At 62.1% G+C, this 114,042-nt stretch carries 103 protein-coding genes (1 of these 103 only partly in view); 45 read left to right on the top strand and 58 right to left on the bottom strand.

What is annotated here, in order from left to right:
• The first annotated feature begins 9 nt into the window (after positions 1–9).
• Complete coding sequence (locus BSG19_RS14280) at positions 10–1,215, top strand: MFS transporter (RefSeq protein WP_092988696.1); 1,206 nt, start codon at positions 10–12, stop codon at positions 1,213–1,215.
• 30 nt (positions 1,216–1,245) lie between these two features.
• Here the strand turns inward: BSG19_RS14280 and BSG19_RS14275 are convergent, their stop codons facing one another.
• From BSG19_RS14275 to BSG19_RS14235, 9 genes are all read right to left on the bottom strand, one after another.
• Positions 1,246–2,706 (bottom strand): aldo/keto reductase, encoded by a 1,461-nt coding sequence (locus BSG19_RS14275; protein ID WP_092988695.1) that lies wholly within the window; start codon positions 2,704–2,706, stop codon positions 1,246–1,248.
• Positions 2,690–3,679 carry a branched-chain amino acid ABC transporter permease gene (locus tag BSG19_RS14270; RefSeq protein WP_092988694.1) on the bottom strand — a complete coding sequence of 330 codons (990 nt, stop codon included), beginning with the start codon at positions 3,677–3,679 and terminating at the stop codon, positions 2,690–2,692. Before BSG19_RS14270 ends, BSG19_RS14275 begins: the two co-directional genes overlap by 17 nt.
• On the bottom strand, positions 3,676–4,587 hold the full coding sequence (locus BSG19_RS14265) for a branched-chain amino acid ABC transporter permease (RefSeq protein WP_092988693.1): 912 nt from the start codon (positions 4,585–4,587) through the stop codon (positions 3,676–3,678). Before BSG19_RS14265 ends, BSG19_RS14270 begins: the two co-directional genes overlap by 4 nt.
• A complete protein-coding gene (locus tag BSG19_RS14260; RefSeq protein WP_092988692.1) occupies positions 4,584–5,348 on the bottom strand; it encodes an ABC transporter ATP-binding protein in 765 nt (254 codons plus the stop codon). Before BSG19_RS14260 ends, BSG19_RS14265 begins: the two co-directional genes overlap by 4 nt.
• On the bottom strand, positions 5,345–6,145 hold the full coding sequence (locus tag BSG19_RS14255) for an ABC transporter ATP-binding protein (RefSeq protein WP_244529253.1): 801 nt from the start codon (positions 6,143–6,145) through the stop codon (positions 5,345–5,347). Before BSG19_RS14255 ends, BSG19_RS14260 begins: the two co-directional genes overlap by 4 nt.
• 304 nt (positions 6,146–6,449) lie before the next feature.
• Positions 6,450–6,917: a chemotaxis protein CheW gene (locus BSG19_RS14250; protein WP_170865979.1), complete on the bottom strand. Its 468-nt coding sequence runs from the start codon at positions 6,915–6,917 to the stop codon at positions 6,450–6,452.
• A 236-nt stretch (positions 6,918–7,153) separates the two neighbouring features.
• Positions 7,154–8,551 (bottom strand): DUF4360 domain-containing protein, encoded by a 1,398-nt coding sequence (locus BSG19_RS14245; RefSeq protein ID WP_092988691.1) that lies wholly within the window; start codon positions 8,549–8,551, stop codon positions 7,154–7,156.
• A 99-nt stretch (positions 8,552–8,650) separates the two neighbouring features.
• The gene (locus BSG19_RS14240; RefSeq protein WP_092988690.1) at positions 8,651–9,241 is read right to left on the bottom strand and encodes a DUF4360 domain-containing protein; all 591 of its coding nucleotides are present in this window, start codon (positions 9,239–9,241) and stop codon (positions 8,651–8,653) included.
• Between the two features lie 500 nt (positions 9,242–9,741).
• The gene (locus BSG19_RS14235) at positions 9,742–10,842 is read right to left on the bottom strand and encodes an aldo/keto reductase (protein WP_092989074.1); all 1,101 of its coding nucleotides are present in this window, start codon (positions 10,840–10,842) and stop codon (positions 9,742–9,744) included.
• A gap of 100 nt (positions 10,843–10,942) precedes the next feature.
• On the opposite strand from BSG19_RS14235, the gene BSG19_RS14230 reads away from it, so the two are divergent.
• Entirely contained in the window at positions 10,943–11,830 is an 888-nt protein-coding gene (locus tag BSG19_RS14230) for a LysR family transcriptional regulator (RefSeq protein WP_092988689.1), read from the top strand.
• Between the two features lie 16 nt (positions 11,831–11,846).
• Here BSG19_RS14230 and poxB read toward each other — a convergent pair whose 3' ends face one another.
• Positions 11,847–13,589, bottom strand: coding sequence for a ubiquinone-dependent pyruvate dehydrogenase (gene poxB, locus BSG19_RS14225; RefSeq protein WP_092988688.1), 1,743 nt, complete (start codon positions 13,587–13,589; stop codon positions 11,847–11,849).
• A gap of 865 nt (positions 13,590–14,454) precedes the next feature.
• Here poxB and BSG19_RS14215 point away from each other — a divergent pair.
• From BSG19_RS14215 to BSG19_RS14140, 16 genes are all read left to right on the top strand, one after another.
• Positions 14,455–15,465 (top strand): AraC family transcriptional regulator, encoded by a 1,011-nt coding sequence (locus BSG19_RS14215; RefSeq protein WP_170865978.1) that lies wholly within the window; start codon positions 14,455–14,457, stop codon positions 15,463–15,465.
• Between the two features lie 284 nt (positions 15,466–15,749).
• A complete protein-coding gene (locus BSG19_RS14210; protein WP_092989073.1) occupies positions 15,750–16,118 on the top strand; it encodes a response regulator in 369 nt (122 codons plus the stop codon).
• A gap of 50 nt (positions 16,119–16,168) precedes the next feature.
• Complete coding sequence (locus BSG19_RS26515; RefSeq protein ID WP_092988685.1) at positions 16,169–17,488, top strand: methyl-accepting chemotaxis protein; 1,320 nt, start codon at positions 16,169–16,171, stop codon at positions 17,486–17,488.
• A 218-nt stretch (positions 17,489–17,706) separates the two neighbouring features.
• The gene (locus tag BSG19_RS14200; protein ID WP_092988684.1) at positions 17,707–19,638 is read left to right on the top strand and encodes a methyl-accepting chemotaxis protein; all 1,932 of its coding nucleotides are present in this window, start codon (positions 17,707–17,709) and stop codon (positions 19,636–19,638) included.
• A gap of 12 nt (positions 19,639–19,650) precedes the next feature.
• On the top strand, positions 19,651–21,195 hold the full coding sequence (locus BSG19_RS14195) for a chemotaxis protein CheW (protein ID WP_092988683.1): 1,545 nt from the start codon (positions 19,651–19,653) through the stop codon (positions 21,193–21,195).
• Positions 21,196–21,203: 8 nt separating this feature from the next.
• Positions 21,204–22,334: a chemotaxis-specific protein-glutamate methyltransferase CheB gene (gene cheB, locus BSG19_RS14190; protein ID WP_092988682.1), complete on the top strand. Its 1,131-nt coding sequence runs from the start codon at positions 21,204–21,206 to the stop codon at positions 22,332–22,334.
• Between the two features lie 20 nt (positions 22,335–22,354).
• Positions 22,355–22,990, top strand: a complete 636-nt coding sequence (locus BSG19_RS14185; protein WP_210185393.1) for a HEAT repeat domain-containing protein — start codon at positions 22,355–22,357, stop codon at positions 22,988–22,990.
• Positions 22,987–23,844 carry a CheR family methyltransferase gene (locus BSG19_RS14180; protein ID WP_092988681.1) on the top strand — a complete coding sequence of 286 codons (858 nt, stop codon included), beginning with the start codon at positions 22,987–22,989 and terminating at the stop codon, positions 23,842–23,844. The genes BSG19_RS14185 and BSG19_RS14180 overlap by 4 nt, the downstream gene beginning before the upstream one ends.
• Entirely contained in the window at positions 23,841–24,212 is a 372-nt protein-coding gene (locus tag BSG19_RS14175) for a response regulator (protein ID WP_092936447.1), read from the top strand. The genes BSG19_RS14180 and BSG19_RS14175 overlap by 4 nt, the downstream gene beginning before the upstream one ends.
• On the top strand, positions 24,209–27,001 hold the full coding sequence (locus BSG19_RS14170; RefSeq protein WP_092988680.1) for a chemotaxis protein CheA: 2,793 nt from the start codon (positions 24,209–24,211) through the stop codon (positions 26,999–27,001). The genes BSG19_RS14175 and BSG19_RS14170 overlap by 4 nt, the downstream gene beginning before the upstream one ends.
• Positions 27,001–27,237 (top strand): hypothetical protein, encoded by a 237-nt coding sequence (locus tag BSG19_RS14165; protein ID WP_092988679.1) that lies wholly within the window; start codon positions 27,001–27,003, stop codon positions 27,235–27,237. The genes BSG19_RS14170 and BSG19_RS14165 overlap by 1 nt, the downstream gene beginning before the upstream one ends.
• A gap of 37 nt (positions 27,238–27,274) precedes the next feature.
• Entirely contained in the window at positions 27,275–28,072 is a 798-nt protein-coding gene (locus tag BSG19_RS14160; RefSeq protein ID WP_244529252.1) for a ParA family protein, read from the top strand.
• A 196-nt stretch (positions 28,073–28,268) separates the two neighbouring features.
• The gene (gene kaiC / locus BSG19_RS14155; RefSeq protein WP_170865977.1) at positions 28,269–29,996 is read left to right on the top strand and encodes a circadian clock protein KaiC; all 1,728 of its coding nucleotides are present in this window, start codon (positions 28,269–28,271) and stop codon (positions 29,994–29,996) included.
• Positions 29,996–30,274, top strand: coding sequence for a circadian clock KaiB family protein (locus BSG19_RS14150; RefSeq protein ID WP_092988677.1), 279 nt, complete (start codon positions 29,996–29,998; stop codon positions 30,272–30,274). Before kaiC ends, BSG19_RS14150 begins: the two co-directional genes overlap by 1 nt.
• Entirely contained in the window at positions 30,271–31,989 is a 1,719-nt protein-coding gene (locus BSG19_RS14145; RefSeq protein WP_092988676.1) for an ATP-binding protein, read from the top strand. Before BSG19_RS14150 ends, BSG19_RS14145 begins: the two co-directional genes overlap by 4 nt.
• Positions 31,990–32,064: 75 nt before the next feature.
• Positions 32,065–32,766 carry a response regulator transcription factor gene (locus BSG19_RS14140; protein WP_092988675.1) on the top strand — a complete coding sequence of 234 codons (702 nt, stop codon included), beginning with the start codon at positions 32,065–32,067 and terminating at the stop codon, positions 32,764–32,766.
• A 25-nt stretch (positions 32,767–32,791) separates the two neighbouring features.
• Here BSG19_RS14140 and BSG19_RS14135 read toward each other — a convergent pair whose 3' ends face one another.
• Positions 32,792–33,460: a hypothetical protein gene (locus tag BSG19_RS14135; protein ID WP_139274775.1), complete on the bottom strand. Its 669-nt coding sequence runs from the start codon at positions 33,458–33,460 to the stop codon at positions 32,792–32,794.
• Between the two features lie 301 nt (positions 33,461–33,761).
• Here BSG19_RS14135 and BSG19_RS14130 point away from each other — a divergent pair, with 301 nt between their 5' ends.
• Positions 33,762–36,122, top strand: a complete 2,361-nt coding sequence (locus BSG19_RS14130) for an FdhF/YdeP family oxidoreductase (protein WP_092988673.1) — start codon at positions 33,762–33,764, stop codon at positions 36,120–36,122.
• 15 nt (positions 36,123–36,137) lie between these two features.
• On the opposite strand, the gene BSG19_RS14125 is transcribed toward BSG19_RS14130, so the two are convergent.
• Positions 36,138–36,425 (bottom strand): hypothetical protein, encoded by a 288-nt coding sequence (locus BSG19_RS14125; RefSeq protein WP_092988672.1) that lies wholly within the window; start codon positions 36,423–36,425, stop codon positions 36,138–36,140.
• A gap of 199 nt (positions 36,426–36,624) precedes the next feature.
• Between BSG19_RS14125 and BSG19_RS14120 the strand changes: the two genes are divergently transcribed.
• Positions 36,625–37,398 carry an SDR family oxidoreductase gene (locus tag BSG19_RS14120; protein ID WP_092988671.1) on the top strand — a complete coding sequence of 258 codons (774 nt, stop codon included), beginning with the start codon at positions 36,625–36,627 and terminating at the stop codon, positions 37,396–37,398.
• Between the two features lie 140 nt (positions 37,399–37,538).
• Here the strand turns inward: BSG19_RS14120 and bluB are convergent, their stop codons facing one another.
• The 4 genes from bluB to BSG19_RS14100 form a co-directional block, all read right to left on the bottom strand.
• The gene (gene bluB / locus BSG19_RS14115) at positions 37,539–38,180 is read right to left on the bottom strand and encodes a 5,6-dimethylbenzimidazole synthase (protein WP_210185392.1); all 642 of its coding nucleotides are present in this window, start codon (positions 38,178–38,180) and stop codon (positions 37,539–37,541) included.
• Positions 38,181–38,343: 163 nt separating this feature from the next.
• The gene (locus BSG19_RS14110; RefSeq protein WP_092988669.1) at positions 38,344–39,144 is read right to left on the bottom strand and encodes an ABC transporter ATP-binding protein; all 801 of its coding nucleotides are present in this window, start codon (positions 39,142–39,144) and stop codon (positions 38,344–38,346) included.
• Positions 39,141–40,223 (bottom strand): FecCD family ABC transporter permease, encoded by a 1,083-nt coding sequence (locus BSG19_RS14105; RefSeq protein ID WP_170865976.1) that lies wholly within the window; start codon positions 40,221–40,223, stop codon positions 39,141–39,143. Before BSG19_RS14105 ends, BSG19_RS14110 begins: the two co-directional genes overlap by 4 nt.
• Before the next feature lie 107 nt (positions 40,224–40,330).
• Positions 40,331–41,485, bottom strand: coding sequence for an ABC transporter substrate-binding protein (locus tag BSG19_RS14100; RefSeq protein ID WP_210185391.1), 1,155 nt, complete (start codon positions 41,483–41,485; stop codon positions 40,331–40,333).
• Between BSG19_RS14100 and BSG19_RS26095 the strand changes: the two genes are divergently transcribed.
• Positions 41,484–41,627 carry a hypothetical protein gene (locus tag BSG19_RS26095; protein ID WP_170865975.1) on the top strand — a complete coding sequence of 48 codons (144 nt, stop codon included), beginning with the start codon at positions 41,484–41,486 and terminating at the stop codon, positions 41,625–41,627. The genes BSG19_RS14100 and BSG19_RS26095 overlap by 2 nt on opposite strands.
• 48 nt (positions 41,628–41,675) lie before the next feature.
• Here the strand turns inward: BSG19_RS26095 and BSG19_RS14095 are convergent, their stop codons facing one another.
• Together BSG19_RS14095 and BSG19_RS14090 are read right to left on the bottom strand one after the other, a co-directional pair.
• Positions 41,676–42,413: a membrane-anchored protein gene (locus tag BSG19_RS14095; protein ID WP_092988667.1), complete on the bottom strand. Its 738-nt coding sequence runs from the start codon at positions 42,411–42,413 to the stop codon at positions 41,676–41,678.
• A 37-nt stretch (positions 42,414–42,450) separates the two neighbouring features.
• On the bottom strand, positions 42,451–43,296 hold the full coding sequence (locus BSG19_RS14090) for a 3-deoxy-manno-octulosonate cytidylyltransferase (RefSeq protein ID WP_092988666.1): 846 nt from the start codon (positions 43,294–43,296) through the stop codon (positions 42,451–42,453).
• Between the two features lie 147 nt (positions 43,297–43,443).
• Between BSG19_RS14090 and BSG19_RS14085 the strand changes: the two genes are divergently transcribed.
• Positions 43,444–44,394 carry a glycosyltransferase family 92 protein gene (locus BSG19_RS14085; protein WP_092988665.1) on the top strand — a complete coding sequence of 317 codons (951 nt, stop codon included), beginning with the start codon at positions 43,444–43,446 and terminating at the stop codon, positions 44,392–44,394.
• Positions 44,391–45,407 carry a mitochondrial fission ELM1 family protein gene (locus tag BSG19_RS14080; RefSeq protein WP_092988664.1) on the top strand — a complete coding sequence of 339 codons (1,017 nt, stop codon included), beginning with the start codon at positions 44,391–44,393 and terminating at the stop codon, positions 45,405–45,407. Before BSG19_RS14085 ends, BSG19_RS14080 begins: the two co-directional genes overlap by 4 nt.
• A 32-nt stretch (positions 45,408–45,439) precedes the next feature.
• Here BSG19_RS14080 and BSG19_RS14075 read toward each other — a convergent pair whose 3' ends face one another.
• The 7 genes from BSG19_RS14075 to BSG19_RS14045 all read right to left on the bottom strand — a co-directional run bounded on the left by BSG19_RS14075 (position 45,440) and on the right by BSG19_RS14045 (position 52,356).
• On the bottom strand, positions 45,440–46,279 hold the full coding sequence (locus BSG19_RS14075) for a glycosyl transferase (protein ID WP_092988663.1): 840 nt from the start codon (positions 46,277–46,279) through the stop codon (positions 45,440–45,442).
• 183 nt (positions 46,280–46,462) lie between these two features.
• Complete coding sequence (locus BSG19_RS14070; protein WP_092988662.1) at positions 46,463–47,146, bottom strand: glycosyltransferase family protein; 684 nt, start codon at positions 47,144–47,146, stop codon at positions 46,463–46,465.
• 288 nt (positions 47,147–47,434) lie between these two features.
• Positions 47,435–48,613, bottom strand: coding sequence for a M20 aminoacylase family protein (locus BSG19_RS14065; RefSeq protein WP_092988661.1), 1,179 nt, complete (start codon positions 48,611–48,613; stop codon positions 47,435–47,437).
• Between the two features lie 82 nt (positions 48,614–48,695).
• Positions 48,696–49,475: an amino acid ABC transporter ATP-binding protein gene (locus tag BSG19_RS14060; RefSeq protein ID WP_092989069.1), complete on the bottom strand. Its 780-nt coding sequence runs from the start codon at positions 49,473–49,475 to the stop codon at positions 48,696–48,698.
• A gap of 26 nt (positions 49,476–49,501) precedes the next feature.
• Positions 49,502–50,446, bottom strand: a complete 945-nt coding sequence (locus BSG19_RS14055) for an amino acid ABC transporter permease (RefSeq protein WP_092988660.1) — start codon at positions 50,444–50,446, stop codon at positions 49,502–49,504.
• Positions 50,443–51,333, bottom strand: a complete 891-nt coding sequence (locus BSG19_RS14050) for an ABC transporter substrate-binding protein (protein WP_092988659.1) — start codon at positions 51,331–51,333, stop codon at positions 50,443–50,445. The genes BSG19_RS14055 and BSG19_RS14050 overlap by 4 nt, the downstream gene beginning before the upstream one ends.
• A 33-nt stretch (positions 51,334–51,366) precedes the next feature.
• Complete coding sequence (locus tag BSG19_RS14045) at positions 51,367–52,356, bottom strand: substrate-binding domain-containing protein (RefSeq protein WP_092988658.1); 990 nt, start codon at positions 52,354–52,356, stop codon at positions 51,367–51,369.
• Positions 52,357–52,453: 97 nt separating this feature from the next.
• Between BSG19_RS14045 and BSG19_RS14040 the strand changes: the two genes are divergently transcribed.
• Positions 52,454–53,782 (top strand): aminotransferase-like domain-containing protein, encoded by a 1,329-nt coding sequence (locus tag BSG19_RS14040; RefSeq protein WP_092988657.1) that lies wholly within the window; start codon positions 52,454–52,456, stop codon positions 53,780–53,782.
• Positions 53,783–53,914: 132 nt separating this feature from the next.
• Here the strand turns inward: BSG19_RS14040 and BSG19_RS14035 are convergent, their stop codons facing one another.
• The gene (locus tag BSG19_RS14035; protein WP_092988656.1) at positions 53,915–55,891 is read right to left on the bottom strand and encodes a BCCT family transporter; all 1,977 of its coding nucleotides are present in this window, start codon (positions 55,889–55,891) and stop codon (positions 53,915–53,917) included.
• 146 nt (positions 55,892–56,037) lie between these two features.
• Here BSG19_RS14035 and BSG19_RS14030 point away from each other — a divergent pair, with 146 nt between their 5' ends.
• Positions 56,038–57,003 carry a bile acid:sodium symporter family protein gene (locus BSG19_RS14030; protein ID WP_092988655.1) on the top strand — a complete coding sequence of 322 codons (966 nt, stop codon included), beginning with the start codon at positions 56,038–56,040 and terminating at the stop codon, positions 57,001–57,003.
• Between the two features lie 209 nt (positions 57,004–57,212).
• Positions 57,213–58,592, top strand: a complete 1,380-nt coding sequence (locus BSG19_RS14025; RefSeq protein WP_092988654.1) for a GntP family permease — start codon at positions 57,213–57,215, stop codon at positions 58,590–58,592.
• Between the two features lie 204 nt (positions 58,593–58,796).
• Here BSG19_RS14025 and BSG19_RS14020 read toward each other — a convergent pair whose 3' ends face one another.
• Positions 58,797–60,197 carry an MFS transporter gene (locus BSG19_RS14020; RefSeq protein ID WP_092988653.1) on the bottom strand — a complete coding sequence of 467 codons (1,401 nt, stop codon included), beginning with the start codon at positions 60,195–60,197 and terminating at the stop codon, positions 58,797–58,799.
• A 258-nt stretch (positions 60,198–60,455) separates the two neighbouring features.
• On the opposite strand from BSG19_RS14020, the gene BSG19_RS14015 reads away from it, so the two are divergent.
• Positions 60,456–63,017 carry a GcvT family protein gene (locus tag BSG19_RS14015; RefSeq protein WP_092988652.1) on the top strand — a complete coding sequence of 854 codons (2,562 nt, stop codon included), beginning with the start codon at positions 60,456–60,458 and terminating at the stop codon, positions 63,015–63,017.
• A gap of 27 nt (positions 63,018–63,044) precedes the next feature.
• On the opposite strand, the gene BSG19_RS14010 is transcribed toward BSG19_RS14015, so the two are convergent.
• From BSG19_RS14010 to BSG19_RS14000, 3 genes are read right to left on the bottom strand one after another with little or no spacing between them, the layout of a single operon-like run.
• The gene (locus BSG19_RS14010) at positions 63,045–64,061 is read right to left on the bottom strand and encodes a FecCD family ABC transporter permease (RefSeq protein WP_092988651.1); all 1,017 of its coding nucleotides are present in this window, start codon (positions 64,059–64,061) and stop codon (positions 63,045–63,047) included.
• Between the two features lie 2 nt (positions 64,062–64,063).
• Positions 64,064–65,011 carry an ABC transporter substrate-binding protein gene (locus BSG19_RS14005; protein ID WP_092988650.1) on the bottom strand — a complete coding sequence of 316 codons (948 nt, stop codon included), beginning with the start codon at positions 65,009–65,011 and terminating at the stop codon, positions 64,064–64,066.
• A gap of 17 nt (positions 65,012–65,028) precedes the next feature.
• On the bottom strand, positions 65,029–65,880 hold the full coding sequence (locus tag BSG19_RS14000; RefSeq protein ID WP_092988649.1) for an ABC transporter ATP-binding protein: 852 nt from the start codon (positions 65,878–65,880) through the stop codon (positions 65,029–65,031).
• 222 nt (positions 65,881–66,102) lie between these two features.
• Between BSG19_RS14000 and BSG19_RS13995 the strand changes: the two genes are divergently transcribed.
• Together BSG19_RS13995 and BSG19_RS13990 are read left to right on the top strand one after the other, a co-directional pair.
• Positions 66,103–66,480 carry a hypothetical protein gene (locus BSG19_RS13995; protein WP_092988648.1) on the top strand — a complete coding sequence of 126 codons (378 nt, stop codon included), beginning with the start codon at positions 66,103–66,105 and terminating at the stop codon, positions 66,478–66,480.
• Between the two features lie 149 nt (positions 66,481–66,629).
• Positions 66,630–68,018 carry a PepSY-associated TM helix domain-containing protein gene (locus BSG19_RS13990; RefSeq protein WP_092988647.1) on the top strand — a complete coding sequence of 463 codons (1,389 nt, stop codon included), beginning with the start codon at positions 66,630–66,632 and terminating at the stop codon, positions 68,016–68,018.
• A gap of 65 nt (positions 68,019–68,083) precedes the next feature.
• On the opposite strand, the gene BSG19_RS13985 is transcribed toward BSG19_RS13990, so the two are convergent.
• The 5 genes from BSG19_RS13985 to BSG19_RS13965 form a co-directional block, all read right to left on the bottom strand.
• Positions 68,084–69,970: a bifunctional sugar phosphate isomerase/epimerase/4-hydroxyphenylpyruvate dioxygenase family protein gene (locus BSG19_RS13985; RefSeq protein ID WP_092988646.1), complete on the bottom strand. Its 1,887-nt coding sequence runs from the start codon at positions 69,968–69,970 to the stop codon at positions 68,084–68,086.
• A 45-nt stretch (positions 69,971–70,015) separates the two neighbouring features.
• Positions 70,016–70,921 (bottom strand): shikimate dehydrogenase, encoded by a 906-nt coding sequence (locus tag BSG19_RS13980; protein WP_092988645.1) that lies wholly within the window; start codon positions 70,919–70,921, stop codon positions 70,016–70,018.
• Between the two features lie 66 nt (positions 70,922–70,987).
• Positions 70,988–71,998, bottom strand: coding sequence for a TRAP transporter substrate-binding protein (locus tag BSG19_RS13975; protein WP_092988644.1), 1,011 nt, complete (start codon positions 71,996–71,998; stop codon positions 70,988–70,990).
• Positions 71,999–72,095: 97 nt separating this feature from the next.
• Positions 72,096–73,379, bottom strand: coding sequence for a TRAP transporter large permease subunit (locus BSG19_RS13970; RefSeq protein ID WP_092988643.1), 1,284 nt, complete (start codon positions 73,377–73,379; stop codon positions 72,096–72,098).
• Between the two features lie 12 nt (positions 73,380–73,391).
• Positions 73,392–73,958: a TRAP transporter small permease gene (locus BSG19_RS13965; RefSeq protein WP_092988642.1), complete on the bottom strand. Its 567-nt coding sequence runs from the start codon at positions 73,956–73,958 to the stop codon at positions 73,392–73,394.
• A gap of 370 nt (positions 73,959–74,328) precedes the next feature.
• Here BSG19_RS13965 and BSG19_RS13960 point away from each other — a divergent pair, with 370 nt between their 5' ends.
• From BSG19_RS13960 to BSG19_RS13930, 7 genes are all read left to right on the top strand, one after another.
• A complete protein-coding gene (locus tag BSG19_RS13960; RefSeq protein ID WP_092988641.1) occupies positions 74,329–75,051 on the top strand; it encodes a TetR/AcrR family transcriptional regulator in 723 nt (240 codons plus the stop codon).
• 86 nt (positions 75,052–75,137) lie between these two features.
• Positions 75,138–76,286, top strand: a complete 1,149-nt coding sequence (locus tag BSG19_RS13955) for an AAA family ATPase (RefSeq protein WP_092988640.1) — start codon at positions 75,138–75,140, stop codon at positions 76,284–76,286.
• Positions 76,287–76,448: 162 nt separating this feature from the next.
• On the top strand, positions 76,449–78,215 hold the full coding sequence (locus BSG19_RS13950) for an alkaline phosphatase (RefSeq protein ID WP_092988639.1): 1,767 nt from the start codon (positions 76,449–76,451) through the stop codon (positions 78,213–78,215).
• 49 nt (positions 78,216–78,264) lie between these two features.
• The gene (locus BSG19_RS13945) at positions 78,265–78,726 is read left to right on the top strand and encodes a hypothetical protein (RefSeq protein WP_092988638.1); all 462 of its coding nucleotides are present in this window, start codon (positions 78,265–78,267) and stop codon (positions 78,724–78,726) included.
• Between the two features lie 4 nt (positions 78,727–78,730).
• Complete coding sequence (locus BSG19_RS13940; protein WP_092988637.1) at positions 78,731–79,414, top strand: ABC transporter ATP-binding protein; 684 nt, start codon at positions 78,731–78,733, stop codon at positions 79,412–79,414.
• A complete protein-coding gene (locus tag BSG19_RS13935; protein ID WP_092988636.1) occupies positions 79,411–80,694 on the top strand; it encodes an ABC transporter permease in 1,284 nt (427 codons plus the stop codon). The genes BSG19_RS13940 and BSG19_RS13935 overlap by 4 nt, the downstream gene beginning before the upstream one ends.
• A 97-nt stretch (positions 80,695–80,791) precedes the next feature.
• Complete coding sequence (locus tag BSG19_RS13930; RefSeq protein WP_092989068.1) at positions 80,792–81,295, top strand: YciE/YciF ferroxidase family protein; 504 nt, start codon at positions 80,792–80,794, stop codon at positions 81,293–81,295.
• A 443-nt stretch (positions 81,296–81,738) separates the two neighbouring features.
• On the opposite strand, the gene BSG19_RS13925 is transcribed toward BSG19_RS13930, so the two are convergent.
• Together BSG19_RS13925 and BSG19_RS13920 are read right to left on the bottom strand one after the other, a co-directional pair.
• A complete protein-coding gene (locus tag BSG19_RS13925; RefSeq protein WP_092988635.1) occupies positions 81,739–82,209 on the bottom strand; it encodes a PaaI family thioesterase in 471 nt (156 codons plus the stop codon).
• Between the two features lie 255 nt (positions 82,210–82,464).
• On the bottom strand, positions 82,465–82,704 hold the full coding sequence (locus BSG19_RS13920; protein ID WP_092988634.1) for a DUF6894 family protein: 240 nt from the start codon (positions 82,702–82,704) through the stop codon (positions 82,465–82,467).
• 309 nt (positions 82,705–83,013) lie between these two features.
• Between BSG19_RS13920 and BSG19_RS13915 the strand changes: the two genes are divergently transcribed.
• Positions 83,014–85,389 carry a glycoside hydrolase family 3 N-terminal domain-containing protein gene (locus BSG19_RS13915; RefSeq protein WP_092988633.1) on the top strand — a complete coding sequence of 792 codons (2,376 nt, stop codon included), beginning with the start codon at positions 83,014–83,016 and terminating at the stop codon, positions 85,387–85,389.
• 54 nt (positions 85,390–85,443) lie between these two features.
• On the opposite strand, the gene BSG19_RS13910 is transcribed toward BSG19_RS13915, so the two are convergent.
• The 6 genes from BSG19_RS13910 to BSG19_RS13885 all read right to left on the bottom strand — a co-directional run bounded on the left by BSG19_RS13910 (position 85,444) and on the right by BSG19_RS13885 (position 92,753).
• Positions 85,444–86,664: an MFS transporter gene (locus BSG19_RS13910; protein WP_092988632.1), complete on the bottom strand. Its 1,221-nt coding sequence runs from the start codon at positions 86,662–86,664 to the stop codon at positions 85,444–85,446.
• 145 nt (positions 86,665–86,809) lie between these two features.
• Entirely contained in the window at positions 86,810–88,102 is a 1,293-nt protein-coding gene (gene glcF / locus BSG19_RS13905; RefSeq protein ID WP_092988631.1) for a glycolate oxidase subunit GlcF, read from the bottom strand.
• A gap of 6 nt (positions 88,103–88,108) precedes the next feature.
• Entirely contained in the window at positions 88,109–89,353 is a 1,245-nt protein-coding gene (glcE, locus tag BSG19_RS13900; protein ID WP_092988630.1) for a glycolate oxidase subunit GlcE, read from the bottom strand.
• A complete protein-coding gene (locus BSG19_RS13895) occupies positions 89,350–90,789 on the bottom strand; it encodes an FAD-linked oxidase C-terminal domain-containing protein (protein ID WP_092988629.1) in 1,440 nt (479 codons plus the stop codon). The genes glcE and BSG19_RS13895 overlap by 4 nt, the downstream gene beginning before the upstream one ends.
• Positions 90,790–91,084: 295 nt before the next feature.
• Entirely contained in the window at positions 91,085–91,690 is a 606-nt protein-coding gene (locus tag BSG19_RS13890) for a J domain-containing protein (RefSeq protein ID WP_092988628.1), read from the bottom strand.
• A 121-nt stretch (positions 91,691–91,811) separates the two neighbouring features.
• Complete coding sequence (locus BSG19_RS13885; RefSeq protein WP_092988627.1) at positions 91,812–92,753, bottom strand: DUF808 domain-containing protein; 942 nt, start codon at positions 92,751–92,753, stop codon at positions 91,812–91,814.
• A 266-nt stretch (positions 92,754–93,019) separates the two neighbouring features.
• Here BSG19_RS13885 and ppk2 point away from each other — a divergent pair, with 266 nt between their 5' ends.
• On the top strand, positions 93,020–93,985 hold the full coding sequence (gene ppk2, locus BSG19_RS13880; protein ID WP_092988626.1) for a polyphosphate kinase 2: 966 nt from the start codon (positions 93,020–93,022) through the stop codon (positions 93,983–93,985).
• A gap of 88 nt (positions 93,986–94,073) precedes the next feature.
• Here the strand turns inward: ppk2 and BSG19_RS13875 are convergent, their stop codons facing one another.
• Entirely contained in the window at positions 94,074–95,255 is a 1,182-nt protein-coding gene (locus tag BSG19_RS13875; RefSeq protein WP_092989067.1) for an esterase, read from the bottom strand.
• Between the two features lie 203 nt (positions 95,256–95,458).
• On the opposite strand from BSG19_RS13875, the gene BSG19_RS13870 reads away from it, so the two are divergent.
• On the top strand, positions 95,459–96,901 hold the full coding sequence (locus BSG19_RS13870) for a phospholipase D-like domain-containing protein (protein ID WP_092988625.1): 1,443 nt from the start codon (positions 95,459–95,461) through the stop codon (positions 96,899–96,901).
• Between the two features lie 76 nt (positions 96,902–96,977).
• On the opposite strand, the gene BSG19_RS13865 is transcribed toward BSG19_RS13870, so the two are convergent.
• The 4 genes from BSG19_RS13865 to BSG19_RS13850 form a co-directional block, all read right to left on the bottom strand.
• A complete protein-coding gene (locus BSG19_RS13865; protein ID WP_092988624.1) occupies positions 96,978–97,241 on the bottom strand; it encodes a hypothetical protein in 264 nt (87 codons plus the stop codon).
• 33 nt (positions 97,242–97,274) lie between these two features.
• Positions 97,275–97,700: a DUF3429 domain-containing protein gene (locus tag BSG19_RS13860; RefSeq protein WP_092988623.1), complete on the bottom strand. Its 426-nt coding sequence runs from the start codon at positions 97,698–97,700 to the stop codon at positions 97,275–97,277.
• Entirely contained in the window at positions 97,700–98,692 is a 993-nt protein-coding gene (locus BSG19_RS13855) for an NAD(P)/FAD-dependent oxidoreductase (RefSeq protein WP_170865974.1), read from the bottom strand. The genes BSG19_RS13860 and BSG19_RS13855 overlap by 1 nt, the downstream gene beginning before the upstream one ends.
• 97 nt (positions 98,693–98,789) lie before the next feature.
• Positions 98,790–99,137, bottom strand: a complete 348-nt coding sequence (locus BSG19_RS13850) for a thiol-disulfide oxidoreductase DCC family protein (protein ID WP_092988621.1) — start codon at positions 99,135–99,137, stop codon at positions 98,790–98,792.
• Between the two features lie 317 nt (positions 99,138–99,454).
• Here BSG19_RS13850 and BSG19_RS13845 point away from each other — a divergent pair, with 317 nt between their 5' ends.
• The gene (locus BSG19_RS13845; protein WP_092988620.1) at positions 99,455–100,381 is read left to right on the top strand and encodes a cytochrome c; all 927 of its coding nucleotides are present in this window, start codon (positions 99,455–99,457) and stop codon (positions 100,379–100,381) included.
• Positions 100,382–100,390: 9 nt separating this feature from the next.
• Here the strand turns inward: BSG19_RS13845 and BSG19_RS13840 are convergent, their stop codons facing one another.
• The 9 genes from BSG19_RS13840 to BSG19_RS13800 form a co-directional block, all read right to left on the bottom strand.
• Entirely contained in the window at positions 100,391–100,807 is a 417-nt protein-coding gene (locus tag BSG19_RS13840) for a c-type cytochrome (RefSeq protein WP_092988619.1), read from the bottom strand.
• The gene (locus BSG19_RS13835) at positions 100,782–101,678 is read right to left on the bottom strand and encodes a cytochrome c oxidase assembly protein (protein WP_244529251.1); all 897 of its coding nucleotides are present in this window, start codon (positions 101,676–101,678) and stop codon (positions 100,782–100,784) included. Before BSG19_RS13835 ends, BSG19_RS13840 begins: the two co-directional genes overlap by 26 nt.
• A complete protein-coding gene (locus BSG19_RS13830) occupies positions 101,666–102,004 on the bottom strand; it encodes a hypothetical protein (protein ID WP_139274774.1) in 339 nt (112 codons plus the stop codon). The genes BSG19_RS13835 and BSG19_RS13830 overlap by 13 nt, the downstream gene beginning before the upstream one ends.
• Complete coding sequence (locus BSG19_RS13825) at positions 102,001–102,603, bottom strand: cytochrome c oxidase subunit 3 (RefSeq protein ID WP_092988617.1); 603 nt, start codon at positions 102,601–102,603, stop codon at positions 102,001–102,003. Before BSG19_RS13825 ends, BSG19_RS13830 begins: the two co-directional genes overlap by 4 nt.
• On the bottom strand, positions 102,600–104,528 hold the full coding sequence (gene ctaD, locus BSG19_RS13820) for a cytochrome c oxidase subunit I (protein WP_244529250.1): 1,929 nt from the start codon (positions 104,526–104,528) through the stop codon (positions 102,600–102,602). Before ctaD ends, BSG19_RS13825 begins: the two co-directional genes overlap by 4 nt.
• The gene (gene coxB, locus BSG19_RS13815; protein ID WP_092988616.1) at positions 104,525–105,508 is read right to left on the bottom strand and encodes a cytochrome c oxidase subunit II; all 984 of its coding nucleotides are present in this window, start codon (positions 105,506–105,508) and stop codon (positions 104,525–104,527) included. Before coxB ends, ctaD begins: the two co-directional genes overlap by 4 nt.
• Positions 105,505–106,074: a c-type cytochrome gene (locus BSG19_RS13810; protein WP_244529280.1), complete on the bottom strand. Its 570-nt coding sequence runs from the start codon at positions 106,072–106,074 to the stop codon at positions 105,505–105,507. The genes coxB and BSG19_RS13810 overlap by 4 nt, the downstream gene beginning before the upstream one ends.
• Before the next feature lie 64 nt (positions 106,075–106,138).
• Positions 106,139–108,541, bottom strand: a complete 2,403-nt coding sequence (locus BSG19_RS13805; RefSeq protein ID WP_092988614.1) for an FdhF/YdeP family oxidoreductase — start codon at positions 108,539–108,541, stop codon at positions 106,139–106,141.
• 76 nt (positions 108,542–108,617) lie between these two features.
• Entirely contained in the window at positions 108,618–108,881 is a 264-nt protein-coding gene (locus tag BSG19_RS13800; protein WP_092988613.1) for a hypothetical protein, read from the bottom strand.
• 202 nt (positions 108,882–109,083) lie between these two features.
• Between BSG19_RS13800 and BSG19_RS13795 the strand changes: the two genes are divergently transcribed.
• From BSG19_RS13795 to BSG19_RS13780, 4 genes are read left to right on the top strand one after another with little or no spacing between them, the layout of a single operon-like run.
• Entirely contained in the window at positions 109,084–109,836 is a 753-nt protein-coding gene (locus tag BSG19_RS13795) for a GntR family transcriptional regulator (protein WP_244529279.1), read from the top strand.
• On the top strand, positions 109,829–110,182 hold the full coding sequence (locus BSG19_RS13790; RefSeq protein WP_092988612.1) for a TIGR04076 family protein: 354 nt from the start codon (positions 109,829–109,831) through the stop codon (positions 110,180–110,182). The genes BSG19_RS13795 and BSG19_RS13790 overlap by 8 nt, the downstream gene beginning before the upstream one ends.
• A 10-nt stretch (positions 110,183–110,192) precedes the next feature.
• Positions 110,193–111,239, top strand: coding sequence for an aldo/keto reductase (locus BSG19_RS13785; protein ID WP_092988611.1), 1,047 nt, complete (start codon positions 110,193–110,195; stop codon positions 111,237–111,239).
• Between the two features lies 1 nt (position 111,240).
• Positions 111,241–112,500 carry an ABC transporter substrate-binding protein gene (locus BSG19_RS13780; RefSeq protein WP_092988610.1) on the top strand — a complete coding sequence of 420 codons (1,260 nt, stop codon included), beginning with the start codon at positions 111,241–111,243 and terminating at the stop codon, positions 112,498–112,500.
• 35 nt (positions 112,501–112,535) lie between these two features.
• Here the strand turns inward: BSG19_RS13780 and BSG19_RS13775 are convergent, their stop codons facing one another.
• Positions 112,536–113,633 carry a lactonase family protein gene (locus BSG19_RS13775; RefSeq protein WP_092988609.1) on the bottom strand — a complete coding sequence of 366 codons (1,098 nt, stop codon included), beginning with the start codon at positions 113,631–113,633 and terminating at the stop codon, positions 112,536–112,538.
• A 138-nt stretch (positions 113,634–113,771) separates the two neighbouring features.
• Between BSG19_RS13775 and BSG19_RS13770 the strand changes: the two genes are divergently transcribed.
• On the top strand, positions 113,772–114,042 hold the 5' portion of the coding sequence (locus BSG19_RS13770) for a MaoC family dehydratase (protein WP_092988608.1). Its footprint extends 278 nt past the window's final position; 271 of the gene's 549 nt are visible here — the first part of the coding sequence; the start codon lies at positions 113,772–113,774; its stop codon lies off the right edge, out of view.

The following is a 114,042-nucleotide window of genomic DNA, read 5'->3' as shown; positions in this document are numbered from 1 at the left end:
AGGCTAATCATGGCGAGCGTAACCACACCAGGCGGGGTCCGGGCGGACACCATGGCCTTTTCGATCATAGCGGCAGCCAGCTTCTGCCACATGCTCAACGATATCATGCAGTCGCTGCTCACGTCGCTCTATCCGTTGATCAAGGCGAACTATGCGCTCGATTTCGTCCAGATCGGCCTTCTGACCTTCGCGTTCCAGGTAACGGCATCGCTCCTGCAGCCAGTGGTCGGGGTGGTGACGGACCGCTGGCCCATGCCGTTCTCTCTGCCGGCGGCCATGCTTGCAACCTGCGCGGGGCTGTTCACACTGGCGTTTGCCCATAGTTTCGAGGTCCTGATCATCGGCGCCTGCCTCATCGGCGTCGGCTCCGCCGTCTTCCATCCGGAAGCCTCTCGCGTGGCGCGGCTCGCCTCCGGCGGGCGTCACGGGCTGGCGCAGTCCTTCTTCCAGGTCGGCGGCAATGCCGGTACGGCCATCGGGCCGCTGCTCGCGGCTTTCATCGTCATTCCACGCGGGCAGGAGACGCTTGGCTGGTTCTCGATCATCGCCATCGTGGGCTTCGTCGTGCTGTCCTACGTCAGCACATGGTATTTGCGCCACCGTCGCGCGACGGCCGGACGCCCGATGCTGGATCGTGCCCTGCCGCTGCCGCGCAACCAGGTGCTGTGGACGCTGGCTGTCCTGACGGTGCTGACGGCAACGAAAAACGCCTATCTCGCTAGCCTCTCCAGCTATTTCACATTCTTTGCGATCGAGAAGTTCGGCGTTGGCGTGCAGGATGCACAGGTCATGTTGTTCCTGTTCCTCGGCGCGTCCGCAGCCGGCGTCTTCTTCGGCGGGCCGATCGGCGACCGGTTCGGCGCGCGCGTCGTGATCTGGTTCTCGATCCTCGGTGTCATCCCGTTCGCGCTGATGCTGCCTTACGCCAATCTCTTCTGGACCTCGGCGCTGGTCATCATCATCGGCTTCATCTTCTCCTCCGCCTTCTCCGCCATCGTGGTCTTCGCGCAGGAGTTGGTGCCGGGCAGGGTAGGGCTGATCGCCGGCATGTTCTTCGGCTTTGCCTTCGGGTTCGGCGGCATCGGTGCTGCCGTCCTCGGCCTCTTCGCCGATCGCTACGGCATCGAGTTCGTCTACCGGCTCTGCTCCTACCTGCCGCTGCTTGGCCTGCTCACGGTCCTGCTGCCGAAGCTGCCCGGTCGAAAGCGCGCCTGAGGCTGCGGTCTGTCGGCTTTGGTCTGCGGCTCAGTCGCAAATCGCTTCCGCCTCGATCTCGACCTCGTAATCACCGATCAGATTGCCCGCCTCCACCATCGTGTTGGCGGGCAGGACGGTGCCGAACACGCGGCCATGGGCGCGGGAGACCGGCTCCCATTGGCTGGCGTCGCGCAGATAGACGCGGCTCCGCACCACATCTTCCATCGATCCGCCGAGCGCGGTGATCGATGCCGCGATCTTGTCGAGGATGTAGGTTGCCTGCGCCCCGGCATCGCCCGGCGCGACGCAGCGGTCGGCTGCGTGCGTGGCCGTCGTGCCGGAGACGTGGATACGCTCGCCCACGCGGACGGCGCGGCTGTAGCCGGCGATCGGTTCCCAGACGCTGCCGGAGGAGACACGGCTGCGCCCCGGCCTGCCGGGAACAGGCTCGGCCGTATAGATCGAGGGAATGGCGCTTAGATGATGGCTGAGATCGCCGGACGCCGTCAGGAATGGCGGCTTGCGATATTCATCGCCGCAATCGCCGGGAATGGGTTGTGTTGCGGCAAAGGCGGCATCGAGATCAGCATGGTCCTGCGCGTCGAGCGAAAAGCCGAAGACCTTCAGATTGTCGCCGCGATGCTCGTTTTCCCCAAGCCGCGCGCCGATGATCGTGGCGGCAACGGCCGGATGTTCCAGAACCCAGCGGCTGGCGACGTTCGATAGAGAGACGTGATGTCGCTCGGCGATCCGCGATGCCGCTGCGAGGATGCCCTGAAACGCTTCCCAACCGCCGGCTGTGTCGATGAAGCGCTTGTATTTCGAGCGGCTCCAGTCGGGGATCGCATCCGGTTCCGGTTTGCCCAGCCACTTTTCGGAGAGAAAGCCCCCGCAGAGCGTGCCGTAGGCAAGCAGCTTGACGCCGAGCTTTGCACAAAGATCCGAGAGCGCACCCGCGGCCCGGCGATCGACCAGCGAGAACGAAACCTGATTGGTCGCGATCTCGATGCCGTCTGACAGTGCCAGAGCGAGATGCCCCGCGTCGAAATTCGTCAGACCGAGTGCGCCGATGAGGCCCTCTTGCCTCAGCCGCTGCATCTCGTGCAGGGCATCCAGCCAGGCGGGATGCTCGAAGGTCCACCAATGGAACTGTAGAAGGTCGATCCTCTCGACCCCGAGCCGCGTCAAACGCTCCTCGATGCCACGCCGCACGATCTCGCGTGTCATGGGTCCGGGCTCCGGGCACCACTTCGTGAAGGCGACGGGTCGCGGTTCACTGGGATAACGCGACAGGAGACGACCGGTGATCACTTCGGCCGAACCGTAGTGATCGGCCATATCGAACGTGTCGAAACCATCGCGAGCATAGGCTTGCAAGGCATCTGCGCCCCTGTCCGGATCGATGATCGTGCCGTTCTTCTCTATGTCGGCGACCTGCCAGAGGCCGCAGACCAGGCGGCTGATCTCGAGGTCGGACGTGAGGCTTATGCGGTCAGGGCGCTCGGTCATCAGAGGTTCTCCCGGGCCTGCGCCCGTGTTTTCCGCGGAGGCCGAGCGCGCTGCGCTCGCCCAGAATGCCGCGGGGCCGAAGAAGAAGGATGGCGCACAGGCCGACGCCGATCGCGACGATTTGCAACGATGCGGCGCGCGCCTGTTGTTCCGGTGGTACGAAGCCGGAAACGGCTGCGGCCGAGAGAGCCCACAGCCCCCAGACCAGGATTGCCCCCAGAATAGCACCGCGATTGTTGCCCGAGCCGCCGACGATCAGCATGGCCCACACCTGGAATGTCAGCACCGGCAGATAATTGTCGGGCGCGATGAAACCGATGAAATGACCTTGTGCTGCCCCGGCAAGCCCCATGATGGCGCCGCCTATGGTGAAGGCTTGCAGCCGGAAGCGGATCGGTCGCTTGCCGAGCGCCTGTGCGGCGGCCTCATCCTCGCGGATCGCCCGGAGCACACGGCCCCAGGGGCTTTTCGCCAGATGTTCGAGGGCGAGATAGAGCACGGCCACAAGGCCAGCCATCAAGGCGAGATTGGCAAGCCCGAAGGCAAGTGCGTTGCCGGCGAGGTGCGAAAAGGGGCGGGGAATGAAGCCGATACCGAAGGCGCCGCCGGTGATACCCTGCAGGTTGAGGACGCAAAGTTGCACGCAGACGGCAACGCCGAAGGTTGCGATCGCAAGGTAATCCGATCTCAGCCGTATCGTCAGGGCGCCCACGAGCCATGCGGCAAGGCCGGCGGCCGCAGCGCCGCCCAACCAGCCGAAGACAATCGGCATGTCGAAGCCGCCGAAGCGATCCGGCACGGGTGGTGTGGTGAGAAGAGCCGAAACATAAGCCCCGATAGCCACGAAAGCGGCGATGCCGACATTGAAGAGGCCCGTCTGTCCCCATTGCAGGTTCAGACCGAGGCACATCACGGAATAGGTCAGCGCCATCGTCAGAAAGAAGGCGGCGTAGGCGAGAAGATCGATGCTCATGCGGGTCTCCCGAAGAGACCGCGCGGCCGGAAGAGGAGCACCGAGACCAGGATGACGAAGGAGACGGCTGCGCGCCACTCGGCGCCGACCAGCTGGACGGCTGCTGCTTCCGACAGGCCCACGATAAGGCCGGCAAGCATGGCGCCGGGCACGCTGCCGATGCCGCCAAGGATGGCGGCGGCAAACAGTGGCAGCAAAAGGTCGTGACCGAGATAAGGCCGGATCTGCACGAGCAGTCCCGTCATGATCCCGGCAAGGCAGGCAAGACCCGCGCCGAGCATCCAGACCACGCGAATGACGCGGCGCACATCCACGCCCGCAATCCCGGCGAGCGCCGGGTTCTCGCTGACCGCCCTCATGGAGCGGCCGACATCGGTTCGCGTCATGAGGACGTGCACGGCAAGCACCGCAAGAAGAGCGACGCCGAGCGAGAGCAGCTGGTCCGGCGTTGCCCTCAAACCTGCACCGACCGGCATCGCGATCTGCAGAGCCTTGGTGAAGTAGGCTGGCTTCGAGGTGAAGACGAATTCCAGGAGACTTCGCAGCGCGAGCGATGCGCCGAAACTCGCCATGACGAGGATGATGACCGCACTTCCGCGCGCCCGAAGTCGCCCGAAGAGAACCGCATCCACGGCAAGCGCCAGAAGACCGGTGAGAAGAATGGCGAAAATCGCGGCAAGCGGCAGAGACCAACCGAAGGAGAAGGGACCGATCGGCCGCGTGACGCCGGTCGAGAGGAGACCGAGCCCGCCGCTGACGGCGAGAGCGAGGTATGCGCCCCAGGAGAGCAGTTCTCCATGGCCGAAATTGGCAAAGCGCAGGATCGAATAGGTCAGCGTCACGCCGATGGCACCGAGGCCGATCATCGCGCCTGCGATGAGGCCGTCCATGAGAAATTGCGGGTTCATGGCGCGGCGAGCTCCCCTGCGTGGGATGTGCCGAGGTAAAGGCGAGCGAGCAGCGGATCGCCGAACAGTCCGTCGGCCGGGCCTTCGTGGCGGATGCGGCCTTCGACCAGAACGACGGCGCGCCGTGCAATCGCCAGCGCGGCCTTCACATTCTGTTCCACCAGCACCACGGTAACACCGTCGGCGTTGATATCCTTGAGCATTGCAAAGACCTCCCCGACGATCTTGGGCGACAGACCGGCGGAGGGTTCGTCGAGGATCAGGACAGTGGGATCGACGATCAGGGCCCGCGCGACCGCGAGCATCTGGCGCTGCCCGCCGGAAAGGGCACCGGCAAGCCGCGAGGGCTGGCGCGCAAGATCCGGAAAGCGCCGGTAGAGTCCGTCGATCCTGCCGGTGCGCTCAGACTTTGGCAGAATGGCCGCCGCGAGCTGCAGGTTCTCGTGGATGGTGAGTGTGGCGAAGATGTTTTCCGTCTGCGGCACGAAGGCAAGACCGCGTGCGATCTTGCGATGGGAGGGGACGCTGGTGATGTCCTGCCCGCCAAGCAGCACCGCGCCGGCATGGATCGGCACGACGCCGGCAATCGCCTTCACCAGGGTCGATTTTCCCGCACCGTTCGGGCCGAGCAGAACGAGGAAGTCCCCCTTGGGAACGACGAGGTCCACGCCGCGGACGATCGGCAGATCGGGCTCGTATCCCGCGACAAGCGCGTGAAGATCGAGCGCCGGGGCAACCGGCGGAGCCGGAACGGCGCTCATGCCATGGCTCCGAGATAGGCCTCGATGACGGCGGGATCGCGCGCGACGTCGGCTGGCGTACCCTCGGCGAGTGGCTTGCCCAGCGCCATGGCCACGACCCGCGAGCAAAGGCGGGAGACCATGTCCATGTTGTGCTCGATCAGGAGGATGGAGGTGCCCTCGGCGTTGAGCCGCGTCACGCGCTCGATGATCGTTTCGAGCAGGGCCGGATTGACGCCTGCCGCGGGTTCGTCGAGCAGGATTGCGGTGGGATCAGCCATCATGATGCGCGCCAGCTCCAGCAACTTGCGCTGCCCGCCTGAGAGAACCCGTGCCGGCTGGTGTTCGAGATCCGAGAGGGTGACGAAGGCGAGAAGCGCGCGCGCTTTCTCGATCGCCGCTTTCTCCTGCCGGCGAACATGGGCGAAGCGCAGGAAATTGGCGAGAAGGCTCTCGCCGTCCTGGCGCTGCGCTCCTGCGAGCACGTTTTCAAGCACGGTCATTTCGAGGAACGGCTTGGGAATCTGGAACGTCCGCCCGATACCGAGGCTGATCCGCTGTTCCGGCCGATCCTGCGAGGCATCGCGCCCCGCAATCCGTATCTCGCCCGACGTTGGCTTCAGCGTACCCGCAATGAGGTTGAAGAGCGTCGTCTTGCCCGCTCCGTTCGGCCCGATCAGCCCGACCATCTCGCCGCGCGCCAGCCGCAGCGACATCCCGTCCACAGCTGTCATCCCCTCGAACCGCTTCACGAGATCCCGTGCGTCGATGACGGGACTTTCAGTGGCCGGCGTTGTCGAGGCGATCTGGAATGGCAAGCGAAGAATTCCGGGGCTGCAATGAAATCAGTGATTTACGTTAGGCAGCCTGTTTCCGAACGCCTGAGGCGCGCGTCAGGATGACAGGTTATACCAACCTCCTGATAACACTAAAAAAAAGTCACAGCTAGGCCACCCGGCCATAGCGTTCCGGGCGTTCGGCTTTACGCTGCGGGTGTTGCAGACTTTCGACAGTCGGAGCCGTGTTTCAACGGAGTGCCTGGCCATCATCGCACGGCGTTGGCTGAAGCAAAGAGATATCGACCGTCCGGTATATGGTCGCTCGATATCTTGTCGAAGCCGTTTACGCGGCGAACATCATTTCGGCGTCGCTCCGGTTGAACATGCGTTCCAGATTCAGGAAGCAGATCATGCCGTTCGGCTGGACGATGATGCCATCGGAAAACGCCGTTGCACCGGAGGACGTAACCTCGGGAACCGGCTGAAGCAGGTCTGCCGAGACCATGAGGATGTCAGAGACCTGATCCACGAGAAGCCCCATCACCATGCCATGCACTTCCGTGACCACGATGGCGCTGCGCTCGGTCGGTTCGGCACCATACATGCCGAGCTTGAGCGCAAGGTTGATCACCGGAATGACGGTGCCGCGGAGGTTCATGACACCCAGCACATCCGAGGGAGCCTGAGGAATGGGCGTTACCGGCGCCCATCCGCGAATCTCGCGGATAGTAACGGTCCGGACGCAAAATTCCTGGTCGTTGAGCCGGAAGGCAATGATTTCCAGCATTCCCGAATTCACTGCATGCGTCATCAAAATTCCCTCCATCCAGCTTTGGAGTGCAACGGCGGCTGGGAACCGCATCGCCGAAAGCGGTCTCGCGAAACATTGTAAATAACAAAAACAGAATAATAATAGATAAAGAAAAGTGAGGCGTGGGGGATGGATGAATATTATCGGTAAGGCGACGAAGCGGTTTTATGTCTGGACTTGCGTCGACGCGCGCAGAGGCAGTGGTTCTGCGATTTGAAGAGAAGCAGAAACGCTTTTTAGAACGCTGCCTTCAACTGCGCACCGACGTTCCATTCGGGATCGTCATACTGGCGGAAGGTGGCGGCGACCGAGGTGTCGAGGTGCCAGACGTCATCGAGCCGAACGCCGATGCGGCCGCCTGCGGAGGCGAAGGTCTGGTCGCGGGCGCGGCCGGATACATCGCCGACCCAATCGACAGATGCATGAACGGCTTTGTCGTCAGCGAAGATACGGCCTACCGCGCCGGAAAGCGTGTAGTCCAGCCGACCTTCGGTCTGGTGGCTCCAGGCAACCTCGGCACTGACGATGTTCTCGCTGGACGTGCCGCCGTGTACGGTTGCCGCGAAAAGGTTCCTGTCCGTCGCTGTCTCGCTGTAGCCGTCGAGGTCGAGCCACGCCTTGGTGAAACGTGCGGAGAGGACGATTTCGTTGGCCTGGTCAGGCGCGAAAACGGCACCGATCCGCCCGTACGAGCTTAGAAGCGAGCCATCCACAGTCCCGCTGGCGGAAACGATGTTTTCGACGTTGAGATAGCTGCGTGACAGATCCGCCGTGACGTTCGGGGAGCCCCAGAGACCGACTTCGCCAAAGGCACGCCAGGTCGATTGCGGCGTCGTATAGCGGACCGCGCCTGCAAGCAGCGCCAGCGTATCGACCGAGACGTTGTCGTCGTCGGGATTGACGATGGCGGCGCCGCCGAGAACGGTGATGCCGCTTCCGGCTTCCCAACGTCCCTTGAAGCCGGCTGCCGCGCTGGACGAGCCGAAGAGGCTGATCGAGCTACCCGCATCAAAGCGTTCGCCCTCGCCGAGAAGCCCTTGGGCCGTACCGATGAGTTCCGCGGCAATCGCCTGTCTCTGGCGCGCAAGCTGTTCCGTCGAGGCTGTGACCGACGACAGGGTGGTAAAGCCGAGGCGCGCGACATCCACCGTGTCGAGAAGCAGGGTGGCGTCGGGATTGTCGGGATCGATCGGCGCCGTCGCTTCCACGACAACCGTGAGGCCGAGCGTATCCGAACCGGAGATGCCGACCTTGCCGACGGTGGAAACATCATCCTCCGCCGGCCCCGTCACATCATATTTCAGAACCTGCCGGCCGTCCTGCAGCGTCACGATCTGTGCGGTCTGTCCGTCTTGCGTCGTAACGAAGCCACGATAATCCACACCATAGACGCTGATGCCATCGGGCCGGGTAACCGGGATGCTCAACTGGCAGGTGCTCATGGCGCGTGATGTGCCGGCGCCGCCGCCGGCGGTTGCTGAGAAGTCGTCGAAGAGCACACTGGTCGCATTGCCATCAGGCGAGGTGACGCTGGAGAACGTCCCGTCCGCGCATCCGTCTGCGGCGTCGGCACGGGCGGGTGCCACGGCCGCGATGCTCAGGAGACAGAGGGCGAACGATGTTCTGTGGCGCATGGACGGTTCTCGTGAGCGAAACGACGGGACAAGAGAGGGCAGGCAGGGAAGCAATCGACGGGGGTGGCAAACGCATACCACCCCCGTTGACGGATCATGTTAGTTGCAGGTCTTCCACTGCAGCTGATAGACGATTGCCGCCTTCACGTCCTGCGTATCGACAGTCGCCATGGCTTCCTGGCCACGCGTCGTGTTGACGCGGATGCTCGAGTTGGTGCGCAGGTTGACGTCTTCACCGCAGGCCGACCAGATCATGGAATCCGCCACGATCTTGTTGGAGATCAGGTAATCCTGCTCGCTCGGACCGGAGAAGGTCTTGACGAACGTCGGTCCGCGCGTTCCCGCGAAGAAGTACTCGACGTTGAACTGCGAGCGGGCGCCGCGCGGCAGCTGGTTGAAGCCGCGATAGTCGACAGCAAGAACCGAAACGCTGCGGCCCTGGGGCACGTGAACCGGAATGGCGACGTTGCAGGTCTTGCGGTCCATGTTCTTGCCCGTGTCGCCGCCAGCCTGGACGATGTAGTTGTCGAACAGCAGGCTCAGAGCCTTGCCGTCCGGGCTGATCGTAGCGGAGACGCTGTCCGACGGGCAACCGCTACCGCCATAGCCGGGAACGCCGAGGGAAATGTCGTCGGCATAGGCCGCGGACGAGATGAACAGCGACGCCAGCAGGAGACCGAATCTCTTCATTGAACTTCCTCTTTCAGGTAGTGAGCATCAAGCCCTGGCAGGAAAATAGGTGTGCCGATATGAACCGTCGCTGAGCAATCCGTTCGGCTGCAATTCACATCAGAAGGCGTTAGAAGTAGAGCGGCGTGATTAAGGGAGTTTTAATCAAACGCGGTCGAAATCGCGCCATTTAATGGCAGGATCATGTCCGGCGTCACGCATTGCGCAAAAACCTTCGGTAAGGGTTGGGAAACGCCGGGAAACGGCGAGAATAAGGAATTTTGATGGGAATACCGGCTCTACCCACGAACGCCGTCAAACTGCTGGCGCTCGCCGTCATGCTCGCGGGTTGTTCGACACCGCAGTCCGCTCCGGTCGTTTCTGTCAGGCCGGCGAGTTCATCGCAGGCCTTGCAGGATCACCAGCGCAAACAGGCGATCCGTGCTCGGGAAGGTGGTTACGAACGGCTCTACCGCCCACGGGTCTGCCGCTCGAATGTCGGACCCTGCGTACGCTGACGATCAGCTTCTGATATCGGCGCCGCCGAAGACCACCTGATTGCGCACGGACGGCTGGAAAAGCTGGTAGAGGAACGGTGACCCACTGCTGATCTCTTCCAGCGCTGCAACATGCTCTGGCGAGAGCGCCAGGCCGAGCGCGCCGACATTGTCGGTCACCTGCCCGGCACGGCTGACGCCCATCAGCGTGGAGGCGACGCCGGGACGGCCGACAACCCAGGCAAGTGCGATCCGGGCAGGGGTTTCGCCGGCCTCGTCTGCCACGCGTTTCAGCACATCCACGATGGACCAGTTGCGCTCCGTAAAGAGCGTGTCGCCGAACGGGTTATTGCCATCGAGCCGCTTGTCATCCTCCGGCCGCGCGGCTTCGGTGGGGCCGGCTTCATTCGGAACGCCGCCCGCCCGCGCCGGTCCGGCTTCCACCGTCGCGCGATCATATTTTCCGGTCAGCAGCCCATAGGCAAGAGGGCTCCACGGCACGAGGCCCATCCCGAAGGCACGAGCAAGGGGAACATGCTCGGCTTCGATGCCGCGTTCGACAAGGGCGTAGAAATATTGAAGACCGATCGGTGCCGGCAAGCCGCGCGTCGCGGCGAGCGTTGCGAGTTCTGCCGCATACCAAGCAGGCGTATTGGAAAGCCCCCAATAGCGGATTTTCCCGGACTGGACGAGCGCCGCCATTGTCTGCAACAGTTCTGCTGCCGGCGTGATCCCGTCCCAGATATGGATCCAGTATAGATCGATGAAATCCGTCTGAAGGCGGCGTAGCGAGGCTTCGATGGCAGCACGGATATGACGCGCGCCGTTGCCGCCGCCGTGAACGCCGCGCCCGTTCGAAAAGCCGGATTTCGTAGCGATTACCATGTGGTCGCGCAGGCCATGTTCCTGCACGAAAGCACCGACCATCTCTTCGGAACGCCCGCCGGAATAGACGTCCGCCGTGTCAATGAAATTTCCGCCGTGCTCCACATACCGGTCGAATATGGCGCGGCTCTCCTCTTCGCCCGCGCCCCAGCGCGGCGTGCCGAAGGTCATTGTGCCAAGTGCGAGCGGGCTGACGAGAAGGCCCGAGCGACCGAGCGAGCGATAGGTTTGAAGGTTCATGAAGCGGCGTCCCTGTTGGATCATGCTGCGTCATATGGACGGCAGGGACAGGGCGGACTAGACCTCTCATCCTGCACGGGTTGCTGAAAGGAATTCATCAATGGATCGCGATCTCTGGTCGGGAATGGCAGTATTCGTGGAGATCGTGGAGGCCGGTAGTTTTGCAAAGGCCGCCGCGCGGCTCGGGCAATCGCCCTCATCCCTCAGCCATGCCATGCGCGCTCTGGAGACCCGCCTCGGTATTCGTCTTCTCGACAGGACAACGCGCTCTCTTGCGCCAACCAGCGCCGGCGAAGCGCTGCTCGATCGGCTTCGTCCGGCCATGGATGCGGTCGATCTGGCGCTCGGTGCGCTGGATATGGCGCGCGACCGGCCGACGGGCCGCATCCGCATCAACGCCCACAGGACCGCGGCGGTCCATGTCGTGCTGCCGAAGCTCGCCGGTTTTTCGCATGCATGCCCTGATGTCGCGGTCGAACTCGTCGTCAATGACGGGCTTGTCGACATCGTAGCAGAGCGTTTCGATTGCGGCGTGCGTCATCAGGGCGAGCTGCAGCGCGACATGATTTCGGTACCCATCAGCCCGCCGGTGCCGCTCGTGTTCGTGGCGACGAAGACCTATATCCGCGATCATGCTTTGCCTGAAACGCCGGATGATCTCGGTCGTCATCATTGTATCTGCTATCGCTACACGTCCTCCGGCACGATCCATGTCTGGGAATTTGTCGTGGATGGTCGGCGCTTCGAGCGGGCGATCCCGGGTTCTTTCGTCACCAATGACGTGGATGTCATGTGCAACGCGGCCCTGAACGGCCTCGGTATCGCCTGTCTTCCGCGTGCGCACGTGGAAAGCCATCTCGCATCCGGAACGCTGGTCGAGGTTCTCGACGGCTGGGCGCCGATCCTGCCGCCCAACCACCTTTACTACCCCAATCGGCGCCAGCCGAGCGCCGCATTTCGGGCCTTTCTCGACGTCATGCGGAGCTGAGGTGACGTCTTTCGTCTCAGCGGAAGATCGATTTCAGCACGTTCCCACCTTTCAGCAGGTCGATGATCTCGTCGCCGCGTCCGTTCAGCACGGCCTGCATACCCCAGATGCCAAAGCCCTTGACCTCGTCGGCCGTGACGACCGGCGGCATGGAAAGCTCCTGCGGGTTGGTGACGACGTCGAGCAGAGCAGGGCCCGGATGGGCCAGCACGCTGGCGACCGCGTCTTCCAATTGGCCCGGATCCTCCACACGGATTGCGTGGATGCCCATGGCCTGCGCCATCAGGGCGAAGTTCGGGTTTTTCAGGTCGGTTCCGAACTCCAAGAAGCCGCCGCCCTTCATCTCCAGCGCGACGAAGCCAAGTGAGCCGTTGTTGTAGATCACGACCTTCACCGGCAGGTTCTGTTGCGCCAGCGTGAGGAAATCGCCCATGAGCATGGTGAAACCACCATCGCCCGAAAGGCTGATGACCTGCCGGCCGGGAAAGGCGGCCTGCGCGCCGATCGCTTGTGGCATCGCATTGGCCATGGAGCCGTGTGCAAGTGAACCCAGCATCCGCCGGCGTCCGTTCATCTTCAGATAGCGCGCCGCCCAGACCGTGACGGTGCCGACGTCGAAGGTGAAGACCGCGTCGTCCGCAGCCTGCTCGCTGATGACCTTCGTGAGGTACTGCGGATGGATCGGTTTGCGTCCAGGCGTTCCCGTCGCGAGATCGTCAAGCCCCTTGCGCGCCTTCTTGTAGTTGGCGAGGCTCTTCTTCAGGAACGTCTCGTCGGTCTTGCGGTCCAGCCGGGGCAGGAGCCCTTCGATCGTCGCGCCGATATCGCCAACGACGCCCAGCGCGAGCGGCGTCCGCCGCCCGATATTTTCCGGCCGCAGATCGACCTGCGCGATCGTCACATCCTTCGGAAAGAACTGGCGGTAGGGAAAGTCCGTGCCAAGCATCAGAAGCGTGTCGCAGTCCATCAGCGCCTGATAGCCGGACTTGAACCCGATCAGGCCGGTCATGCCGACATCATAGGGGTTGTCCCACTCTACATGCTCCTTGCCGCCGAGTGCATGGACGATCGGCGCCTTCAGCGCTTCGGCAAGCTGCACCACCCGGTCATGCGCCCCCGCGCAGCCGCGGCCGCAGAACAGCGTTACCCGCTCGCCCTTGTTGAGGATCTCGGCAAGCGCCCCAAGCTCCGCCGCAGCGGGGGTGACCACGGGGGCTGCAAGCCGCAGGCCAGCGGCGGCGGAGATCGGAGCCTCATAGGCCGAAAGCGCGATATCGCCAGGGATCACCACCACCGAGACGCTTCGATTTCCAAGCGCGCTGCGGATGGCTGTTTCCAGAATGCCTGGCAGCTGTTCGGGGTGGGAGACCAGTTCGCAATAATCCGAGCAGGCGCGAAACAGCTCTTCCGGCTTCGTCTCCTGAAAGTAGTTGCGGCCGATTTCCTGCGAGGGGATCTGCGCGGCAATGGCGAGCACGGGAACCCGGCTGCGGTGGCAATCGAACAAGCCGTTGATCAGATGCAGGTTGCCAGGTCCGCAGGAGCCCGCGCAGACGGCGAGGTCTCCCGTAAGGGCGGCTTCCGCGCCCGCTGCAAAGGCTGCCACCTCCTCATGGCGCACGTGCACCCAGTCTATATCGCCGCGTTTGCGCAGAGATTCCGTCATCGCATTCAGACTGTCGCCGACGAGGCCATAGATGCGGCGAACGCCGGCCTGATGAAGAACCTCGGTCACGAGATCAGCTGCAGTCTTTGCCATGGCGGAAGCTCCTGAAAGTGCGAGACGGATTGTCGATCACAAAGCGGATCGTTGGGCGGGCGATACGGGAAGATCTATGGCGGTAGGCCCCGCAGTCGAGGTCGCTTCGAAGAGATCGGCGCGATGTGGTTTCCTCGGCGACAAGGCGCCGTAAAAAAAGGGTGTGCAGTGCGCTCGATTTGCTGCACTGCACCTTATAGACGACGTCCCGCTGACCTCGATTTGCCGAACGATCCAAATCGATCTCGAACATCTGACCGGTGCCGGGGAGCGGTCGAAACCGGTGCAGCCAGTGGAGCACGTTCTCTGGTAGGAAGTGACGCTAGAACGTCCTCAAAACGATGCCACCGCGCCACGCGTCTACGACAAGATGGCCATTCCTGCAGCGCTCCCGTTCTGGTGGTCGTTCTCTCGCGAAGCTGGCGCGAACTCAGGGAAACGGGTCGATCGATAGCGACGTCTTTCGGCAGACGATCTCTGCGGCTCTGATACGATTCAGCGCTGTTCGGCGGGTCGGGATCGTGTGGATTGCGTAGGACGCGGTAAAGAATCCCTAGATTTCGGATTATTTGTGTTAATGATGCCTTTAAGATAAGATAGAAATACACGATATTCTAATTCTTCAACGGGATGCGTCGGCTTGCGGTTATCCCGCGAACGCGGCGTTGTCGGAGGAGACGGATATTTCTGAAGGTGTGGATCGCCCTATGGGTTGGGTTTGAGGCTGTGGAACACAAGCCGTCAGCTCGTTGTATCGACGCGACGAGCAAGGTCACCAGGACAGACGCAGCTTTGGTGACAGGTCCGATCATGCGGAACAAGGCGAGCGTCATCAGCGCTCGGCGCCAGAATTTCGAGATGGAAAGTGTTTAGGAACATCGGCATATTCAGCGAACAGGACAATGGTCCGAATTCGCCCGGAGGAAATCCCCAGAAGCGCTCCCTGCTCACCTTTTCGGGTGATGGGGTCTCGGTGATCGTATACCGATTGGATATCGATGACGTTTTGATAGAATGCCATCATCTTAAGGGTCGGCTTGAGATTACGGCCCATCCACAATCCGAACGAAAGTTCTTCCTCTTCTGTTACACAGATGGCTTTCTGCGGCAGCGGCCGTATGGCGCTGGCGAGCCGCATAGCATCGTCGCTCTACCGGCAGGACAGCCGGAGACACTGCAGCTAAGCGGTGATTGCGAATATATCTCGGTGAGCATTCCCACCGCGCTCTTTCAAAAACGTCTCTCCGTTCTGCTGGACAGACCGGTCGAGCGAAGCCTCGAATTCGTAAGCTTTCCGGATGGGGATCTGGAGAATCTGGATATTCTGCGAGACCAGTTGCAAGTTCTGCCCGCCGCGCCGATCCTCAGGACGAAAACGTTCCTTGCCTCGCGTAACGAAAGCCTGCGGAACCTGATCGTCGATTGTTTTCTCCAGCTTTTTCCCAATAATTACCTAGCCGTGCTTAGCGACGACCTGCCGACGATCGCGCCGCGGCACGTCAAGCGTGCCCTGAACCACATTCACGGAAACCCTCACCGTCATATCGCGCCCCAAGTGCTCGCAGACCTCAGTTCCGTGAGCAAACGCACGCTCCAATACGCTTTTCAGTCGGTCACCGGACAGACCATCACGGACTACCAGCGGCTTCTTCGGCTCAGCCGGGCTCACGAGATGGTCGTTTCAAACGTCGAGATTCCCCTGAAGGCAGTTGCCGAGACATGGGGGTTCGGGTCCTACGCGGCCTTTGGCCAGAGTTTCAAGAAGGCATTCGGCCTGTCACCTGCCGAGGCCCGGCGTGCCAGGGACCACGGTGGGAAGGTTCCCCCTCGCCAACCATCCGTTTCAGGCACGATCCTTTCAGAGAACGAGCGATAACGCACTTTTCAGCTGGAACGCGGGATTGCGCCTGTGTTCTTCCGGATCGATGGCGGCGGCGCTCGGAACGAGCATTCAGCCAATCGCTGATGCGCAACACTACATCGCAAGTGCAGGAAACAAAGCTGCTTCTCACGAACATAAGCAATCATCAATCATTGAAACGCATCACTGGCTCCATTCGCCGGCAGTTGTGCCGGTCAGCACGGCTCCGCCTGCATCTTCCGCTTATGCGGGAGAGCCACGGTCCCGTGCTTGAAGACGAGACCGATGAGGAGACGACGATGAAGCCTATTCTGCTTGTTGACGATTCAACCACGATGCTTGCAAGCCTTTCCAGCATTCTGACGAAGGCCGGCCTTGCGTTTAAAACAGCATCGCATGCTCAGGAGGCGCTCGACAGCGTCACGCGCGGGCTGGCGCCTTCGCTGGTGATCACCGATTACCACATGCCGGGCATGCACGGCGTCGAGCTCATTTCCCGGCTGCGGAAGCTTCCTGCGACCCGCTTCACGCCCATGCTCGTTCTGACGACAGACTCGCAACAGGACAAGCGCGCAGCGGCAAAGGCAGCCGGCGCGACGGGTTGGCTCGTGAAACCGGTCGATCCGGCAGCGTTGCTGCAAGTTGTTCGCCAGGTCATGGTTGCCTGAGACAGCGCCTTGTCCCGTCGCCGCGTCCACGCCAGCCGGAAATTTCCAGAATGATGCTTTTACGATCAGAACGCAGAACGGTGGTTCTCGCAGTGCTTGCAGGCACGTTTGCTGCTTGCGGATTGCTGTTTCAGCAGACACCACTCCCGCTGCTGGTCTTCTCCATCGGAGGCCTTCTCGTGGCAGCGTTCCGTGTAGGTCAGGTTGTTGGAAGTCGCACAGCGCGGGCGAACGCAGGCACGCATGCCACTTCCGCGACGGATCCGGATGCGAACGCCGAAAGCACGGCGACGACGAGTCTCGTGGCAGAGCGGGAGGATCGCGTGGATAATGTGGTCGATTTCCACACGGCGCTGTCGGAAAGAGGCGGCAACACGGAGCCGTCGACGGGCGACATCGATCGGATCGTCGCACAGCTCGCGGAGTATCCCGCTTATGTCGATCTTCTGAAGCGCCAGCTCCATTCCGTCACGACCGTGAGTCAGGATGCCGCGGAGAGCCTTCTGAAGAGCCTCCTCGATGTCGACCAGCGTGTCACGACACTCATGGGGTTTTTGCAGAGCGCTGGTTCGAGCGATAGTTCGGAGCGCATTCTCAGACGCATCGAGGATCAGTTGTCCGGCTGCCGGCAGCATCTGGTCAATCTGGGAGACGAACAGAAACAGTCCTCCCAGGATGCCATTGCTTTCCAGTCCAAGCTGGCAGCGGAAACCGATAGCGTTCTGCAGGTTCTCGACGGCGTCCAGCAGATCGCGCGACAGACGACGATGTTGTCACTCAACGTCTCGATCGAGGCTGCGCGTGTCGGCGATCTCGGGAAGGGCTTCGCCGTCATCGCCCACGAAATCCGCTCGCTCGCTGGCGAGGTTCAGCATCTCGCCGACAACGTCCACGAGCGGGTATCCGGGCTGATGTCGTCCGTCAGCGCGGATCTGAGAGAGCAGTCGCAGAAGCGGCAGGATACCGAGACGCTCGCCATGGGCCGGGTCACGGACGCGCTGGGTCTTCTGACAACCAATCTGGTCCTGCTTCTCCAGCATCAGCGTGAAGTTCTCGGCCGCGTGAAGGCCGAGAATGAGGACATCGCTCAGCCGATCATGGCGATGATGGGCAGCATCCAGTTCCAGGATATCGTGCGCCAGCAGATCGAGCAGATTACCTCGATGGCTCAGGAGGTCGAGGTGCATGTAGGCGAAGTGCGTGAGGGTCTGGCAACGCCGTCCACCATCCGGCAGGTCGAAATGTTGACCGAAAGGCTCGACAGGCTCGCCTCGTCCTATGTCATGCGCGAGCAGCGCGACATCCACAGCGCAGTGCTTGGAAATGGCGGTTCCGCGGCTGCGGCCGTCGTCAGCATCGAGCTTTTCTGATCGGAAAACCGCCGCTTCGCTGCGGCGTTTTCCGATTCTGGCTGTCGTGCGCACGAGCCTCGGCGAGAGCCGCGTTCTATCGCTCAGGTGAACATGTATTGCCAGAACGCAATATAAGACCGGCCTCAATCAGCTAACGAACAGAAATCCAATCTCGCACAAGCTCTGATGGAAAACCTCCGCCTGCCTTTCATAGGTTTACCCCGGCGGAGACATTGATGACACTCGTTAAGAAATACCAGAAGCAGATCAGCGACGCGATGGCCGGCCCGGCGCCGACGCGTGCCGCCGGCGCGTCCACCTCCCGCGACGCCGACCAGCAGCGCAAGCGCGCCCGCACCCTCGCCAAGCAGCAGCAGGCTGCGGAGCGCATTGCAGCGGCTACGGCCGAGATCGCTGCGGGCATCAATGAAGCCGCGTCGGCTGCAGAAGAACTGAAGCGCGCTTCCGACCAGATCGCAGCGGGCGCCACGGAGGCTTCCAATGCGGCCCAAGAGTCGCTCGTCGCCTGCCGCCAGATGGGTGACTCGATCACCCGCCAGATGCGCGCCTCCGAAATAGGCCAGGCGAAGATGGAAAGCACGCAGGCGATCGTTCTGCGGACGAGCAACGAAGTCGGCGCACTGATTGCAAACGTTGGCGTTGCCGCTGCACGGCAGAAAGCCTCCGTCGAACTGATCGCCGAGCTTGAGAAGCAGGCTGCCAACATCGGCGATATCGTCAAGGCCGTCGGCCGCATCGCCGACCAGACCAACCTGCTCGCTCTCAACGCCGCTATCGAGGCAGCGCGCGCCGGCAAGCACGGCAAGGGTTTTGCCGTGGTGGCAGACGAAGTGCGCACGCTCGCAGAGACGTCCGAGAAGTCGGCCAAGCAGATCGCCGATCTCGTCGGCCAGATCCAGGTCGATGTGAAGAGCATCACCTCCGGCATCAACACATCGGCCGAAGCGATCAACGGCGAAATCGAGAAGAGCAAGCTCGTTTCCGAGCAGCTGGAACAGATCCGGCTCGACGCGATCCAGGTCGTTACCGGCATCCGCGAGATCGCTGCCGGCGCCGTCCAGTCGAACGCAGCCGCTCTTCAGGCTCTGAAAGGTTCCGAAGAGATCGCTGCCGCCGCCGAGGAACAGTCCGCCGCCGCCGAGGAATCGGCAAAGTCGGTACAGGAACAGTCGCAGGCGCTGGCACAGTGCGAGCAGACCGCGCAGGTTTTGACCGAGCTTGCCGAAGACCTGAAGAACTCGACCGATATCTCCAAGAGCTCCGAGGAAATGGCCTCGTCGTCCGAAGAACTGTCGTCGGCCATCCAGGAGATCAACCGCTCGTCGAGCCAGGTGCAGACCGCTCTCGATGAAATCCGCCGCGGCTCGCAGGCCTCCGCATCCGCAACCGCCGAATCTGCTGCCGCCATGGGCCAGATCGAGCGTGGGCTGGAAATCGCTCAAGGGCGCGCGACCGAAAGCGTCGATCGCCTGACCGCGATGAAGAACCTGCTGGAACGCAACAAGACGTCGGTCGACGCGCTGATCGGCGGCATCCAGAACTCGGCGACCTCGACCCGCATCAGCATCGGTCAGGTCAAGGATCTCGCCGTCGTCTCCCGCCGTATCGACAAGATCGTCGAAGCGATCGCCACCGTCTCGGTTCAGACAAACATGCTGGCCGTCAACGGTTCGATCGAAGCCGCACGTGCCGGCGAATTCGGCAAGGGCTTCGCCGTCGTTGCCACCGACATCCGCAATCTCGCCCGCGATTCCGCCGAGAATGCCGACCGGATCAAGGATCTCGTCAAGGCCGTGCAGGACCAGATCCATGCCGTGAGCCGTGATCTGGACGAGATGGTCGAAGCGGCTCTCGGTGAAGTCGAGAAAGCCAAGACCACGACGGCAAACCTGATGGCCATCGAAGTCGAAGTTGCGGACGTGCAGAACGGCGCCGTGGAAATTCTCGCCAGCGCCACCGAGATTGCTGCCGCCATCGCTCAGACGAAGCTGGGCATCGACCAGATCTCTGCGGCTGCCCAGCAGTCGGAACGCGCGGCTGACGAAGCATCGACGGCTGCACGCCAGCAGTCCCAGGGTGCGGAGGAACTTGTTCGGGCCGTCGAGGAAATTGCCTCGCTCGCCGACGAACTGCAGACCGTAGCCTGATCGGATCGCACGATGTCATTTGATCAGGTCACCTCGGACATGGAAGACACGCCCGAGATCGAGACGAACAGCAATCAGTTCGTCACCTTCTCGGTTGAGGGAGAGATTTTCGCGGCGCCCATGGCGCCGGTTCAGGAAATCATCCGCGTGCCCAATCTGGCGCAGGTCCCCCTTGCGCCTCCCTCGCTCCTCGGTCTCGCAAATCTGCGCGGCCGTATCCTTCCGATCGTCAATCTCCGCCGGATCTTCGGGCTTGCGGACATCGAGGACACGGATGCCACGCGCGCGCTCGTCATCAATCTCGGGACGCCGCTCGGCTTTGTGGTCGATCGTGTTGCCAGCGTAATCGCCGTCGATGAGGCTGATATCGAGCCGGCAACGGCGATCGGCGCCAGTGTCGATGCCCGTCTTCTGACGGGCGTGGTCAAGCTGCCGAATGGCGAGATGATCATGATTCTCGACTTCGCCCAGCTGATCGCCCGTGAATTCGTGGGAACGCCCATGGATGGCCGTATATCCGACGTCGCTATCGCGGGCGATATTTCGTCGGCGGCGGGCGACGACGAGGAAGAGATCGATGCCGACGAGATCCAGCTCGTCTCCTTCACCGTGGAAGGCCAGGAATATGCGGCGGATATCGCCGCCGTTCAGGAAATCGTCCAGATGCCGGAGCGGGTGGTGGCGATCCCCAACGCGCCTTTGCACGTGCTCGGCCTCATGACCCTGCGGGAAAGGCTTTTGCCGCTCGTGTCGCTGCGGGTTCTCCTTGGTCTTCCGGAAAAGCAGGAGAACGAGGACCAGCGCATCATCGTTCTCGGGCTCGGCGAAGGCCAGGCCGTCGGCGTCGTTGCCGACAGTGTGGACGAGGTCCTGCGGGTCCCGCGCGGTCAGGTCGAAACGCTCCCGGCCATCCTCGCGAGTCGTGGCGGACTTGAGGAGATATCGGCTGTCTGCCGTCTGGACGGTGGCAAGCGGCTCGTTTCGATCCTCGATACCGACCGGATGTTCGCCAATGCCGCCATGAAAACCGCGCTGGCCAAGGCAAGCGCTATGGAGACGGACATGATCGACGCCGACAGCGAGATGGACGAGCATGATATCGCGGAGGACGAAGAGCAGGTCGTCGTTTTCCGCCTCGGCAGCGAGGAGTTCGGCGTACCGATCGCCGCGGTGCACGAGATCGTGCGGATTCCGGAAAGCCTGACGCGGGTTCCCACGGCACCGTCCTTCGTGGAGGGCGTCATCAACCTTCGCGGCGCCGTTCTCCCGGTCATCGACCAGCGTCGGCGGCTGAACCTCGAGGACATCGAGCGGAACGACCGCCAGCGTATCATGGTCTACGCGCTGAACGGCCGGCGGACCGGCTTCATCGTGGATAGCGTGACGGAGGTTCTGAAAATTCCGCGGAACGCAATCGAACGCTCGCCCCGGCTCTCGTCGGACCAGCACCGCATCCTCGGACGCGTCGCGAACCTCGAGAAGCAGAAGCGCATGATTATGTTGATGGATCCCGATGCTCTCCTCTCGGAGACGGAACTCGCGGATCTGGAGGCGTAGTCGAGCAGATGCCACTGAAGGTTCTTGTCGTGGATGATTCCGCGCTGATGCGAAAGCATCTGACGACGCTGCTGAAAGCGGAAGGTTTCGAGGTGCAGATCGCCCGCACGGGGCGGGAGGCCTTGACGGAGTTGTCCTTCTTCAAGCCCGATGTCGTGACGCTCGATATCAACATGCCCGAAATGGACGGGCTGACGGCTCTGGCGCATATCATGACGGAGCGGCCAACGCCGACCGTCATGGTGTCGTCCCTGACGGAACGGGGAGCACTGGCAACGCTGGAGGCTCTGGCGCTCGGGGCCGTGGACTACATTGCCAAACCCGGCGGAACGATCTCGCTGTCGATCGACGCGATTTCCAGCAGCATCGTTCAGAAGGTGAGGGCGGCCTCCGAGGCACGTATCCGGGGACGTCCCGGGCGCGGCGATCGCTATAAGGCAGTACCGGCATCGGCATCGGCACCAGTATCTGCTTCCGCATCGGCCGCGGCGTCTGCACGAGCCTCCCTCGTCAAGGACGCGACACCTCGCAAGCGGACCTATCCGGTCAGCGGCAGCCCGTTCGGCCTCGTGTTGATCGGCGTTTCCACAGGTGGCCCACGCACGCTTGAGGAGATCCTGCCATTCTTGCCGGCCAACCTGCCATGGCCTGTGCTGGTCGCACAGCACATGCCGCCATCGTTCACCGCGTCGCTGGCTTCCCGGCTGAACGGGCTCTGCCCGCTGGAGGTCCGCGAAGGGGCGAGCATGGAGGAACTGCGACCGGGAAATATCTACATTGCACGGGGCGGCACCGACATGGTCGTTGCGCAGCGCGGCAGCAAGCTCGTCATCATCAATCGTCCCGAGTCGCCAGTTCATACCTGGCATCCCTCCGTCGAACTTCTGGTGCAAACGGCGGCGGAACTGGTTCCGGCCGAAAAGATCATCGCCGTCCAGCTGACGGGAATGGGACATGACGGTGCTCAGGCGATGACGGATCTGCGGAAAGCCGGCGGACGGACGATCGCTGAGAGCGACGAGACAGCGATCATCTTCGGGATGCCGGCCGAGCTGATCAAGCGCGGCGGCGCCGAATGCGTTCTTCCCAGCGGAAAGATCGCACAACAAATTCGGCAGTGGATCGGCCGAGCATCATGAACCGGAGAGGATAGATCGCCATGCCGATCATGAAACCGAAAACGCGTGAGCCTTCCGAGGCCGCTGACGCTCCGAACGGGCAGCTATCGTTTGCAGAACTCGTCGAAGGTCTCACGAGCGGGGACCACGCCGTGCGCCTTGGCGCCGTCCGAAGCCTCGGTATTCAGGGCGGCACACCGGCCATCGACGTTCTCTGCCAGCATCTCGTCATCGACAGCGATCGCTCGACACGGGACGTCATCGCGGTCGAACTCGCCCGGCTTGGGGGTGAGGCCGTCGTCGAAGGTCTGATGCCGCTTCTTCGGTCCGATGACGCGGCATTGCGCAACATCGCCATCGACATTCTGAAGGAGCTGCCGACGGATGTCGCTCCGCGGATGGAAGCATTGCTCGACGACCCCGACCCGGATGTCCGCATCTTCCTTGTCAACGTGCTGGAAGCCCTGCGGCACCCGTCCGTCGAGGATTGGCTCGTCGCCGTCATCACCATGGACACCAATGTCAACGTGGTCGGAACGGCGCTCGATCTCCTCAACGAGGTCGGTTCCACGTCCTCCGTTCCTGCTCTGCGCGCGGCCATTGCGCGGTTTCCCGATGAGCCCTTCGTGACCTTCTCGGCTGGAAACGCACTCCGTCGGATCGGGAGTGCTGCATGAGTGCGGTCAAGGCCATCACCCCGGACGATTTTGCGCGCTTCTCGGAATATTTCTATCGCAAGACCGGCATCCACTTCGACGACAGCAAGCGCTACTTCGTCGATCGCCGGCTGACCGACCGGATTTCCGCAACCGACAGCCAGGACTTCAACACTTATTTCCGCCTGCTTCGGCTCAATCCCTCGGGCAGCGAAACGCAGGTCCTCACCAATCTGATGACGGTCAACGAGACCTACTTCTTCCGGGAAGCCTATCAGTTCGAGTGCCTGACAGATTTCATTCTCGCGGAAGTCGTGCGTTACAAGCGGGCGGGCGACCCGATCCGCATCTGGTCCATGCCGTGCTCATCCGGCGAAGAACCGTATTCCATCGCCATTCACCTCATGGAGAAATGGGCACATATCGACCGGTACGACGTGGAGATCTTCGGGTCCGATATCGATACCACGATCCTGGCCAGCGCGCAGACGGGCATCTATTCGCCGCGATCCGTGCAGGGCGTTCCGCCGAACCAGATGAAGAAGTATTTTACCAAGCTCCGGGACGGGAACTGGCAGATCTGCCAGGACCTCAGGGACTCGGTCGAATTCGTGCGGACCAATCTGAACGAACCTGCCGATCTCGCAAGGTTCAGCAGGGTCGACGTCATCTTCTGTCGCAACCTTCTCATCTACTTCGATGACATGTCGCGGCGCGCGGCGGCCGAAGCATTTTATGAAACGATGAGCCCGGGCGCCTTTATCTGCCTCGGCCACTCGGAATCGATGAGCCGAATTTCCAGCCTGTTCAAGGTGCGCCGCTTCGGCAGCACCATCGTCTACCAAAAGCCGTTGCCGGGAGAAGCCTCCGCATGAAACATGTCCTGATCATCGACGATGCGACGACGGTGCGCATGTACCATCGCCAGATCCTCTCAGAGGCCGGCTTCGCGGTTGACGAGAGCATCAACGGCGTCGAAGCGCTCGAAAAGGCGCTGACCAAGCGCTACGACCTGTTCGTCGTGGACGTGAACATGCCGAAGATGGACGGCTACCGGTTTCTGCGCGAACTGCGTTCGAATGCGGACGTCCACCAGGCACCCGCCGTGATGGTGTCGACCGAGGCCGAGGCCAAGGATCGCGATGCCGCCTGGGCTGCCGGGGCCAACTACTACATGACGAAGCCGACCAAGCCGGGTGCCCTGACGCGCGTCGCCCATCTTCTGACGGGAGAAGCCCAATGAGCCCCCTTCTCGAACAATTTCTGATCGAAGGTCGTGATTTTCTCGAACAGATCGGCCAGAAGCTCCTCTCGCTGGAAGAAGATCCCGGCAACGAAGACATCATCGGCGAGATTTTCCGCGCAGTTCATACGCTGAAAGGCAACTCCGGCCTCTTCGACATGCCGAGCCTCACAAGCGTCGTGCACGCCGCCGAGGATCTGCTGGATCGCGTGCGCGACCGGACGATGGAGATGAATCCGGAACTGACGGATGCGCTTCTCGAAGCCATGGATTTCGTCAATCGCCTCTTTGAAGACGTGGAAAGCCGTGGCGCGATCCGGCCTGAATACTCCGCCCAATCCGCCGATATCGCCGTGCGATTGCGCAACCTCCTGCCGGCGCGAGAGCCGCAGGCTGTTGGCTTGTTCGAGGAAGAGCCGTCTTTCGTGGAGCCGCCGGCCGACTGGTCTTGGCTCAGCCGCGTACCCGATGCAGAGCGGCTGGCCGCCTACGAGGCCCTTGCCGCAGAGCCATCGGTTTTCGTCGTTCGCTACAGACCGGAACCGGAATGCTTCTTCAAGGGCGAGGATCCCGTTCTTCTCGTGCGAACGGTACCCGGCATCCTCGTCTTCGACATTACCACGCCGGAGCCGTGGCCCGAAGCTACGGCACTGGACGTCTACCGCTGCAATCTTCAATTCGATCTCGTCAGCTCGGCGAGTCCCGAGGAGGTCGAGCATCATTTCCGCTATGTGCGGGATCAGACGGCCTTCTACTCGATCCCGGCAGTTGCGCTCGCTTTGCCGTCCGGCGAAAGCGGCGCGAAGACAAACGCTCCGGTCGATGATGCGATGATTGCTCCGATCTATCTGGAGCAGGCGCAGGAAAGACTGGAGACGGGCGATCTGGATGGTCTGCTCGACCTCACCACCACAGCGCTCGACATGATCAACCCCGCCCTCCATGCGGCATCGGCGCTTCGCTGGGTAAAACGGCTTATCGAGGCGGGCGCCGGAGTGGCCCCTATCGAATTTCTGATCGACGCCCTTTCCCGCAACGTCATGCCGGATTGGCAGTCCTATGCGGGACCTGTGGACGCTCCGCAGGCCGTTGCGGCCGTTGCGATCACGCAGGCGCCCATTGAGGAACAGGCTTCGACGCGGTCGATCCGCGACCCCGAAAGCGCGCGCGTTGCGGACGACCTTGCCAAGACACAGATCGTCATGCTTCAGCGGCCAAGCCGGCCGGTCGAGCTTGCAGGTCGACTTCGCTCCGTCCGCAACGTCATTGCCAACCTGCTGGGCGCCATGGGCGAAACAGGCGCCGTGGCGTCGCTTGACGAGGCCACGCATATCGCGCTCGATGGTGCCGACGCTGCTCCGCTGATCGCCTTCATCGATGGCATCGCCTTTGGTGAGACTGCTCGCGAACACATCGAGGTTCCTGCTCTCGAACCGCCGCTGGCCTTGCCGGAAGCCGAACCTCGCGAGGCCGTTCTTGAAGGCGCGTCGAGTTCGGTGGCGTATTCTGCCTCACCTCCGGCCCCACAAGCACCGGCTTCACGTCCCGCAATGCTCGATCCCGATGCTGTTGATCCTGCCAAGCGCTCAGGCGAGGCAGCGGGCGGCGACCGCGGCGTCCGGGTGCTGAAAGTGCCGCAGGAAAAGGTCGATCGCCTGATGGACCTTATCGGCGAGATGGTCGTCGCCAAGAACGCGCTGCCTTATCTTGCTGCGCGGGCAGAGGATCATTTCGGCTCGCGGGATCTCAGCCGGGAGATCAAATCGCAATATGCGATCATCAACCGGATCGCCGAGGAAATGCAGGACGGCATCATGCAGGTCCGCATGCTGCCGGTCGGCGCCGTCTTTCAGCGCTTTCCGCGGCTCGTACGCGATGTTTCGCGCCAGCTCGGCAAGCTGGTGCGGCTGGTGGTCGAGGGCGAGGAAACCGAAGCCGACAAGAACATCGTGGAATCGCTTGCCGATCCGATGATCCATATCCTGCGAAACAGCCTCGATCACGGGCTGGAAACGCCCGAGGTTCGCAGATCCCGGAACAAGCTGGAAGAGGGCCGCCTGACGGTGCGCGCCAGCCAGGAAGGCGACCGCGTTCTGATCGAAATCGAGGATGACGGCAAGGGCATCGATCCCGACGTCGTCAAGCGCAAGGCGTTCGAAAAGGGTCTGATCGACGAGCAGCGGCTGGAAACCATGACCGATGCGGAGGCAGTTCAGCTCGTCTTTGCCGCCGGCTTCTCGACAGCCGACCAGATTTCCAACCTGTCCGGCCGCGGCGTCGGCATGGACGTCGTCAAATCCAGCCTCGAAAAGGTCGGCGGACAGGTGCAGCTCACCAGCGAAAAAGGCAAGGGAACGCGCATTCTGCTTTCGCTTCCCTTGTCGATGAGCGTGTCCAACGTGATGATGGTCCACATCGCCGGCCAGCAATACGGCGTGCCCATGGAAAACGTCATGGAAACGGTGCGCGTCGCCGGTAAGGACATTCACGTTTTCAAGGAGCAGCGCACCGCCGTGCTGCGCGGCCGGATCGTACCACTCTACGATGCCAATCAGCTGCTCGCCCGCGACAGCATTCCCCAACCGAACGAGGATGGGGAATATGCCGTTCTCGTCGTGCGCATCGGCGGGCAGACCGTCGGTATCATCGTCGATGGTTTTGCCCAGACGATCGACGTCATCCTCAAGCCGCTCGAGGGACCGCTTGCCTGCATCTCCGGTTTCAGCGGCAGCGCCTTGCTCGGCGATGGCAGCGTGCTCCTCGTGCTCAACCTGAAGGAACTGCTCTGATGACGATCCGATTTTTGAAGACGAAGGCCGTTTTGTCGGAAAATTGCACGGTGGAAGAAGCCGAGGAAATCGTGCAATGGCTTATCAACAATCCGAAGGCGGAGTTGAACATGCGCGAGGTGACGCATCTGCATACGGCATCGCTGCAGGCGATCGCGGCGACGGGAAACCGAATCTCCGCACTGCCGAACGATCCCTTCTGCGCGCAGGCGCTGCAACGTCTCGGACGTGCCTGATGCCTGAAACGACGGCGATGAAGAGCGGACGCGGCAGATGAGCGAGGACGGAGATGCGGCTCTGCCCTTCGTCATCGCCGTGGCCAACCGCAAGGGCGGCACGGGAAAGACGACGACGACGGTCAATCTGGCGGCCGGTCTCGTTCGCCTTGGCCTGCGCACCCTGCTGATCGATTTCGACAGCCAGGGCCATGCCGGGCTGGCATTTGGCGCTGTCGCCGGCCGGACCGAGCCGACGGCGCACGGCGTGTTCTCGAACGGTCCGCAGGCGCTGGAACATGCCATTGTCGCAAGCTCCGGGAAGCCGGGATGGCCGGACCTTGCGCTTGCCGATACCCGCTCTCCGCATCCCGGCGGGGTCGTGGCACCGGACCTTCTGGTGCGCGCGCTCGACGTGCCGCGCATCCGCGAACATTACGACGTGGTGGTGATCGACACCCCGCCCTCGCTCGATGCGCTGATGGTGACGGCGTTGACGGCAGCCAATGCGGCCATCGTGCCGTTCGTGCCGCATCCACTTTCCATAGAGGGCGTGCGGCAGTTCAGCCGTGTCTTCTTTTCCGTACGGCTGGGCGCAAAGCCACGTCTTCGGCACGTCGCCTTGTTGCCCATCATGGCCAGTCCGCATGTTCTCGTGCATCGCCGGATGATCGATTCCCTGCGTCAGGAGTTCGGTGACGAGCGTATTCTCGACCCCATAAGGTCGGATATTCGGCTTGCCGAAGCCTTCGGAGCGCACAAGCCCATCTTCGACTACATGCCGTCGGGTCGGGGGGCGCAGGATTATGCTGCGCTGACGGCATCCATCGTCACGCGCTGGAAACTCGGATCCTGAATTTTAATGACCGGGGAAATTGCTTCATCTTAAATTTATACCTAAATTAGGCGAGGTGGATTCGTTCTGCTAGAACCCGTCTTCGTCCGTCTCGCTGATCTCGGCAGTTCCCGCGATCCAGCGTCACATGGCGGCATACCTCCTATCGTTCCGGTGGCGTTCACCCTGGCGGCGATCGAACAGAAACGAGAACGGCATGACCAATGTATTCAACGGCGCTTCCGGCAAGGCGGCGACGGGCATCATAGGCCTCGACGAGGTGATGCAAGGCGGCCTGCCCAAAGGACGGACGACCCTGATCGAGGGCGGGCCGGGCTGCGGGAAGACAGTTCTTGCGTTGCAGATATTGGTGAACGGCGCCAAGCTGTCCGGGGAGCCGGGTATCTTCGTCGCGTTCGAGGAAAGCTCGCAGCGGATCGCCCAGAATGCGGGGACATTCGGCTGGGACCTCGAAAGCCTGCAACGTGACAACCTGTTCTTCATCGATGCCCAGCCGAGCTACGATCTGCTCCAGTCCGGTCCGTTCGATCTCGGCGGCATGCTCGCGGCCCTCGACGTGAAGGTGAAGGAAATGGGCGCCAAGCGCGTCGTCTTCGACGCGATCGACATGGTGCTCGATCTTTTCGATCATCGGCAGGCCGCCCGGAACGAAACCTACCGGCTTCACCAATGGCTGAACGAACGCGGGCTGACGGCGGTGATCACGGCCAAGGCCAGCCCGTTGCTGAACGGCGGAACGTCCGAAGCGCTCGAGTTTTTGCAGTTCATGGTCGATTGCTCGATCTTCCTGCGCCACGATATGGTGGAGGGGACATCCCAGAGAAACATCCGCGTCGGCAAGTTCCGTGGCTCGCCCTTCGAGGAGAACGCGACGCCGCTTGGTATCGGACCGAGGGGTATCGAGGTCGCCTATGGCCGGAATGTCGAAGATACGAAGCGCAAGGCTTCTACCGAGCGTCTTTCGAGCGGCGTCAAGCGGCTGGATACCATGCTCGACGGCGGCTATTATCGTGGCGCCGGCATCCTGCTGACGGGGTCGCCCGGCACGGCGAAGACAACGCTCGCCGGCGCCTTCGCGGTTGCGTCCTGCGAACGTGGCGACAAAACCCTGTTCGTCACGCTGGATTCACCGGAAGAGGAAATTCTGAGAAATCTCTCTGTCGTCGGGGTGGATCTCGAAACGCATGTCGCATCGGGTACGCTGCTCTTCAAGACCATACGGTCAACGACGGCAAGCGCGGAGATCCACCTGATGCGCATCCGGGACATCGTGCGGTCGCATGGTGCGCGCTGCCTCGTCATCGACCCGGTCTCCGCCCTGTCGAAGGCGGGCAATCTGGGAACGGCGAGGAACGTCGTCGAGCGGTTGATCGACTGGTCGAAAGCGGAGGAGATCACGCTGCTTTGCACGAGCCTTCTGGAAGGCGACAATCCGCTTGCGGAGAGCACCGCCGTGCAGATCTCGACGCTCGCCGATACGTGGATCCACCTCAACTATCTCGTCCACGCAGGTGAACGCAATCGCGCCCTCTCGATCATCAAGTCGCGTGGCAGCAACCATTCCAATCAGGTCCGCGAACTCATTCTCGGCGCTTCCGGCATCTCGCTCGCCGATGTCTTCACCGCCGGCGGGGAGGTTCTCATGGGTGCCATGCGCTGGGAGAAGGAACGGGCCGCTGAACAGGAGGAAGCCGAGCGCGAGACGCGGATGAAGCGTCGCCGGATGGAGCTTTCCGCGGAAGCTGCCGCCCTTCAGGCTCGCATCGACGCTTTGCAACAGGAACTGTCCGACAAACGCGAGGATGTCGAGCGGCTGAACTCCGGAATCGTGAAAAGCGGCGCAGCCGCGGTCGATAGTCTGGTCACGTTGCGCCAGTTGCGCCGGGGAGACGTCATCGACACCGTATCGCAAGGCGAACCCTGATGTCTGCGCCTGTGCATTTCCGTCTTTATGTGGCAGGCACGGCACCGCATTCACAGCGGGCTGCAGCCAACCTGCGCGCATTCTGCGCGGCGCATCTCGGCGATCGACATGAAATCGAGGTCATCGACCTCTTCGGCGATCCCCTCCGCGCCCTGACCGACAAAGTTCTCCTGACGCCGACGCTCGTCGTCAACAATTCGGGTACGATCCGGCGGATCGTCGGCGATCTCAGCGAAACGTCCATGTTGCTGGACTTCGTCGAAGGCGGAGCGACGTGAGCGCGCGACAGGCGCTCACCGAAAGCGGAACGGACGAACTCACGCTGCTCATCGAACTGTTGCAGGAGACGCAGCAGCGCATCATGACGCTGACGGACGGCCTGGTCGATGCCGTCATGCCCGCTTCCGGGAACCTGTTGCTTCTGCCGGAGACACAGACCCATTTCCGCGATCAGGCGATGGCGTATCAGGCCTTCGCGGCCGAGCGTACCGCCATTCTCGATGCACTGCCGGCCCATGTCGCGCTTTTGAGCGCGACGGGTGAGATTCGCAGCGTCAATGCCGTGTGGCTGGCTTTCGCCGATCAGCTTTCGCCCGTGCCGGGACTGGCGGTCGGCACGCTCTATGCCGATTTCTGGAGCACGCCGGAGGCGTTCGGGACCCTTGATGTAGACGCTGTCCGCTCGTCCGTCGCCGCCGTTCTCCGCCGCGAACGCCGGCTGTTCGACGTCGAATATTGCCTGCATCTTCGTCCCTCCAACCCGTGGTTCCGTCTTGTCGTCGCGTCGCTGGCCGACGACGCGGAACGGGGCGCCGTCGTCATGCACATCGATATCACCGAGCAGAAGGCGAACGAGGAGAAGGTCCGGCAGATGCAGCGTCTCGATGCGCTGGGCCAGCTGACCGGGGGCGTGGCACATGATTTCAACAATCTGCTCATGGTCATCATGGGGAACGGCGAGGCCCTTCTCAGCAGTCTTGCAGAAGACGAGCAGCGGCGCGACTGGGCGGAACTGATCGTTCTCGCGTCCGAGAAAGGTGCCGCTCTCACCAATCGCCTGCTGGCTTTCGCACGACGTCAAGCTCTCGTGCCGGAAACCATCGACCTGTCGGCCCTGCTCGCAGGTGTCGTCCTGCTCCTTCATCGCACGATCGGCGAACATATCACGATCACGGTTCCCGCCTTCAACGGCCCCTGTCACGTCCGCGCCGATCGCTCCCAGCTCGAAAACGCCGTCATCAACCTCTGCATCAATGCGCGGGACGCCATGCCGCACGGCGGCTCCATCACGCTCGATCTGGCAAGCCGCAGCATTCTTGCAGAGGACAAACCGCCTGCCGCCGACCTGCCGCCCGGAGACTATGTCGTCCTGACGGTATCCGATACGGGCAGCGGCATGGATGCCGCAACGTTGATGCGGTCCTGTGAACCCTTCTTCACGACGAAGGCGATGGGGAAGGGGACGGGCCTCGGCCTCAGCGTCGTCTACGGCTTCATCAAGCAGTCGAACGGCGCGATCTCTATCGATTCCGTCCTGGGTGCGGGAACCGATGTTCACCTTTGGCTTCCCCGCGTTCCGAAACCGGTGGCGAACGCGGAAAGCGGATCCAAGGCGCCGGACGGCGTCAAGGGCCAGCGAATCCTGCTGGCGGAAGACGATCCGCTGGTCGCCCGCTCCGTTCGTCAGCAACTTATCGGCTTCGGCTATCAGGTCGTGAGTGTCTCGAACGGTTCAGAGGCGCTAGACTACCTTGCACAGGATGCGGCGTTCGATCTGGTTTTCACCGACATCGTCATGCCGGGCGGCGTGAGCGGGCTCGAACTGGTCCGTGACGCAGGGCGTCTCTACCCGCATCTGAGATTCCTGCTGACATCAGGCTATGCCGATGCACTGGACGATGCGTTGCGGGCGCGTCTCGCAGGTAACCTTCTTGCCAAACCCTACAAGAGGTCCGCACTGGCGGAGAAACTCGACACCTTGCTCCGGCCATAACCGGCAGACGCCGAACATTCAACCAGCGCCTGATTGCAGGACAATATGCGTAGAGAGAAAGCAGCATGAGCTGACATGGATATTCTGATCATCGAAGACGACGTTCTCATTGCGAAGACAATGAAAAGCACGTGGCCGGTTGCCGGCGACACGCTGCAGGTCGTCTCGACCTACGCGCAATCCCTCAGCCTGATCACGGGGCCGGAGTTGATGTTGTTCGACGCCGTGGTGCTCGACATTCATCTCCCGGACGGCGATGGTCTCGGCATCCTTCGCACGATCCGGGCGCATTCGACGGTGCCGATCGTGATGATTTCGGGGACGGGTACGCCCGACACGCGTGCGGGCGTCTTCGATGTCGGTGCGGACGATTACCTGATGAAGCCCTTCTCCGTTCGAGAGTTGCAGGCCCGGGTGGCGCGGCTGGTCACCGTTCGCAAGGCCGCTCAGCCGGAAGGGCTCACGGGCACCTTCCTGGTCGATCGCGTCGAATGCGATCTCCAGATCCGGCATCTCAGTCTCGGGACGGCCGTCGAATCGCTGACGGACGCCGAAGCCCGGATTCTCGGCTACCTCCACGCCAATGCCGGCAGGACCTGCAGCAAATCGGCCATCTACAAGCATGCCTTCTTCCGCGCATTCAATCCTGCGGACAAGACGCTCGATGTCTATGTCGGGCGCATTCGACGGAAACTTTCCGCGCTCGATGCTCAGAGCGCCCTTCATCTTCAGACGGCGCGCGGGGTCGGCTACCGGCTGGAAGCGTCGCAGCGCTGACGGGCAGGCTGCGACCGCCGCCCGACTACATCGTTGCGTGTGCGCGGAAGGTCGAGGACGAGATCATCGACGGATGAAGACGCGTATCCATGTGGCTGTCGCTGCCCGCCCGGGCGCCTGCCGAACGACGTGTATTGAGGCGCAGGCCGAGCGCTTCCAGCGCCTTGAGCTGTTCGATCTGAATCGAAGACAAGGCCGCAAGATCGTCTTCCGAATGGGTCACCTGAACGCGCTTGAAGAGGTCCGGCGTGTGCTGCGCGATGATCCGCAGTTCCCCGCCCAGGGTCGCCAAAGCCGCCGCATCCACAGGAATTTCAAACTGGGCGCGAGAATCTTTTGACGGCATGTCGCGCAGCTTTTCCTGAACCAGCGAGAGGTTGCAGAGAAACAGCGTCCGCGCCTGCTCGATGTTCATGGCCGCAAGAAGCTCATCCGATGCGACAGTTCCGAGGACGCGATGCTGCAGGCTGTTCACCAGTCGAAGCGAAGCTGTGTTCGATCCGCTGGCACTCTTCGGCGCAAACGAGGTCGACAGAGCACCGCTCCAGACGGCGTCGAAAATGTCGATCCGCTGCAGTGCGATGATCGATTCCCGATCCAGACGGTTATTACCTTTGCGTGGCATCTTCGTCTTCATGTCGAAGCCCGTGAAAGAGTCTGTCTGCGGTGCGAAAGCCTGGCCAATCATTGTCATGCTCCATTTCTATCTTGGCTGGACCATGCAGGTGGGCGCCTTAACCGACTCTCATTGAATAGTAAAAAACAGTAAATGGCCTTGGAGGCGGACGTCCGAAAGGTCGGCCTGCGTATAACAAATTTGAAAGACGGGTATCTCTCTCCTTTCGAATATTGGTGGTTGCCGATCGTGCGGAGGAATGCAAGATGCGGCCCGAGACTTCAGGTTGCATATGCGCAAAGCATTATGCATCCCGGGAACTTCGTGAGGCGGAGAGGGTTCGGCGGCGTTTATCCGAGCGGACAAAGAGGAGAAAGAGATGGCTGACGGACGCAAGGCGGCGCCACAACAACCACCAGCAGGCGGATGGGGGGCACTGAACGCCGTCGAGCAGCATCTGAGCAAGCAGCAAATTCTTCTCAAGGGCAACCGTGCACTTCTATCGATGAACAAGCCCGGAGGGTTCGATTGCCCCAGCTGCGCCTGGCCTGATCCGGAAAAGCCGCATTTCGCCGAATACTGCGAGAACGGTGCCAAGGCCGTCGCCTGGGAGGCAACGAAGAAGCGGACCGGACCGGATTTCTTTGCGACGAACCGGGTTGAGGACCTGAAGTCCTGGAGCGATCATGAGCTGGAGGCGCATGGCCGCCTGACGCATCCGATGCGCTATGATGCCGCAACGGACACCTATCAACCGGTGGACTGGTCGGTCGCACTCGCCGAAATCGGTGGCATATTGCGCAATCTCGATCCGAAGCGGGTCGAATTCTACACATCCGGGCGAGCCTCGAACGAGGCGGCCTTCCTCTGGCAGCTTCACGGCCGGCTTCTCGGCACCAACAATTTTCCCGATTGCTCGGATATGTGCCATGCAACGACGACGGTCGCGCTGCCGGAGAGCATCGGTATCGGCAAGGGCACGGTGACGCTCGAGGACTGGGAACATTGCGACGCGTTGTTCATCATCGGGCAGAATCCCGGCACGAACAGCCCGCGCATGATGACCTACCTGCACGACATGGCCAAGCGCGGCGTGCCGATCGTCACGTTCAATCCGCTGAAGGAGAGGGCGCTTTTGCGGTTCACCGATCCGCAGAGCCCGGTCGAGATGCTGACGGGCAGAGGCCAGACGATCACCTCCAACTATTTTCAGCTGCGCACCGGCGGCGACATCATGGCCATGCAGGGCATCTGCAAGGTGGTAATTGCAGCCGACGATGCGGCGCTCGCCTCCGGCGATACGCGGATCCTCGATACCGCGTTTCTTGAAGAGCATACGGCGGGCTTTGCCGCCTTCGCAGACTTCATACGTAATCTGAGCTGGGACGAGATCGAGCACTACACGGCGCTAAGCCGCGAACAGATCGAGCAGGCCGCCGACATTTATATGAAGGCAGAGCGGGTCATTGCCTGCTGGGGCATGGGCATCACCCAGCACAAGCATGGCGGCGATGCCATGCAGCAGATCCTTAACCTGTTGTTCCTGCGTGGCAATATCGGCCGCCTCGGCGCGGGGGCATGTCCGATCCGCGGACACTCGAATGTCCAGGGCGACCGCACGGTCGGGATCAACAAGACGCCGACGGAAGATTTTCTCTCGCAGCTGGATGCGGCTTTCGGCTTTGTCAGCCCGCGCGAGCATGGTCACGATACTGCCGAGTGCTGCGAGGCGATCCTTCGCGGCGAGGTAGATGCATTCCTCGCGCTCGGCGGCAACTTCTTCCGCGCGATCCCCGATATCGATCGGATCGCGGAGAAGGTGCCCGAGATCGGTCTGACGGTGCAGATCGCGACGAAGCTCAATCGCAGCCACCTCATCCATGGCAAGCAGGCCTACATTCTCCCCGCGCTCGGCCGGACGGAGCTCGATCTGCAGCAGGGCGTCGCGCAGACAGTGACGGTGGAGGACAGCTTTTCGATGGTTCATGGCTCCACGGGGCGCCTGGCGCCGGCGAGCGAGCATTGCCGCTCCGAGCCCTGGATCGTCGCCAACCTTGCCAAGGCCACCGTTGCGGATCGCGCATCCATCGATTGGGACGGCCTCGTCGCCGACTATGACCGTATCCGCGACAAGATCGAGGAGGTGCTTCCCGAGCAATTTCGCGACTACAATATCCGGATCGGCAAGCCCGGCGGCTTCCGCCTGCCGAACGGAGCGAGCGAGCGTCGCTGGGCAACCCCGACCGGCAGGGCGAACTTCCTGTTCAATCCGGACCTCAAGGACCAGAATGACGATGCGCCGGAGCGGCCGCACCTTCAACTGATGACGCTCCGCAGCCACGACCAGTTCAACACGACGGTCTATTCCAACAATGACCGTTATCGCGGCATATCCGGGGATCGCATGGTGGTCTTCATGAACGAGAAGGATATGGCGACGCTCGGCGTTCCCGAGGGAACGGTCGTCGATTTCGCAGCCGTTGCGGGTGATGGTATCGAACGGAGGGCGGGCGGCTTCAAAGTCGTTGCCTATGACGTGCCGGAAGGTTGCTGCGCGGCTTACTATCCCGAGACGAATGGACTCCTGTCCCTGTCGCATCGCGATACGCGAAGCAACACGCCCGCTGCCAAGTCCGTGCCGGTGGTCATCACCCGGACGCAGCCCGGCAATCCCGCAGACAGTCGCCCGGAGGTGTCCGAGATCGTGCCGAAAGCGGTTGCCGTCATGCCACGCGCTTGAGGCTTTCGGGCCTCGTCAATAATCGCGATCGTTGCCCAAGCCGACAAAGATATTGAGTTTGCGCCGGGAGATGAGCCTGACGCTGCGGTCTTCCTGAATCTGGTAGGTCTCCAGATAGCGGTCGCCTCGCGGGTCGAGGAAGCGGTGGGTAAACGTGGAGCCGATCGGCGATTTCGTCAGCTTCGTGCGCGGCTGGCCATTATAGATCAGGCTGCCGGGGATAGGCTCCAACTCGGTCGAGGCCGTGGTGCAGGCTGCAAGCGATAAGCCCATAGCAAGAATGCCGGCAATGCGAAGGTTCATATGCGTGTCTCCTCAAGCATGCCGGGTCAGTCCGTCTTCCGCAACAGGCTTCATCGAATGCTGCTGCTGCCAAACCCTTCGCAGAAGCCTTGGTTCCCTGCGTTGACTGCACCGCCTCTCCTCGCGGTCGTACACCTTCGGGAACCGGGCGTCGTCGCTGTCGGTTAGGCGGGAAAGCAGTGTTCGAAGGAGACGATACATGACGCCGGTCGCACTTGTCACGGGAGCCGGATCCGGAATCGGGAAGGCTGCGGCCTTAGTGCTTGCGCAGGACGGATATCGGATCGGTGTCCTCGGCCATACGCCGGACGAACTGGAACAGACGGCGGCCGAGATCCGGAAGACAGGCGCGGAGGTGGAGGCCTTGACGGCCGATGTGGCCGAGCATGAGGAGATGCGGAACGCCCTCTCGCGCCTGACGGAACGGTTTGGCAGACTTGATGTCGTGGTCGCCAATGCCGGCATCAACGGCGTCTGGGCCCCCATCGACGACCTCACGCCGGAGGAATGGAACCGGACGATCGCCATCAACCTTACGGGAACCTACCTCACCATACACACGACCGTGCCGCACCTGAAAAAGGCTGGTGGCGGATCGATCGTCGTGGTCTCTTCGATCAACGGGACGCGAACATTCACGACGCCGGGCGCCACGGCCTACACCGCAACCAAGGCCGGTCAGGTTGCAATGGTACAGCAACTTGCGCTGGAGCTTGCCCGCCATGGCATCCGCATCAACGCTGTCTGCCCGGGAGAGATCGAAACGCGCATCTCCGCCAATACCGACCAGCGCAAGGAGGAGGAAACGGGTATACCGGTGGAATGGCCGGAAGGTCAGGTTCCCCTCACGGGCGGCAAGCCCGGTCGAAGCGAGGATGTCGCGAATCTCATCGCCTTCCTCGCATCCGACAAGTCACGCCATATCACCGGCTCTCCCATCTGGATCGATGGCGGGCAAGGCTTATTGCGATAGCGGCGGTTCCTCGGCTTGCGACGGTACGCCGCAGTTTCCGGGCCCCATTGGCGCAGCAATACCCGCGATAGGCACTGCCAGGAAGCGGAGGCCGAGAACGGCCGAGCTCTGTCGGAGCGCGTGTTACGAACGTCTGTCGCCTATCGCCTGACGATCACACGTGCCGGGTCGCAGCGCTGCTCCCAACCTGCGCGTTCCAGCGCCGGCGTATCGTCTTCGGCTGCGGGATAGCCAAGACAGAAATAGCCGATGAAATGCCAGGTTTTTGGTACATCCAGCGCGGCCACGACGGTTGCCGGATCGAGGATCGACAACCAGCCGAGCCCAAGCCCTTCTGCGCGGGCGGCAAGCCATAGCGTGTGAACTGCGAGCACTACCGAGTAATCGAGCGTTTCCGGCATGGTACTGCGCCCCAACCCGTGCCCCTGCAAAACCGAACGGTCGCAAAATACGGCGAACTGGCAGGGCGCAGCATCAAGGCCCGCGAGCTTCAGCCGCGCATAGCGTTCAGCCTTTTCACCGGAGTAGCCCGCGAGTGCTGCGGCGTTGCAGGTTTCGAAAACATTGCGTACGGTCGTCCGCCGACGGGCGTCCTCCACGAAGACGAAACGCCAGGGCTGGCTGAGGCCGACCGAAGGTGCAAGGCTAGCCGCCTGGACAAGGCGCTCGGTCGTTCCCGGCGGAAGCGGATCCGTACGGAACTGCCGCACATCGCGACGCCACGTCAGGAGTTGCGTGAGTTCGTCACGGAAACCGGAATCGAATATTTTTCGCTGTGGCATCGGCCACATTCCTCCAGCATTCTCTACCCATGGAGACGACCATGTGACGGATCACCGGCTGCATAGCAGTTGCGGGTTGTCCAGCGCCAGATGGCGCAGGTGTATGTGAGCGGAGGTCTGCCGACGCTTGCATGTTTCGATCTGCCGAAGCGGCGGTAAGACGCTAGTCCGCCGGATGCCGCGTGCTTGCCGTGCGCGCCACGGGATATAATGCCGTGAACCGTGTCCCGGGGACAGGCAGGGGGTGACATTCGACGCCGTAAACATCGGAGATCGTTGCGGGGTCCATGACCGTTTCCGTCGAACCGGATGTGTGCACGCGGCCGTCTTTCAGCAGAAGAACCTCATCGGCGTAGCGTGTTGCCAGATTGAGATCGTGCAGCACGGCAAGTGTCACCACCTCATGCTGCCGCGTATGTTCGGCGACAGCATCGAGAATTTGCAGCTGGTTGGCGAGATCGAGTGCCGAGGTTGGCTCGTCGAGAAGCAGCAGGCGCGGCCGGCGCACGAGAGCGAGCGCAAGGCCGATCATCTGCCGCTCCCCGCCCGAGAGCTGGCCGGGTCGGCAGCGGGCAAAACGCGACAAGCCAAGCGTCTCCAGCGTTTCCTCTGCGCGACGAAAGGCCTGTGGCGGGGCTCGCCACGAGCGCCGTCCGCCGCTCTGGGCCAGGAGCAGCAGCTCGAAGACATCCAGGGCGACATCGAGCTGGGCCAGATCCTGCGCGACATAGCCGACCTGCCGCGCCCGGTCGATGGGACGCATGGCGAGGAGGTCGGTATCATCCAGCCGAACGCGGCCTTCACCGCGCCGCATGCTGCAGAACCCTTTCAGCAACGTCGATTTTCCAGCACCGTTCGGGCCGAGAACCGCCAGCATCCGGCCTGGCTTTGCGTCGAATGACACGTCTTGCACGACACGGCGCGCGCCGATGGTGACACTGTAGTTTCCGACCGAGAGGCTCATGCGCCCGGGCTCCGCGACTGTCGCAGGACGAGGAAGATGAAGAAGGGCAGGCCGGTCAGAGACGTGACCATGCTGAGCGGTAGCACCGCTCCGGGCACGATGACCTTGGTCGCAAGCGAGGCAAGAACGGCGAAGACCCCGCCGACAGCCACTGTCGCGGCAATCGTGAAGCGATGATCCTCACCCACCAGCAGTCTGGCGACATGCGGGCCCACAAGTCCGATGAAACCGATGATGCCGACGACGGCGGTCACTGCGCCGGCGAGCAGCGCCGAAATGGTCAGCATCATGATCCGCAGCGCCCTGACGCGCACGCCGAAGACGATAGCCTCCTCGCCGAAGGAGCGGATGGTCGTCAAGGCCCAGGCATTCAGGAGAACGATGGGCAGCGCAATGGCGCAAAGCCCCGCCGCGATCGATACTTTGAGCCAGGTTGCGCGCTGCAAGGAGCCCATCAGCCAGAAGACGATGCTCTGCAGCTGATCGACGCTCGCCATGTACTGGACGAGTGACAGCAGCGAGGAAAAGACGAAGTGCAGGGCAATGCCCAGCAGCGTGATTGCCTGAACGCTTGTGCCGCCCCGCGTGAGTGCCAGGACGAGCCCGGTTGCCAGAAGGCCGAAAAGGAAGGCATTGGCCGCCGTCAGCAACTCGGGCGGCATCCATGGCATGGCGGATGTAAGCGAGACGGAAAAGCCGAGCGACAGCGCCGCGCCGAAACCCGCGGCGGAGGACACGCCGAGCGTGAAGGGCTCGGCAAGCGGATTGTCGAGGATCGTCTGCATGAGGAGGCCGGAGAGAGACAGTGAGATCCCCGTCACAAGCGCCATCAAGGTCATCGGCATGCGCAGTTCCCACACGACGAAACGGCTGCTCGCATCTGCCGTCGACGGGGAAAACAGCACGTTCGCGACATCGGCGGGCGAGAGCGTTCCGGAGCCGATGGCGATATCTGCGATGAAGGCGCAGGCGAGCACGACAAGGAGAGCGACGATGATCAGCACGCGCCGCATCACCGATTCGCCGTAATGGGCCTCGGCGCTCTCCGGCGCTGCGGTTTCCGTCAGGGGTAAAGCCAAATCGTTCTCTGCCGCGTCTCGATCCATGCGTCTTTCAATACAGGGATCGTCTATCAGGATGACGGGCCGTCTGGCGGCCCGTCGGCAATGCAGGTCTTTCATGCGGACTACTTGGTCGGTGCGGCTTTTGCCCCATAGACGGTCGTCAGGTCCTTGGGAAGACCCGTGAAGCTGCCGATGATCGTTGCGAGGTCTGCATCGGGATCCAGATCTGCAAAACGCTCGGGATAGAAGGCCTTGGCGAGATATTCGACCGCATAGATGTTCCACGCGCTGGCATAGAGCTGGTGGTAGAGGCCGACGACGCGGTTCTCTTCGACGGCCTTGATGTAGGAGAAGCCCTTTCGCTCGGACAAAGTCTTAAGCGATGTCTCGATGGCAGCCTTGTCGGCATTCAGCCCGAAGGTGGGGGAGACCGAACCTTCATTCGAGAATGGCGAGCCCGTCATCACGAAGACATCCGGCTTCTCGGCGATCAGCGTTTCCGTCGTCACGTCCCCGGTGCGGCCCTTGACCAGCTGGGTGCCGATGTTGATGCCACCGGCGTCTGCGACGATCTTGCCCCAATAGACATCGCCATGCGTGAAGCAGCAGGAGTCGAGGCCCTTCTGTCCGGCCTTGGCCTCTACGAAGACCCTCGGCTTTTCGGCACCGGCGAAGCCTGCCTTCACCTTTGCAAGGCGCTCGGCGTAGAAGTCGGTGAATTCCTTCGCTTCCGTCTCGCGGTTCAGCACCTTGCCGAGAAGATCCACGGTCTTCGGACCGTTGATTGTCGGCTCCAGTTCTGTGTCGATCAGAATGATCGGAATGCCGAGCTTGGCCAGCCGGTTGAAGAGGTCCGCATCGTCGAGGGCTTGCCGTACGCGCGTCTGGAACACAAGCAAATCAGGCTTCGTGGCGGCGACCTGTTCGAGATTGACCTGTCCCTCGTCACCGAATTTCATGTCGATGGGCTTTGCCGAGCTTTCCGGCCACTGCTTCTGGAAAACGGCCCAGGATGCTGGATCGGAGCGGGAGAGAATGTTGTTCCAGGCGACGACGCGCGCAAACGGATCTGCACGATCGAGCAGCGCCAGTGCGAAGAGATCGCGTCCGTCCTGCACAACGATGCGCTTCGGCTCCGAAGCGATTGTGATCTCGCGGCCCGAAATGTCTTTGACGACAAGGGGATAATCGGTGGCTGCGGCCGTGCCGGCGGAGAGGGTCATCCAGGCGGATGCGAGAAAGGCCGCTTTCACGACGGCTGATCTGAGGAGGCGCATGGGTTCAATTTCCTTCGAAGAACGGTTGCTCTATCCGCCTTCCTCCCGCATGCACTCCTCTGCCGCCCCGACCAACTGGCTAGATCTGGTCGATGCGCGTTTGCTAAAGGATAAAGATGAGCGCGTCAATCAAGTATCGTGACGTTTTTATCGAACCGAACCCCCGATTGTGTTGTCGCGTGAGGTAACGCTATGCTCGCCCGGTCCACAAGGGGATACCAAGATCGCGCGATACCAGCGGATCGGCGGTGAAAAGCGGCCGCCCTTCCGCAAGCAGCTGTTCGATGATTGTCTTGTCCATCTGCACGTGAGCGCGGGCGAGGCCGGTCTGGTTGTAGGAATGCCCCGTGGAATTCGGGTTGATGCCGGTGATAATGACCTGCGGCGCGCCGTGGTGGAGAGCAAAGAGAACGGCGTTCAGGCCGTTCGAACACTTGTCTTCGGTGCGAACTTCCGTGTTCTTGCGGCCGGTGATGCGGTCGAGCAAGGCCATGCGTTCGTAGCGGTCCACGATGACGAGTTCATCGTAGCCATAGTCGAAGGCCTTCAGGCCATTCACCAGCCGCTGCCGAGCGTTTTTGCGCCAGAGGAGAACGTACAGGCTGCGCGTCCTCTGTCCGGACAGGACGCGGCGCACTTCGACGGCGTTCGTATTGGTGCCCTCGACCTGATTGAACATCATGAAGGTGATGTCGGGAACATCGACCCCCCAGGCGCGGATGGCGGATTGGGAGCCGTTGATCGTGATGACGCTGAAAGACTCGTCCCACCCCTCGGGTTTGTGAATGACCGGGGCCGAACCGACGACGACGACGGGGCCTTCGAACGCGTGGGCGCATGCGGGCGGCATGGGGCGGCTTAGCCGGTACTTCAGCGACCGGTGGAGGCGCTGCCGTGTCTCAACGAGCAACTTCTTGACGTTCGTCATCGATAGACCTTCATGCTGCTTGCCGCGGGAGGGTTCGTCACCGCTTCTTCAGGAAACGCGGCTTGAGATTGCGCAGGAACAGATCGGCCGATTTCAAGACGCCAGTGAGGGAGATGAGCTTGTCGACCTGCGCATCGGTATTGCCGAGACGTTGCGAGAGAACGTCGGCAATGGTGAAGGCTATATCGGCCGAGGGAATCTCGGGGAAACGCGCGGCAAGCTTCGCGTAGGGATTGGCGAGGTCCGCCTCATGCAGCGTAAGCTTGCCGGCCTGCGCGAAGACCTTCAGGCACACCTGCTCGAACGTCCAGTCATGCACCGCGACGACGCGCCATTTCTCGCTTCTTTTGGCGGAAAAGCCCGCGAGCACGACCTTGACCGGCACCCGTCGTTCCAGCAGCCAGTACGCGAGCGCGAATCCCGAGGTCGGCAGCTTGTCGGAGGGGTAGATCTCCCGGCAAAGTTCCGTCAGATCAAGATGACCGGTCGCCGTGCCACCGTAATCGGCCTGCGTGTTCGGCGTCTCGCTCTCGGCGAGGCGAATATTGGCGATGCCGCAAAACGTGGACGGCGCAAACAGCGCAAGGACCTGCTCGACCTCTCCCCGGTAGACGATGTTCGCGCCACGCGGCTGCGCACGCGAGACGAGCATGCAATGGCCGGCGAACGGATGCTGGAGAACTTTGTAAGCCTTGTTGAAGAAAACGAAGAGGGAGTCTGCGGGATAGACGCGCTGCAGCGCGGGTACATCGACCTGTTCGCTGTTGGCGACAAGGATGATGTGTGGAAAGCGGGAAAAGAACGCTGTCCAAGCCTGTTCGGACGTCAGGCCCGATGTGGTGGCGGCGACCGGCGCGCCTTCATGATACCCGGGAAATTCCATAAGATTTGACACTTTCAGACGATATCGGGTGAAACCCGGTTCATCGGGACGGACGCTGTTGAATTACGGTCCGGGATGATAGTAAGCCCATGCGGACGCGGTCGGTATGGGGCCGGCCCGGTCCTGTTGTCATCGGGTTCTTACAATATGTTCGGATGGAAGAGCAAACGGAGTTTCACGCGGGAACTCGCCATCGTGCCGCCGGTGCCGCAGGCTGATCGGCACGGTATCGCCATCATGGCCTGCGTCAAGAACGAGGCGCCTTATATCGAGGAATGGGTCCGCTTCCACAGGGCGATCGGCGTTCGGCACTTCCATATCTACGACGATGGTTCGACGGACGGCACGATGGACATCCTGCGCTCGCTTTTGTCGTCGAAGTTTCTGACGATCGTTCCCTGGATCATGCGCATGCGCGACGACGGTACATCGGTGGTGCTGAACGGTCAGGCCATCGCCTTCGCACATGCTCTGCTCAACTTCGGCGGACGATACGACTGGATGGCCTTCATCGACGTCGATGAATTCCTCTTTCCAAAGCGGGATAGCACGCTCGAAGACGCGCTGCGGCACGCCGGAGGCTTTCCGAACATTTCCCTGCCGTGGCATATGTTCGGCCATGGCGGGCACCGGTCGCGTCCCAAGGGGCCGGTCTGCCTCAGCTATACAACGCGGGTCGCCCACCCGGAACGGCAGGATGCGAATGCCAGTAATTTCAAATGCATCGTCGACCCCACGCGCGTCACCGGCGTGAGCGTCCATCGTTTCCGAACCAGGGATTTCGGCGACCGGACATCCAACGATGCCGGAACCGTCTCGCCCGTACGCGACCGGAAAGCAGAGACATTCTACTCGGCCGAGTACCTGCAGCTCAACCACTACTACCTGAAGTCGGAAGAGGAGCTGGCAGAGAAAGTCTCGCGCGGGTGGTCGTTCGACGATACCACGGAGAAATACATCCGAAAGGTCGCGGCGACCGCACGGTACATCGAGCAGGACGTGATAGAGGACCGCGGCATGGTTGCCTTCATCGAACAGAACAGGATCGATCTGGGCCAGTCCGCGGTCCAGTTCCCAATCGCTGGAGCAGACGCATGACCGGACATCCTGATAATATCCAGAGCCTGCGCCGCGTGCCAAAGGCCTGGGCCGTCACCGAAGAGAAGGCGGGCACGCTGACACAGTGTCTCGGCATCGCGAGGCAGATCGATCCGGAACCCGTCGTCAAAATCGTGACGCGGCTGCGAGGCTGGCGCAAATGGTTTTGCCCGCGCCTCTTCTCGGTCCGTGAGGAGGAACCCGCTTTCATGGTGTCCTGCGGTTTCCGCGCGGAAGAGCCCGTGCTCGCCATGAAGCACGCCTTTGGCGGACGGCCGTTCGCCGTGCATCTGCAACGCCCGCGCGTGGACGGTTACGATCTGGTCTTCGTCTCGCGGCACGACTGGCTTCCGGAGCTTGATGGCATCGACCACGTGCACAAGATGGTGGGCGTTCCGCACCAGATAACGCCCGAGAAACTGGCGACATATGCAGGCGGCCGGACACGATATGCTGCGCCGGGAGATCGCGTAGCCGCCGTCTTTCTAGGTGGCTCCAACGGCGCTTATCTCTATGACGAGCGGTGCCATCTGGCGATCCGGGATGCCGTTCGGGGTCTGGAGGCTGCGGGGTGGAAGGTCTTGATCTCTGTCTCGCGAAGATCGAGCGACGAGACCTTGCAGGCGGTCTTGAAGCTGCGGTCTTCCAACGTCACCGTCTGGGACCGAACGGGTGAAAATCCCTATTTCGCGTTCATGGCGGCTGCAGATGCGTTTTTGATCGGGAAGGACTCGATCACGATGCCTTGTGAAGCGCTGGTGACGGGAAAACCTGTCTACACACTCGATCTTACGCCCGTTCCTGGCGAGCGGCTGACGAAATTCGAAACGTATCACCGAGACCTGCGCGATACGTTGAAACTCACCAGGGCCTTCAATGGCGAGCTTGGGGCCTATGCATACGAGCCTCTCAACGAGACCAAACGCATCGGCGGGATTGTGGCGCAGGCCTTGGCGGACCGGCATGATCGTGGTCCGCCCAGTTCCGCCATCAGCGTGAAGCGACAGATTTGAGAAATCAACGTTTCAATGAGTGAGGCGGTGGCCTATTCCCGCCAATGATCCCCTACCCAGAGGGTCGGCTTGATGTAGTGGCGCAGATCTTTGAAGAGAGTGTGCCTGCGTCTCCTGCCGGTTACGACGTCCATGAAGTACGTTCCGGGCTTGGCCGCAGCCTGCTTTTCTCCGTACTTCCCCTCCAGCGCGTGCTGGGGGAGCAGGCCGCGAGGAAAGATGATAACCCGGGCCGACTTCGGTAGTTTGGGCGGCAGGACGTAATTCAGCGGAAACGGACGACGGCAGTCCTGGCGGAAATGCAGGACCCAGCGTCTCGGAAAGAACTTGACCCCACCCGGTGCATTCTTGGTGACGAAACGCTGTTCGTATCGATATTTGTCCGCCACCTCTTGCGGATTGGCGCGGAATTTTTCCTGAATGGGCAACAATTTGCCGACGGGAAAGCGAAAGAGCGACGTTTGTCCCAAGCGCTCGAATGGCGTCGTCTGGTTCTTCGCCATCACGATATCGTCCGGTCCCCCGACCGTGAAGAAATCGTCGAGAGACGACACGATGACGAGATCGAGATCGAGGAACAGCACCGCGCCCTTGAGGTTGCCGAGCGTCTTGCTCCAGAGCCTCGCTTTCGGCCAGATCCCGCGCGAGTTGACGGGCATGACGACGTCGAGTTCCGGAAGATCCTCGCAGGCGACCTCGGGCCGGATGCCATCCCGGTTATCGGTAAAACAGGTGAACGTGAAGGGCGGGGTGATGTTGCGCTCCACCATGGCATAGAGCCGGTTGATGAAGGGTGGGCCGTACTTCGTGCCCCAGTTGATGCAGATGATCTGCTTCACGCCACCGCTGGCTTCCAAAACTTTCGACGTCATATCCCGACCCCTTGCGGACCCTGCAGCGCTGCGACCGTGCGATCGCGATGCGGCTCCTGCGCCACCTCCTACAGCAATATTCTCCCGTCTTTAAGGGGGGTGCGGAAATGACATGTGAAGCGCCTGTAGACGATGCATTGATGCGGCAGACCGCGAGGTGCAGCCTGCCGCATCAGAGCAGGATCAACGCTGCTGGACGTGCAGCATGCGCTCGCGCGTGGCAAACCACTCTTCCGAGTAGTCGTCGTTTTTATATTCCTCGAAGTAGGGGCCACCATCCGTGAAATGCACCAAGGCGGCATCGTCACTGTGCTCGTACTCGTTGACCAGCCAGTTCCAGGCCGGGGGCAGTTCGCCAATCAGATCTTCGGACTCCAGCCACTTGAACTGATGAAGCTCGAGGCCGGTCGCGGTGTTCACGTAGTCGAGATCCAGCTTGCGGCACTTGGCATTGTTGAACAGGATGACGCTCGACCAGTTTTTCTTCTCGTACTTCGTCTGCACCTGACCGAGGAATTTCGTTTCAACCTTCGGCACATAGTCGTGTTTGACGCACATGGCTGCGTATCGGTCGTCCTTCAGTTCCCATAGCTTGGCGATGTCGGTGCGCATCAGCATGTCGCAATCGGCAAAAAGCGACCAACCTTCGAAGTTGCTGAGATACGGCACGAGGAATCGTGAGAAGGAAAATTCGGTCGACTGCAGGGCATTGCGCTCACGCGTGAAGATGTTGCCGACATTGCTCAGCACGATCGGCGTGAACGATACCGGCATCGAGCTCTTCTCCAGAATGCTCTGGCAAAGGACGTGATAGGCAGCAACTTCCTTGGTGTCGAAACCGATGAAGACATTGGCAATTTCAGTCATATCTCTCTCATTCCTCAGGTGCGTTTCCATCACGCTGCAGGACGTGTCGCCCGGTTGACGCCGGAGATCCTGCGGCGCATCCCATGCACGCCGCCGGTCTCCTTATGGAAGTTTCAGCGGGCGGCATGGTCAGTCATAGCCATCGCGATGGGATATCAGCGGCTTGCGTAAGCTGCAACCCTATGACGATTCCGACAGTGGCCTCTTCCGGTCGGCGGCTCGAATGATGAGAGCATGGACAAACGTGCGGCGACCGTACTTTCCCTCGGCTAACTCAGCACCATGGTCTCAAGAAAGAAATCTTTCCGTAAGCCTCGCCCACATTGCCGCGCCTGTGGTGAGACTCTCGTCGGCGAAGTTGTATTTCGAGCTATGCAGAATTTCGGAATCCACGCCGTTGCCAAGGCGCAGGAAGCTGCCTGGACGATGCTCCAAAAAGTAGGCAAAATCCTCGCTGCCGGGGATGAGGTGGCAGGTGGAGACATTCTCGGTACCGACCAGTTCCTCCGCGATGCCTCGGGCAAACGCAGTCTCTGCATCCGAATTGACGACGACGGGATAACCATGCTCGAAAGCAACCTCGGCCGACGCGCCATGTCCTTCGGCCACCGCTTGCGTCATCGCGCGGATGCGCTGTTCAAGCAGCGAACGAATCTTCGGCTCGAAGGACCGCACGCTCAACGATAGCGTCGCGGTGTTCGGAATGACGTTCGACGCCTCGCCCGCATGGATGGCGCCGACAGTAATCACAGCGGTCTGCGTCGGATCGATGTTTCGCGAGACGATCGACTGCAGTGAAACGACGAGCGTGCAGGCGATCACCACGGGATCGATCGTCAGATGCGGACGCGAGGCATGGCCACCCTTGCCGGTGATGGTGATCTTCACGGTATCCGCCGCCGCCATGAGCGGACCGGACCGCATCAGCCAATGTCCGGCCGGTGCGCCGGGATGATTGTGAAGGCCGAAGATCGCGTCGCAGGGAAAGCGCTCGAACAGCCCGTCGGCGATCATCGCCTGCGCGCCGCTTCCCACACCGGCCTCTTCTGCCGGCTGGAAGATCAGGTTGACCGTGCCGTCGAACCGGCGGGTCCGGGCAAGGTATTCCGCTGCGCCGAGAAGCATCGTGGTGTGCCCGTCGTGACCGCAGGCATGCATTCGCCCTACAACCGTGCTTGCATAGGCAAGGCCCGTTTCTTCCGTGATCGGGAGAGCGTCCATATCCGCGCGGATGGCGACGCTTTTCGTGCCGGATCCGACCTTGAGGCGCGCCACCACGCCATGCCCGCCGACATTGCGGGCGACGTCATAGCCCCAGCCTTCAAGCTTCTCCGCCACGAAACGCGCGGTCTCGACTTCCTCGAAGGACAGTTCCGGATGGGCATGCAGGTGGTGGCGCGTGGCGATGAGGTCGTTCTTGATGGCGTCGAAGTCGGAGATACGGGCAGAGGCATTGTCGCGTGTCATCGGATAATCCAGTGTTCAGGCAAGGGGGATGGACTGCGCGCCTGACCGGAGCGCAGCGTCTGGGTTGCGTCAGGCGCGGACTTCAGATGAAGCGGGACAGAAAGGCCTGCGTGCGCGGATGCTGCGGCTTTCCGAGAACGTCCTCCGGACGTCCCTGCTCCACGATATGGCCGCCATCCATGAAGACGACGCGGTCGGCGGCCTCGCGGGCAAACCCGATCTCGTGAGTGACGACGATCATCGTCAGGCCCTGGCTTGCAAGGTCGCGCATGGTCGAAAGGACCTCTCCCACCAGTTCCGGATCGAGCGCCGAGGTCGGCTCGTCGAACAGCATCAGTTTCGGCTTGATCGCCAGGGCGCGCACGATCGCGACACGTTGCTGCTGGCCGCCCGAGAGATGTCGCGGGTAGCTGCCGGCCTTTGCGGAGAGCCCGACGCGATCGAGAAGCAGCATGGCGTTTTCGGTTGCCGCCTTCCGGCTTTCTCCGTGTATGCCGACCGGCGCCTCGATGATGTTCTGCAGCACGGTCATGTGGGGATAGAGATTGAACTGTTGAAAGACCATGCCGATCTTGCGCCGCTGCCGGGCGATGGCATTGCCCGAGAGCTTTTCCAGACGGTCGTTCTTCAGGCGGTAGCCGATCTGCTCGCCGTCCACGAAGATCGACCCTTTGTTGATCGCCTCAAGATGGTTGATGCAGCGCAGAAAGGTCGACTTGCCGGATCCGGACGGGCCAAGGATGACGACGACCTCGCCGGGGGAGACGTCGAGGTCGATCCCTTTCAGCACCTCCAGGCGATCGAAGGATTTATGGACGTTGCGAGCCACGACGAGAGGTGCCACAGGCGCCGCCTCGATCATCTGCGGGGTGATGGTCGCCGGGATGTTCAATGGTTTGCCTCCTGTACGATGGGGGACACCGGGCCGGCATTCGTAGAAACATCGGCGGCTGCATCCCCCGAGCGGCGATCACCGCGCCCATAATAGCGTTCGATGTAACCTTGCCCGATATTGAGCACCGAGGTTATCAGCAGGTACCAGATGACGGCCACCAGCAGCATGGGGATGACTTCGAAGGTCGCATTGTAGATCGACTGGACCGAATAAAGCAGATCGGCCATCGCGATGACGCTGACGAGCGACGTCGCCTTGATCATGCTGATCAGCTGGTTTCCTGTCGGTGGCACGATCGAGCGCATGGCCTGGGGAATGACGATGCGCCAGAGCGTGCGAGCCCGGGCCATGCCGAAAGCTTCAGCCGTTTCCGCCTGGCCGCGATCGACCGAGAGCAGGCCACCGCGAATGATTTCCGCCATATAGGCCGCCTCGTTGAGCGCGAGGCCGACGATGGCGGCGGTCATCGGGGTGATGACCGAATTGGTGTCCCAGCTGGCGAGCGTCGGGCCCAAGGGGATGCCGATCGAGAGGGTGGGGAACAGCGTCGAGAGATTGTACCAGAAGATCAGCTGGACCAGGAGCGGCGTGCCGCGGAAGAACCAGATGAACAGGCCGGCCAGCGTGAAGGCCAGCTTGTCGGACGACAGGCGCGCAATGGCGAGCAACAGGCCGAGGACGACACCGATTGCCATGGCGACCACGGTCAGGCCGAGGCTGACATACAACCCGCTGATCACCGTGGGATCGAAGAAATACTGCGAGACGACGGGCCAGCCGAAATTCTCGTTGTGAGCGACGACCCACGCGAAATTAGCGGCGATCGCCAGCGTGATCGTCCAGAGGATGAGCCGGTCGGTGCGGAACGGGCGATGCGCGGTCGCGACATCACGTGCGTCCACCGATCCCGTCGGGTTTGTTGGGAACGCGGCGCTCATTTTGGCAGGGTTCCGCCGAGATTGATGCCCGGCTCCTTGAGCATATTGTTCTCAAGACCCCACTTCTTCATGATCGCGGCATAGGTGCCGTTGTCCATGAGTTCCTTGACACCATCGCGAAGGATCTCACCGAGCGGCGATCCCTTCGGCACAACGGCGCCCTGGTAGAGCGCTTCGAAACCGTTCTTCTGCCCGATGCCCGTCAGTTCGAGCTGTCCGTTGGCCTGCGAGACGAAATAGGTCAGGGGTGCCTGCGATGAAAAGAAAGCGTCCGAGCGCTTCGAACGGACAGCCAGAATCGAGCTCGGCTGGTCGGTAAAGGACTGGATCTCCACAGCCGGTTTGCCGTCCGTCTTGCACTTTTCCTGCTGTGCCTGAATGACGCGCTCGGCCGAGCCGCCTGCCATAACGGCGATGCGCTGGCCGCAGGCCGTGTCGAGCGAGGTGATCCCCTTCGGATTGCCCTTCTGGACCGCGAAGACTACGTATTCCTGAACCCAGTCCACGAAATCATTGGATTCCTCGCGGCTCTTGAAGTCGCCGACGGGGCCGAACGCGAACTGGTAGCGCCCGGAATTCACGCCCGCAAGCAGAGCCGGAAGTCCGCCGACCGTCGCGTGCTCGATCTTCACGCCGAGGATCTCGCCAAGCGCATCGGTCAGATCGGCGCTTGCGCCCGTCATTTCGGTGCCCTTGACGATTTCATAGGGCGGGAAAGAGCCGTTGTTGACGGAAATCATCTTGCCGGCGTTTCGGATGTCTTCCGGAAGCCGCGCATGCAGCGCCTCGTCGACGGTGAGTTTCGGCATGGCCGCATCCTGCGCCAGCGCGGTTCCCGACAGAAGAGCGCCTACAAGGACGAGCGAGGTGATGGATTTCGATGGCATTGGCAGTTCCCTTTTATTGGTTTTGATGGATCTTCAGGACGCTTTGGCTGACCGTTCGACAAGGGCACCGTTCGCTTCCCCCGGAAACAGCTGCTCCGGGGACAGGCGGGCCGGCATGATGCCCTGCACATGCAATTCTTCCGCAAAACCGGCGATCATCGTGCGATTGGCCTCGAACCCGCTCCTGTTCCAGTCGGCCGGAAGATCCCGCGCGGTCTTCAGGATCTCGTCGAACATCCAGGGCGTCGTTTCGGCATATTTCCGGCGCTTGGCAGTCCAGACCCGCTGCGATTCATCGATCAGTTCGCTCAGTTCCCCGGCAAGCCAAGGATGCGCAGCGGCAATGTCGGCCTTGATCCCGATCAGATGCATGCCCGGGACATAGCCGACTTCGTTGAAGTAGCGCCGTTCGTCGGCTCTGAAATCGGCAAGCACCTGGCGAAATGGCGAACTCGCCTCGAAGAATCCATCCGGCATAAACGGTGTGAATACGGCGTCGAGCTTGCCTTCCAAAAGAAGCTCCATCATGGGGCGCTCGTCCGGGCACGCCTCGATACGACCCGGGCGGCCAAAGCCATCGAGCCGGTCGGTGACCGGATGCGCGTCGGTCAGGCGTCCGGCAAACCAGTAGGCATCCTCTACCCCGACGCCTTCTCGCCGCAGCGCTGCGCGTGTCCAGGTATTGCCGGAATCGCGCCAACCGGTGACCCCGATACGCTTGCCGCCGAGATGACGGAGTTCGCTGATGTCGCTGGTCTTCGTGGTGATGATGCAGCGATGCCGGAAACCCCGCATGATGAAATTGGGGATACCGACAACCGAGGTATCGCCGTCGCTGACAAGCTGGGCGTAGCGGCTGAACGACATCTCGGCCGCATCGTGCGCATCGTCGCGGCCGATATGAGGCACGAGGGTGCCGACGCGATCGACCTCGATGGTCACCCGTGGCGAGGAAACCTCCCCGAGAACCAGCGGGGTCATGTAATCCCAGTCACGAAGGGCAAGGCGCAGGGTGATCGACATGCAATTCTCTCGGAAGGTTTGACTTACCCAAGAGTAAATGTTCACATCTGATCGATCAAATGATATTACGTTATTGAACATTTAAAGTGGCGGAAAAATGAGCACCCTTTATAATAGCGATTGGTTTGCCGAAAGATTGAGCGATAGGACGATCCGGGGGATTGCCTTGGAAACCAGTGCCTTGATCCGCGCGGGCGCGTTGCCGGTCGGCGCGAAGCTGCCGCCGATCCGAGATCTGGCTTTCCGGCTGAATGTCAGCCCGGCGACACTATCGGAAGCCTGGAGCGATCTCCGGCGACAGAAGATTCTCACGGGTCGAGGCCGGAACGGCACCTTCGTCAGTGGCGACCGGTTCATCGCCAAGCCGGCCCGACTGGCAAGTTCAGGCCGCTATGGAAGCGACGTGCTCAACCTGACCCAGGCCGTGCCGGACACGCGCCTGTTGCCGCCGCTGGCGCAAGCCATGGCCTATGGCGCTTCGGCCGAAGGGCTGAACAGCTACGAGCGAAGCCGCATATTGCCGGAACTGGAAGCTGCGGTGCGCGCGACATGGCCATACGAGGCCGAAGCCTTTCTGGCGACCAATGGCGGCTACAACGCCGTCTACACCCTCTTCCATGCGCTTGTCATGCCGGGCGCGGCGGTCGCCATAGAGGATCCCACGGCGATGCGGCTTCTCGACATTCTGGAGGATCGGGGGGTCCGTATCGTCCCTGTCACCTGTGACGCAGAGGGCCCATTACCGTCGTCGCTCAGGGAAGCGATGGCGTACAAGCCGGTAGCGTTCCTGTTTCAGCCGCGCCTGCATTCGGTCACGGGGCAAACGGTCAGTCCGGAGCGGCTGGCGGAGCTTGCCGGTATTCTCGACGGCACGGATACGCTGATCATCGAGGATGACGGTGTGGGGGATATCTCGTCCGCCTCGCGCCAGTCGATGGGCAACCGGTTTCCCGATCGCGTGATCCATATCCTGTCTTATTCGAAAACCTTCGGTCCGGACTTGCGGCTTGCCGTGCTTTCGAGTTCGGCGGCGATTGTCGATCAGATCCAGTCGTACAGAAGCTTCAGCGCCGGCTGGACGAGTCGTATCCTTCAAGGTGCTGCTGCATGGCTTCTGCGGGATGTGGAGACCGGCGTTGTCGTCGATCGGGCGCGCGAACTTTACCAGCAGCGCCGGGATGCTCTGACCGTGGCGCTCAAGGATCGCGATGTGCAGGTGAGCGATGGAGGCGGTCTCTGCGCCTGGGTTCCCGTCGCATCTGCCCCGTTTGCGATGGTGACGCTCGCAGCCAGGGGCATCGCCGTTCACCCCGGCGCCAAGTTCTCGGTATCGCCGAGCAACCACATCCGTGTCGGCACAGGGACACTTACGGAGCGCTGCGAGGAGGTTGCCGACGGCATCATGCTGGCTTGCTCAGAGCCATGACGGGGGCAGGGAAGCTGTTCGCTCGGTGCTTGGACGTGGCAGCGGCGTTTTGCTCGTCAAGATCGGCATGCTGACCCTTGCCTTCCGTCAGGATAATGAAGCGGCGCGATGCCGCGCCGCTTCATGGCTGTCCTAGAAATGTTCAGGCGCGTTCGTCATCAGCACTGTTTCGGTCGAGGCCGTCAGCGCGAGATAACGCTCGAACTGGGCGAGAACATCCGTGATGATCTGATCCTTGTTCATGCCCATGATGTCGTAGCCACGACTACCGTCGGAGAACGATGTCCGCGCCTCATGTCGAAGCTCCATCTTCGTCGCTTCGAATGCGGTGTAGGCAGGCAATTTCTGTGTTCCCGGCGAGACGGCGTAGACGAAATCCCGCACGCGCTCGGCCGGAACGGACAAACTCACGACAACTCCCTCGCTGCTTCGCTCCACCGTGGCATCGCGGCCGCCGCGTTTGAGTTCGGCTGCAACGGCTGCAAGCGCCGGCTGCACAACGCCGTCGATGAAGGCGGAAACCTCCGTTGCGGTCGGCGCATTCAATGCCAATGCCAGCCGGCGTTGCCAGGTGATGCCCGCAGCCGGATGCGCGACCGTCGGTCCGGCGAGCGCAGATCGCTGCGCCATGTCGGCGCGCATGCCCTTGAACAGCCCGAACAGGAGCGCCATCATCACGAAGACGAACGGCAGGGCCGAGGCAATGGTGGCCGACTGCAGCGCCGTCAATCCGCCCGTCAGCAGCAGAACGATCGCCACGAATCCTTCGAGCGCGCACCAGAAGATGCGCTGCATCGTTCCCGTGTTCGTTTCGCCGCCAGCCGCGATCGTATCGATGACAAGCGAGCCCGAATCCGCCGATGTGACGAAGAAAATGGCAACGAGAGCGACAGCGAGGGCCGATGTGATGGCCGGAAACGGCAGATACTGGAAGAACTGGAAGAGCCCCACCGATATATCGGCCGAAATGGCCCGCCCGAGTGCGCCGGCAGCGATCCCCTGGTCGATATCGATCGCGGTGTTGCCGAAGACGGTCATCCAGAGAAACGTGAAGGTGCTGGGCACGAAAAGAACTGCAATGACGAACTCACGAACCGTGCGTCCGCGTGAAATGCGAGCGATGAACATGCCGACGAAGGGGGACCAGGAAATCCACCACGCCCAGTAAAACAGCGTCCAGGAGTCGATCCACGGCGTTGGCTCATAGGCATAGATGTTGAAGGTGCGCAGCAGGAACGTATCGAGGTAAAGCCCGATGTTCTGTACGAAGTCCCGCATCAACTGCGCTGTTGGACCCATGACCAGCACGAAGACCATGAGGGCTACCGCGACGACGAGGTTCAACTCGCTGAGGATGCGGACGCCCTTGTCGAGACCGCTGACGACGGACAACGTGGCAACAGCCGAGATGACGACGATCAGGACGGCTTGTACGACGGACGACACCGGCACGCCGAGCAGGAAGTTCAAGCCGGCATTGATCTGGAGAACACCGAAGCCAAGCGACGTCGCGATCCCGAAGAGCGTGCCGCAGATGGCGAAGATATCCACCATGTGCCCGATCGGGCCGTTGATGCGCTCTTTCAGAAGAGGATAGAGCCCCGAGCGAATGGTCAGGGGCAGATTGTAGCGGTAGCCGAAATAGGCAAGCGACAGTCCGACAACGGAATAGATCGCCCAGGCGTGGATACCCCAGTGGAAGAAGGTCACGCTCATCGCTTCGCGCTTTGCCGCGATCGAGAGGGGATCGGCTGTTGGTGGAGCCGCGAAATGCGTCATCGGCTCCCCGACGGCGAAGTACATGAGGCCGATGCCCATGCCGGCGGCAAAGAGCATGGCGATCCAGGACAGGTAGCGAAACTCCGGCTCGCTATCGTCCGGTCCGAGCTTCAGGTCACCATACCGGCCAAAGGCGAGGATGAGGATGCCGAACAGAAACACGCCGACCGAAAGCAGATAAAGCCATCCGAAGGACGAGAGGATCCAGCTCTGCAGCGCTCCGAAGATAGCCTCGGCCTGCGCCGGAACGACAGCTCCGACAGCCACGAACATGAGGATGATCGCGACGGAACCGAAGAAGACGGGTGGGTTGATTGTGAACTTGAACATCAGCTTCCTTCCGGGATTGTAAGCGGCTTCTTAACAAATCGTTGAACGATATGCAAAAAGGGAAAGCCTTGGATTGCAGGTGACGCACTCTTGACAGGGCGAACCGGCGGCTTACACCACGCTCAAACCGCATCGGGAGTGCGCAAATGAACCGCCTGGCATCCTTTTCAACGTTCGTCGGCAAGACCTTTGCCGTCTGGGTCATCCTCTTTGCTGTCCTCGGTTTCTTCTTTCCGGACACATTCAAGCAGATCGGCCCCTGGATCGTCACGCTTCTCTCCATCATCATGTTCGGCATGGGCCTGACCCTGTCGGTCGATGATTTCCGCGAGGTCCTGCGGCGGCCGTTCGATGTGACAATCGGCGTCGTCGGACAGTTCGCCATCATGCCGCTGCTCGCCGTTCTCCTGACGTATATCATCCCCATGCCGCCCGAAGTCGCCGCCGGCGTCATCCTTGTCGGCTGCTGCCCCGGCGGCACGTCTTCCAACGTCATGACCTTTCTCTCCAAGGGCGATGTGGCGTTGTCTGTTGCCTGCACATCGGTGACGACGCTGGCTGCCCCGCTCGTAACGCCGTTTCTCGTCTGGATGTTCGCCAGCCAGTTTCTGCCGGTCGACGGCTGGGCGATGTTCCTCAGCATCGTCAAGGTCGTGCTGGTGCCGCTCGCACTCGGGGCCCTCTTGCAAAAGCTGCTGCCCGGCGTCGTCAAGGCCGCCGTGCCCGCGTTGCCGCTCGTCAGCGTTATCGGCATCGTCCTTATCGTCTCTGCGGTTGTCGGCGGCTCGAAAGCGGCGATCGCACAGTCTGGCCTGATGATCTTCGCTGTCGTCGTTCTTCACAATGGCCTTGGTTATCTCCTCGGCTTCTTCGCAGCGAAAGCGGCAGGCCTTTCGCTTGCCAAGCGCAAGGCCATAGCGATCGAGGTCGGCATGCAGAATTCCGGCCTGGGCGCGGCTTTGGCCACGGCTTACTTCTCCCCGCTCGCCGCTGTCCCCAGCGCCATCTTCAGTGTCTGGCACAACATCTCCGGAGCGCTCCTCGCCAACTGGTTTTCCTCGCGCATCGAAACAGCGACTGGGGCCGACGAGTCTGGCAAAAAACTGAAGTGAATAGACCCGGTCGGCACCGAGTGGAATGTGCAAATCGCCAGGGTCAGCATGCAGATCGCATCTGTAATTAAGCCATAACGTTATCGCGAACATACGGGTCAGCTAGCAGCGTGGCGTTATTCAGCTTGTCCCCTCAGCTTCAAATACCTATGAAGTCGGGAAATTCTTAGCGTCGGGAAGACGCGCGACGCACGCAAGCGAGGTGAAATTTGCCGGAATTTGAACAGACACTTGGTGCCGGAGCACTTATCTCCATCGCGATCGGCGCGGTTCTTTTGCTGTTGTTGCTGATCATCCGGTTTCGCGTTCACGCTTTCGTCGCGCTGATCCTCGTCAGTCTGCTGACCGCCATTATCGCAGGAATCCCGACCGGTAGTATCCTGTCGACGATGACGACGGCCTTCGGCTCCACTCTCGGCGGGGTTGCGCTTCTGGTCGGTCTCGGCGCCATGCTTGGGCGAATGCTCGAGATTTCCGGTGGTGCGCAAGCGCTTGCTGACGATCTTGTTGCCCGTTTCGGTGAGAAGCGAGCGCCGATGGCTTTGGGGATCACGTCGCTGATCTTCGGCTTTCCTATTTTCTTCGACGCTGGTCTCGTCGTCATGCTGCCAGTCGTATTCACGGTCGCGCGGCGTCTTGGCGGCAGTCTGCTTCTCTATGGGATCCCTGTCGCGACGGCGTTTTCCGTCATGCACGTCTTCGTGCCGCCGCATCCGGGCCCAGTCGCGGCCGCCGAGTTGCTAGGGGCAGACGCAGGCCTTCTCATACTTGCAGGTCTGGCCATCGCTATCCCCACATGGGTTGTTGCCGGTCAATTGTTCGGAACATGGATCGGCAAGCGGATCATGCTTCCTATCCCGGAGAACGTCTCGGGGGTCGCATCTCCTGAAGACCGGAGCAATCCGCCAAGCCCGGGTCTTGTTGTCGCGCTTCTCCTCCTGCCCTTGCTGCTTATCTTCATGAACACTGGCCTCGATTTTGCCCGTGCGCAGGGTTGGGTGGACAAGGATGCAGCCTGGTTTCAGCTGGGACGAACATTGGGCGCAACGCCGGTCGCACTGTTGATCTCGGTGCTTGTGGCGAGCTACGTTCTGGGTCCACTACGCGGCAGAAAAACCGCCGACGTCGAACGCATTCTCGATTCTGCGCTCGGTCCCGTCTGCTCCATCATCCTTATCACCGGTGCTGGCGGCATGTTCGGCGGCGTTCTCCGCGCTTCAGGCATTGGCGCCGCTTTGTCGGACGCTCTGGCGGATGTGGGCCTGCCGGTCTTCGTCGCAGGCTTCCTCGTAGCCACGGCACTACGCGTCGCGCAGGGTTCGGCAACCGTTGCGCTCATTACGGCAGCCGGCCTGATACAGCCCGCTGTGCAGGCGGCCGGATATCAAGGCCTGCAACTCTGCGCCATCGTCATCGCGCTCGCCTCGGGTTCCGTGATGCTGTCCCATGTGAACGATTCCGGCTTCTGGCTCGTCGGACGCTTCTTCAACATGGACGTCAAGACGACCTTCAAGACCTGGACCGTCATGCAGACTTTGGTCGGGCTCACGGGTTTTGCGCTCGCCAGCGTGATGTTCTGGGTTGCCTAGCAAGCGCTAGCTCACGTTCGCGATCAACCCGTCGATGTTGGATGCTTGACCCGCCTTTGAAACCGATGGCGACGGTACAGCCGTCCGACCGCGCTCCCCTCATCCTCAAAAGCCCCTGCAAACTCGACGCCCCGCGAAGGATATTCAAGACGCCGTTCATCGATTCCCGAGGGAATACGCAGCATTTGTCCCCCTGGGCGGGCTTCAATCTCCAGCACAGGCAGCAGCTACCTTCTTTATCGATACGAGCCAGATGATCAGGCCGCATACGGCGAAGCCGGCGAGGGTGAGGTAGGCAGCCGAGAAGCCGTAGCGGGAGACGATGACGCCGGCAATGGCCGGGCTGAGAGAGGCACCGATACCCTGTACGGTCATCACCGCGCCGAGACCGGCATTGATGTGTCCCGTGCCTTTCAGCATGCGCGCAACGAGACCGGGCACCGCAACGCCGAGAAGACCAGCACCGACACCGTCCAGCATCTGGACCGGGATAAGGGCATAGGGGCTCGGCCACAGGCCGGCGATCAGCCCGCGAACCGGCAATGCGACGAGCGCAGCGACGAGGAGCAGGAAGTAACCGCGCCGGCCGGCGAACCCTGCAGCGAGAAGCGCTATCGGGATCATCGTCAGCTGGGCGATGATGACCGTGGCGGCCGTGTAGGAGACCGGATCCGACAAGAGGCTCTGAAGAGACGACGGCTGATTGATCGGCTGTGCCGCGGGCTGCCCCGGCTTGCTCTGTCCGGGTGGCAGCGTGGTTGTTGTGCCGGTGTCCTGTCTGGTTGCCGTGGCTCCCGCTGCGCCGCTATCCGTGGGCACGCCCGAGCTTGCCGCCTGCGTTGCCACCTGCTGACCGAGAAGGGGAAGCATGGCGCCATTGCCGAAGTGGAAAAGCATCAGCGTCGCGGCGAGGATCAGAAGGGGCGTGGATTTCCACAAAACGCTGAAGCCAGAGGGCGCGGCTGCGGCTTTGCCCTCCGTCTTCTCGATGCCGCGCGCGGCGTCGTGGTCGATATCGTCAGGCTTGATCATCATGACGGCGACGATCGACCCGGCGGCCATGGCCGTCATGAGGATGAAGACAGCTGTCAATCCGAACTCGTAGCCGAAGAAGCCGGCGCCGGCGGCGGCAAAGACATTGCCACCATGGTTCCAGGCTTCGTTTCGTCCAAGTTGCGGGGCCAGCCCCTTTTGTCCAACGAGGCCGAGCGTCAAGCCGGCAACGGCCGGGCCGATAGCCGCACCGGCGATGCCGGTCGCGATCTGGGAGGCTGCAACGAAGGTGACGGTGGGAACGAACAGGATGGCCAGCGATGCGGCGATCACGAGCGCCGCGCAGAAGCCGACCATAAAGCGCTTGGCCTTGGACGCGTCGGCAAGAGCGCCGAGCGGGGTGGTCGCTAGCATGCCCGCAATGCCGCCGATGGTCATGACGAGGCCGATGGTCGCCGTGCTCCAGCCCTGACCGATGAGGAAGATGCCGAGAAAGGGACCGAGCCCGTCACGGACATCGGCAAGGAAGAAATTGACGGCGCCAAGGGCTTTCACCGATCGCGACCGAGGTTCTACAGGCGCCACATGTGCGCTTGCCGCCATTGTACTCATCAAGGAGGTCCTGTGCTGTAAGTGAAGTCGGATGGCAAAATTCGCTTCGGAACGCGCAGTGCGATCAAAGGTTTCTCATAAAGCGCACGTTTATCAATTATGTGCTTTCTTTAGAGCCTCCGTGATGACTTCATGTCGCATTTGGGCCGAGCATGACCGGCCATGACAGCGATCACGGCCAGTCCTTGTCGCTTTCAGATCAGGCGTTCCCAGGCGTTCCCTCTACACTCTCCCGACAACACACACACGAGGCAGGCAATGGCAGAGTTTCCAAGCAAGGCAAAGGTCGTCATCATCGGGCTGGGCGGCATCGTCGGCGCCTCCATCGTGCATCACCTCATCGAGCGCGGCTGGGACGACATTGTCGGCATCGACAAGTCCGGCATCCCGACCGATATCGGCTCGACGGCGCATGCCTCGGACTTCTGCTACACGACCAGCCATGACTACCTGTCGGTCTGGACGACGCAGTATTCGATCGATTTTTACGAGAAGATGGGCCACTACGCGCGCATCGGCGGCTTGGAAGTGGCCCGTACGGGCGACGACAGCTGGATGGAAGAGATCAAGCGCAAGCTCTCCTCCGCCAAGGCCTTCGGCACGCGCGCGCATTATGTCAGCCCGTCCGAGATCAAGCAGATGTTCCCGCTGATCGAGGAGGATCAGGTTCAGGGCGGTTTGTTCGATCCGGATGCCGGCCTCGTGATTCCGCGCTCGCAGACCGTTGCGGGGAAACTGGTCGATGCAGCGGAGAAGTCCGGCAAGCTGAAGATCTTCGGCAATACGCCGGCAACCTCTCTGATCGTGGAAAAGGGCCGCATCAAGGGCGTCGTCACGCATCGCGGCACGATTCTGGCAGATCACGTCATCGTCTGCGCCGGCATCTGGGGCCGGCTGATCGCCGAGATGGTCGGCGAAGATCTGCCGGTCATGCCGGTCGATCATCCGCTGACATTCTTCGGTCCCTACAACGAATTCGCCGGCACCGGTAAGGAGATCGGCTATCCGCTGCTGCGCGACCAGGGCAACTCCGCCTATATGCGCGACACCGGCGATCCGAACACGACGGAAGGTGGACAGATCGAGTGGGGCTACTATGAGGCCGAGAACCCGCGCCTCTGCCACCCGCGCGAGATTCTGGAAAAGCACGAGGCGCGTCTGTCGCCTTCGCAGCGCGATCTCGACATGGAACAGATCCTGGAACCTCTGGAACGCGCGATGGAACTGACGCCGATCCTGGGCGAACTCGGCTACAATGAAGGGCACTCGTTCAACGGTCTCTTGCAGGTGTCTGCTGCCGGCGGCCCATCCTGCGGCGAAAGCCAGAAGGTGCGCGGCCTCTGGTACTGCGTCGCCATCTGGGTCAAGGACGGCCCGGGCTACGGCAAGTTGATCGCCGACTGGATGACGGACGGGCGCACGGAGATCGACCATAACTCGATCGACTATGCGCGCTTCTATCCGCACCAGTTGACGGAAGAATTCATCGCGGGCCGCAGCTATGAGGCGGCGCAGAAGATCTACTTTCCGGCAATCCATCCACGAGAGCCATACGCCTCGGGCCGCGGCGCCAAACGCTCGCCTTTCCACGAGCGGGAAAAGGAGCTCGGCGGCTACTTCATGGAACTTGGCGGGTGGGAGCGCGCTCACGGCTACAAGGCCAACGAACACCTTCTGGAAACCTATGGCGACCGTGTGCCGGTGCGCGAGAACGAGTGGGACAACCGCCATTTCTGGCGCGTCTCGAATGCCGAGCACCTTGCGATGAGCGAAGATTGCGGCATCGTCAACCTCTCGCACTTCCACATGGTGGATATCGCGGGTCCCGATCATGTCGATCTGCTCGAATGGCTCTGTGCCGCCAAGATCGGCGGCGATGGCAATATCGGCAAGGGCATCTACACGCACTTTCTCGATGACGAGGGCATGGTGCGGGCCGACTTCACCGTCATCCGCATGGCCGACCGCTGCCGCCTGATCAACGGCGCGGACGCGGGCCCGCGAGACTTCCACTATATCAAGCGCGTGGCGGAGGATCGCGGCCTCGACGTCGAGATCACCGACGTCTCGGAAGCCTTCACCACCATTGGCATCTGGGGCCCGAACGCGCGCGAAACGCTGAAGAAGGTCGTAGCCGACCCGGTAGCGCTCGATGCGGAGAACTTCGCCTTCGCAGCGATCAAGCCGATCGAGATCGCAGGCGTGACTGTCACCGCCTTCCGCATCTCCTATGTCGGCGAGCAGGGCTGGGAACTGCACATGAAATATGAGGACGGTCTTGCCGTCTGGGATGCGTTGCGCGCGACCGGCGTCATGGCCTTTGGCGTCGAGACGTACGCCAACTCCCGCCGTATGGAAAAGAGCCTGCGCCTGCAGAACGGCGATCTCCTGACTCAGTACAACCTGATCGAGGCAGATCTGGCTCGCCCCAAGGTCAAGGAAGCCGATTTCCGGGGCAAGGCGAAGCATCTCGAATACAAGGCGCGCTCCCATCAGCCGGCCATGCTTTGCACGCTTGTCATGACCGACAATACCGATGCGAGCGGTGTGAAACGCTATCCTGTGGGCTCGTTGCCGGTCATCGATCCTGAAACAGGCGCGGTGCTGATCGACGATCTCGGACGCCGGTCCTACACGACGTCAATCGCTTATGGCCCGACTATCGGTAAGAATATTGCGTTGGCTTATATCCCACACGCGTATTGCGACGTCGGCCGCAAGCTGACGGTGGACTATTTCAACGAGAGTTTCCCGGTCGAGATCGCCGCTGTCGGCTACAAGCCTCTTTACGATCCGGAAAACCTCAAGCCCAGAAGCTGAGATGTAGGCGCGGCGGTCTGATGAGCTTCAGGCCGCCCGACCTTTCTGCAGGATCACGATGACCACGAAGGCGGCGCCGATCGAGCTTGTGACGATTCCGACCGGCAGTTCCTGCGGCGGCAGCAGCGTGCGGGCGATGAGATCGCTGCCCAGAAGCAGGGCCGCACCCAGAAGAGCACAAAGGATCGTCAGCCGCTTGTGAAGCGGGCCGACCAGCGTGCGGGCGACATGCGGGATCATGAGCCCGATAAAGCCGATGACGCCTGTGATCGAGACGAGGAGGGCAGTGGCGAAGCTCGCCGCCAGAAACGTATCCCGCCGCAGGCGGCGCACGGAGATCCCGAGGCTTTCCGCCGTCTGCTCGCCGCCGAGCAGAGCGTCGAGTTGCCGATGGCGCGCCATCGCATAGAAGATGGCGACGGCGGCGCCGAGAATCCCGATCCCGATATTCTGCCAGCTGGCCAATCCTAGACCGCCCATGGTCCAGAACAGCACGGAATGGGCGGCACGCTGGTCGCCGGAGAACACCAGGTAATTGGTAAGCGCCGTGAACAGGAACGATACGGCGAGACCGGCGAGGATCAGCCGCTCGGGGCCGAAACCCTGCGCCCGGCGAATGAGCATCAGGACGATGCCCGTCGCGCACATGCCCCCGACGAAGGCCGCGATGGGCAGTGTCAGAACACCCAGCCGATCTCCGAGCCGGGTGATGACGATGACGGCACCGGCGGCGGCACCCGCCGAAAGGCCGAACAGAAAGGGGTCGGCCAGATCATTGCGCGTGACCGTCTGCAGGAGAAGGCCGATGACGCCGAGGCCTGCCCCGACAGCAATCGCGAGGACGGCGCGCGGCAGTCGGAGATCGACAATGATCCGGTCTACAACGCCGGCGGGGTCCGCGTGACCGATGCCGGCTGCTCGCGCAAGTGCTGTGAGAACCTGCGGCACGGGGATGACGGTGGAGCCGTAAGCAATCGAGATGCAGGCAAGTGCTGCAACGGCAAGGCATGCTGCGGATACACCAATGGGAAATGCGGCGCGCAACGTCAGAAGGCTTCCGGGTGGAGGGCGCGGGCAATCTTGCCGATCGCCGCGATGTTATCCGGCCCTGGTGTCAGCTCCTCATAGCGCAGAGCCACGAAACGCTCGTTTTTCACGGCATCCGTTTCCTTCATCGCGGGATGTCTCTTCAGGAAGTCGAGCAGTTTCCGGTAACCGGTATCGGTCTGGTAGTCGAGGAGAACGAGAAACTGCGGATTGCGCATCGCCACCGTTTCCCAGTCCGTCGTGCCCCAGCTCGTTTCCATGTCAGACATGATGTTGACGCCGCCGGCCGCCGAAATCATGGCGGTGGGGATCGCGAACTTGCCAGCGGTGAACGGCTTGTCCTCGCCGCTGTCGTAGAGAAGGACGCGAGTCGCGTCGTTCGGCGTGACCTTGGCCTCGATGCTCGCAAGTTCCGCCTTCCAACCCTCGATCAGCGCGTTAGCTTGCGGCTTCCTGTCGAAGATCACGCCGAGCTTTTCCACATCGGTATAGAGAAGATCCATGGAGGCTGCAGGACGCGCCTTGTCGAGGTGGACGCAGCTTTCGGTCAGCACGAGCGTTTTAATGCCGTGTGGCGCCAGGGTTTCCGGGGTGACGTCGCCGCCGGGTTTCATGCCGTAGTACCAGCCCGCAAAAAAGAAATCGGGCTCGACCGCGACGAGGTTTTCGAGCGTCGGATATTTCGGTGCGAGTTCGGGGATTGCACCCTGTTCCCGACGGAACGCATCGTCCAGCTTGTACCAGCCGCTGATGCCGGTGACGCCGACCATCTGTGGCTGGAGGCCCAGCGCGAAAGCCATCTTCGCCATGTTGATGTCATGCACCACCGCGCGCTTCGGCGCCGCATCGAAGGTCAGCGCCTGCCCGCAGCTATCGACCGTGACGGGAAAAGCATGAGCCGCAGAGGCTGCGACCGCGAGAAGAGCGGTCAGGAGGAGGCGTTTCATGGTGGAGATTCCTGGGTTCACAGATGCGTGGCGACGTCGAAGACCGTGAGTTCGCGGTCCTCATTCGGATGCGGCAGGCGCAGGAGGTCGATGCCGAAGACGTCGCGGACGACGCTCTTCGACAAGGCTGTCGCGACTGGCCCGCTGGCCACGGGGCGTCCATCCTTGAGCACCACGACCTGGGTCGCGAAGTCGGGAACGAGATGGAGATCGTGCAGGACGGCAACGACGGTAACGTCCAGTTCCGCGACCAGAGACAGCAACATGCGGCGTGCCAGGGGATCGAGGTGGTTCGTCGGCTCGTCGAGAAACAGGATGCGCGGCGCTTGCGCCAGTGCCCGGGCGATCTGCGCTCTTTGCCGCTCACCGCCGGACAGTGAGCCCATGGCACGCGAAGCCAGAGCCGCGAGGCCGGTCTGGTCCAGAGCATCATCGACCAGCCGCCGTTCCTGCGCACGCTTCCCCCGCAATGCGTGGGGAACGCGGCCGAGTTCCACGTAATCGCGCACGCTGATGCGATGGTCGGGCCGGTCGGATTGCCCGACCACGGCCGTCACCCGCGCCCGCTCCTGCGGAGACATGGATGCAAGCGGCCGACCGACCAGCGAAACGGCGCCTGCTGTTGGCTGTAACATGCCGCAGAGGAGCTGGAGCAGCGTCGTCTTGCCCGCACCGTTGGGACCCACGATCGCGAGCCGGTCGCCCCGGCCGAGCGTGAGGGAAACATCCTGCAGGATCCGCGTGTCGCGGGTCGTCCATCCGAGTCCGATCGCTGACAGGGTCACATCGTGCACGCGGCGTCCTCTTTCTTCGGCAGGCAGCGTGTCGTCAGGAACGAGCAGGCGTGCCGGGGGCGTTATGCGGATCATCTAGCCGTCTTTTCCCTTAAGGTAAAACCATGGTGCATGACACGAAACCTGACAGTGACCAATATTAATGTAATAACATTACGATTTGGTATTTTGTCAAGTGGCGGGGAGCGAATCGGCACCATGCGCGTTCGGGCGGGTCGCGTGGCTCGCTGTCCCTGAAAATGGTCACGCACAAGATGTCGCAATGACACACAATAGGAACTGTGGCATTCGAGAGGCATGACGTTCTGGCGCCGCATCATCGCTGACAGACAATCGGGAGCCCTTCTGGGCGTCCTGCTGGCGCTGTCGTTTGCGATTCAGACGCTTGTGACGGGATGGTCGAGTGCCGCTATGGCAGCGCCGGATCCCCTGTCGATACTTTGTGCGGCCGAACATGGGGCGCACCGGCCGGCCGATGACCACCAGCATCAGGAATGCCCTTGTAGCAAGCTCTGTCATGCCGGCGTGCATGCACAGCCGGTGCTCGCGCCGTCCGATGAATCTAACCTGCCCATCCGGTTTTCCATCGCGGTGGAGACGCGCACGGATGCCGTCTTTCCTCCGTTCGCCTCCACGGATGTCAGGCGATATGACGCGCAGGGCCCGCCGGCTTGAAAAGCACCGAGCGGGCGCATGTGCCCGCTCTCGGCGGCAAAGACATCACGCGCGCTTTCGCCGCTCTGGATGTCGACCAGCCTCAAGCTTTTTCCGGCCATTCCGCTCGTCTCTCGACGTCGGGACGCGGCCCATTCCCAGGATTACCGATGACAGACCTTACCGCATCCCGGCAGGAAGGCGTGTCCGCGCTTGCTGTCGATACATACCGCGCCATCTGGCGATGGCATTTTTATGCCGGCCTCATCGCCGTACCGTTCATGATCCTGCTCGCCGTTACCGGCTCTCTCTACCTCTTTCGCGACGAGATCGATCGCACGGCGTTTGCATCACGGACGGTGGTTGTCGAGGAGACCACCCCGCAGCAAGCGCCCAGTGCCCTGATTGCCAAAGCGCAGACACTCTATCCCGACGCACGGGTAAAGGCCTATCGGCCGCCGGTCAGTCCGACGGCTTCGGCCCGGGTGACATTCGCGACGGAGGCGGGCGCAGCTTACGTGTTTCTCAATCCCTATACGGGCGCCGTCCTCGACACGATGCTGAAGACGCAGGAGTTCAACGAGGTGGTGCGCAAACTGCACAGCCTTGAATATCTCGGTGCCTATGCCAACCGCGTGATCGAGGCGATGGCGGGGTTCGCGATCATCCTCGTGGTCTCCGGCCTCTATCTCTGGTGGCCAAGGCGACAGACGGGCGGCGTCCTGACAGTGCGGGGAACGCCGTCGCGCCGGGTCTTCTGGCGCGATACACATGCGGTAACCGGCGCAATTGCCGGCGGGTTCATCGCCTTTCTCGCGCTCTCGGGCCTGCCCTGGTCCTCCTTCTGGGGCGGCAAGCTGACAGAGTTGACCGTGGCGACGGGCACCGGCTATCCCGCCGCACTCTGGGATAGTGTGCCCACATCGAGCGAACATGCTCAGCATGCCATGCAGACGGTCGGCTGGACGATGGAGGCCTCGCCGATGCCGATGTCGCATCACGCAATGGCTGCGGGCGACACAGCGAGGGGTGCTCCCTTCGATATCGACAGGATCGTCGAGATTGCGCGCGAGCGCGGCATGACGGCGGGATATGAGGTCACACTTCCTACTGACGCCACAGGCGTGTTCACCACGGCCGTTTATCCCGACGATCTGTCGAAGGTGCGAACGATCCACATCGACCAGTACAGCGGCGCTCCGCTGGTCGATATCGGCTATGCGGATTACGGACCGGTCGCCAAGGTCACCGAGTTCGCGATCAACGTCCATATGGGACAGGAATTCGGCCTGTTGAACCAGTTGCTGATGCTGGCGACCTGTTTCGCGATCATCCTTTCTTCGGTCGCCGCCGTCGTCATGTGGCTCAAGCGCCGCCCGTCTGGTCGCCTCGGTGTTCCCCCCTATCCCGCGAGCCGTAGCGTCTATGGTGTCTTGTGGGGCATGGCGGTCGTCTTCGGGGTCCTGTTTCCGCTGTCGGGCCTGCTGATCGTCGTGATGGTTGCCCTCGACATCCTGCTCATCCGCCGCGTGCCTGTTTTGAGGCGCATGTTCGCGTGATGACGAAAGGGCCCGCTCTTACGAGCGGGTTCCTTTTGCGGCACTCTCACAGTTGCGGAAACGCATCATAAGGCTGGCAGCGGCGACTGGCGGGCCTGCGTGGTCAGGCGGATCGCGGCATTGGCCGCTCCAAGCCCGCGATAGCCGCGCCGCTCGACGATCTCGAAAAAGAACCCGCCTTCCAGAGTGCCGAGATAGATCTGGAAATACTCGCCGTCGTCGTCGCGGTCATAGAGGATATCGCCTGCACGCATGGCAGCGAGTGTCTCCGGCGGGATGTCGAACTTCGCATCGAGATCGTCGTAGTAATTTCCGGAGATGGGCAGCAGGGAAACGCCGCTGGCGCGCAGGGCCTCGACCGTCGCAAAAATGTCGGCCGTTGCGAAGGCCACATGCTGGACGCCCGGGCCGACGAACTGCGACACGAAGCGCGACGAGAGCGTGCGCATGGATTGCGAGCCGTTGAGAACGATGCGCAGGCTGGCGTCGTCGTTTTGCAGGACCTGGCTGAGCACGAGGCCACCGGGATCGGGCACCTCGACTGGCGGCAGCGGCTTCAGGTCGAAGATCGAGCGATAGAACAGGGTCCAGGAAAGAATGTCCTCGTAGCGCACTGTCTGGGCGATATGATCGACCGTCTTCAGGCCAGCACCGGAATGTCGGTTCCAGCCGGGTTCGAGTTCAAAGTCCGTTTCCCATTGCCGGTCGAGCGCCGCATCCTCGGGCACGAGATGCAGGAGGCTGCCGCCCATGCCGAACAGGGCCGGCAGTTCCAGTTCACCGGGACCCACAGGTTGTTTATAAGGCGTTGCCAGAAGGCCCGCCGCTCGCGCCATGCCCTGCTGCACGTCTGCCATGCGCAGCCCAAGCGCCGAGACATTCGTACCGTGCACGACATAGGCGGAATGCGCCATTCCCTCGGTCTCCGTGTTGATGACGACGCGCAGGTCGTTCTGCGTGTAGAGATCCACATCCTTGGAGCGATGACGGCCGGCATGGCGGAAGCCGATGGACGTGAGCAATGCCGATAGCGGCACGGCGGATTGCATGTCGGTCGCAAACTCGACGAAGGATATGCCTGCGGCGCGCGCTGGCGGCGGCAGAGGGTTCGGCTCTGAGGGACCCTTGACCGCACGCCCTTCGGCCTTCAGCCGGTCCATCATGTAGATCAGCGAACGCCGCCCGTCGATGGCCGTCTGCTGGGCCGAGCCCGCGCGGAACTGGTCGTTGAAAATCTCGAGCGAATAATAGCCGTCGTAACCGGTGGCCTCTATGGCGGCCATGAAGTCGGCCACGGGAAGGTCGCCCTGGCCTGGCATGTTGCGATAGTGGCGGCTCCAGGACAGGAGGTCGAGATCGAGTTTCGGCGCGTCGGCCATCTGCACGATGAAGATCTTTTCCCTGGGGATGGAGCGGATCGAGGCGCTGTCGATGCCGCGCGCCAGCGAATGGAAACTGTCGAGGATCAGACCCACCTGCGCGTGATCGGCCCGCCGCACGATCTCCCACGCATCCCGGTGATCGTTGATATAGCGCCCCCATGCCAGCGCCTCGTAACCAATGCGAACGCCGTGCTCGCGGGCGATATCGCCGAGTGCACGGAGATCGTCTGCCGCGCGGTCGATGCCGCCGAGCGCGAGCGGGGAGACGTTGGAGCAGATGAGAATAAGGTCGGTGCCCAGCTCGTTCATCGTCTCGAACTTGCGTTTCGCCCGCTCGAAGGCGCGGCTGCGCTGGGGTTCGGGTAGGCCTTCGAAATCGCGGAAGGGCTGGAACAGGCAAATCTCCAGGCCTGCGTCGCGAACCATCCGACCGACGTCTTTTGGCCCGTGATCGAAGGCGAGAAAATCGTTCTCGAAGATTTCCACGGCGCCGAAGCCGGCAGCCGATATCGCTGAGAGTTTCTCGGACAGGTCGCCGGAGATGGACACGGTGGCAATCGAGGTTTTCATCGGCGTGTTCCCTGTTCAGCGATCGGCGTCATGGTTGAAGGTTTTTCAGGTACCGCTGGTACCCATGGAAGCGAAGTGCGCGAGCATGCGCGCGGCGTCCGGCTCGATACCCGTGAAAAGACGGAAAGCACCCACCGCCTGGAAGACCGCCATCCCCCCGCCATCGACGGTGGCGCAACCCTTGGCGCGAGCAACCCGCAAGAGCTCTGTCTCCAGCGGAAAATAGACGATCTCTGCGACGAAGTGACGGGGGCCGAGGAGATCGGCCGGGAGCGGCAGGCCGGGATGCGCAGCCATGCCTGTGGGCGTGGCATGCACGAGGCCGGTGGCGTTTGCCATGGCGGTCTTCAGATCGTCGCCAACGACGACGGCAGCATTTGGAAACAAAGGGGAAAGCCGTTGTGTCAGGGCTTCGGCGCGCGCGACGTCATTGTCGAAGATGGTGAGATGCTTCGTGCCCAGCTGCAGCATGGCATGGGCGACGGCTGCCCCGGCGCCGCCTGCTCCGAGCTGAACGGCGGAGGAGAGGTCTGCCTGCGGCAACGCGCGGCGGAAGCCTTCCGCAAAACCCGAGCAATCGGTGTTGTGTCCGATCCGGCGGCCATCCCTGAGGACAACGGTGTTGACCGCGCCAAGTGCTTTGGCCTCCGGCGATAGCGCGTCCAGGTGCGGGATGACGGCTTGTTTGGCCGGATGCGTGACGTTGACGCCTGCAAAACCGCGATCCTCGACATCACGAAGAATGTCGCCGAGCGCTTTGATTCCGGCATCATGGCCGTCCTTCGGGTCCGCGCCGAGGCGGTCGAGGTCTATCAGCTCGTAGGAGAGGGCCAGCCCGTTCGCCCTGCCTTCCGCTTCATGCAAGGCGGGGGAGCGCGAGAGCTGAATGCCGCTACCGATGAGTCCGACCTGTATCGTGCGGGTGGATGGATCGAGCGGGGGCGCGAGCATGGTGACCTCCTTCGTATGGCTGATAGGAGCGGCAAGGCGGAGCAGCCCGCCCTGCCGCTTGCTGTTTTACTGGCCGCGGATCGTCTTCAGCTGCGAGAAGACAGCATCGACGGTTTCTGCGCCGATCGTGTCGCGGAACTGGGTGACAACCGGCTCGACGGCCTTGCGGAACGCGGCAAGCTGTTCGGCATTCGGTTCCACGACCTCCATGCCGCTCTTCTTGATCTCGGCCAGGAAGCCGGCATTGGCATCGCGCGAGGCCTTGCGCTGATAGTCGCGCGCCTGCGTGGCGGCATCCTGCAGCAGCGCCTGTTCTTCGGGGTCCAGCTTGTCCCAGAACACCTTCGAGACAATCACGATCTGCGGGTTATACTGGTGGCCCGTCAGCGTCAGGTACTTCTGCACCTCGGTGAACTTGGCGTTGACGATGTTTGCGAGCGGATTTTCCTGCCCGTCGACCGTGCCGGTTTCCAGCGCGCTGTAAAGCTCGGGATAGGGCAGGGGAATGGCGTTCGCGCCGAGCGTGTTGAACGTGGCCAGCGGCACCGCCGATTGGACAGTCCGGATCTTCAGGCCCTTGACGTCTTCGACCGTGTTCACCGCGTGACGGTTGTTGGTGAGATGGCGGAAGCCGAGCTCCCAGAAGCCGAGGCCGACGAGGCGCTGGGCGGGCAGGCGGGCAGCGAGATCGTTGCCGACCGCACCGTCCATGACGGCGTCCGCTTCCTCAGGCGTGCCGAACAGGAACGGCAGATCGACGACGCCGAACTCCTTGACAGTGCCGGAGAGGATGCCGGCGTTCATCACGCTCATCTCGACAATGCCGCCCTGTACGGAGGCGAGCGTCTGGACGTCGCCGCCGAGCGTTCCGCCGGGAAACAGCTTCACCTCGATCTTGCCGCTGCTCTTTTCCTTCACGATCTCCGCAAAGCGCTCCATGCCCATGACCTGCGGGTGGCCCTTCGAGTTCTGGGCGGCGAACTTGATCGTTCGCTCGCTGATCTCGGCATGGGCGCCGGCAGCGCCGAAGAGTGAGGCTGCGGCCAGAAGGGCTGCGATGGATTGGGTCAGTCTCATGGATTTATCCTCCGGGATAACGGCGCCTCCCGACGCCTTGGTTGCTTTTCATTCCCCGCCGGCCCCTCCCATGGATACCGGCGTGGCAAAGGCGAGATCAGCGCCCGGCGAAGAAGGCCGCCGGGCCGGTGACGAGAACGGGGAAGAGCACGAGCAGGATGAGCACGATCAATTGCGCGATCATGAACGGCCATACGCCCCGGATGAGTTTTTCCATCGATATCTTGCCGACGCCGCAGACGACGTTGAGGACGGTGCCGACCGGCGGCGTGATGAGGCCGATGGAATTGTTGATGATGAACAACACGCCGAAATAGACGGGGTCGATACCGGCCTGCTTGATAACGGGCAGGAGCACCGGCGTCAGGATGAGGATGGTCGGTGTCATGTCCATGGCGGTGCCGACAGCGACGATCAGGACCATGATCGCGATCAGCAGCAGCGTCTGGTTGCCCATCAGCGGCTCAAGCAGGGCAACCATGGCGCCCGGCAGATCGGCAATCGTGATCAGCCATGCCGAGACGGATGCTGCGGCCACCAGGAACATGACGATCGCCGTGGTTTTCGCCGCTGAGGTGAAGACGTCGAGCAGCATGCCCGGCGTTAGTTCGCGGTAGACCACCATGGCGACGAACAGCGAATAGACGGCGGCGACGACGCCGGCTTCCGTTGGAGTGAATACCCCGAACTTCAGGCCGAAAATGATGATGACGGGCAGCATCAACGCCCAGAGGCTCGAGACGAGCGCATGCCGGCGCTCCGCCCAGGATGCCTTTTCCGGCATGGCGAAGGTTTCCTTGCGGATGACCACCAGCCAGGCAACGCACAGGGCGGCGCCAATCATCAAGCCCGGCGCAATGCCGGCGAGGAAGAGCTTCGTGATCGAGACGCCGCCGACCACGCCATAAAGGATGAAGCCGATGGAGGGCGGGATGATCGGGCCGATGATGGCGGAGGACGCGATGAGGCCGCCCGAGCGGGCCGGATCATGGCCGGACTTGATCATCATGGGCATCAACAGCGCAGCGAGAGCTGCGGCATCCGCAACGGCCGAGCCGGAGAGGCTGGAGAGGACGCAGGCTGCGAGAATGCAGACGAAGCCGAGGCCACCGCGCTTGTGCCCGACGAGGGCGATCGCCAGATTGACGATGCGCTTGGACAGTCCGCCCTGGTTCATGACCTCGCCGGCCAGCATGAAGAAAGGGACGGCTATGAGCGTGAAACTGTCGGCGCCCTGCAGGATCGTCTGGGCGACGATCTGCCCGTCGAAAAGGTCCATGTGAACCATGAGCGCGATCCCCGACAGGATGAGCGCAAAGGCGATCGGCATGCCCAGTGCCATGGTGCCGAGAAGCGAGCCGAGAAAAACCGCGATGACCATTGTCGTTCCCTCTCAGCGACCGAACCCGGATGCGGCAGGAAGCGGCGGCGCCGGCGAACTGGTCGGCGGCGGCAGATCCTCGGATTCCTGCACCAGAGCGATGTTGGAAACATCCAGCCGACCGGTGAGGATGGCAAGCGTTTCCGAACCGAGATGCAGCAGAGCCGTCAGCGAGAAGATGACGGCGGGGATCATGAACCAGGCCATGGAGATACCGGCCGCCGGCGTGACCGCGCCCCATGTCAGCACCGACTGTGTCCATGCGCCTTGAAGCAGCAGCACGCAGGCGAGCAGCATCAGAAGATAGCCGAGGAGAACGCAGGCCTTGGCGAGTGTCGGCGGCAAGGCGCGGATCATCGTATCGATGCCGATATGGGCATGTTCGCGCAACGCTACGGCTGCGCCGAGGAAAATGAGCCAGACGAAAGCCAGCCGCGACATCTCTTCCGAGATCGTCAGGCCGCTGTTCAAGGCGTATCGCAGAACGACATTTGTAAAAACGAGGATGACCATCGCTGCGAGAAGCAGCGCGATGGAAACGCGCAGGAACGCGAAATACAGATCGACGACCCGTCTCATGATAGTCCTCCCATGCGACCGGCACGTCCCGCCGATCATCTGCTCCCGTCCGTCGATGCGGGATCCCTCCAGATCCTAAAACATCGCCGCGATGTCCTGTAGCCCGTTCAAGATGGCCCACAGTCTTTTCTCTACCATCGTGCCTCTCTCACCAAACGGCGCGTCGCGTCGATGGCGAGGGAACTCTCAGCCTCTTTCCGGCAAGAGCATCTTCGGCTAAAAGTGTACGAACCGGTTCGTTTAGTCAACGCGAAAAATTGTGTGATCTGGAAAGATCGGTGAATGACCCGATGGTTGGAACATGCAGAATGGTTGCGCCGGTCTTTGCGATCGGTCGTGTCCTGCGGCATGTGGGAGGGTGTTGAGGAAAATGGCCGACACAGAACGTTTTGACGAGCCGGAGGATCTGGACGCTGACGGACTGCCGGGCCGGCGCCGCGTGAAACAGCAGGACCGCACGACGAAGACGCGCGACGATATCCTGCTCGTCGCGCGCGAGGAATTTGCCGCGAACGGCCTTTCCGGCGCCCGCGTCGATGCGATCGCCGAGCGGACGCGAACGTCCAAGCGAATGATCTACTACCATTTCGGTTCGAAGGAAGGTCTGTACCTTGCCGTGCTTGAGCACGCTTATACCGGCATTCGAAAGGTGGAGGCGGAACTGCGGCTGGCGGACGGCGATCCTGTCGAGGCCATGCGCCGGCTGATCGGCTTTACGTTCGATTACGACGAGGCCAACCCGGATTTCATCCGCCTCGTGACAATCGAGAACATTCACCGCGCCAGCCACATGCGCCAGTCCTCCAGCCTTGGACGTCTCAACGTATCGATCATCGACACGATCGCCGCGATCCTTCGTCGTGGACAGGAAACCGGGGTCTTCCGCCGCGAGGTCGATCCGATCGACTTGCATATGCTGATCTCGTCCTTCTGCTTCTTCCGCATCTCCAATCGCCATACGTTCGGCCATATCTTCGGCCGGGACCTCGGCGAAGCTACCATGCGCAGCCGTCATCGCGTGTTGCTGCAGGACGCGGTGATAGCGCTGCTGAAAGACCCGCAACCTGGCGGGAATGAGCCGGAAGAAGCCTGACCGAACCCCGCCTTCGCGACGGTATCATGCGTTTTCAGTCGTACGGGTGCTTTCATGGAACATCGTCCCGGGTGTAAATACCGGGCATGATGCTGCGCTCCATGTCCGCCCGGAACTATCGTTCGCTGCGCTCGATCCGCATGGATCTGGGCGGCATCAATGTGTTCATCGGCGAAAATGGCGTGGGAAAGTCCAACCTCTATCGCGCCCTGCAACTCGTGCAGGCTGCCGTGAAGGGATCGCTCGCCTACGAGATCGCGGCGGAGGGTGGCATGGCGTCCGCGCTCTGGTCCGGGCCCCGACGTGTCGAAAAGAATGTCCGCATCAAGCTCGAAGTCGAAGTGCTGGACGAGGAGCGGGCGGTGACCTTCCACTACCGGGTCGAGGCGGGATTACGCCCGCCCAAGGCCGCGGCAGGCTTTGCCTTCGAGCCTCAGGTGAAAGAGGAGATGCTTTCGGTCGAGACTGGCGCGCGACCCGTGACGATGATGAAACGGGCCGGGCCGGGCGTGATGGTGCGCGGAGAGCGTGGACGGATGGAGGAGTATCCGCAGCCGGCAATGACCTCGGAGACGGCGATCGCGATGCTCGGCGATGCGGGACATTACCCAGAAGTGGGGACATTTCGCCGAATGGTCGAAGGCTGGCGTTTCTTCCATGGCTTTCGCACGGATCGGAATGCGGCGCTTCGTCAACCCTGCCTTGCCGTCACGGCACCACTTCTGGACGAGGACGGCGGCAACCTGGCGGCTGTCTTTGCGACGCTGGTGCACACCCGTGGCGAGACGGTCGAACTCGACCGGGCGGTTGCCGCGGCCCTTGGCGGCGCGAGGCTTCACGTGCCGGAGCCCGCGGAATTCGCAGAATTCGGCCTGATCTTCCCGGACTTTCCGCAACGTATTTTCCAGCCGCGCGAACTTTCCGACGGGCAGATTCGATTCCTTGCCCTTGCGGCCGCGCTGATGTCATACCGCCAGCCGCCGCTGATCGCGCTCAACGAGCCGGAGGCGAGCCTTCACCCCGATATGCTGCCGCCCCTTGCCGATCTCATCGCGACGGCCGCCGCCACCAGCCAGATCTGGATCGTCACACATTCCGAAGCGCTGGCCGCCGCCGTTTCCGAGCGCTGCGGAGCCCGGCCGAAACGCGTCATCCGCAAGGACGGCGCGACGTGGATCGAGGGCATGCGGCTCACCGGCGTTATCGAAGAATACGAGGAGGAGGACGAGGCGTAGCACCTGCTCGAACCGCTGCCTTGGTGGGTGCGGTGCGGTGTCACAGCCGACGCGGCAAGGCGTCGTTATTTTGCAACCAGCGTGATGACCATCATCCAACCGTCACACAGGACGGGTATGCCTCCCGCAGACAGTCTCCTCCCTACCCGAACGAGGTTTTTCATGCGGACTCTTCTTGCTGCGCTTGTTGCGACGACCATCCTTGCGGGCGCTGCCCAGGCCACAACCGTCTACCCGCTATCCCGTGCGACGATCCTCGCCGGCTCGCCGTTCGACTTCAAGATCGAATTGCCCGGCGTGGTAAAAGCCGAGGATGTGAAGGTCACCGTCAATGGTGAGGATTATGCAGCGGCGCTCGGTTCCGCTGCAGAGTTCGTTGCCGAGGAAAAGGGCAAGGACGACAAGGTTCTCGGCTCCGCCCTGATCCTGCGCGGCGCGCGCATCCTCAAGGCCGGCAGCTACAAGGTCGACGTGACCGCAGGCGGTGAAACGAAGTCCGTGACGTGGGAGGTGTACGAAACCACCGCGCAGCCGAAGGCAAAGAATGTCATTTTCCTGCTCGGCGATGGCCTCTCCGTTGCGCACCGCACCGGCGCTCGTATCATGTCCAAGGGCATGACGGAGGGCAAGGCCAACGGTCGTCTGGCCATGGACGACCTCGATCACATGGCGTTCGTCGGAACCTCGGCCACGGACGCGATCGCGACCGACAGCGCCAACACCATGTCGGCCTACATGACGGGCCACAAGACGGCCGTCAACGCGCTCGGCGTCTATGCCGACCGTACGCCGGCGAGCCTTGATGATCCCAAGGTCGAGACCATTGCGGAAGCGTTGCGGCGCACCACGAAGAAGGCGATCGGTGTCGTATCCACCGCCGAGATCGAGGATGCCACGCCGGCAGCCGTCGTTGCCCACACCCGCAAGCGCGCCGACAAGGCCGACATTGTCGGCATGTTCTACAAGGTGCAGCCGGACGTCATCCTCGGCGGCGGCTCCGCCTACTTCCTGCCGCAGGCGACGCCGGGCTCCAAGCGCAAGGACGACAAGGACTACATCCAGCTGTTCAAGGATGCAGGCTATGCGCTGGCGACCGACAAGAGCGAACTGGAAGCCTCGTCCGGCACCAATGCGGCCAAGCTGCTCGGCCTGTTCCATACCGGCAACATGGACTCGATTCTGGATCGGAACATCCTGAAGAAGGGTACGGTCTCCAAGTTCCCGAACCAGCCGGGCCTGGTCGACATGACCAATGCCGCGCTGACGCAGCTGTCGAAAAACGAGGATGGCTTCTTCCTGATGGTCGAGGGCGCTTCGATCGACAAGATGTCCCACCCGATGGACTGGGACCGGGCGCTGTATGAGACGATCGAATTCGACAAGGCCGTCGGCGTCGCGCGCGACTTCGCTGCCAAGAACCCCGACACGCTGATCGTCGTCACCGGCGACCATACCCACGGCGTTTCCGTGATCGGCACGATAGACGACGAGAAGCCGGGCACCGAGATGCGAGAGAAGGTCGGTATTTATGCCGATGCCGGCTTCCCGAACTACGAAGACAAGGATGGTGACGGCTATCCCGACAAGGTCGATCCGACACGCCGCCTTGCCGTCTTCTCCAGCAACTTCCCGGATTACTACGAGACGTTCCGTCCGAAGCTTGAAGGCCCGTTCGAGCCGACCGTACAAAACGAGAAGAAGGAATATGTCGCGAACCCGGCCTACAAGGACGTCCCCGGCGCTGTTCTGCGCGAAGGCAACCTGCCGAAGGCATCCGAGAGCGCCGTGCATGCTGTGGATGACGTCGTGCTTCAGGCAACCGGTCCCGGTTCGGAAGAGTTCAAGGGCTATATGGAAGAAAGCGACATCTACCGTGTGCTCGCCGACAGTCTTGCACTCGGCTCCCCGGACAAGATCTCTGCAAAGTAGAAATGAGCAGCCCGCCGTGCCGTTGCACGGTGGCGCTTGAGGAAACGACATGACGAAAACCGAGGCCCTGCGCCGTCGCACGTTTCTTGGCTTCATCGCGTCCGTGCCAGCGGCGGTCCTTCCGCCGCTGGCTTTCGCCGCTGACCCGGAGATCGGCTTCGACGATCTCTACGGCAGCGTCGGTGTGCTGGGCCTCACCTTCTCCGATACAGTGAAAGCGCTGAACGGGAAGGGCGTGACAATGAGCGGCTTCATGGCGCCGCCTTTGAAGGCCGAGGCGGCGTTCTTCGTGCTGACCGAGATCCCGATGTCGATCTGCCCCTTCTGCTCGTCTGACTCCGATTGGCCCGATAATATCGTCGTGGTCTATCTCGATCAGGCGCAGACCTTCGTCCAGCCGGGAACGCGGATATCCGTGTCGGGAACGCTGGAGGTCGGCACGTGGACGGACCCGGAGACGGGTTTCGTCAGCCGCCTTCGCCTTCGCAATGCGCGCTACTGGTCGGTCTGAGCGGATGCTGTCGCTTACGCTCAAGGATATTGCCGTCTCCTATGCCGGGCTTGCCTCACCCGTGCTCTCGGTTCCCGCCTTGCAGGTTGCAGCCGGAGAGAGCGTGGCGGTAACCGGAGCCTCCGGGTCGGGCAAGAGCACCTTCGTCAATGTCGTCTCCGGTCTCGAGCACGTCGGCGAAGGCGTTATCGACTGGGGCGGAACCGATCTCGTGCGTCTTGCCGAGCATCGGCGCGACCGGTGGCGGGCCGAGCATGTCGGTCTCGTCATGCAGGATTTCCATCTTTTCCCCGGATTGTCGGCGCTCGACAATGTCCTGCTCCCGGCGCGGCTTGCCTCGGCGGCATCTTCCGCCGTCAAGCGTCGGGGCCGAGATCTCCTGGCGGGAACGGGGCTTGAACGGCCCGGCCAGCCGGTCGAGACGATGTCGCGCGGCGAGATGCAGCGTGTTGCCATCGCCCGTGCACTCGTGCGCGAGCCGGGCATTGTCATTGCAGACGAACCGACGGCCAGCCTCGATGAGGAAAGCGGACACATCATTGCCGATCTGCTGATCGGTCTCGCGGGCGCTGCCGGAGCGACACTGATTGTGGTGTCGCACGATCCGGCCCTCATTTCGCGCCTGCCTCGACGGATCACGCTCGAACGTGGCCAGATCTCCCGTGACAGCAAGGCGGCTGCGATATGATCGGTTTCATCCTCGCAGACATCCGCCGTCACAAGGGCGGGACGATCGCCATCCTGCTGCTGGTCGCCTTCGCTGTGGCGCTCGCCGTCTCCGTAACGTTACAGGAGCGCGCCCTGCGGCTCGGCAGCGCCCGCGCAGCCAACGCGTTCGATCTGGTGGTCGGAGCGGCGGGCAGCGAAACACAACTGGTCCTGTCGTCCGTGTTTCTTCAGGCAGCGCCCCTGCCGCTGATGGAAGCCGCTGCGTTTCAGCGTCTGGCAGCCGATCCGCGCGTCGCCTTCGCCGCCCCCATCGGCTTCGGGGACTCTTTCGCGGGCTATCCGCTGGTGGGCACATCGACCGCCCTCGTGACGCATCTTTCACCGCAACTGGAGGAGGGTGCAGGCTTCCGGCAGGAGGGAGATGCGGTCATCGGTTCGGCGGTCGATCTTTCCATGGGTGCTGTGATCAAGCCCATGCACGGAACCGCGGAAGAGGGCGGCCATACCCATACAGGGCTTGCCTATGCTGTCGTCGGCCGGATGAAGCAGACCGGCACGCCATGGGATCGGGCGATCCTGGTTCCTATCCAGGCGGTGTGGGAGCTGCATGGGATGGGGCATGAGGAAGCCGGCCATGAGGAAACTGGCCACGAGGAGGCTGGCCACGAGGAGGCTGGCCACGAGGAGGCTGGCCATGAGGGCGGCGAGCACGAACATAGTGCCGATGCCGCAGCTCCTATCGACGAAGACTGGGCGGAACATGCGGCCGCAGTGCCTGCCGTCCTTGTCAAGCCGAAGACGATTGCCGACGCCTACAAGCTTCGTCAGGAATATCGCAGCGGCACGACCCTCGCGGTTTTTCCCGGTGAAGTGCTGACGCGGCTCTATGCAACGCTCGGAGATGCCAAAATTCTGTTGATGGCAGTGGCCGTCGGCACGCAGGTTCTCATCGCTGCCGCTCTTCTCCTCGTCACGATCATGCATGTCGGGCAGCGTCGGCGCCAGATCGGCGCACTGCGCGCCTTCGGTGCATCTCGCACGGTCGTGTTCCGGATCGTCTGGCTGCACCTCTTCACGATCAGCCTTGCCGGCATTTTCCTCGGCTTCGGCCTTGGCTACCTTGTGTCGGACATCATCGGCGGCATCGTCTCGCGGCAGAACGGCTTCACGATGCCTGTAGCTTTCGCTCGGGGAGACCTCGTCTTCGCAGCGGCTGTTTCGGCCTTTGCCGCTGTCCTTGCGATCGTACCGGCCATGCTCGCTTATCGCCAGTCGCCCGCCGCAGCCTTGAAGGGCTGAGACCTGCGGCAAGGCGTTTCTCCCGCCGTATAACGGGAACCATGACATGAAACGGCAGTTAGTGGCGCGATCCATCCGCCACGGCAAGGAGCATATCATGGCTGAAAAGACACTCGACAACCTGTTTTTCGACACGCTGAAGGATATCTATTTCGCCGAGAAGCAGATCCTGAGAACCCTTCCGAAAATGGCGCGCGCCGCGCAGTCTGAAGAAGGCAAACAGGCCTTCCTCAAGCACCGCGACCAGACCGAAGGCCAGATCGAGCGCCTTCAGCAGGTGTTCGAGTTGATCGGCAAGCCCGCCCGCGGCAAAACCTGCGAAGCTATTCAGGGCATCATCGCCGAAGGCGAGGAAATCATGGAGGAATACAAAGGCTCCGTTGCCCTCGACGCAGGTCTTATCTCCTCCGCACAGGCCGTGGAGCATTACGAGATCGCGCGGTACGGCACCCTGAAGAGCTGGGCTCGTCAGCTTGGTATGGATGAAGCCGTAGCGCTGATTGATGCGAACCTTCAGGAAGAAATGGAAACGGATCAGCTCCTGACGCAGCTTGGCGAGGCCTCCGCGAATCCCAAGGGCGCGAAACAGAACGCTGCCTGAGCAACGAAGCGCTGAAAAAGAGAAGGCTCCGGATCTCTCCGGAGCCTTCTGATCGAGCGGGGGTCGCGCTCATTCGCAGGTGTTGGCAAGAACAAGATGCACAGAACGAACTTCAGGGCCCTCCACATCGAGCATCACGCCGCGCTTGGCGCGTATCATCAGGGTGCGTTGCATGGCACCCCAATCGGGTGGCCATGGCGCAGTTCCCGAGCGTTCCGAGATCGTCCGGTATCGCACGGCACGGGAACTTTACGCGCTACTGCATGCCTTTACGCCGGCTGGATCAGATCATTTCAAGCGCAATCCCTTGCCGGCCTCAACCACGTTGCCCATGAAGACCATTTCGATAGCATCACCCGACGGGCCGGAAAGGCGCAGGGTCTCGGCAATGGTGGTCCGGCTCAGGGCAGATGTTTCCGGTTTTCAAAGATGGGCGGTCGCCGTCAGGCGGTTACAGCTGATCGTTCGAGAGGAAAGACAAGCAAGGTTGATGTCGCGCTGGCGCAAAGGCGGCCATCGCGATCCGTCAGCGTTGCCTCGGCGAAAGCCGCGCGCCGGCCGATCGAGAGAATGCGGCCTTCCGCGCGGACGGGACCGCTCGTCTCGGTCAGCGGGCGGTGATAGGCGACTTTGAGTTCCAGCGTCGTATAGCCTTGTTCTGCCGTCAGCTTCGAATGGACCGCGCAGCCGCATGCACTGTCGAGAAGCGTCGCGGCATAGCCGCCATGCACCGACCCTATCGGGTTGTAGACGCTACGATCGGGATTGCCCTCGAACACCGCCCGGCCTTCCTCGATCTCGATGAGGGTGAACCGCATCGTTTCATTGATCGGCGGCGGGCTGTTGCTGGCCAGCATGGCCTGCAACTGGGCGAGACCTGTAAGGCCAGCTTCATTATTCCTGAGGACGTCCATGCTTTTCCCTGTCTGTCGATGAGAGTGTCCGAGCGGTTCCGGAAGGACCAGCGAACCGTCAAAGCCGCAGCATGCCAGGCCAAGCGTGGTTCAGCGCCGTCGCTGACGGGATCCGGGTGCGGGCCGTTGATTCACCTCCTCCTAAAGGTGCAAGGACTTTAATATGACGGTTGTCATAAAACAAGGTACTTGGCTTGGCGCGCGGTTGCGCCTTGTCAAACGATGCGACCGCAAATGGCGAATGAAGCGAAGGGTTCAGGATTCTCGCGTAAAGGTATCCATGAACGGAACTGTGCGGAGGACCTCGCCCGAGGAATCGCAGATCTCTACGACCCGGCCGGAGATATCCCTGCCACCGAGAATAGCGTCGCTCATCAAGGCGCGTACATCCTTCACAGCTTGCGTTTGCGCGATGTCCAGATCGCGGAGGTCTGTGCCCTCGTCATCAAGGATCGTGCCTGCCGCGGTGACGATGTTGAAATAGAATTCCGTCATTTGCACTCCGTGCTCGAAGAACTTGTCAGGGCAAGCCAAGGTTCCTGCGGAAACCCCACGGTTAACGGCACGGCGGCATCCCGTTTTCTGGCGGGGGTTCCGGTAATGGCGGAAATCTTCGGCTATAGGCACAAAAAATCTCATATTGTTATAGTACAACCCAATTTTTGGGGAGGTAAGATGTGTAGAAAGTAAGTTTCTGTTACGATTTCAGTTAGCCGATGCGGCGGCTTGACGTGAATGATAGCTAAAGATAACGGATGCGATACATGACGCTGCGCCGTCACCTCGAATTCCGGACCTGTAATCATGACTGAAATCTACAAGAATTCTGCGCAGCCGATCGAGGGCCGCGTTGCCGATCTTCTTGGCCGTATGAGCATCGAAGAGAAGATCGCGCAAATGCACGCCTTCTGGCTGTTGCTCTCGGAAGACGGCCGCCACGCGGTGCGCAGCGACGAATTCACCGGCGCAGACGATGCGGGTCAGCTGAAGGAGAAGCTGTCTTTCGGTCTCGGGCAGATTACAAGGCCTCTCGGCAGCCGCCCGGTCGATGCTGCTTCCGGCGTTCGTGCTCTGAACAGGTTGCAGAAATTCCTCGTTGAGGAAACACGGCTCGGAATTCCTGTCATTTCGCACGAAGAATGCCTGTCCGGCATCATGGCGCAAGGTGGCACTCTCTTCCCATCCTCGCTGGCCTTCGGAGCGACCTTCGATCCCGACCTGATCGAAGAGGTCGGCAAGGTCATCGGTCAGGAGGCCCGCTCGATCGGCTGTCGGCAGGGGCTCGCGCCCGTACTCGACGTCGCCCGAGATGCGCGCTGGGGCCGCACGGAGGAGACGTTTGGCGAGGACCCGTATCTCGTCGGGCTCATGGCTTCTCGCTATGTTCGGGGCCTGCAAGGTCCCGACCGCGACTTTCTGGCGACGCTGAAGCACTATGCCGGGCACTCCCTCTCGGAAGGCGGGCGCAACCATGCGCCGGTCAATCTTGGCTGGCGGGAGTTGAACGACACGTTCCTGTTGCCGTTCGAGATGGCGGTGCGGCTCGCGGATGCCGGCTCGGTCATGCCCGCCTATCACGACATCGACGGGGAGCCGTGCCACGCTTCGCATCATCTGCTGACGAAGGTGCTGCGCAAGGATTGGGGTTTCGATGGTCTTGTCGTCGCGGACTATATCGGCGTCAGCCTTCTCTACAAGCATCACGGCGTTGCGGCGGATGCGGCGGAGGCGGCAGCGCTCGCCTTCAATGCCGGCCTTGACGTCGAGCTTCCGGGTGACGATTGTGCCGCCCATGTGAAGGATGCTCTTTCGCGCGGACTGATGAGCATCGACACGATCGATGCGATCGTGCAGCGCATTTTGACCGAAAAGATGCGTCTCGGCCTCTTTGAAAAGCCATATGCGGATGAGGGTGCCATTGCGCTGCAGACGCCGGAGGCTATCGACGTGGCGCGGCGCGTGGCCGAGCAGTCGGTTGTCATCCTGTCGAACGATGGCGTTCTTCCTCTGGCCGAGGGTAAGACCATTGCTCTGATCGGCCCGACGGCCGACGATCCGCTGGCTCTTCTCGGCGACTATTCTTTCCCCGTGCACCTGATCGTCAGTGATCTCACCGATGCCGCAGCGACGGTGGTTACGCCGCGTGCCGCCTTCGAGGCGCGCTTCGGCAAGGAGCGCATCCGCTACGCCAAGGGTTGCCATATTCTGGAGACCCGGCAGTCCGGCGCGCCGGTGTTTCCCGGTGATGTTCCCGATATGACGACGCTGTCGCAGACCTCGCCTGTCTCGACACGCCTCGACCTCATTCCCGCGGCCGTCGAGGCTGCGCGGAAAGCCGACGTGGCGATCGTCTGTGTTGGCGATCTCTCCGGGATCTTCCAGACGGGCACCGTTGGCGAAGGTTCGGACACCGATACGCTGGCGCTGCCCGGCGTTCAGCAGGCCTTGCTGGAAGCGATCGTCGCGACCGGAACCCCCGTCGTCGTCGTTATCACCTCGGGCCGGCCCTATACGCTCGGCGGGCTGGAAGACCGTGTCGCCGCGCAGGTCATGGCCTTCTTTGGCGGTCAGGAGGGTGGATCGGCTCTTGCAGACGTGCTCACTGGCGCCATTGAGCCTTCGGGCCGTCTTACCGTATCCGTTCCGCGCAGCGGCGGAGCGGCACCTTACTTTTATAACCACAAGTTCAAGAGCGCGGGCACGCCGGTGGCTCGGCATTTCGGCAGCCGCTATCCATTCGGCCACGGTCTCGCCTATACCGACTTCGTCTACGAGGACATCACGCTCGACCGGACGAAGATTCAGAGCGACGGCGGCAGCATCGGTGTTTGCTTTACACTGCGCAATGCAGGTCAGCGGGAGGGAACCGAGATCCCGCAGCTCTACGTTCGTGATCTCGTGTCATCGGTCGTTCGCCCCATCAAGGAGTTGAAGGCGTTCCGCCGTGTGCATCTGGAGCCGGGCGAAAGTGCCTGCGTTTGCTTCCGCATTCCCACGGACATGCTGTCCTTCACGGGGCCGGAGGGTGTCCGCATCGTCGAGCCGGGCATGTTCGAGTTGATGGTCGGGTCTTCCAGCGCGGCCATCCACCTGCGCAGTCAGATCGAGGTCGTGGGCCCGGTGCGCCGGATCGAAGGTGACTGGAAGATGGTCAGTCGCGCCTGCGTCAGTCATCCCTGAGGTCGGGTTGACGGGCGAAGTTTCGAGGCAGGACGGCGGCGCTCCAGCCTCTCGTTACTTCGCGGTCGGCGGTTTCGCCGACCAGACGAAGGCCGCGCCCGCAAGAAGCAGGACGCTGGTGCCGATGAAGACCACGGGCATGCCGATATGGCCGCCGATGAAGCCGCCGAGGAGCGGGCCGGCGACCTGACCGACATATTGCGATGACACGGAGAGGCCGAGCGCCGTTCCCGCGGAGCGATCCGGAACACCATGCCGGATGACGGCGGCGATGCACGGAAGAAGGCCGCCCAGCGCGACGCCCATGAGGAAGCGCAGGAGGATCAGCTGCCAGGCGCTGGTGACGAATGCCTGCGGCACGAGCAGGATGCCCGCCGCGACGAGGGCGCCCGCGATCACCGGCCAGTGGCCGATACGGTCGGCAAGCCGGCCGAGGCGTGACGCCGACAGGATGCTGCCGAGGGCAGCCGTGGACATGACAAGGCCGGCCCACAGGGTGACGGTTTCCGGTGTGTCGACCAGTTGGGCGACATAGACCGTGATGATCGGCTCGATCGACATATTGGCGAGCATCAGCAGCATGCCGGTGGCCAGCATGGCGATGACGGGTGCCTTATCCGGTATTGCTGCCCAGCCGCCGCCGGCCTTCGCGGCCTGCCTGTGGCCGGGCACGGTCTCCTCCTTGATCAGGAATGTCGTCGCCAGGAAGGCAAAGAAGATGAGCCCGCCTGCGGCGAGAAAGGTGTTGCGAATGCCGATCAGCGGCGGAAGCACGCCGCCGATCAGCGGCCCTACGAGATTGCCGGCCATGATGCCGGAAGAGAGCATTCCGAGCGCCCAGGCGGAACGGTCCCGCGGCGTCTGCGTGGCAACGAGGACCATGGAGCCCGAGGAATAGCCACCGGCGAGGCCCACGAACAGTCGCAGGGCAACGAGCTGCCAGACGTTCTCCGCAACGCCCATGAGCGCGATGGCGATCGTCATGCCGAGGCTCGCCCGTACCAGCATCAGCTTTCGTCCATAGATATCGCCAAGGCGACCCCAGAGCGGCGCGACCAGCGCAGCCGCGAAAAACGTGGCGCCATAGGCGATCCCGGACCACTGAACGATGCTTGCATGATCGCTGACGCCAAGCTCTTCCACGTAAAGCGGAAGAAAGGGGAGGAGCAGCGTCATGGCGATGATGGTGGTGAACGAGCCCGCAAGCGATACCCCGAGGTTTCGCTTCCAGTGGATCGAGCCGCCTGAAGCCGCACCCGGATTTGCGTCGGTCATTGTTCCCGCCTGTTTAAGGTAGGGACGCCGTACGTCCGACGGTTTGGCGCGTCAAGTGGTGCTCGCCGAAAGTTAGGGGGTGCAGTTCTGAAGATCGGTCGTTTGCCACGGGCAAGATGGGGCGAGCTGGAATACTCTGTTGGTCTCAGGAATTTAGCTTCAAGGGCTTTGGGCCCCCGTAGGCCCAGTCGAGCAACTCCACGGTATGAACGATGGGGATGGCTGTCGCCGAGGCAATCTGGGTAAGGCAGCCGATGTTACCGGCAGCGATCACGTCCGGCTTCGTCGCCTCAATATTCTTCACCTTGCGTCGCCTGAGCGTGGCGGAGATGTCCGGTTGCAGGATATTGTAGGTCCCGGCCGAGCCGCAGCAGAGATGACCTTCCGCCGGATCGCGCACGGTGAATCCCGCCGTCTTCAGCAAAAGCTTCGGCAGAGCGGTGATCTTCTGCCCATGCTGCAGCGAACAGGCGGAGTGATAGGCCACGACGAGATCACGTTTGGGCAAGGCTTCGAGATGAAGCGTGGCAAGGTATTCGGTAATGTCTTGTGCCAGTGCCGAGATCTTCGCGGCTTTTTCCGCGTAGAGCGGATCGAGACGCAGCATGTGGCCGTAATCCTTGATGGTTGTGCCGCAGCCCGATGCCGTGATCAGGATGGCGTCGATCCCGCCTGCATCGATCTCCCGCATCCAGACGTCGATATTGCGACGGGCAAACGCGAGGGCTTGTTGCTCGCGGCCCATATGGTGCACCAGCGCACCGCAGCAGCCTTCGCCCTTTGGCGTGGCGATGGCAACGCCGAACCGGGTCAGCAGCCGAACCGTCGCCGCGTTGATGCCGGGGTCGAGCGTTGGCTGGGCGCACCCCTCCAGCAAAATGACGCGACCGCGGGTAAGAGCACTGTCAGGCGGAACGGCTCTTTCCGGTCTCTTCGCTGCATGACGCGGCGCAAGATCGAGCATGGCGGCGAGCGGCGCGAGAGGTGCCGCGCGACGTAGCAATGGCGCCAGCGGCCGCGCCACACGGGCGAGTGCCAGTGCGGCACGGAAGCGGGCGGGATAGGGCAGGACGGCTGCGAGCAGGCTGCGGATCAAGCGGTCTGCGAGCGGGCGTCTGTAGGTTTGCTCGATATGAACACGAGCATGGTCGATCAGGTGCATGTAATCCACGCCCGAAGGGCAGGTGGTCGTGCAGGCAAGGCAGGAAAGACAGCGATCGATATGCGTTACGACCTCGCGGTCGGCGGGCCGATCGTTCTCCAGCATGTCCTTGATAAGGTAGATGCGCCCGCGCGGGCTGTCGAGTTCGTTGCCGAGCGTGACATAGGTCGGACAGGTGGCGGTGCAGAAGCCGCAATGGACGCAGCGCCGCAGGATCTTTTCAGATTCCGCCACATGCGGATCACTCAGCTGCGCCGGTGTGAAGGACGTCTGCATCCGTCGCTATCCCCTCATGCCCGCTATCTGCATAGTCTTCCGGATATCGGGTGCCATCCTGCCCGGCGAGAAAATTTCGGCCGGGTCGAGCTTGGCCTTGATGCGCGCCGACAATGCCGCGATGGCCACCGGCTGCGGCTCGAACGCGGAGATGGCCACGCGCTGAGCGGCGGATGCGCGCATCAGCGTCGCATGCCCGCCTCCGATGGCCGCAATGGTCCGGCGCAGGACATCGGCCTGCGGTTCGCCATTCATCTGCAACCAGACGAGCCCACCCTGCCAGTCGTAAAGCGCATCCGCCTCGGCTTTTTGCCGAAGCGCCGCAACCAGACGGTGGCCCGCGGTCGGCGCGACGGACACCCGCCAGAGGGGCCTATCCTGAAATGTCTGAAAAGGCGCGACATCGCGGATGGCGCGCCAGAGCCGTGCGCTTTCTGCCGCATCCACCGTCACGGTGGGTGCAAATGCCGAAAGTCGGGCCGCCAGTGAGGTGGCGCGGACGGCGACCGACGCAGAGAGGCCTTCCAGCCGCAGAGCCGTTATGGCTGTATCCTCGCCGAGAACACCCGAGAGAGACGCTGCCGATGCTCGCGGAATATGTGCCGCACCGGAAACGTCGGCCGGCTGCGCCATGGCCGCCGCCATCGCGTTCGTGGCTGTCGCATCATCAAAGCCGTAAAGCACGATGGTGGCCTGCGTTTCCGGCCGTGGAAGCACACGGAACGTGACCTCCGTGACGAAGCCGAGTGTGCCGTGCGAGCCCGCGAGCAGCTTGACAAGATCAAGCCCTGTCACATTCTTCATCACCCGCCCGCCGGCACGGATTGCCTCGCCGCGCCCGTTGACGAAGCGCAGGCCCAGCAAGCTGTCCCGCGCGGCACCGGCCGACAGGCGCCGCGGGCCGGAGGCATTGGACAGGAACACGCCGCCGATGGTTGGCTCGCCCTGCGTGCCCATCATGCCGCGATGGTCGACCGGCTCGAAGGCGAGCATCTGGTTGTTGGCGGAAAGAGCTGCTTCGATCTCGAACAGCGGTGTTCCGGTGCGTGCCGTCATCACCATCTCGCCGGGTTCGTAGTCCACGACCCCGCAAAGGCCGGTGGAACAGAGCTCGGCATCCGCAGCGACGCAGTTGCCGAGACCCGAGCGCGTATTGCCGCCGATGACAGACAGCGCCATTCCCGTTTCCAACGCCTGTCGGATCACGTCGCGGGCTTCATCCTCGCTCTGAGGGCGATAATGGTCGGTCATGCGGCGGGACGTCCCTCAAGAGGGAAGACTTTGGACGGGTTGAGCAGCCAGCCGGCATCGAACGCGTAGCGAACCGCCATCTGCTGGTCGAGATCGGCCTGCGAAAACTGGAACCGCATCAGGTCGCGCTTCTCGATGCCCACACCATGTTCGCCCGTCAGGCAGCCGCCCGCTTCCACGCAGACCTTCAGGATCTCGTTGCCTGCTGCCTCAGCCTTCGCGGCCTCTGCCGGGTCGTTGGCGTCGAACAGGATCAGAGGATGCATGTTGCCGTCGCCCGCATGAAAAACATTGGCAACGCGCAGGCCGAGCCCGGTGCAGATCTCTTCCGTCCGCTGCAACACATGGGAGAGCTTACCGAGCGGCACCGTGCCGTCCATGCAGATATAGTCGGCAATGCGACCAGTCGCGCCGAAGGCCGACTTGCGGCCTTTCCAGATCAAGGCGGCCTCCGTCGCCGACTGGCTTTCGCGCACCGTCATCACACCGTGGCGGCGGGCGATTGCGACGATGGCGGCGAGCATCGCCTCCATCTCCGCCTCCGACCCCTCGACCTCGATGATCAACAGCGCGCCGACATGCAGGGGGTAGCCGGCCTTGGCGAATGCCTCGCAGATCTCGATGGCTTGTTTGTCCATGAACTCGATGGCGACAGGAATGATGCCGGCGCCGATGACATCGGCAACGCAGGCGCCGGCCTCATGCGACGTGGCAAAACCGAAGAGCACGGGTCTGGCCCCTTCCGCCTTCGCGAGGATCCTGACGGTCGCCTCGGTCACGACGCCGAGCTGCCCCTCCGACCCACAGACCAGCCCGAGCAGGTCGTAGCCCGCCGAATCGAGATGACTGCCGCCGAGCGTGATGATCGTACCGTCCATCAGCACCATGGTCACGCCGAGCAGGTTGTTCGTTGTCACGCCATATTTAAGACAGTGCGCGCCGCCCGAGTTCATGCCGATGTTGCCGCCAATGGTGCAGGCAAGCTGGGAACTCGGATCCGGCGCATAGAAGAACCCTTCGGGTCCGACGGTTTCCGAAATCGACAGGTTCGTCACCCCGGCCTGCACGCGCGCCACCCGGTTCTCAAGATCGACCTCGAGGATGGCGGACATGCGCGATAGTCCCAGCACCACCGCATCCGGCTGGGGAATGGCTCCGCCACAGAGCGACGTGCCCGCTCCGCGCGGCACGACGGGAACGCCGTTTCGGTTGCAATAGTCAAGGACGGCGGACACTTCCTGCGTCGTTCGGGGCAGGGCGACGGCGAGCGGCAGTTGTCGATAGGCGACATAGGCATCGGTTTCGAAGGGCACCAATTCGCGCGCTTCATGCACCAGCCCGCCATCCGGCAGGAGGCGGCCAAGATCCGCGATGATCCTCTCCCGCTGCGACAACACATCGGCCCGCGGCGGCAGGAAGGCTATGGGCTGCGACACGGTCTCTCCTCCCCGTGGGTCATGCTTTTCGCATCAACGCTACGAGTATAGGCATCCCAGCGGCCTGCGCGAGCGGAATTGCAGCAAGGGGCATAAAAGAACGACGTGTTGCGTCACATTCAGGTCAGGGATCCCAGTCCTTGCCTGGCAGGGGTTTGCTGCTTTCTCTTATGCGAGCGGTTTTCGACCGGGCGAAGAGACGAGACAGCAGGCCATAATGCCGCATCATCCCGGCAAGGCTGGGAATGCTTAGCCTCGGCTGTGGTTGGGTCGTCTCACGGCAGTCGCCGCCCCGTCAACAGAAGCCGTTGAGCTTCAGGATCTTGTGCGCCTCGATCGTTGCCTGAAGCTCTGCCTCCGACGACCGGTTTCCGGCGTTCGAATCCGGGTGGTGGAGCTTGATGCGCTCCTTGTAGCGACGGTTGATCTGGTCCGGCGTGGCGTCGTGCGGCAGGCCCAGTGTTTCGAAAGCCTTCGCCTCGAGCACCTTCAGTTTCCGCGCCTGCGCCTCCCGCTTCTGCATCAGGCGCTCAGCCGCGCTTTTGCGAGCGTTCAGCGACTTGGCCGAGCCCGAGCGCACGGTAAACGGCATCGGAAGTTCGGTCGCTTCCACGATCGGCTTTCCGAAGCTCGGTCGAGCGCCGCTGATCGCTTCGCGCTGGTAACGCGCGACGACCGGGTCCGACAGATCCGGCGAGAAATTGTAGCCCTTGTTGTATTCCTTGATGTGGTCGAGACAGAACATCAGGAACAGGCCTTCACCTCCGAGCCCGACCGGCGCGCGATGCGTGCCGATCTTCTCGCACCCATGCCATTGACACTGCGGTCCCGTGGGGACCTCAGCGGCTTTGGACTTCTTCTTGGCGGACTTGAGGCCAACGAAAATACGTGAATCAGACATGCAGGGCTTATGCGATCAGACGCGCGATCTCGCAAGACCGCTTTGCACGCTGACGTTCATTCTGTGTATGAGGTGCGTATCACATTTTGCAAAAAGGTCGGTGGAGTTCCGCTTTCGCCGTCTATGCCTTGGCGAAAAGCGGCTTGATGGCCGAGAGAAGCAGAATGACGATGCCGCCGAGGATGGCGCCGAAGATCGCCTGCATCAGGGTCGCCACCAGCCAGTGCACGACCTGCGGCAGGAGGGGGATGACGGCAACGGCGAATTCCGCGGCACCTTCGACGATATGCTCGGGTTGATGGAGCCCGAACTCGGCAAGGCCATGAATGACGATGCTGCCGCCGACCCAGAGCATGGCAGCGGTTCCCACGACCGCAAGGATCTGCAGAAAAACAGGAACGCCCTTGACGAGGCCGTGCCCGACGGTCTTGCCAATACGGCCGCCTGTCGCCACGAGATGGATGCCGATATCATCGGCTTTCACGATGAACGCCACCACACCATAGACGGCAACCGTGATGAGGATGCCGACAGCGGCAAGGACCGCGACCTGGGTCGCAAAATTCGACGTGGAGACACCGGCGAGCGTCAGCGCCATGATTTCTGCCGAAAGAATGAAATCTGTCCGGATGGCGCCAGAGACCTTCTGTTCTTCGAGCGTCTTGGGATCGATCGTCGCGGCCGCCGCCGCATCGGCATGGCCATGGCCCGACAGCGCGGAATGGATCTTCTCGGCGCCCTCGAAGCAGAGATAAGTGCCGCCGATCATCAGCAGCGGCGTGATCAGCCACGGCACGAAGGTCCCCATGAGCAGGCATGCCGGCAGCAGGAAGACGAGCTTGTTGCGCAGCGAACCCTTTGCGATCCGCCAGATGATCGGCAATTCGCGGCTGGGGGACAAGCCGACGACATAGGTCGGCGTCACTGCCGTGTCATCGATGACGACGCCCGCTGCCTTGATGCTGGCCTTTGCCGTTTGTGCGCCGACATCGTCCAGGGACGCTGCCGCGAGCTTCGCAATGGCCGCGATATCATCCAGTAGCGCAATCAAGCCTGTCGCCAATGAAAGGTCCTCTCAGGGTCGACGGCGGTCCTGCCCGGCCATCGACATGGTAATTCTCTCGGAATCGTTGCGCAGCGTTGAGGGCTGCGTGCTCAAACAGGGCCGGAAGACGCTTTGCGAGTCAATGCGTTTACGGAATGGTCCGCAAAATCAGCAACAGCGCGACATCTCGGCGTTGCAACATTGCACGTTCGTCATCCTGCTGACACACGACATGCATTAAGCTCCGGCGTTGTTCAACGCATTCCTTCCGTCACGGAGCCTCCATGAATATAAATGACCCCGCCCAGCTCGCGCGCATCAAGGCGGAGATTGTGGACAGTTTCGACGAGGAACTGGAAATGCAGATGGAAGAGGATCGTCTGGACGATCTCTTCGAAGAGGGCATGGAGCCAACGGCCGAACCGCTTCTCGATCGCAAGGTCTATTTCCAGGAGCTTTTCCGTCTTCAGCACGAGCTCGTGCGATTGCAGGATTGGGTTCAGCACAAGAAGCTGAAGGTCGTCGTGCTGTTCGAAGGTCGTGACTCCGCCGGCAAGGGCGGTGCCATCAAGCGCGTGACGCAGCGGCTCAACCCGCGGGTCTGCCGAGTTGTCGCGCTGCCGGCGCCGTCGGAGCGGGAACGCCACCAGTGGTACTTTCAGCGTTACGTTCAGCATCTGCCGACGGCCGGCGAGATCGTGCTCTTCGACCGCAGCTGGTACAATCGCGCTGGCGTCGAGCGCGTCATGGGCTTCTGCACCCCCGACGAGCTGGAAGAGTTCTTCCAGTCCGTGCCGCAGTTCGAGAACATGCTCGTCCGCTCCGGCATCATCCTGATCAAATACTGGTTTTCGATTACCGATGACGAGCAGGCCTTCCGCTTCAATATGCGGATCAGGGACCCGTTGAAGCAGTGGAAGCTATCCCCGATGGATCTGGAAAGCCGCATTCACTGGGAGTCCTACACGAAGGCCAAGGAAGAAATGCTGGAGAGGACGCATCGTCCGGAAACGCCTTGGTGGGTGGTGGATGCCGTGGACAAGCGCAAGGCGCGCCTGAACTGCATCTCGCATCTCCTGCAGCAGATCCCCTATGAGGACGTTCCCAAGTCTTCCGTCGAACTGCCGGACCGCGCGCGCAACGCAGATTACTACCGCAAGCCGGTGCCGGCGGAGATGTATGTGCCGGATATCTATAATCCGACGCCAGCGACAGGCGCGCCTCATGCTGTCCGCAAGAGCGGGCAGTAGGCGTTCGCTCGTCCGTCCGTGTCGCTAGAATTCGTCATGTTTACGGCCGGAGCTCATACCCGGCCGTAAACCCCGCATCGGCAAGATCTTACTTGGCGCCGGGTTCCCTGAACGCCTTTTCCAGGAAGCTGACGAGCGAGGGCCGCCACACGTCCATCTCGTGCTGCAGGTCCTTGTACTCGTGGTACTCGTGAGCGATCTTCTTCTCGTCCAGCTTCGCCTTCAGGCCGGCAATATCCTTGCCCGTGACCGTATCCTTCGAGCCGACCGTCACCGTGAAGTTCCGCAGCGCCTTGTTGATCGTGTCCGGAGCGTCGAGGGCTGCATCGACCGCCTTGTTGGGCACCGTGGTGGTGGAGACGCCGCTGAAGGTGGCGACCCAGCCAAAGGTGCCGAGGTGCGAAAGACCGGAAACCAGCGCCTGATACCCGCCCTGCGATAGGCCCACGACGGCGCGGCCATCGGCATCCGTGCGCACCCGATAGGTCTTCTCCATGTAGGGGATCAGGTCTTCGATCAGTTCACGGTCGATGGCATCGGCATTGATCGGATAGAAGTCCTTGCGACGCTGGGCAGCCGGAAAATTCTCGGCAATTGCCTCGGGAATGTCGGCTTCGGTATCCGGAATGACGACGATCATCGGCTTGATCTTCTGTTCAGCAAGCAGATTGTCGAGAATTTGCGGCGCGCGCCCCTGCGTGACCCAGGAGTCCACGGTGTCGCCGAACCCGTGATAGAGATAGACGACGGGCAGAGGGTCCGAAGCATCCGTATAGCCGGGTGGTGTATAGACATGCATCTGACGTTGGGATTTCAGCGCCTTGGATGACAGCGTCACCAGACGCAAATCGCCATGCGGCACGTCGCGTGTGTCGAGAATACTACCGGGCACGAGAATGAGGCTCGTATTCACCTGTCGCTGCGGCTTCGGCTGGTTCGTACCGGGGTCGATGCTGCGGAAGCCGTCGATGTTGAAGTAGTATTCATACAGGTTCGGCGCGAGAACATCGCTCTTTGCCGTCCACACACCGTCATCCCCGCGGGTCATCATCATCGGTTCACGCTGGCCCAGCACGACGGCGACAGATTTGGCGGCTGGTGCAAAGAGCCGGAAGGTGATCGATTTGTCCGCTTCGACCGAGGTCACGAAAGCCTTGAGCGGCGTGTCGGCCGGCGGGGAGGCCGGCGGCTCCAGAGCGAAAGCGGGTACGCTCGTCATCATAGCTGCGGCGCAGCCTGCCGCGACGAGCACGGGTAACACCTTGAACATGATGAATTCCTCCACATTGCATCAACCTCATCCGGGCAGGAAGCTACACCCCCTTGGCGCGTTTTCAACAGTCGCTCCATACGTTTCTCATATCACTCCCGTTCTACGTCTCCAGGTTTTCAGGATCTCCTGAAAATGGAGATGGCCAGGCGGCGATCGGACCCTATCTCCGCTGCTGCAGATTGCAGGGAATGTGAGAGGCGATGCAGACACTTCTGGTGGAACAGCAGACATGTTGGCGGGTCGCTCGTGCCGACAGGCTTTCGGTCATCATCGATGCCGAAGCCTTTTTTCGTCACGCCCGGACGGCGATGATGAAGGCGAAAAAGTCGATCCTGCTGATCGGCTGGGATTTCGATACGCGGATCGACCTCGTGCCGGGCAAGAGCACGGATGGATCTCCCGACAAGCTCGGGCGCTTTCTGAACTGGCTGGCGGAGCGCAACGACGCGCTGAACATCCGCATTCTCAAATGGGACATGGGCCTCTTCGCCTCCCTCGTCCGGGGCGAGACGCCGGTCTACATGCTCGGCTGGTTGTTTTCCGACCGCGTCAGTCTGAAGCTCGACAGTGCGCATCCGCCCCTGTCGGCGCACCATATGAAGCTTCTGGTCATCGATGACGAGGTCGCGTTCTGCGGGGGCATCGACATGACGGTCGGGCGGTGGGATACGGCGGAGCATCTGGAAAAGGACAAGCGTCGCCGCTCACCGTTGGGATTTGCGCAGGAGCCCTGGCACGATGCCACGACGTGCTTTTCGGGCAAGGCCGCCGCAGCTCTCGCAGTTCTTGCGCGCTCCCGGTGGAAGGAGGCGACGGGCGACACGCTGGAGCCGGTCGACAGTGGATCGGACGCATGGCCTGACGATCTCCCGGTCGATTTTCGAGATATCGACGTCGGTATTGCCCGCACTCTGCCGCAATATGACGAGCGCCGGCAGGTCGTGGAAATTGAAACCGCAACGCTTGCCATCATCGCTGCCGCGCGACGGACGCTCTATATCGAAAGCCAGTATTTTGCCTCGCGCCGGATTGCCGAAGCCCTGGCCAAACGCCTCGGGGAGCCGGAGGGACCGGAGATCGTCGTCGTTAATCCTGAGGGGGCCAACGGATGGCTGGAAGCCAAGGCCATGGACTCCGCGCGCATTCGTCTCATGAAGCTCGTTCGCGATGCCGACCGCTTCGACAGGTTCCGCATCCTCTATCCCGTCAACGACGCGGGTACCCCGATTTACGTGCATGCGAAGATCATGATCGCCGACGACCGGATCCTGAAGCTCGGCTCCGCCAATCTCAACAACCGGTCGATGGGATACGATACGGAGTGCGACGTCTTGATCGAGGCGCGTCCCGACCAGCCGGAGATGATGCAGACGATCGCTGCCTGCCGAAACGCGCTGATCGGCGAACATCTCGGACGCGGCGAGGATGAGGTGGCCGCCGCAATTTCGGAGCGTGGATCTCTTGTGAAGGCCCTGGAGATACTGACGGCAAAGACGGGACGAAGGCTGATGCCCGTTGCGATGCGTGACCTGACCGCAGCGGAAGAGCTGATGGCGGAATCGGATATGGCCGATCCCGAACGCCCCGCCGGCGTCAAATACAGGACGTCGACCTTTCTGAAGCGGCGGTTCCGCAGATCGTGACGCCTCCTGTCACCGCTGTTCCACGAAAGGGGAAGGATCTCGACAGCCAGCCGAGATCTCCTTCGTCGTGATCAGCCTACATCGCCGACATGTCGTCCAGAAGGTTCTGCGCTAGTTCGCTGATGGCCACCTCAGCTTCCTCAAGGCCCCAGCCCACCTTTTCGGCTTCCTTCGCAAGACGCTGAAGCGGTGGCGGAAGCCGGCCGGAGGCCGTTTCCACGATGTTGTCAGGCGTCAGCCCCTTGGCGATGTCGAGGAATGCTTGCTCGACGGCCTCCTGGCAGGCGATGTCGCGGTCCGGGTAAGGGCCTGATCCGCGCGGCTTGTTCAGTAGCAGCATGTTGTTTCGCTCCTGGCGTTGTTCTTTGCAGGTCTAGGCCAGTCGGTAAAGCATCGCAATATAGGTAAGTGCCACGATGATGGTCACCCGCGTCCGAAGCCGGACATACCACCGGTGTTCCGGATCGTTTGCAAAGATGATCCGGTCCGTGAGAAGCAGAAGAGCGAAAACGATCAACTGAAGGCCCGCAGAGAGCGCGGTCTGGCGAACGAGCAGCGTCACAAAGGACAGCAGCGCGAACGCGTTGCTCGCGACGATGATCGCGGTGCCCGCCTTACCCATCTGTGCCACGCCCCAGATCGTACCGGCCATGAAGGCCGATATGACGGCGCCGTAGGCGAGAAATGCCTGGCTCGTCTCGAAGCCGATGAGCGTGGCGGGCGCGATCAGCAGCAGCCAGAATGGCAAGGCCCCGGCATAGGTCAGCGTCTCCGAGGTCGTCTTTTTCATTCTCGTCATCACGTTGTTTCCCGGAGGGCGGGGAGAAGGGCGTCTGCGAGCAGGCTTGCACTTTGGAAAGCGGCTTCGACCCGGCCCGCTATGCACCCGTCGCCGCAGCAGCCCATGTGTTGCTCTTCATCCAGGAGGAACGGTTGACCGGCGGCGCGTGCGACGTTCGCATAGCGCCAGCGCTTGATGACGGCGCCTTCTGCTTCGGCGGCGCCGAGCGGAATGTAGCGGCACACTGCCTCGATCATCCGGGCGCGCACAGTTTCAATCGGCACCTCGAGATGCCGGTCGGACCATTCCGGGTTGGCATTCACGACAAGGCACGGCACATGGTCGCGTCCGGGCTTTGTGTCGTTGCGTGAGATCCAGCCGATCACCGGGTCGTCGACCCGCGCGGCCGCGAATGGTGGCGTCGCACCGGGCTGCAACGTCACCATCAGTGTGAAGCAGCCGTTCATACGGATTGCGTGCAAGGCCTCATGATGGACGAAGGCAGGTGGAAGAAGAGCAGCAGACTGCGGCGCCGGCGCTGTTGCGACGACCCAGTCGAAAGGGCCTTCCTCACCGGCGTTCGTCGTCATCGCCCAGTTTCCGGGCGTGCCGGAGATGGAGGCTACCCGGGCGTTGAAGGTAATGTCGCAGTCCCTTGCCATCCATTTCGGCAGGGATGTCATCCCGGGCGTGCCGACATATCGTGCGTCATCGGGCCGTTGATCTCTTTCCGGTGCCGCCGGCAGGGAGACGATGTCCCGGTTCCAGCGTTCCACGACGCCATCCGCCGCAGCCTTGTCCAGCATGTCACGAAATTGCGGGTCTCGGACCGTGAAATATTGTGCGCCGTGGTCAAACGAGACGCCCTCGATGCGGCGCGTCGCCATGCGTCCGCCAATGCTCCCGCTTTTCTCGAAGATGCGGACGGAAGCCTGACCTGCAAGCGCCCGGGCAAGCGTCAAACCTGCCATTCCCGCACCGATGATCGCCACGCGTTTTGGATCACTCATGCTTGTCCCGATCATCCTGGCCGCCGACATGCATCGTTGCAGCAGCTGACCCACGATCTAACGCCGCTTTGCGCGATGGCAACGGCATGACGCTCGTTCATTGAAACAGACGCTGAAGACGCGGCCGAACCCGCAGGAAGCCGCGATAGATCGTCTCGAAGACAGGCGTTGCCGGGCCCCATCCGGCGATGATGCCAAGGGGCCGCAGCAGCGGAATGGCCCGCCACATCGCAGCGAAGGCGGCAGCGCCCGATAGAAGCCGTCCATTCTCCTCGGCGTGGAAACGCGCGAGGATATCGCCCCTGTCGATCGGGCAGGAGGACGTAGGGTCGCAGGCATCGATGAACCGGATTGCGCCACGGCGGTCGAGCCGTCGCATCAGCGCGATCTCGCGCTGGCACAACGGGCAGCCGCTGTCGAACCAGACGGTAACGTTCTCGACCATGAGCTGCTCTCCGAAAATCTGTGGCGACCGATGCAACACGGGACATGACATTGTCCGAGACGTACGAACGCAGGGTCGCTTCGGTTCAACGGCCCATCTGTTCGCGACGACCGCGCTGGGCGCTCACGGCATGCCGTCGACGTTTCGCTACGCATCCGTGTTCCGCCAGCGACATCGCTGCACAGGAACCCTCTGCTTTCCCGGAGGTTAGGACGTGTTTTCGAAGTCTCGTCCGGGAGGTTAAAGATGCCGGCATGGACGGAATATGGTGACCCTGCGTCCTTTTTCCGCCGCGATGGGTCAACGGGTCGCAGCACGTGACGAGAAAGCGCGCACGCATCCTCCTTTGTCTGTCTGCGCTCGCCGCTGTGTCGATCGGTGCGCCGCTCTTGTGGATCGTCACGGCACCGGCCGAGCAATTTCGCAAGGACGATCCGCGGCTTGCCGCACCCGGCGACGTGGAACACGGACGACGGGTATTTGCGGCTGGCGATTGCGCCTCATGCCACGCACGGCCGGGCGAGGGAGATCGCCTGCTTCTCGGCGGCGGCATGGCGCTCGCATCGCCCTTCGGCACGTTCCGCCCGCCCAATATCTCGACGGACCCCATCGACGGCATCGGCACGTGGACGCCTGCCGATCTTGCGACAGCGCTGATCAAGGGCGTCTCGCCCGATGGACGTCACTACTACCCGGCCTTTCCCTATACGAGCTACACGGGCATGACCTTTGAGGACATCCGCGATCTCTACGCCTATCTGCGCACGCTGCCTGCCGTGTCCGGCAAGGCGCCGCCGCACGATCTGCCGTTTCTGTTTCGCATCCGCCGCACGCTGGGCGCCTGGAAACTTCTGTTTTTCCGCGAGCGACAGACGGCAGCCGTGTTCACCGGTGATCCGCTGCACGATCGCGGCGCCTATCTCGTGTCATCTGTCGCGCATTGCGGGGAATGCCATTCGAGCCGCAACATCTTCGGCGCTATCCGGGAAGACACCCGGTTTGCCGGAGGGGTCGATCCGGAGGGGACGGGATTTATCCCGAACATCACGCCGGATCGGATCGGTCACTGGTCGCAAGACGATATTGCGCGGATGCTGGAAACGGGGGAAACGCCCGATCACGGGCGCGTGGGCTCTTCCATGGCGGACGTCGTCGTGAATACACGGATGCTGACGGCAGACGACCGCCGCGCGATCGCGGCATATATCGCGTCCCTGCCAGCGCGGCCGACGCCACATCCCTGACGAAGGGTGTCAGTGGGCGTAGAGATAGGCCGCGAGATGCCGGGCCTCGGGCTCCGTGATGCCGGTTGCGGGCATCGCGGTGTCTGGCTGGAAGCGTTGTGGCGAGACGATCCACGAGACGAGCGCATCTCCCGTATTGTTGAGCGTGCCCGCTATGTAGACGCGGCTGCGCAAGCCTTCCAGGCGCGCGGCAACCTTTCCGTCGGCACCGGGCACTCCGGGAATGGTATGGCAGCCGGTGCAGCCATATCGCCGGAAGATCGGCGGCGCGAGGGCCGGATCGCCTTTGGTAAGGGCCGTTGCCACGGCGATGGACTGCTCGCGGCTCCGCAGCCTATCGACAGCCACGCCGGCGAGGAGCGTGAGGAGGATGGTGGCGGTGCCCCAGGTGGCGATCCTTCTAGGCGTGGCGAACGCGACGGTCATCGGCGTCCCTTCTCGATGATTGCGCGATCGCAAGTGCTGCCATGGTCACTGCGGCGCCCGCATAGACGGTGCCGGCCGGCACCCACATCAGGAGGCCCGCCAGTTGCTGGTCTTCCAGCGGCGTCAGGCCATAGTGACCGGCAGCGGTCGTCTGGACGGTGTAGAGCACCCGTGGCGCTAACGCCATCAACGCACCAAGCACGCTCATATGCATCATGGTCACGAACAGGTGCCAGATTGCGGCACCTCGGCTGGAAAACCAGAGGATCGTCCACCAGAACCAGAGAGCGGACAGGAAGAAACTGAGATGTTGCAACCGGTGCAGCCCGTCATGCATCACGGCGGCATCGAACACGGGAGGCACGTGCCAGAGCCAGAGCACGGCACCGTGAACGATGGTCGCAAGGCCACCGCTGCGCAGCCAGACGCGGCAATGTCCGCCCGCCATCGACGCCCAGAGGCGCGCAAGCGCGCGGCGGGCATCGCCGGGTAGTGCGAAGAGCAGCATAGCGAGCGGTCTGGAGAGAACAAGCAGAGGTGCCGAGACAGCCATCAGGATCTCGTGTTCGATCATGTGTGCGGTGAAGAGGCGTTCGCCCAGCGCATGCAGCGGAGACAGAAGCGCCAGCACCAGCGTCAGCCATCCCGCAGCGTATGCCATGATGCGCCATGAGAGCCGCCGCTGGCCATGCCGGCTGCGGGTGCGGCGCAGCAGGCGGGCGCTGCCGGCGATGAAAGCAAGGGCAGAGAGGGCGATGGGAATGACGATATAGAGATCGGTCGTCCAGCCAATCCCGTTGTGCTCGATGCCGCCATGTGCGAAGGCCGGCAACGCGCCGAAGAGAATGATGAGGAGCATCAGGACAGGCATGGATCGACCAGCACGGATGCCGCTCCCTGCAGGAGAAGGGCATAGGTGAAGATGAGGCCTGCGAGGCCAGACGCGAGCGCGATGAATCTCCGCAGTCTCGGCGCGGTTCCTCCGATGGCGGCAAAGGAACAGCCCGCGCTCGTGGCCGAAACGAGCGCCAGGACGACAGAGGCGAGCGGGGCCAGCCCGAGTTCCGCATGGCACTCCGGAGGTGGCAGGATCAATCCTGCCTGACTGTTGGCCACCCAGAGAGCGGGTGAGACCAGCAAGCCGCTCAAGGCGGATACCGGCTTCCGCCATGCCTTTTCCATCGCTATCGAGATCATAGCCGCGGCACCCAATAGAGGCAGATGTAGATCGGAACCCAGGTTGCCACGACGAAGTTCCAGTACATCACGTTGTCCGAAACATCTCCGTACCGTCTCGGCTTGTCGGCATGCCTGGAGAACATGAGCGCCATGAGCACGACCGTATCGACGACATCTGTCAGGATGTGGGTCGTGTGGAGGCCCAGCATGAGCCAGGTGATAGAGCCGTAGGCGCTGTCGTCCCAGGAGACGTGCAGGGCCGGAAATTCGAAGATTCTTACGATCAGCGGCAATACTCCTGCCACCGTCATGACGACGAGCCCGATCCGCACTTTGTGGAGATCCTCGCGTTCGGCCCAGCGCCGGAGAAGGAGGTTTGGCACGAGACTGATGAGCAAGAGGCACGTGAGCAGCGTGCCCGCCAGAAGGTCAGGCGCCGGTGCATCGATCGGCCACGCGGGCGCCAGGCTCATCAGGTAGAGATAGACGGCGACGGAGAGCGCAAATCCCGTGCCTTCGATCAGCATGAAGGCGCAGGTGCCCCACCATGTCAGGCTGGCGGTTCCAAGCCCATGCAGCGGCAGGTGCGAGAGGTCGTGGACGATACGTTCCTTCATGCCTCATCCTCCGGTTCGCCTTTCGGCCAGAACCAGCCGATCAGCGTGATGGCCACGGGAATGGAACCCCAGACGACAGCCCAAGGCGTGAAGATCGAGGTGATCAGCAGGATCGAGGTCGCCATTGCCGCCCAGAAAGGCCAGATCGAGTCCGTCGGGGACGATTCCCGCGCCTCCGGCAGGGCTTCCACCACGCTCGACACCAGCAGCTCCCGACGGTCAATATTGAGGCCACCGGCTACCGGCAGCGTCTCGCCATTGTCCCACAAGGGATTGGCCGAGGTCACGACAGGGATACGGCGGAAGTTGTAGGCCGGTGGCGGCGACGACGTCGCCCATTCGAGCGTCGGCGCATTCCAAGGGTTCGGCCCGGCCAGCGGCCCGGATCGCGCGCTGCGGATGGCATCGATGAAGAACAGGAGGAAGCCCGCGGCGAGCACCAGCGCGCTGAGGCTGACGAAGAGGTTCAGCCCGCCCCATCCCATCTCCGGCTGGTAGGTGTAGACCCGGCGCGGCATGCCCATGAGCCCGAGGAAATGCATGGGAAAGAATGTGCCGTGAAACCCGAGGAAGATGAGGGCAAAGACGATGCGGCCGAGCCGCTCGCTCATCATCCGCCCGCTCACCTTCGGCAGCCAGTAATAAACGGCAGCGATCAACGGGAAGAGTGCGCCACCGATCAGGACATAATGGAAATGGGCGACGACGAAGTAGGTGTCGTGGACCTGCGTATCCAGGGGAACGGATGCGACCATGACGCCCGTCATGCCGCCGAGAACGAAGGTGAAAATGAAGCCGCAGACGAAGAGAAGCGGCGTCTTCAGTTGTGGACGCCCGGCCCAGAGCGTCGCGATCCAGCAGAAGATCTGGACGCCGGCGGGGATGGCGATGGACATGCTGGAGGCGGTGAAAAAGCTCTCCCCCAGACGCGGCAGGCCGGTCGTGAACATGTGGTGCACCCACAGCCCGAAGGAGAGGATGCCCGTTGCGATCAGCGCCATGACCAGCGGCAGGTAACCGAAGATAGGCCGCCCGGCAAAGGTCGGGATGATGGTGGAGACCATGCCGACGGCGGGCAGGAAGATGATGTAGACCTCGGGATGGCCGAAGAACCAGAACAGGTGCTGCCACAAAAGCGCATCCCCACCTTCAGCCGGATTGTAGAACTGCGTGCCGACCAGCCGGTCGAGGATCAGCGTGCTGCTGGCAATCATGATCGCCGGCATGGCCATGATGATCAGAAAGGAGGTGACCAGCATGGCCCAGACGAAGACGGGGATACGATCCAGCGACATGCCCGGCGCGCGCTGCTTGAGGATCGTGGCGACGAGCTCCACGGCGACAGCAAGAGCGGCAAGCTCCGTAAACGTGATCATCTGAGCCCAGATGTCGGCGCGCTTGCCGGGTGAGAATTCCGGGCCGGCAAGGGGAACATAGGCAAACCAGCCGACATCTGGCCCCACATCGAGCGCGAACGACACCCAGAGCAGGATGCCGCCGCTGAGGAAAATCCAGTAGGAGAAGGCATTCAGCCTGGGAAATGCGATATTGCGCGTGCCGATCATCAGCGGCACGAGGAAGACCCCGACGGCTTCCATGACCGGCACCGCAAACAGGAACATCATTGTCGACCCGTGCATGGTGAAGATCTGGTTGTAGCGATCCGGACCGATGAACCGCGCTTCGGGTGCCGCCAGTTGCAGCCGCATGGCCAGCGCCAGCAGGCCTCCGAGGATGAGGAAAACGAAGGCCGTAGCGATGTAGCGCCGGCCGATGATCTTGTGATCGACAGTGGAGAGGACGCCCTTCAGCGTGCGGGGCGTCGCCCAGGTCGCAAGCAGCCGGCGCTCGCCCTCGGCGTCCGAGACATCGGTGTCCGACGGCCGGTCGTCTTCTCGCGTACGGGCGTTCCGGTTCCCGGTCACTTGAGGCTCTCCAGATAGACTGCGACCTGCCGTAGCTCGATGCTTGTCAACGGGACGAGGGGCATGGTGGTGCCGGGCTTGAGCGTCTGCGGATCGGCCGTCCATGCGGCAAGGGTCCCCCGGGTGGTTTCCAGAAGACCTGCCGCGATGCTCCGGCGGCTGCCGATGTGGGTCAGGTCCGGCCCGGCGGTGCCAACGGCGGTGGTGCCGCGAATGGTGTGGCAGGCAGCGCAGGGTTTTGCGAGAAACACGGCTTGTCCGGCCCTGATCTCTTCCGTTGCGGCGGGGCGCGCCGGTTGCGCCTGGCCCGTCAGCCATTTGCGGTAGGAGACGTCGTCCTCGGCAATGACAGTGAAGCCCATATGGCTGTGCTGTAGACCGCAGAACTCCGCGCATTGTCCGCGATAGACGCCCGGCCGCTCGGCCTTCAATGTCAGCGCCGTCGTGCGCCCGGGGATCATGTCCATCTTGCCCGACAGGCTCGGCACCCAGAACGAATGTATGACATCGGCGCTTTCCAGCCGGATGCGAACCGTGCGCCCGACCGGAATGTGCAGCTCGTTCGCCGTCTGGAATCCCTCGCGCGGATAGAGAAACTGCCACCACCATTGCTGCCCCACGGCCACCACCTCGATCTCGCCATCGCCTCCTCCAAGCGACCGCGTGGCAAGGAAGCTGAGGGTCGTCAGCCCGGCAACGATGATGGCGGTGGCGGCCACGCTGAGAGAGACCGCCCATGTCAGTTGCCGTTGCGTCCGCGCGCCGGTGCCGGCCGGTCGGCGTCGTAGAAGCGCCCATCCGAGCGTGGCGACGACGAGCAGCCAGACGATGCCGCAGATGACCGTGAAAGAGACGATCAGCAACCGCAACTCCCCGGCCGCGGGCCCGCCGACATCGAGCGAGGATTGCATGCCGGTGCATCCGGGCAGGAGGGGCAGCGCAAGAAGAGCAGGTAGGGGAACGCCTCGGCGCGCGATCATGGCGAAGGCCCTTGTTCGGGCTTCATGCCCGCGGGCCCTTGCTCGAACAAAATGGAGGCCGGACCACGGTTTTCAGCCGGTCGCGTTTGGGGGTCGTCGTTACGCGCAGTGGCTGAAACGCTTGGTCCATAAGCGCCGATGGTTCTGACATAGCCTGCCAGTTGCCATATCTGGTCGTTGGTCATCCGGTCGCGATAGGCCGGCATGCCATGCGGACGCCCGTCGCGGATGGAAGCGGCGACGGAGATCATTTCCGGACCATAGAGCCACCAGCCGTCGAGGAAGGATGGGCCGATATTCCCGCGGCCATCGCCATGGCATGTGGCGCAGCCGAACCATGTATAGAGCCGTTTTCCCTGCGAGAGATCGTAAGCCACCTTCTCGTAGGGTTTGCCAAGCGCGAAGTAGCTCTCCGGCGGCGTGCCGCCAATGCGGTTCGGCAGGAGCCTGAGGTTGCCGAGGTCTGCCTGCAACGGCGGGTCGGTCCGGAATTGTCGCGGCGCGCGCATCCAGCCCAGAGCGGTAGCGCAGGCCAGACAGCAGAGCGTGACGCCGCAGAGCGACAGCGTGCCCGATGCGACGCTCCATCCCGATCGACGACGCCCCCCTGATGACCCCACCGACGCTCCCTCAATCCACCGGCTGCGCGTTCGACGCGCGGATGATGACCGGCAGCAGCTTGTAAGACGGCGTTTTCGCCTTCGCGTCATGATGCGACAGCGGGAACAACGGGTTGGTTTCCGGAAAATAGGCGGCGCAACATCCCTCCGGGATGGCGTAGGGCACGATCCTGAACCCCTCGACCTTCCGCTCCGTACCGTCCGCGATAGCAGTGACCAGATCGACGCTGCGCCCTCCGGCAAGGCCGAAGCGCGCGATGTCGACAACGTTCATGAAGACGACCTTGCGCGTGCCATCGACGCCGCGAAAACGATCCGTGTAGCCGTAGATCGTCGTGTTGAACTGGTCGTTCGAGCGAAGTGTCGCGAGATTGAGCACCGCTTCGACGCCCGGTTTCAGGTCGAAATCCGGAAACAGGCGCTCGGGCGTGATGAAGTTCGCCTTGCCGTTCGGCGTCACCCATTTGCGCTCGCGCGCCGGCACGGGCCGCGTGATGCCACCGGGCTGGAAGAGGCGCGCGTTGAAGTCGCGAAAGGTCTCGGGATAGGTCGCCTCGATCGCGTCCCGCACCTTTCCATAGTCGGCGACCCATGCATCCCATGGCACGTTTCCACGTTGCAGCGTTGCCTTGGCGATGCCGGCGATGATGGCGGGTTCGGATCTGAGGTTCGGCCCCGCTGGTTTCGCGTGGCCTCGTGAGCCGTGAAACTGGGCGACCGAGCTCTCGATGGAGACCGCCTGCGGACCGCTTGCCTGGTTGTCGATCTCGATCCTCCCGAGACAGGGGAGGAGATAGGCGACCTCGCCATGAAGGACGTGGCTGCGGTTGAGCTTTGTAGCGATCTGCACGGTCAGGCGCAGCTTGCGCCAGGCCTTTTCGACGGCTTGCGTCTCGGGGATCGCGCGCAGGAAATTGCCGCCAAGGCCGACGAAAGCGCGCGCCTTCCCGGAAAGAATCGCCTCGCAGGTATCGACCGTGCTGCGGCCCATCTCGCGTGGAGGTTCGAAAGCATAGAGTTCGGCGAGCTTGTCGAGCGGAACCAGCCCGGGCTTCTCGGTAATGCCGACGGTGCGCTGCCCCTGCACGTTGGAATGTCCGCGAACCGCACAGATATTTGCGCCCGGCTTGCCGATGTTGCCACGCAGAAGCGCGAGGTTGGCAACCATCTGCACGTTTTCGACGCCCATGACATGCTGCGTCAGCCCCATGCCGAAGGCGATCAGCACGGCATCCGCCGACGCGTAGATGCTTGCGGCCTTCACCATCTGCTCCCGCGTCAGACCGGAGATACGCTCCAGCTCTTCCCAGCGGCGTCGACGGGCGGCATTCGCAAATTCCTCGAAGCCTGCGGTGTGGGTGGCAATGAAATCGTGATCGAGCACATGCTTCTTGTCCGCAGCGGCGATCGATGCGGCGAAGGCCACCGTTCCCGCCTCGGAGGGATCGTCCGGCTGACCATCCTTACCGGCCACAAGGCTTTCACCGGACGCTTTCAGCAGGTCATCGGCCTCGATCAGCGCCTTGCAGACGCCGAAGAGCGCGGCGGTATCGCCGCCGTTTCTGACCTGGAAATAGTCCGATGAAATCTGCGTGTCCGACGGCGAGAGCATCTCGCTCGGCGCCTGCGGGTTCTTGAACCGCTCCAGACCGCGCTCCCGCAGCAGGTTGAAGGTGACGATGGGAACGCCACGGTCGGCGGCATCCTGCAAGTCGTGCAGCAGACGCGGCGATGAGGTGCCGACGTTCTGTGCGATGTAGAAGATGCAGTCGGTGTTCTGGAAGTCCGACAGGACCGCTGTCCCGACCGTTGCGCCGATGCTTTCGGGAAGCCCGGCGGATGTGCTTTCATGGCACATGTTGGAGCTGTCCGGCAGGTTGTTGTTGCCATAGAGCCGGGCGAAAAGCTGGTACATGTAGGATGTTTCCAGGGAGGCGCGGCCGGAGGTATAGAAATCGACCTGATCGGGCGCCAGCGACTGCAGCTCCCGCCCGATCTCCGCGAAGGCTGCCTCCCACGTTACCGGCTCGTAACGGTCCGTCTCCGCGTTCCATCGCATCGGCTCCAGCAGCCGGCCCTGCTCCTCAAGATCATGGTCGCGCCAGTCCTCCAGTTCGCGCAATGTATGCTTCGCGAAGAAGTCCGGTCCTGTCCGGCGGCGCGTGATCTCCCAGGCGGTTGCCTTTGCTCCGTTCTCGCAGAATTCCAGCGGGTGAGGCTTGGCCGGTTTCGCCCAGGCGCAACTGACGCACATATAGCCGTCCGGCTTGTTCTGCTTGCGCATCAGCGCCGAGCCGCTGGCCGGCACACGTTCGCGAACGATGATTTCGCTTACGGACTTCGCCGAACCCCATCCGCCAGCCGGGCCGGTATAGGTCTTGATCACAGGTCGAGCGCTCGGTCCTGCTGTCATATCTGCCGTCTTTCTCTTGATCGTTTCCCGTCAAAGCGGGTGGAGAACGCCGAGGAACGGGCGCGACATCGGCGCCTCAGTCGCGGGCAACAAACTTGTTAAAGCGACTGGTATCGCCGTCTTTCGTTTTGTCCTGATAGAGGAAGGCGAGCTTGCTTTCGTCGAAGATCCGGAAGAACTCGTCCCAGTCCACCTCTTCGAACGCCTCCTCCTTGTCACCGAAATCGAACCGCAAGACACCGCCTTTGCCTTCGGTCCGAATGACGGATGGACGCCCTTTGCGCGCCTCCGCCCATTTGCGGATGGTGTCATGGTCCGTTGTGGTTTCGGAACTGCTCATGGATCGGCTCCTTTGCTGTGCGCACGAGAAGGTCGTTCGAACTGCGGAGTAGGAGTGAAGTTCCAGAGCGGGTTCGAAATGCCATCGTGAGAGTGGAAGAGGATCATGTTCCAAACGCGCTTGATTTGATCCGTGATGTTTGATCAAACTTACGAGGCAGAAAAGGTCGGGTGCGGGAACGCGGCAGGAACAGGCGATGGAGATGAAATCAAAGGGCGGTTGGCGAAACGAAAGCATGCCCGCTGGCGTCGATGAACAGACCCTCTCTCCTGTCGGACGCGAGACGTTGCAGGATCGCGTCTATGCGGAGTTGCGGAAGTCGCTGGTCAACGGCATGTTCGCTGCGGGCGACGTGCTGCGGATCGTTGATCTGGCGGATCGCTTGCAGACAAGCACCATGCCGGTGCGCGAGGCGCTGGGCCGTCTCGTTTCGGAGAAGGCGCTGGAGTCTCTGCCGAACCGCTCCGTCCGCGTGCCTCTGATTACGCGTGCGCGGCTCGACGACCTTGCACGGGCTCGTATTCTTATCGAAGGGCGGATGGTCTCGCTGGCGCTGCCGCATCTGACACATGAGGACCTCGGCATCCTGAGAAAGGTCAATACGGACTGCGATGCCGCTTTCGAGCAGCATGGCAAGGATATCGGCCATGTCACATCAGCGCTGAACCAGCGCTTCCATTTCCATCTTTACGGCGTTGCCCGATCTCCCGTTCTGCTGTCGATCGTGGAAAGCCTGTGGCTGCAATCCGGCGCTATCATCCGGCAGGCGGCACAGATCCACGACGAGCAGGGTGGGCTTGCCGCCACCGATCATCACTGGGCGCTGATTTCAGCCCTTGAGGAGCGGCACGAAGAGGCAGCGCTGACGTCGCTTGCCAATGATATCAGTCGCTCGTTCGACCTCATCCGGGGCCGGCTCGATGCGCAGGAGCGGGTGGACGTGCGCTATGGCTGAAACGGGCGATGACGGCTTCGAGCTGTTCGATCTTCGCGTGGATGTCATCATCCCCGAGGGAGGAGCGGTCTACTGCGGCGCGAGACCGGGGGATCATTTCGAGTTGCGTGGCGAAATGCTTTACCTGCCGGAGGGGCAGGGACTGTCGATCTATTCGCTCGCCTCGGTGCTGCCGCTCCTTGCCGCAAAGCAGCGGCCGACCCATCGCAACGACTGGATGACGACGGATACCGACATCGCGTGCCCGGACCCGAACTGCTCCACGCGGCTGCGGATCACGCGACTGCGCCATAGGCGTTTCAGCCATGCCGCGACCACCGCAGTCCCCCTGAACGACGAGACATAGGCCTCACGATATGCAACGCATCGCTATTGCTCCCGAGTACGAGATTTCCCGCGTCATCCGCGGCGGCTGGCAGTTGGCCGGCGGCCATGGCGCTGTCGATGCCGATGCTGCGGTGGAGGACATGATCGCGTTTGCCGATGCGGGCATCACCACCTTCGACTGTGCCGACATCTATACCGGGGTGGAAGAGCTGATCGGGCGCTTCCGGCTCGCCTATGGCAACCTGCGGGGTGCCGAGGCTCTCTCACGCATCCGGGTCCACACGAAGTTCGTGCCCGACCTCGCCGTCCTCCACACCATCGACAAGGGCTATGTCGAGGGCGTGATCGACACCTCGCGCAAGCGGCTGAACCTCGATACGCTCGATCTCGTCCAGTTTCACTGGTGGGCGCTCGATGTGCCCGGCTGGCTGGAGACGGCCGGATGGTTGAAGGAACTGTCGGAGGAGGGCAGGATCGGCAAGGTCAGTTTGACGAATTTCGACACCGATCATGTCGCTGCCATCATCGACGCCGGCGTGCCGGTCGCCTCTCTGCAGCTGCAATACTCGCTGCTCGACCAGCGCCCGGAAAAACGCATGGTCGAGCTTGCTCGCGAGAAGGGATTTGCTTTATTTTGCTACGGCACGGTCGCCGGTGGCTTTCTCAGCGATCGCTGGCTGGGGCAGGCGGAACCGGAGCACCCGCTCGAAAACCGCTCACTGACCAAGTACAAGCTGATCATAGACGATTTTGGCGGATGGGCGCTTTTCCAGTCCCTTCTACAGACGCTGCGGCGCATTGCCGACCGGCAAGGGACCGATATCGCGACGGTCGCCAGCGCTGCCATGCTGACAAAGCCCGCTGTTGCCGCTGTGATCGTCGGCGCGCGCAATCGCAGCCATCTGGCGGGCAATCTTGCTATCTCCGACATCCAGCTCGATGGCGCGGACCATGCGGCGCTGGAAGCTGTGCTCGCCGAAGCCCGACCGCTGGAGGGCGACGTCTATGCGCTGGAGCGCGACCGCACGGGCCGCCACGGCGCCATTATGAAATACAATCTCAACAAAGGGGAATAGAATGAGATCGTCCTATCTGCTCGCAGCGCTCTTTACTGCGCTGGCAGCGTCCACATCGCCGGCTCTGTCGGCCGACTGCGACATCACCGTCGGCCTTGTGATGGAACTGACGGGCCCGGCCGGCGAATACGGTCAGGCGGGTGCGAAATCCGTCGAGATGGCCTTCCGCGACATTAACGAAGCCGGTGGCGTGGGTGGGTGTAATGTCGTAGCCGACACGCGCGACAGCCAGAGCCAGGGCAATGTCGCGGTCGATCAGGCAACGCAGCTCGTCAACATCAAGAAGGTGCCGGTCATCATCGGCGGCATCATCTCCTCGGTGTCCATTCCGATCCTGACCTCGGTCACGGCGCCGGCCGGCGTCGTGCAGGTCTCTCCGGCCTCGTCGTCGCCGACGCTGACCGCGCTCGGTCGTGACGGCAAGACGAATGGCGTGTTCTTCCGCACCATTACCTCCGATGCGCTGCAGGGCACGGCGGCTGCAAAATACGCGATCGACCAGGGCTTGAAGAAGATCGCGATCATCAACGTCAACAACGACTTCGGCGTCAACATGGTGCGCGAATTCAAGACGGCCTATGAGAAGCTCGGCGGCACCATCACCACCACGACCCCGTACAATGAGAAGCAGTCCAGCTACGCATCGGAGGCGAGCGCCGCCATGGCCGGGGAGCCGGACGCGCTCTACCTCGTCAGCACGCCGGTGGACGGTGCGACCATTGCCCGCGCCTGGATTTCCGGCGGCGGCAAGCAGACATTTCTGCTGAACGACGGCATGAACTCCAAGGACTTCATTGAAAGCGTCGGCGCACAGTATCTGGAAAACGCCTACGGCACATCGTCCGGCACCAGTCCGACCGCCTCGACAGAGTATTTCAACGCCAACTACGAGGCCTTCTCCGGTGGCATCGCGCCTTCTGCGCCGGCTGCCGATCGCTCCTACGATGCGGGTGCCATCGTCGGGCTAGCCATTGCGAAAGCCGGCAAGTCGGATGCCGCAGCCATCAAGACCGCGATGCGTGAGGTCGTGGCCGAAGGCGGCACGCCGATCCATGCTGGCAAGCAAGAGTTCGTCAAGGCTCTGGCGCTGATCAAGGACGGCAAGCCGGTGAAGTATGAAGGCGTCATCGGCCCGGTCAGCTTCGACCAGTATGGCGATATCACCGGCCCATTCCGTTTGTGGAAGATCACGAACGGCGAAGTCACCACGGTCGGCGAACTAAGCGCCGAAGAAGTGGGCAAGCTGAAGGACGGCAGTTAAGCCTTGCTGGCCGGCGGGGCGTCTTCGCCGGCCATTCAGGACGATCCCGCAAAGCGGATGCACATCGGCGTGCCCACGGCGATCATCTTCCCGGTCGGGGCCAGGGCGCCGGTGTCCGCATCGCGCGCGAAGATCGTGATGACGTCGGCGTTCTGGTTGGCGCAAAGAAGGTGCCGACCAGACGGCGAGATCGCAAGGTTTCGCGGTGTCGCGCCGCCGCAAGGCGTATGGCCGACGAGCGTCAGTGCGCCCGTTTCGGCATTGACGGCGAAGATGACGATGCTGTCGTGTCCCCGGTTCGAGCCATAGACGAAGCGGCCATCCGGCGAGATCTGGATATCGGCGCAATGATTGGCCGACTTCGCATCCTCTGGTACGGCGGGCTGGGTATCTGCGAGCGTCAGGCGTCCATCGCCGTTGACGGCATAGCTTGATACGGTCGAGTCGAGCTCGTTCATGAAGAAGATCCAGCCTCCCCCGGGATGAAGCGCTGCATGCCGGGGTCCGGCGCCGGGTGCTGTGGGGCAGACATGGCGGCGCGACAGGGTGCCTTCTTCATCAAGCGCGTAGGTGGTCAACGTATCCGTACCGAGATCTGCGACAAGAAGCAGGTTCGGTCCGATGCGGGTTACACTATGGGCGTGGCTTCGCTCCTGCCGGTCGGCATCCGGTCCGCTCCCGGCCTGCTGCACGCTGGAGACCGGCGGCGTCAGGCGTCCATCCTCCCGAATGCCGTAGACGACGAGCGACTGATCCGGTCCACCGGCGCCCATGCCGTAGTTCACGACCAACAACCATTTCCCGTCGTCGGAAAGCGTATTGTGCGCGGTAATGCTGCCGAGCGTTGGCTGCATGCCGATCGGCTCGATGCGGCCTGACGCTTTGTCGAAGGACAGCGCCGAGACGAGACCTTCCGCCCAGCCGAAAATCTCGGAGTTGGCATAGATACGGCGGCCATCCGGCGTAACGGAGAGGAAGGTGGGGTTGTCGATATCGGAAAAGGCGCCAAGGGTCTCGACCGCCAGCGTATCCTCATCAAAACCGTAGACGGTCAGGCCTGTGCCCCGCGCGCCCTGGAAGTAAGGTGCTTCGCGGTTGAGCGATCCGACAAACATCAGGCAGAGTTCCGCCATGTTTCTTACTCCCGTTCCCCCTCCGCACAAGCCGTCGCCGAGCGTTTGCGCCCAACATCAGAATGCTTGATGCCTCTTGCAAATTCAATCCATATGTGAAAACTATCTTTACATAAGAAAAAGCGGAGGAGGAGCTTCGTGGAGATATTTCAGCCCACGGTCGGGGTGGAGAGCACCTTTCCCTCGGACATGCCGGCCGATCATGCAGGCCTGCCCGTATGGAATGCAGAGAACTGGTTTTACGAGGACTGGCCCGTCGGTCAGAAGATCCGTTCGCTGCGTCGAACGCTCGGTGAATCTGACAGTCACCTCTTCAACACGCTGGTCACGGATATCCACCCCTATGTTCAGGACGATATGTTCGCCCGGCGCGAGGGTGTCTTCGGTCGTCGACTGGTCGCCGGCGCTT

Origin of the sequence: Rhizobium sp. NFR03, from assembly GCF_900111275.1 — a bacterium.
Taxonomy (GTDB): domain Bacteria; phylum Pseudomonadota; class Alphaproteobacteria; order Rhizobiales; family Rhizobiaceae; genus Ferranicluibacter.
The sequence above is the reverse complement of the archived record's forward strand: the minus strand, read 5'-3'. Positions and strand labels throughout refer to the sequence as shown.

What these genes read in the sequence shown, in the direction of transcription:
- BSG19_RS13775 (WP_092988609.1), bottom strand. Translation starts at nt 113,633, where the DNA reads ATGGCGGAACTCTGCCTGATGTTTGTCGGATCGCTCAACCGCGAAGCA.
- BSG19_RS13940 (WP_092988637.1), top strand. Translation starts at nt 78,731, where the DNA reads ATGCTGTCGCTTACGCTCAAGGATATTGCCGTCTCCTATGCCGGGCTT.
- BSG19_RS13910 (WP_092988632.1), bottom strand. Translation starts at nt 86,664, where the DNA reads ATGACCGACGCAAATCCGGGTGCGGCTTCAGGCGGCTCGATCCACTGG.
- BSG19_RS13865 (WP_092988624.1), bottom strand. Translation starts at nt 97,241, where the DNA reads ATGCTGCTACTGAACAAGCCGCGCGGATCAGGCCCTTACCCGGACCGC.
- BSG19_RS14150 (WP_092988677.1), top strand. Translation starts at nt 29,996, where the DNA reads ATGTCTGCGCCTGTGCATTTCCGTCTTTATGTGGCAGGCACGGCACCG.
- BSG19_RS13915 (WP_092988633.1), top strand. Translation starts at nt 83,014, where the DNA reads ATGACTGAAATCTACAAGAATTCTGCGCAGCCGATCGAGGGCCGCGTT.
- BSG19_RS14165 (WP_092988679.1), top strand. Translation starts at nt 27,001, where the DNA reads ATGACGATCCGATTTTTGAAGACGAAGGCCGTTTTGTCGGAAAATTGC.
- BSG19_RS14035 (WP_092988656.1), bottom strand. Translation starts at nt 55,891, where the DNA reads ATGTTCAAGTTCACAATCAACCCACCCGTCTTCTTCGGTTCCGTCGCG.
- BSG19_RS13790 (WP_092988612.1), top strand. Translation starts at nt 109,829, where the DNA reads ATGGCTGAAACGGGCGATGACGGCTTCGAGCTGTTCGATCTTCGCGTG.
- BSG19_RS14280 (WP_092988696.1), top strand. Translation starts at nt 10, where the DNA reads ATGGCGAGCGTAACCACACCAGGCGGGGTCCGGGCGGACACCATGGCC.
- BSG19_RS14230 (WP_092988689.1), top strand. Translation starts at nt 10,943, where the DNA reads ATGGATCGCGATCTCTGGTCGGGAATGGCAGTATTCGTGGAGATCGTG.
- BSG19_RS14110 (WP_092988669.1), bottom strand. Translation starts at nt 39,144, where the DNA reads ATGAGCCTCTCGGTCGGAAACTACAGTGTCACCATCGGCGCGCGCCGT.
- BSG19_RS13960 (WP_092988641.1), top strand. Translation starts at nt 74,329, where the DNA reads ATGGCCGACACAGAACGTTTTGACGAGCCGGAGGATCTGGACGCTGAC.
- BSG19_RS13835 (WP_244529251.1), bottom strand. Translation starts at nt 101,678, where the DNA reads ATGCCTGTCCTGATGCTCCTCATCATTCTCTTCGGCGCGTTGCCGGCC.
- BSG19_RS14210 (WP_092989073.1), top strand. Translation starts at nt 15,750, where the DNA reads ATGAAGCCTATTCTGCTTGTTGACGATTCAACCACGATGCTTGCAAGC.
- BSG19_RS14200 (WP_092988684.1), top strand. Translation starts at nt 17,707, where the DNA reads ATGACACTCGTTAAGAAATACCAGAAGCAGATCAGCGACGCGATGGCC.
- BSG19_RS14160 (WP_244529252.1), top strand. Translation starts at nt 27,275, where the DNA reads ATGAGCGAGGACGGAGATGCGGCTCTGCCCTTCGTCATCGCCGTGGCC.
- BSG19_RS13795 (WP_244529279.1), top strand. Translation starts at nt 109,084, where the DNA reads ATGAAATCAAAGGGCGGTTGGCGAAACGAAAGCATGCCCGCTGGCGTC.
- BSG19_RS14040 (WP_092988657.1), top strand. Translation starts at nt 52,454, where the DNA reads ATGAGCACCCTTTATAATAGCGATTGGTTTGCCGAAAGATTGAGCGAT.
- BSG19_RS13825 (WP_092988617.1), bottom strand. Translation starts at nt 102,603, where the DNA reads ATGAAGGAACGTATCGTCCACGACCTCTCGCACCTGCCGCTGCATGGG.
- BSG19_RS14085 (WP_092988665.1), top strand. Translation starts at nt 43,444, where the DNA reads ATGTTCGGATGGAAGAGCAAACGGAGTTTCACGCGGGAACTCGCCATC.
- BSG19_RS13935 (WP_092988636.1), top strand. Translation starts at nt 79,411, where the DNA reads ATGATCGGTTTCATCCTCGCAGACATCCGCCGTCACAAGGGCGGGACG.
- BSG19_RS13890 (WP_092988628.1), bottom strand. Translation starts at nt 91,690, where the DNA reads ATGTCTGATTCACGTATTTTCGTTGGCCTCAAGTCCGCCAAGAAGAAG.
- BSG19_RS14275 (WP_092988695.1), bottom strand. Translation starts at nt 2,706, where the DNA reads ATGACCGAGCGCCCTGACCGCATAAGCCTCACGTCCGACCTCGAGATC.
- kaiC (WP_170865977.1), top strand. Translation starts at nt 28,269, where the DNA reads ATGACCAATGTATTCAACGGCGCTTCCGGCAAGGCGGCGACGGGCATC.
- BSG19_RS14170 (WP_092988680.1), top strand. Translation starts at nt 24,209, where the DNA reads ATGAGCCCCCTTCTCGAACAATTTCTGATCGAAGGTCGTGATTTTCTC.
- BSG19_RS13965 (WP_092988642.1), bottom strand. Translation starts at nt 73,958, where the DNA reads ATGAGACGGGTCGTCGATCTGTATTTCGCGTTCCTGCGCGTTTCCATC.
- BSG19_RS14020 (WP_092988653.1), bottom strand. Translation starts at nt 60,197, where the DNA reads ATGAGTACAATGGCGGCAAGCGCACATGTGGCGCCTGTAGAACCTCGG.
- BSG19_RS13970 (WP_092988643.1), bottom strand. Translation starts at nt 73,379, where the DNA reads ATGGTCATCGCGGTTTTTCTCGGCTCGCTTCTCGGCACCATGGCACTG.
- BSG19_RS14180 (WP_092988681.1), top strand. Translation starts at nt 22,987, where the DNA reads ATGAGTGCGGTCAAGGCCATCACCCCGGACGATTTTGCGCGCTTCTCG.
- BSG19_RS14235 (WP_092989074.1), bottom strand. Translation starts at nt 10,842, where the DNA reads ATGAACCTTCAAACCTATCGCTCGCTCGGTCGCTCGGGCCTTCTCGTC.
- BSG19_RS14250 (WP_170865979.1), bottom strand. Translation starts at nt 6,917, where the DNA reads ATGACGCATGCAGTGAATTCGGGAATGCTGGAAATCATTGCCTTCCGG.
- BSG19_RS13875 (WP_092989067.1), bottom strand. Translation starts at nt 95,255, where the DNA reads ATGTTCAAGGTGTTACCCGTGCTCGTCGCGGCAGGCTGCGCCGCAGCT.
- BSG19_RS14075 (WP_092988663.1), bottom strand. Translation starts at nt 46,279, where the DNA reads ATGACGTCGAAAGTTTTGGAAGCCAGCGGTGGCGTGAAGCAGATCATC.
- BSG19_RS14065 (WP_092988661.1), bottom strand. Translation starts at nt 48,613, where the DNA reads ATGACACGCGACAATGCCTCTGCCCGTATCTCCGACTTCGACGCCATC.
- bluB (WP_210185392.1), bottom strand. Translation starts at nt 38,180, where the DNA reads ATGCCACAGCGAAAAATATTCGATTCCGGTTTCCGTGACGAACTCACG.
- BSG19_RS13785 (WP_092988611.1), top strand. Translation starts at nt 110,193, where the DNA reads ATGCAACGCATCGCTATTGCTCCCGAGTACGAGATTTCCCGCGTCATC.
- BSG19_RS14095 (WP_092988667.1), bottom strand. Translation starts at nt 42,413, where the DNA reads ATGACGAACGTCAAGAAGTTGCTCGTTGAGACACGGCAGCGCCTCCAC.
- BSG19_RS14070 (WP_092988662.1), bottom strand. Translation starts at nt 47,146, where the DNA reads ATGACTGAAATTGCCAATGTCTTCATCGGTTTCGACACCAAGGAAGTT.
- BSG19_RS14240 (WP_092988690.1), bottom strand. Translation starts at nt 9,241, where the DNA reads ATGAAGAGATTCGGTCTCCTGCTGGCGTCGCTGTTCATCTCGTCCGCG.
- BSG19_RS14135 (WP_139274775.1), bottom strand. Translation starts at nt 33,460, where the DNA reads ATGACAATGATTGGCCAGGCTTTCGCACCGCAGACAGACTCTTTCACG.
- BSG19_RS13860 (WP_092988623.1), bottom strand. Translation starts at nt 97,700, where the DNA reads ATGACGAGAATGAAAAAGACGACCTCGGAGACGCTGACCTATGCCGGG.
- coxB (WP_092988616.1), bottom strand. Translation starts at nt 105,508, where the DNA reads ATGATCGCGCGCCGAGGCGTTCCCCTACCTGCTCTTCTTGCGCTGCCC.
- ppk2 (WP_092988626.1), top strand. Translation starts at nt 93,020, where the DNA reads ATGAATATAAATGACCCCGCCCAGCTCGCGCGCATCAAGGCGGAGATT.
- BSG19_RS26095 (WP_170865975.1), top strand. Translation starts at nt 41,484, where the DNA reads ATGGGTTCAATTTCCTTCGAAGAACGGTTGCTCTATCCGCCTTCCTCC.
- BSG19_RS13920 (WP_092988634.1), bottom strand. Translation starts at nt 82,704, where the DNA reads ATGACGGAATTCTATTTCAACATCGTCACCGCGGCAGGCACGATCCTT.
- BSG19_RS14245 (WP_092988691.1), bottom strand. Translation starts at nt 8,551, where the DNA reads ATGCGCCACAGAACATCGTTCGCCCTCTGTCTCCTGAGCATCGCGGCC.
- BSG19_RS13855 (WP_170865974.1), bottom strand. Translation starts at nt 98,692, where the DNA reads ATGAGTGATCCAAAACGCGTGGCGATCATCGGTGCGGGAATGGCAGGT.
- BSG19_RS13950 (WP_092988639.1), top strand. Translation starts at nt 76,449, where the DNA reads ATGCGGACTCTTCTTGCTGCGCTTGTTGCGACGACCATCCTTGCGGGC.
- BSG19_RS13805 (WP_092988614.1), bottom strand. Translation starts at nt 108,541, where the DNA reads ATGACAGCAGGACCGAGCGCTCGACCTGTGATCAAGACCTATACCGGC.
- BSG19_RS14090 (WP_092988666.1), bottom strand. Translation starts at nt 43,296, where the DNA reads ATGGAATTTCCCGGGTATCATGAAGGCGCGCCGGTCGCCGCCACCACA.
- BSG19_RS14050 (WP_092988659.1), bottom strand. Translation starts at nt 51,333, where the DNA reads ATGCCATCGAAATCCATCACCTCGCTCGTCCTTGTAGGCGCTCTTCTG.
- BSG19_RS14060 (WP_092989069.1), bottom strand. Translation starts at nt 49,475, where the DNA reads ATGATCGAGGCGGCGCCTGTGGCACCTCTCGTCGTGGCTCGCAACGTC.
- BSG19_RS14005 (WP_092988650.1), bottom strand. Translation starts at nt 65,011, where the DNA reads ATGAAACGCCTCCTCCTGACCGCTCTTCTCGCGGTCGCAGCCTCTGCG.
- BSG19_RS13800 (WP_092988613.1), bottom strand. Translation starts at nt 108,881, where the DNA reads ATGAGCAGTTCCGAAACCACAACGGACCATGACACCATCCGCAAATGG.
- BSG19_RS13930 (WP_092989068.1), top strand. Translation starts at nt 80,792, where the DNA reads ATGGCTGAAAAGACACTCGACAACCTGTTTTTCGACACGCTGAAGGAT.
- BSG19_RS13780 (WP_092988610.1), top strand. Translation starts at nt 111,241, where the DNA reads ATGAGATCGTCCTATCTGCTCGCAGCGCTCTTTACTGCGCTGGCAGCG.
- BSG19_RS14185 (WP_210185393.1), top strand. Translation starts at nt 22,355, where the DNA reads ATGCCGATCATGAAACCGAAAACGCGTGAGCCTTCCGAGGCCGCTGAC.
- BSG19_RS13995 (WP_092988648.1), top strand. Translation starts at nt 66,103, where the DNA reads ATGACGTTCTGGCGCCGCATCATCGCTGACAGACAATCGGGAGCCCTT.
- BSG19_RS14140 (WP_092988675.1), top strand. Translation starts at nt 32,065, where the DNA reads ATGGATATTCTGATCATCGAAGACGACGTTCTCATTGCGAAGACAATG.
- poxB (WP_092988688.1), bottom strand. Translation starts at nt 13,589, where the DNA reads ATGGCAAAGACTGCAGCTGATCTCGTGACCGAGGTTCTTCATCAGGCC.
- glcE (WP_092988630.1), bottom strand. Translation starts at nt 89,353, where the DNA reads ATGACCGACCATTATCGCCCTCAGAGCGAGGATGAAGCCCGCGACGTG.
- BSG19_RS14175 (WP_092936447.1), top strand. Translation starts at nt 23,841, where the DNA reads ATGAAACATGTCCTGATCATCGACGATGCGACGACGGTGCGCATGTAC.
- BSG19_RS14045 (WP_092988658.1), bottom strand. Translation starts at nt 52,356, where the DNA reads ATGTCGATCACCCTGCGCCTTGCCCTTCGTGACTGGGATTACATGACC.
- BSG19_RS13955 (WP_092988640.1), top strand. Translation starts at nt 75,138, where the DNA reads ATGATGCTGCGCTCCATGTCCGCCCGGAACTATCGTTCGCTGCGCTCG.
- BSG19_RS14195 (WP_092988683.1), top strand. Translation starts at nt 19,651, where the DNA reads ATGTCATTTGATCAGGTCACCTCGGACATGGAAGACACGCCCGAGATC.
- BSG19_RS14100 (WP_210185391.1), bottom strand. Translation starts at nt 41,485, where the DNA reads ATGCGCCTCCTCAGATCAGCCGTCGTGAAAGCGGCCTTTCTCGCATCC.
- BSG19_RS14265 (WP_092988693.1), bottom strand. Translation starts at nt 4,587, where the DNA reads ATGAACCCGCAATTTCTCATGGACGGCCTCATCGCAGGCGCGATGATC.
- BSG19_RS13840 (WP_092988619.1), bottom strand. Translation starts at nt 100,807, where the DNA reads ATGACCGTCGCGTTCGCCACGCCTAGAAGGATCGCCACCTGGGGCACC.
- BSG19_RS14260 (WP_092988692.1), bottom strand. Translation starts at nt 5,348, where the DNA reads ATGAGCGCCGTTCCGGCTCCGCCGGTTGCCCCGGCGCTCGATCTTCAC.
- BSG19_RS14015 (WP_092988652.1), top strand. Translation starts at nt 60,456, where the DNA reads ATGGCAGAGTTTCCAAGCAAGGCAAAGGTCGTCATCATCGGGCTGGGC.
- BSG19_RS14030 (WP_092988655.1), top strand. Translation starts at nt 56,038, where the DNA reads ATGAACCGCCTGGCATCCTTTTCAACGTTCGTCGGCAAGACCTTTGCC.
- glcF (WP_092988631.1), bottom strand. Translation starts at nt 88,102, where the DNA reads ATGCAGACGTCCTTCACACCGGCGCAGCTGAGTGATCCGCATGTGGCG.
- BSG19_RS14130 (WP_092988673.1), top strand. Translation starts at nt 33,762, where the DNA reads ATGGCTGACGGACGCAAGGCGGCGCCACAACAACCACCAGCAGGCGGA.
- BSG19_RS13830 (WP_139274774.1), bottom strand. Translation starts at nt 102,004, where the DNA reads ATGATCTCGATAGCGATGGAAAAGGCATGGCGGAAGCCGGTATCCGCC.
- BSG19_RS13990 (WP_092988647.1), top strand. Translation starts at nt 66,630, where the DNA reads ATGACAGACCTTACCGCATCCCGGCAGGAAGGCGTGTCCGCGCTTGCT.
- BSG19_RS14270 (WP_092988694.1), bottom strand. Translation starts at nt 3,679, where the DNA reads ATGAGCATCGATCTTCTCGCCTACGCCGCCTTCTTTCTGACGATGGCG.
- BSG19_RS13925 (WP_092988635.1), bottom strand. Translation starts at nt 82,209, where the DNA reads ATGGACGTCCTCAGGAATAATGAAGCTGGCCTTACAGGTCTCGCCCAG.
- BSG19_RS13980 (WP_092988645.1), bottom strand. Translation starts at nt 70,921, where the DNA reads ATGCTCGCGCCCCCGCTCGATCCATCCACCCGCACGATACAGGTCGGA.
- BSG19_RS13945 (WP_092988638.1), top strand. Translation starts at nt 78,265, where the DNA reads ATGACGAAAACCGAGGCCCTGCGCCGTCGCACGTTTCTTGGCTTCATC.
- BSG19_RS14055 (WP_092988660.1), bottom strand. Translation starts at nt 50,446, where the DNA reads ATGAGCGCCGCGTTCCCAACAAACCCGACGGGATCGGTGGACGCACGT.
- BSG19_RS14000 (WP_092988649.1), bottom strand. Translation starts at nt 65,880, where the DNA reads ATGATCCGCATAACGCCCCCGGCACGCCTGCTCGTTCCTGACGACACG.
- BSG19_RS14125 (WP_092988672.1), bottom strand. Translation starts at nt 36,425, where the DNA reads ATGAACCTTCGCATTGCCGGCATTCTTGCTATGGGCTTATCGCTTGCA.
- cheB (WP_092988682.1), top strand. Translation starts at nt 21,204, where the DNA reads ATGCCACTGAAGGTTCTTGTCGTGGATGATTCCGCGCTGATGCGAAAG.
- BSG19_RS13870 (WP_092988625.1), top strand. Translation starts at nt 95,459, where the DNA reads ATGCAGACACTTCTGGTGGAACAGCAGACATGTTGGCGGGTCGCTCGT.
- BSG19_RS13850 (WP_092988621.1), bottom strand. Translation starts at nt 99,137, where the DNA reads ATGGTCGAGAACGTTACCGTCTGGTTCGACAGCGGCTGCCCGTTGTGC.
- BSG19_RS14120 (WP_092988671.1), top strand. Translation starts at nt 36,625, where the DNA reads ATGACGCCGGTCGCACTTGTCACGGGAGCCGGATCCGGAATCGGGAAG.
- BSG19_RS26515 (WP_092988685.1), top strand. Translation starts at nt 16,169, where the DNA reads ATGATGCTTTTACGATCAGAACGCAGAACGGTGGTTCTCGCAGTGCTT.
- BSG19_RS14080 (WP_092988664.1), top strand. Translation starts at nt 44,391, where the DNA reads ATGACCGGACATCCTGATAATATCCAGAGCCTGCGCCGCGTGCCAAAG.
- BSG19_RS13975 (WP_092988644.1), bottom strand. Translation starts at nt 71,998, where the DNA reads ATGAGACTGACCCAATCCATCGCAGCCCTTCTGGCCGCAGCCTCACTC.
- BSG19_RS13985 (WP_092988646.1), bottom strand. Translation starts at nt 69,970, where the DNA reads ATGAAAACCTCGATTGCCACCGTGTCCATCTCCGGCGACCTGTCCGAG.